Source organism: Pseudomonas sp. IT-P100 (assembly GCF_949767185.1).
Classification (GTDB): domain Bacteria; phylum Pseudomonadota; class Gammaproteobacteria; order Pseudomonadales; family Pseudomonadaceae; genus Aquipseudomonas; species Aquipseudomonas fluorescens_B.
In genome coordinates, this window is record NZ_CATKQK010000006.1 from 1 (window position 1) to 115,343 (window position 115,343).

Consider the following 115,343-nt stretch of genomic DNA (forward strand, 5'->3'; position numbering starts at 1 on the left):
GGAGGCCGTCACGATCTACAACCAGGAGCGGCCGCACCTCTCTTTAAAATACAAAACGCCCGATGCGGTGCATCGGGCGTTAGGGTGAAACAGGTGTAAACCTATTTCAGGACTAGACATATTCACCGGCATGGGACTGACGCTGGCAGTAGCAAAAATAAGGGCTTTCTGCCGAGATTGGCTAGGAGCGTTCCGAGGTGAATTAGCCGGTTTTACTACCTTGGGTTGTTCGCCTTTAGTTCGCTCGTCGCCGATGTTTCGGTGATCAGACTTTAAAAAGTCTGATCACCGGGTAGATAACTGCCATTCCTACCTCGACGGTCATTCACTCCCTTGCCATTATTTATCTTGCGTCAAAACGGTCAGCACCAGAGCTCACGAGGAATATCAGGAATTTTGCACGCTATCGTGGCTTCTGATGCCGTGAGGAAATCGTGATTCGGAAGTGTGAGTATGGTGGATCTCACCCCCTGAGACCACGGCCTGCAAGAGCGTCGTGACCAGATTGACCTCAAAGTCTATGTAGAGAGCGTGCTTGGCCTGAAGCTGCACTTAAAGCCGTGGGGAAATGGCCAACCCTGTTTATAGACGAGCGGTGCGCAATACGTCTTATTTGTGGCCCTCACCTGTTAGATCTAACAGTAGGCAGGTTCTCGGTTTAGGTGTTTCATTATCTTGGCTCCTCAAAGAGCCGCTATATTTATGAAATCCTAGGTTCAAGGAGAGCCATGATGTCAACGCCAATAGTAACTACGACATATAACGGTGTAATTAAATCAATCGTGGAGGCGGACCCGAAAACTGCACTTGTCTCTATCAAACCTGATGGAGGAAAGCCAGACGTAACCATTGGGATCAACTCTATTGTGATGGACCCTCACATCCCATTTCATACTCCATATGCAGTAGGTGATCGCGTTAGTTTTACGATTACAACTGGGCCTGCGGGTGAAGTCGCCGGCGGACTTCAAAAAGCGTAGAAAGCATCAGCTTCGATACCGGCATTAACTCCTCGTCGTAAGTCTTTAAACTCGATTAGAAGTCCTGGGCTGCCTGTTAGCCCAGGCTGTGTGCATCACCTCCACGCAGCGCACAGTCATGAAGCCATCCATGCAACGCTTTAAATCAAAACTCGGTAACCCCCTGATTTCACTGGTCATCAAGGTAGTGGTCGCTACGATCTTCAATAGCGTTACGGTAATGCAGCAGTATGCCGTCGATCTGGCTGGCTTTTGCTCAAAGCCAGCTACAGGGGATCTGAAAATCAAGTCCTCCTGCATTGGTGAAAACCAACAGTAGGACAGTCAAGGTACACCGATGCCCCGCCGTCACTGTGCGCTGGGCCAGGTGCGTGAAAGGATGCGGTATGGCGTCCAAAAAATCGGTGTAAATCTTTTTAGGACTAGACATACGGGACGCTACTGATCATTTTCGTGGCATCACGAAAATGATCACGCTACTTAGTAACTGCTCTCCGGCAAACTCGCGATGATCGAGCGATAGCTGTTCATCCGTTGCTGCTGCACGCGGCCTTCTTCCAATGCCTTGAGCAATGCGCAACCCGGCTCGCGGTCGTGCTTGCAGTCGCGGAAGCGGCAGGTGCCGATCAGGTCGTTGAACTCGATGAAGCCGGCTTCGACGTCGGCGCGGCTGACGTGGCCGAGGCCGAACTCACGAATACCCGGGGAGTCGATCAGCTCTCCGCCACCGGGGAAGTGGAACAACCGCGCGGTGGTGGTGGTGTGAGTGCCCTGGCCGGACAGCTCGGACAACGGGCCGACGCGGGTGTCGACTTCCGGCAGCAGGCTGTTGACCAGCGACGACTTGCCGACGCCGGACTGGCCGACGAACACGCTGATGCGCCCGTCCAGCTGTTCCTGAAGTTGTTCCATGCCATTGCCATGGTGCGCCGACACTTCGAGGACCGGATAACCCAGCGTGCGGTAAACCGCGAGCAAGGCATTCAGCGCCGGGGCGTTCTGCTCGTCGATCAGGTCGAATTTGTTGAGCAGCAGCAGCGGCCGAATCCCGGCATGCTCCGCCGCGACCAGATAGCGGTCGATCAGGTTGGCGTGAGGCTCGGGCAGTGGCGCGAAGACGATGACGATCATGTCGACGTTGGCGGCTACGGGCTTGAGCTGGCCACGGCTGTCCGGACGGCAGAGTTCGGTCTTGCGCGGCAGTTGCGCCACGATCACACCGATGCCCTGGTTGCCGGCACGCCAGACCACCTGGTCGCCGGTCACCAGCGCCGGCAGGTTGGCACGCAAGTGGCAGCGGAACACCTGTCCGGCCAAATCGCCATCGAGGGCTTCGACTTCGACCTGCACACCGAAGTGCGCGATCACCAGGCCGGTCTGTTCCGGACCCAGGTCGCCACCTTCGAGTGCCTCGACAGCCGAGGACTCGCGTTTGGCGGCGCGTGCAGCGCGTTCGCCCTGAATCTTTTCGATGCGCCAGTTTTGACGACGATTGAGTTGGCGTTTGGCCATGGGTGTTCCGTATCAAGAATGCAGCGATTAGGTAAAACGGCCGCGAGTTTAGCACGCCCGGCCACCGGCCTAGGCTAAACTGCGCAGCATTGCCTAGGAGCCGACACATGCAAAACCCGCAGAATCTGATCTGGATCGACCTGGAAATGACCGGTCTGAACCCTGATACCGACGTCATCATCGAGATGGCCACCATCGTCACCGACAGCGATCTGAACACCTTGGCCGAAGGGCCGGTGATCGCGATCCATCACAGTGATGAAATCCTCGCCGGCATGGACGAGTGGAACACCCGTCAGCACGGCGGTTCGGGCCTGACCCAGCGCGTGCGCGACAGCCGCATCAGCATGGCCGAAGCGGAAGCCGAGACCATTGCCTTCCTGGAGAAGTGGGTGCCGAAGGGCAAGTCGCCGATCTGTGGCAACAGCATTTGCCAGGACCGTCGCTTCCTTTATACCCACATGAAATCCCTGGAAAGCTATTTCCACTACCGCAACCTCGACGTCTCGACCCTGAAAGAACTGGCCGCTCGCTGGGCGCCGGACGTGCGCGACAGCTTCAAGAAAGGCAGCACCCACCTGGCGTTGGACGACATCCGCGAATCCATCGCCGAGTTGCAGCATTACCGCAAGCATTTCATCAAGTTCTGATTGGCGGCGGGGGGCTTTTTGTGGCGAGGGAGCTTGCTCCCGCTCGGCTGCGAAGCAGTCGCAACCCAGTCGATGCGGTACATCTGAAAGAGCAAGGTGTCTGGTTTTGGGGCCGCGTCGCGGCCCAGCGGGAGCAAGTGTCCTCGCCACAGGTACTCAGTGTCTGTTCTTGCCCTCTTTTGGTGCCGGGACTAAATGGCTAGACTGCGCGCCTTCCTGCAAGGACCGCCACCATGTTGCTGATGCTTTACCTGATCGCCATTACCGCCGAAGCCATGACCGGTGCCCTGTCTGCCGGTCGTCGGGGCATGGACTGGTTCGGCGTGGTGCTGATCGCCTGCATCACGGCGTTGGGCGGTGGTTCGGTGCGTGACGTGCTGCTCGGCCATTACCCGCTGACGTGGGTGAAACACCCGGAATACCTGGTGCTGACATCGATTGCAGCCATGTTCACGGTCTTCGCTGCGCGCTGGATGCGTCACTTGCGCTCACTGTTTCTGGTGCTCGACGCCGTGGGCCTGGTGGCGTTCACCCTGATCGGCTGCATGACTGCCCTGGAAATGGGCCACGGCATGCTGGTGGCCTCGGTCAGCGGCGTGATCACCGGGGTATTCGGCGGTATCCTGCGCGACATCTTCTGTAACGACATCCCGCTGATCTTCCGTCGCGAACTCTACGCCAGCGTGTCGTTCGCGGCGGCGTGGTGCTACATGCTGTGCCTGTATTTGAACGTGCCGGGAGAACAGGCAATTCTGATCACCCTGTTCGGCGGCTTCCTGCTGAGGTTGTTAGCGATTCGTTTCCACTGGGAAATGCCGAAGTTCGTTTATAACGACGAAGCCTGACGTTCGGCGTGTTGCTTCAACGCCCATTCCACATGCTCGCGAACCAGTTCCGACGGATACTCGCGCCGCGCCTTCAACGCTTCCAGCACCGGAATGCTCGACGGCGCATTCCCCAGGCCCACCGCCAGATTCCGCAACCAGCGCTCATAACCGGCACGCCGTAACGGCGAGCCTTCAGTGCTGCTGAGGAACTTGTCTTCGTCCCACATAAACAGCTCCGCCAGTTCGGCGTTGTCCAGATTGTGCCGTGGCTTGAAGTCGCTTTCGCCGGACGGGCGAGCGAAGCGGTTCCACGGGCAGACGATCTGGCAGTCGTCGCAGCCGAAGACCCGATTGCCGATCAATGGCCGCAAGTCTTCGGGGATCGCGCTTTTCAGTTCGATGGTCAGGTAGGAAATGCAGCGACGGGCATCCAGCACATAAGGGCCGACAAAGGCGTTGGTCGGGCAGATGTCGAGGCACGCGGTGCAGCGGCCGCAATGTTCGGTGCTGTGGGGCGGGTCGATGGGCAGCGGCAAGTCGACAAACAGCTCACTGAGGAAGAAATAACTGCCGGCCTTGCGATTCAAGACCAGGGTATTTTTGCCGATCCATCCAAGGCCCGCCTGTTCCGCAATGGCTTTTTCCAGCACCGGCGCACTGTCGACAAACGCGCGGTAGCCGAACGGGCCGATGACCGCCTGAATCTTTTCTGCCAGTTGTTGCACACGTTTACGGATCAATTTGTGGTAATCGCGGCCCAAGGCATAACGCGACACGTAGGCTTTTGCAGGTTGGGCCAGGCGTTTGGCCATTTCGGTGTCGCCCGGCAGGTAATCCATGCGCAGGGACACCACTCGAAGCGTACCGGGCACGAGCTCTTCCGGGTGTGAGCGTTTAGTGCCGTGGGCACCCATGTAGTCCATTTCGCCGTGGTAGCCGGCCGCAAGCCAGCGCTCCAGGTGCTGCTCATGCTCGGCCAGGTCCAGGCCGCTGATGCCGACTTGCTGAAAGCCCAGCTCGCGGCCCCAGTCCTTGATGGATTGGGCGAGGGCGGGCAGGTCTGTGGTAATAGCAGGCATGAGGCGAGAGAAACCGGAGCTGAGGTGCGTATAATTCTGCCAGACATCGGAGCCCGAAGACGCATGCCGCACACTAAAGATGATTTACCCGACGCGCTGTACAGCGCCGCACAAGTGCGAGCCCTCGATGCGAGCCTGATTGCGGCGGGTACGCCGGGCTTCGAATTGATGCACCGTGCAGCACGGGCGACCTGGCGTGCGCTGGTCCGACAGTGGCCGACGGCCAACGAGCTGACGGTAGTCGCCGGTCAAGGCAATAACGCCGGTGATGGCTATCTGGTGGCGGTGTTGGCCCGGCGTGCCGGCTGGCATGTGCGCGTATTGGCGGCGGGTGATCCTCAGCGTTTGCAGGGCGATGCCGGGTTGGCCCACGCCGAGGCCCTGTCCGAAGGCGTTGCCGTTCAAGCCTGGAGCGCGCAATCCGATTTGCGCGGTGTCGTGTTGGACGCCTTGCTGGGCACCGGTCTGACAGGCGAGGTGCGAGAGCCTTACGCCAGTGTCATCGCCGCGATCAATGCCAGCGATCTGCCGGTTGCTGCCGTGGACATTCCTTCGGGACTGTGTGCCGATACAGGGCGTGTGCTCGGCGTGGCCGTTCGGGCGAATCTGACCGTGACCTTCATCGGTTTGAAGTTGGGACTGTTCACGGGCGAAGCGGCGGACGTGGTGGGTGAGTTGGTTTTCAATAATCTGCAGGCTTCTCCCGAGTCGTACAACGGGATTGGCGTCAGTGCGCGTCGCCTGACGGCCGGCAATTTGCCGCGTTTGGCGGATCGCGCGCCGACTGCCCATAAAGGCAAATTCGGCCATGTTTTGTTGATCGGCGGGGATCGCGGCTTTGGCGGTGCCATTTTGTTGAGCGCGCAAAGTGCCCTGCGCAGTGGGGCCGGCATGGTTTCGGTGGCCACCCGCAGCGAGCATGTGCCCGCAGCACTCGCCCGAATCCCCGAAGCCATGGTAATGGGCACTTCGTCAGCCAATCAGTTGATGGGATTGCTGCAAAAGGTTTCCGTGCTGGTAGTGGGGCCGGGCCTGGGGCAGGCTTCGTGGGGGCGCAGTCTGTTGTCGGCGGCGGCCAATGCGCCGTTGCCGCAGGTATGGGACGCCGACGCGCTGAACCTGCTGGCCGAACAACATGTGAGCTTGCCCATGGACTGCGTGATCACCCCGCATCCAGGGGAGGCGGCGCGGTTGCTCGGGATAAGTACCGCTGAAGTTCAGGCTGACCGTCCGTCCGCCGCTCACGCATTGAGCAAAAAATACACAGCTGTCGTGATTCTGAAAGGCGCCGGCAGCCTGATCGCCAGTCCCGACGGGCGCCTGGCGTTGTGTCATCAAGGCCACCCGGCCATGGCCACCGCTGGTCTGGGCGATGTGCTGGCTGGATTGGTTGGCGCATTGCTGGCGCAAGGCATGAATGCGTACGACGCCGCTTGCCTGGCGGTCTGGCTGCACGCCAATGCCGGTGCGCAACAAGGTAAATCGGGCCGTGGGCTGGCGGCCAGTGATCTGATTCCAGCCATTCGTCAGTTGTTGGAGGAGCAAGCACCGTGTCTGAAGTAACCCTGTACCTGGCTGATGAAGAGGCGATGACCGCATTTGGCGAGCGCATCGCAAAAACCACTCAAGGGCACGGTCTGATTTTTCTGGAAGGGGATCTGGGGGCGGGCAAGACCACGCTGTCGCGGGGCATCATCCGGGGCCTAGGGCATGTAGGCGCGGTTAAAAGTCCGACCTTCACGCTGGTCGAGCCCTACGAGATCGGTGACATCCGCGCCTTCCATTTCGATCTCTATCGCTTGGTCGACCCTGAAGAACTGGAGTACCTCGGCATCCGCGACTACTTCGAAGACGACGCGTTATGCCTGATCGAATGGCCCCGCAAAGGTGCAGGCTTTTTGCCAAAGCCCGACCTGACCATTACCATTAGCCCGCAAGGCAGCGGGCGTTCGCTGAAAATTTTGTCCCAGGGCTCGCGTGGCGAGTCGTGGTGTGCCGCTTTGGCATTGGAATCCAATTAAATGATGGGGTCAGGTATGCGCTTTCGCGCGATGGTAGCTGCCGTAGGGATGTTGTTTTTGGCGGTGACCGTCGACGCTGTGGCTGAAACAAAGGTCAACAGCGTTCGCCTGTGGCGGGCGCCGGACAACACACGGTTGGTGTTCGACCTGACCGGGCCGGTGCAGCACAGCGTTTTCACCCTGACATCCCCGGATCGACTGGTTATCGACATCAATGGCGCGTCCCTCGGCGCACCACTGAACGTCAATGCTTCGAATACGCCCATCACCGCCATGCGTTCGGCCCAACGCACGCCGACCGACTTGCGTGTGGTCATCGACCTGAAAAAAGCCGTCACGCCCAAAAGCTTCACCCTGGCGCCGAACGCCCAGTACGGCAATCGCCTGGTGGTCGATCTGTTCGATAACGCCGCCGACGCTGCGCCGATCCCGCCGCCGACCAACGTGGCGACTGTGGCACCGGTCCCGGTCACGCCGGTAGATCCACCGGTCAAATTGCCGCCCGCTCCGGCTGGCAAGCGCGACATCATCGTGGTCATCGATGCCGGCCATGGCGGTGAAGACCCGGGCGCCTCCGGCTCTCGCGGCCAGCGTGAAAAAGACGTGGTGCTGGCCATCGCCCGCGAATTGCAGCGTCAGGTCAACGGCATGAAGGGCTTCCGCGCCGAACTGACCCGCACCGGTGACTACTTCATCCCGTTGCGTGGCCGTACCGAAATCGCCCGTAAGAAGGGCGCCGACCTCTTTGTCTCCATCCACGCCGACGCCGCGCCTTCGGCGGCTGCGTTCGGTGCGTCGGTGTTCGCCTTGTCTGATCGCGGCGCCACGTCTGAAACAGCCCGCTGGCTGGCCGACAGCGAAAACCGTTCCGACTTGATCGGCGGTGCCGGCAACGTCAGCCTCGACGACAAGGACCGAATGCTTGCAGGCGTTCTGCTCGACCTGTCGATGACCGCGTCCCTGACCTCCAGCCTGAACGTTGGCCAAAAAGTGCTGAGCAACATCGGTCGCGTGACGCCACTGCACAAACAGCGCGTGGAACAAGCCGGTTTCATGGTGCTGAAATCGCCGGACATCCCGTCGATCCTGGTGGAAACCGGATTTATCTCCAACGCCAACGAAGCATCGAAACTCGCGGCGGCCAGCCACCAGCAAGCGCTGGCGCGCTCGATCAGCAGCGGCGTGCGTCAGTTCTTCCAGCAGAATCCACCGCCGGGCACTTACATTGCCTGGTTGCGTGATTCCGGCAAGATCGCCCAGGGCCCACGGGATCACCGGGTCAACCCGGGCGAAACCCTGGCGATGATTGCCGTGCGTTATCAGGTGTCCCCGGCCACCTTGCGCAGTGCCAACAATCTCAAAAGTGACGAGCTGAAAATCGGTCAGACCCTGACCATTCCCGGCACTGAACTGGCGTCCAAAGAATGAATCAGGCCGTGATCAACAGCGCTCGCATCGAGCTCCTCAGCCCGCGACTGGCGAACCAGATTGCCGCCGGTGAGGTGGTTGAGCGTCCCGCTTCGGTGATCAAGGAGTTGCTGGAAAACAGCCTCGACTCCGGCGCCAGGCGCATCGATGTCGATGTCGAGCAGGGCGGCGTCAAGCTGCTGCGGGTGCGCGACGATGGCAGCGGCATTTCTGCCGATGACCTGCCACTGGCCCTGGCGCGACACGCCACCAGCAAGATCCGCAACCTGGAAGATCTCGAACAGGTCATGAGCCTCGGGTTTCGCGGTGAAGCACTCGCCTCGATCAGTTCCGTGGCGCGCCTGACCCTGACGTCCCGCACCCGCGATGCCGATCAGGCCTGGCAGGTTGAAACCGAAGGCCGGGACATGGCGCCCCGCGTGCAACCGGCCGCTCACCCGGTGGGTACTTCGGTGGAAGTGCGTGACCTGTTTTTCAACACTCCGGCGCGGCGCAAATTCCTCAAGACCGAAAAAACCGAATTCGATCACCTGCAGGAAGTGATCAAGCGTCTGGCCCTGGCGCGCTTCGACGTGGCGTTCCATTTGCGCCACAACGGCAAAACCATCCTCAGCCTGCACGAAGCCCATGATGACGCGGCCCGTGCGCGGCGAGTGGCGGCGATTTGCGGTTCGGGTTTTCTCGAACAGGCGCTGCCGATCGAGATTGAGCGCAATGGTCTGCATTTATGGGGTTGGGTTGGCTTGCCGACGTTCAACCGCAGCCAGGCGGACTTGCAGTATTTCTTCGTCAACGGCCGTGCCGTACGCGACAAACTGGTGGCTCACGCGGTGCGCCAGGCGTATCGCGACGTGCTGTTCAATGGTCGGCACCCGACGTTCGTGCTGTTTTTCGAAGTCGATCCGGCCGGTGTCGACGTCAACGTGCACCCGACCAAACACGAAGTACGCTTCCGTGACGGACGCATGGTTCACGATTTTCTTTATGGCACCTTGCACCGCGCTTTGGGCGATGTACGGCCGGATGATCATTTGGCGGCGCCGGTGGCGACGGCCATTGTTCGCCCGACCGGCATCGATGCGGGGGAATTCGGTCCCCAAGGCGAAATGCGCCTGGCGGCCAATGCGCTGCTGGAACAGCCTCAGGCACAACCGTCATTCAACACCGCTGCGGGTTCCGGCGCTGGCGCCGGTTATCAGTATCAGTACACGGCGCGTCCCCAGTCGGGCGTGCCTGCGGCTGAAGCCCAGGCGGCGTATCGTGAATTTTTTGCGCCGTTGCCTGAAGCCAACGCCGTCGCACTTCCGGCCGGTCAGGACGATATTCCTCCGCTGGGTTATGCGCTGGCGCAGCTCAAAGGCATCTACATTCTTTCGGAAAACGCCCAGGGCCTGGTGCTGGTGGACATGCACGCCGCGCACGAGCGGATCATGTATGAACGCCTGAAAGTCGCCATGGCCAGCGAAGGCCTGAGCGGTCAACCGTTGTTGGTGCCGGAGTCTTTGGCTGTGAGCGAGCGCGAAGGTGACTGCGCCGAAGAAAACGTCGTGTGGTTCCAGCGTCTGGGCTTTGAATTGCAGCGTCTGGGCCCGGAAACGCTGGCCATCCGGCAGATTCCAGCCTTGCTCAAGCAGGCGGAAGCCAATCGATTGGTGAGCGACGTGTTGTCGGATTTGATGGAATACGGCACCAGCGACCGGATTCAGGCGCACCTGAACGAATTGCTCGGCACCATGGCCTGCCACGGCGCGATTCGGGCGAATCGGCGTCTGGCCCTGCCGGAAATGAACGGTCTGCTGCGTGATATGGAAAACACCGAGCGCAGCGGTCAATGTAACCATGGCCGGCCGACCTGGACCCAATTGGGCCTGGACGATCTGGACAAACTGTTCCTGCGCGGTCGTTGATGAGCCAGCTCCCTCCTGCGATTTTCCTGATGGGCCCGACAGCAGCGGGCAAGACCGACCTGGCCATCGAGCTCACCAAAGTCTTGCCTTGCGAGTTGATCAGTGTCGATTCGGCGCTGGTCTATCGCGGCATGGACATCGGCACCGCCAAGCCCTCGAAAGAGATTCTGGCCGAATTCCCCCACCGTCTGATCGATATTCTCGATCCGGCAGAGAGCTATTCCGCTGCGGATTTCCGCCGTGACGCCCTCGAAGCCATGGCCGACATCACCGCACGCGGCAAAATTCCGCTGCTGGTGGGTGGCACAATGCTCTATTACAAGGCTTTGGTTGAAGGTCTGGCGGACATGCCAGCCGCGGATCCTGAAGTCCGCGCGCAGATTGAAGAAGAAGCCGCACGCCTTGGCTGGCAAGCCCTGCATGACCAATTGGCACTCATCGACCCGCAATCCGCCGCACGTATTCACCCGAACGATCCCCAGCGCCTGAGTCGAGCACTGGAAGTTTATCGCGTCAGTGGTCAGAGCATGACCGAGCTGCGGCAGCGACAAAGTGCGCAAAGTACTGAAGCAGCCGCTTCGGGACTGCAACAATTGCCCTATACTGTCGCGAACTTGGCCATTGCTCCGGCAAATCGCCAGGTACTGCACGAGCGAATTAAACAAAGATTCACTTTAATGTTGGAACAGGGATTCATTGACGAGGTCGTAGCCCTGCGTGAGCGAAGTGACCTGCATTCAGGGTTGCCGTCTATACGTGCGGTAGGCTACCGACAAGTCTGGGACTACCTGGATGGCAAGCTGACGCAAGCCGAGATGCAGGAGCGTGGAATCATTGCCACGCGCCAATTGGCAAAGCGTCAGTTCACCTGGCTGCGCAGTTGGGCTGATTTACACTGGCTGGACAGCCTGGATTGCGACAATCTGCCGCGCGCCTTGAAATACCTGGGGACCATCTCCATATTGAGCTGAGTCCTTGCAATTGCCGTCTATCCTTGGGGGTGTGACGGCCACAAGCCATCTGTTTACCTATTTTTTTATATTGAATCCTTAAAGGAGTGCGGCACATGTCAAAAGGGCATTCGCTACAAGACCCTTACTTGAATACTTTACGTAAAGAGAAAGTTGGGGTGTCGATCTACCTGGTCAACGGGATCAAACTGCAAGGCACGATCGAGTCTTTCGACCAGTTCGTTATCCTGCTGAAAAACACCGTCAGCCAGATGGTTTACAAACACGCTATCTCTACAGTGGTGCCGGTTCGTCCAATTCGTCTGCCTAGCGCAACCGAATCCGAGGCAGGCGACGCTGAGCCAGGTAACGCCTGATAGGAGTCTCCTTTGTTCTTTGAGCGCCACGGTGGTGGTGAGCGAGTGATCCTCGTTCACTTGGATGGACAGGACCCTGAGGCGCGCGAAGACCCGCAGGAGTTTCAGGAATTGGCTAATTCGGCCGGCGCCGAGACCGTTGCGTTTTTTAACGTGCCGCGTCATCGGCCAACCGCCAAATACCTGATCGGTAGCGGCAAGGTCGAGGAACTACGCGACCTGGTCCATGCCGAAAAGGCAGATCTGGTGATCTTCAATCACATCCTCACGCCCAGTCAGGAACGTAACCTCGAACGTGTTTTCGAGTGTCGCGTGATCGACCGCACCGGCCTGATTCTCGATATTTTCGCCCAGCGCGCCCGTACCCATGAAGGCAAGCTCCAGGTAGAACTGGCCCAGCTTGACCACATGAGTACCCGTCTGGTTCGTGGCTGGACTCACCTTGAACGTCAAGGTGGCGGTATCGGCATGCGTGGCCCGGGTGAAACCCAGCTGGAAACTGACCGCCGCTTGCTGCGGGTTCGCCTGCGACAGATCAAGGGCCGGTTGGAAAAAGTGCGCAGCCAGCGCGAACAGTCGCGACGTGGTCGTACGCGTGCGGATATCCCTACCGTGTCTTTGGTGGGGTATACCAACGCCGGTAAATCCACACTCTTCAATAACTTGACGAAATCCGACGTGTACGCGGCTGACCAGTTGTTTGCCACGCTGGACCCGACCTTGCGCCGTCTGGAACTGGACGACCTGGGGCCGATTGTCCTGGCTGACACTGTGGGTTTCATTCGCCACTTGCCCCACAAGCTGGTCGAGGCATTTCGGTCTACCCTCGAAGAGTCGAGCAACTCCGACCTGCTGTTGCACGTGATCGACGCGGCCGAACCGGATCGCATGTTGCAGATCGAGCAGGTGATGGTGGTGCTGGGCGAGATTGGTGCCCAGGACTTGCCGATCCTCGAGGTCTATAACAAACTCGATTTGCTTGAAGGCGTTGAACCACAAATCCAGCGCGACGAAAACGGCAAGCCTCAACGGGTCTGGCTGTCGGCGCGTGATGGCAGTGGTCTGGAACTGCTTGAACAAGCCATTGCCGAGTTGCTGGGCAGTGAGTTGTTTATCGGTACCTTGCGCTTGCCGCAACGATTCGCTCGACTGCGTGCGCAGTTCTTCGAACTCGGAGCGGTGCAGAAAGAAGAACACGACGAAGAAGGTGTCAGCTTGCTGGCCGTTCGATTGCCGCGCTCGGAGCTCAATCGGCTGGTCAGCCGTGAAGGCGTTGTGCCGACAGAGTTCATCGAGCAACACACTTTGCAATAAAAGCCTGAGAAAGCGGTTGTGCCGTGGTGACAGGCATTCTGTAGCATTGGTCGGCGCGCCGTGGGTGCGTCTTTGCTTTATCAGATGGAGAGCGCTATGGCTTGGAATGAGCCGGGTGGCAACTCGAACAATCAGGATCCTTGGGGTGGCAAGCGCCGCAATAACGGCGACCGCAAGGGACCACCGGATCTCGACGAGGCCTTCCGAAAGCTGCAGGAAAGCCTGAATGGGTTGTTCGGTGGTGGTAAGAAACGTGGTGACGACGGCGGTGGTTCGGGCAAGAGTGGCGGCTTCGGCGGCCTGCTCGGCATCGGCCTGGTCGTATTGGCGGCCGTGTGGCTGTACAGCGCGGTCTACGTGGTCGACGAGCAGGAGCAAGCCGTGGTGCTTCGCTTCGGCAAGTACTATGAAACCGTCGGCCCGGGCCTGAACATCTATTTCCCGCCGCTCGATCGAAAGTACCTGGAAAACGTCACGCGTGAGCGTGCCTATACCAAGCAGGGTCAAATGCTGACTGAAGACGAAAACATCGTCGAAGTGCCGCTGACCGTGCAGTACAAGATCAGCAACCTGCAGGACTTCGTGCTGAGCGTAGACCAGCCGGAAATCAGTCTGCAGCACGCGACTGAAAGTGCCTTGCGCCATGTGGTGGGTTCCACCGCGATGGACCAGGTGCTGACCGAAGGTCGTGAGTTGATGGCCAGTGAAATCAAGGAGCGTCTGCAACGCTTCATGGATACATACCGCACCGGCATCACCATTACCCAGGTCAACGTACAGAACGCAGCGGCACCGCGTGAAGTGCAGGAAGCTTTCGATGACGTGATTCGCGCCCGTGAAGACGAGCAGCGTTCGCGCAACCAGGCTGAAACCTACGCCAACGGCGTCGTGCCGGAAGCCCGTGGTCAGGCCCAGCGCATCCTTGAAGATGCCAATGGTTACCGCGATGAAACCGTCTCGCGCGCCAAGGGTGAGGCCGATCGCTTCACCAAACTGGTCGCCGAGTATCGCAAGGCACCTGAAGTCACCCGCGAGCGTCTGTATCTGGACACCATGCAGGAAGTCTTCAGCAATACCAGCAAGGTTCTCGTGACCGGCAACAAGAATGGCCAGAGCAATCTGCTGTACTTGCCGCTGGACAAGATGGTCGAAAGTGGTCGCAACACCAGCACGTCCGTGCCTGGCGCGGCTGCCACCAGCAATGAAGCGAATGCACGTGCGGCAGCTGATCTGCAGCAACAGCCAGCACGTACCAGGGAGAGTCGCTGATGAGCAATAAATCGCTGATCACCCTTATTGTCGTCGTCGTTGTAGCGATCGCAGCCTGGAACTGCTTCTACATCGTGGCTCAGACCGAGCGTGCGGTGCTGCTGCAATTTGGTCGTGTGGTTCAGGCCGATGTTCAGCCTGGCCTGCATGTGAAAGTGCCTTACGTTAACCAGGTGCGTAAATTCGACGCGCGTCTGATGACGCTGGATGCACCGACACAACGCTTCCTGACGCTGGAAAAGAAAGCGGTCATGGTCGATGCCTACGCCAAGTGGCGGGTGAAGGACGCCGAGCGCTTCTACACCGCAACTTCCGGTCTCAAGCAGATCGCTGACGAGCGTCTTTCCCGTCGTCTGGAGTCGGGCCTGCGTGACCAGTTTGGTAAGCGCACGCTGCATGAAGTGGTTTCTGGTGAGCGCGACGCGTTGATGTCCGATATCACTGCCTCGTTGAACACGATGGCGGAAAAAGAGCTGGGCATCGAAGTGGTCGATGTTCGGGTCAAGGCCATCGATCTGCCGAAAGAAGTGAATCGCAGTGTGTTCGAGCGCATGAGCTCCGAGCGTGAGCGTGAAGCTCGCGAGCACCGCGCCAAGGGTAACGAGCTGGCGGAAGGCATTCGTGCCGACGCCGATCGTCAACGCCGCGTGCTGCTGGCTGAAGCCTATCGTGAATCCGAAGAGGTTCGCGGTGATGGCGATGCCCAGGCCGCTGCGATCTACTCCAAGGCCTACGGCCAGGATCAGGAGTTCTACGGTTTCTACCGTAGCCTGCGCGCCTACCGTGAAAGCTTCGCGAACAAATCCGACGTCATGGTCCTGGACCCAAGCAGCGACTTCTTCCGTTACCTGGAAAAAGCCAAGCCTTGATACGACGTTGACCTGAATCATCCCCCGCCTGGCGGCTAAAGCCTCGGGCGGGGTGATCCTTTGGGAAAACGTGTGTATGATGCGGCAGCCGGGAAATTCCCGGCTTTTTTGCGTCTGCACGTTTGATTGCTGTTGTTTATGCAGGCGCCCGAGTCGAATGACTCGACAGGTTTTTCGAGGAAAGTGATTGGCGAAGCTTATTTTCAGGCTTTTCGCCGCGTTGTTCATGCGTGGCTTGTCAACAAGGCCGATCATTTTCTGCTTCACTCAAGGCTCGCCCAAAGGCTGGCCGCCCGGACCATAGGGGAATGGCGTAATGGCAACGGTAGACCGCTGGCTGCTGCCAGATGGCATCGAAGAAGTACTGCCACCGGAAGCGGCGCGCATTGAAGTCGCGCGTCGTCAGGTGTTGGATCTGTTCCAGAGCTGGGGTTACGAGTTTGTCGTGACTCCCCATATCGAGTACCTGGAATCCCTGCTGACCGGTGCCGGCCAGGACCTCGATCTGCGTACCTTCAAGGTCATCGACCCGCAATCGGGTCGGCAGATGGGTTTCCGTGCCGACATCACGCCGCAAGTGGCGCGCATCGACGCGCACACCCTGCGTCGCGAAGGTCCGAGCCGCCTGTGCTATGCCGGCAGCGTGCTGCACGCTCAGCCACGCGCCTTGTCGTCCTCGCGCAGCCCGATTCAGCTGGGCGCCGAGTTGTACGGCGATGCCAGCCCGAGCAGCGACGTGGAAGTCATCAGTCTGATGCTGGCCATGCTGCAACTGGCCGATGTGCCGGATGTGCACATGGACCTCGGTCATGTGGGTATCTACCGCGGCCTGGCCCGCGCGGCCGGTTTGTCCGGTGAAGTTGAACAGCAGTTGTTCGATGCGTTGCAACGCAAGGCCATCGACGAGGTCATTACCTTGACCGAAAGCTTGCCTGCCGATCTGTCGGGCATGCTGCGGGCGTTGGTTGACCTGTGTGGCGGCCGTGAAGTGCTGGAAGCTGCGCGCGTACGTCTGGCAGATGCACCGGCGCCAGTGTTGGCGGCTCTGGATGACTTGCTGGCGATTGCCGAGCGTCTGTCCACGCGTTTCCCTGAATTGCCGCTTTACTTCGACCTTGGCGAGTTGCGCGGCTACCACTACCACACCGGTGTGGTGTTCGCGGTGTTCGTGCCGGGCGTTGGCCAGTCCATTGCCCAGGGCGGTCGTTACGACGACATCGGCGCCGACTTCGGTCGTGCCCGTCCGGCAACCGGCTTCTCTACCGATTTGAAAACCCTGGTGACCCTGGGGCGTGCTGACATCGAGCTACCGTCTGGCGGTATCTGGATGCCTGACAGTACGGATGCGGCACTCTGGCAGCAGGTTTGCCAGTTGCGCAGTGAGGGTCAGCGTGTCGTTCAGGCCTTGCCTGGACAGCCTTTGGCCGCCGCCCGTGAAGCGGACTGCGACCGGCAATTGATTCAGCAGAACGGGCTTTGGCAAGTATCGCCACTGGCTTCTTGAGTTTTCCTGTCGGCCCGTGGCCGGCACCAAGTTTGCGCGAATGAGGACAAGTGTTATGGGTAAGAATGTCGTAGTCCTGGGCACCCAATGGGGTGATGAGGGCAAAGGCAAGATCGTTGATCTGCTGACCGAACATGCTGCCGCCGTAGTGCGCTACCAGGGTGGCCACAACGCTGGCCACACCCTGGTGATCGATGGCGAAAAAACCGTCTTGCACCTGATCCCGTCGGGCGTACTGCGCGAAGGCGTGCAGTGCCTGATCGGCAACGGCGTGGTGGTTGCACCGGACGCCTTGCTGCGCGAGATCGTCAAGCTGGAAGAGAAAGGCGTGCCGGTGCGTGAGCGCCTGCGTATCAGCCCGTCCTGCCCGCTGATCCTGTCCTTCCACGTTGCGCTGGACCAGGCCCGTGAAAAGGCCCGTGGCGAGCTGAAGATCGGTACCACCGGTCGCGGCATCGGCCCGGCCTACGAAGACAAGGTTGCTCGTCGTGGCCTGCGTGTTGGCGACCTGCTCAACATGCCGCGCTTTGAAGACAAACTGCGTGAACTGGTGGATTACCACAACTTCATGCTGGTGGGTTACTACAAAGAGCCAGCCATCGAATTCGACAAAACCCTGGCCGAATGCAAAGCATACGCTGAGCTGCTCAAGCCGCTGATGCTGGACGTGACGGCCGAGCTGCACGATCTGCGTCGCGCAGGCAAAGACATCATGTTTGAAGGCGCCCAGGGTTCGTTGCTGGACATCGACCACGGTACCTATCCGTACGTGACCAGTTCTAACACCACCGCTGGCGGCGTTGCTACCGGTTCGGGTGTTGGCCCGATGTTCCTGGACTACATCCTGGGCATCACCAAGGCTTACACCACGCGTGTAGGCTCGGGTCCATTCCCGACTGAACTGTTCGACGAAGTCGGTGCGCACCTGGCCAAACAAGGTCACGAGTTCGGCGCGACGACCGGCCGTGCCCGTCGTTGTGGCTGGTTCGACGCCGTTATCCTGCGTCGCGCTATCGATGTGAACAGCATCTCGGGCATCTGCCTGACCAAGCTGGACGTGCTCGACGGTCTGGAAACCATCAACATCTGCGTCGGCTACAAAGATGCAGAAGGTAAAGTTGTTGCCCCGACTGATGCTGACAGCTACGTGGGTCTGCAGCCTGTGTACGAAGAAGTGCCGGGCTGGACCGAGTCGACCGTGGGTGCCAAAACCCTGGAAGAGTTGCCAGCGAACGCACGTGCCTACATCAAGCGTGTTGAAGAGCTGATCGGTGCGCCGATTGACATTATTTCGACGGGCCCGGATCGCAACGAAACCATCGTTCTGCGTCACCCGTTCGCTTAATAAGCCGTTGATGTAAAACACAAAGGGCCCTTAATCGGGCCCTTTGTCGTTTTTGCCTGTTGGACGGCATGACCTTTGCTGTGATCTTCATTAAGAGCACGTCTTCTGGCGTGCCATCAATTTAATGGCGTCCAGGCAGAGGGATATCAAGTGTCGGCGGTTCTCTCATTGTTACAAAGCCGTCTATTGCGGCCGGTGTTCGTTACCCTTGGTATCGCCCTTTTGGTGCAGGTGCTGGTGGCTGTTGCTCTGACTCGAAGCACAGTGACTGCACTGGAAGCCGATCTGGGTGTGCGCCTTGGGGCGGACAGTCAAAAGCTCTCTGGTGAGCTGGAGCAGGCAGGGCGTGAAGTCACGTCGAGCCTCGACAACCTCTCCACCAGTACACGCCAGCGCCTCACGGCCGGTTTGTCCTCGAAGCTGGAGGAAGAACAGGCTCAGCTGCGTGCCACGCTGGAAAAGGATCTGAAGGATTCCGCCAATGATATGGCGCAGCTCCTGGCCTCGGTCGCACCCCGCGCCATGTGGGACAGCGACGTGCCAACCCTGTCCGAATTCGCCCGTCGCGCCCAGCGCAATCCGAACGTGCTGTTCGTGGTTTATGACGACGCAACGGGGCAGCATCTGACGCGCTACCTCAATCGCGAAAACCCGATCAACAAGGCCCTTCTGGAGAAAGGCCAGGGCGAGCGCGCACTGGACAAAGTGCTGGATGCGGCGAAGAACGATCCTTCGGTCTACTACCTCGAAGCCTCGATCAACCCAAATGGCGTGGAAATCGGCAAGGTTTTGATGGGCGTTTCCACCGCCTCGGTGGAAACCGATCTGGCAGCGTTGGACAAGCGCTTCTCGGCGCTGATCGCCAGCAGTGATCAACTGGTCGGCGATAGCCTCAAAGGTGCGGCAGCTGACAGCGCCACCGCGATGCGGGCTCGCCTGACCTCCGCTCAGTCGACCGCCTCGGAAATGAAAGCCAATACCACCAGTACCGTGCAGGAAGCTGCAGCGACCTTGCGCTGGCGTATCGGCATGGGTCTGGCGCTTGTGGGTTTCGGCGTACTGCTGTTGCTGGCCGTGGTCCTGGGTCGTCGTGTGGTCAATCGCTTGAAGATGCTGATTGCCGCGATGGACGACCTGGCGGCAGGCGAGGGTGATCTGACCAAGCGCGTGCAGATCAACAGCAAGGACGAGATTGGCGACATGGCGTCGGCGGTCAATCGCTTTGTGGACAAGTTGCAACCCATCGTGCGTGAGGCGGGCGATGTGGCCCAGCGCACGGGCGTTGAAATTGGCGCCATGACCTTGCGTAACGCTGGTGCCGACGCGGCCGCGGGCATGCAGCGTGACGAGGTTGCCGAAAGTCTGCGCGCGTTGTCGCAGATGGCTGATGAAGCGCAGTCTGAAAGTCATGCCATGCAGGCAGCCTTGCAGCAGGTGGTGGACATCCGTTCTGCGACCGATGAAAACACCCGGACCTCGGCGAAAGTCGGCAGCTTGATCGAGGCGTTGGCCGGACAGGTCGATACCGGGGCGAAAGTCATCGAGCGACTGGCGCAGCAAAGTGAACAGATTGAAGTGGTGCTCACCGTGATTCACGGGATCGCCGAGCAGACCAACCTGCTGGCGCTGAACGCTGCCATTGAAGCGGCGCGTGCCGGCGAGACCGGCCGCGGCTTTGCCGTAGTGGCGGACGAAGTACGGGCATTGGCGAGCAAGACCCAGAGTTCCACGGGCGACATTCAGGCGCACATCGTGGCCTTGCAGCAAGGTGCACGTGAGGCGGTTGCCGCGATCGGTCAGGCTGGGCGTCAGGCCAGCGAAGGTCTGCTGGTATTGCGTGACAGTGCGCGGTTGCAGCAGTCGGTGCAGGTGTCGGTCGAGCAGGTGCATGCGGCCATTGGCCTGGCAACGCAGGCAGCAGCGCATCAGGCGCAAGGCGCGCAGGCGGTGCGGGGTCGGGTTGAAACCATTCACGCGCAGGCTGAGAAAGCGGCTCAGGCGGTGGTGGAGACTACGGCGAGCGGCAAGGTGCTGGACGGGTTGGCAGCGCAGTTGAAGGCGAGCCTGGGGCAGTTCAGGGCCTGATAAGGTCTGAAGATCAAGAGATCGCAGCCTTCGGTAGCTCCTGCACAGGAATATGCGTTTCCCTGTAGGAGCTGCCGAAGGCTGCGATCTTTTTTGCTTTGTTAGCGGCTTAGGTACATTCGCGTTGTAAGCAGATAAACCGGTAGCCCCGACACCAATATCAACAACGCCGCATAAGGCGCCGCCGCCGCAAACTCTACGTTCGCGGTATGCGCCCAAACTTCCGTCGCCAACGTATTAAGTCCGGTCGGACTCAGCAGCAACGTCGCCGTCAGCTCCTTCATCGCGTCCAGAAACACCAGCGCAAACGCCGCGCCGAGTGCCGGGAAAATAATCGGCAGGGTCACCCGGCAAAACGCACTGAAGGATGAGGCCCCCAGCGTGCGAGCCGCCTCTTCCAGCTGCGGCGCAGCCTTGTTCAATGCCGTACGAATCGGCGCCTGAGCCAGCGGCAGAAACAGCAGCGCATAAGCGATCAGCAGCAACGCCGAGGTCTGGTACAGCACCGGCACGTAGTGCAGCGCGAAATACACCAGCGTCAGCGCAATCACCAGTCCTGGCAGCGCATGCAGGAGATACGGCAATCGCTCGGCCCAGATCGCCAGTTGGCCTTTGTAGCGCACCACCAACAAGCCCACCGGCACCGCCAGCACCAGGCACAACGCTGCGCCACCCAGCGATAGCGCCAGAGAAGAAAGCAGTGCCTCGCTGATCGCTGCCACCGGGAACGCCGCTGAAGAACCGACCGCCAGCCAGTACGCCAGCATCCCCAAGGGAATCCCGCTGCCGATGATCGCCAGTGCCAGGCAAAAAATTTGTCCGGCGACAGCCCAGGGCCCTAATCGAACCTGTTCCGCTTGTCGCGCGGCACCCTGGCCGGTGCGCACGTGCCGGCCTTTACCGCGGACTCGCAGTTCAAGCCATAGCAGCATCAGGCATAGCGCGAGCAACACAGCGGAAAGCATCGCCGCGTTGGCGTTGCTGAATTCCAGTTCGAACTGCTGATAGATCGCCGTGGTGAATGTCTGCAAGCCGATGATCGACAGCGCACCGAATTCCACGAGCATGTGCAGGGCAATTAGCAACGAGCCGGCAAGCAGCGACGGCCAGAGCAGTGGCAGGGTGATTTTGAAGAATACACTCCAGCGATTCTGTCCAAGCGTCCGTGCGGACTCCTCGAGAGAGGGGTCAAGATTGCGCAGGGTCGCCGCAACCGGTAAAAAAATCAGCGGATACTTGGACAGGGTCATCACCAGGATCGCCCCGCCCAAACCTTCGAAGTGGGCGCTCAACGAAACCCAGGTGAAGCTGCTGACAAAGGCCGGCACCGCGAACGGCAGGCACAGGATCACGCCCCACAAACGCCGTCCGGGCAAGTTGCTGCGCTCAAGCAGCCAGGCCAGCGAGAGGCCGATCACGCCACAGGCAACCGTCACGCCCACCATCAATGCCAGGGTATTGCGCAGCAGGCCGAACACATAAGGTCGCCACAACAGATGCAGTGCCTCGGCCCAGCCGGCCTGCCAGGTCTTGAGCCCGACGTATGCCAGCGGTAAAAGACTGAGCACCACCAGCAGCAAAACCGGTAACAACAGCCAGATCGAAGGCCACTTGCGCCGTGGCACGTAAGCCCCGCGAGACGCAGGGGCTGATAACGATGCGCCCATCAGTTCAAGCCAACGTCACGTTCCAGGTCCAGGGCTTCTTCGGCGTTGCCAAGGTCGGCCGGCGTGACTTTCGGCGCTTGCAGTTCGCTGAACGGCTTGAGGCCGCGATCCGATTGCATGCCTTTGTGCAGCGGGTATTCGGCGGTGGTCTGGGTGATCACGCGCTGACCTTCTTCGCTGGCCATGTAGGCGAGGAATTGCTGGGCTTCTTTTGGGTGTTTGCTGGATTTCAGGACGGCAGCGCTGGAAACGGTGATCAGTCCGCCGACGTCGCCGCCGGTGAAGTAGTGCAGTTTCGAGTCGAGCTGGCCTTTTTCACGCTGCAAGGCGAACCAGTAGTAATTGTTCACCAGCACGGCGGCGACTTCGCCGTTTTCCACGGCTTTCAGCGCCACCATGTTATTGCTGTAAGTCTTGCCGAACGCGCGCAGGCCGGTCAGCCATTCTTCGGCTGCGTCCATGCCGTGCACCTTGATGATCGCCACGGCTTGTTCCTGGAACGCGCCGCTGGTGGGCACGAAGCCGACCTTGCCTTGCCATTTCGGGTCGGAGAATTCCATCACCGTTTTCGGCAGGTCTTTTTCATCGATGAGCTTGGGGTTGAATGCAACGACGCGGACTCGTGCGGTAATTCCGATCCAGGTGCCATTGCCGGCGACGTAGTCTTTGGGCAGGACGGCGAGGGTGGCGGCATCGGTTTGTGCCAGCAGGCCCTGTTCGCCCAGTTTGTTCAGCGGCGGCGATTCTTCGGTGTAGATCACGTCGGCGGGGGAGCGATCGCCTTCTTCGACGACCTGGCTGGCAAGCTGGTTGCTGCTGCCTTTGCGCACATTGACGTGGATGCCGGTCTTGGCTTCAAAGGCTTTGGCGACGGCGTCGCCGACTTCCTTGTGTTGGCCGTTATAGAGTGTCAGGGAAACTGGATCAGCCGCCTGGGTGAGGGAGGTGGCGAGTGCCAGGCCGAGCAGGGTGAAGGTCAGGCCGCGGCGCAGGGTATTTCGAAACATCATTCGCAGGGTTCCTCACTGTCGCATTGCAAAATCTTGCAACAATGATAAACGATATTGTTTCTCAAGTGCGCCTTGCGGCGCTGGAAGGGTTTTGCTAGAGGGGGCTGGTTCAGATCTGTGTGGCGAGGGAGCTTGCTCCCTCGCCACAAAAGCCTTCATGTATTTTCGAAAGCCAGAAACGCAAAAACCCGCTTTCGCGGGTTTCTGTGAAACTCAAGGTCGTGACCTTGAATTTGAATTGGTGCCCAGAAGAAGACTCGAACTTCCACGACCTTGCGGTCACCAGCACCTGAAGCTGGCGTGTCTACCAATTTCACCATCTGGGCATAATCTTCAGCGTTGCCGCTGTTGATGTGGCGCACTATACGGAGAGCGTTTTGATCTGTAAACCCCTGATTTGTTTTTAATAAATCAGAAGCCTGGAATGCAAAAACCCGCTTTCGCGGGTTTTTGTGTGAGCCTTGAAATTGAACTAATCTCAAGCTCGAAATTGGTGCCCAGAAGAAGACTCGAACTTCCACGACCTTGCGGTCACCAGCACCTGAAGCTGGCGTGTCTACCAATTTCACCATCTGGGCAGTATCGACAGCGCTAGTGCGTCGTCGATGGCGCGCACTATACGGAGCGTCTTTTTAACTGTAAACCCCTGGCATCAAAAAAACCTGAAAAATATTACCAGTGGCATTCAAGTAAGCTTTTCGGTGTCGATAAAGGGCTTTAGATGGGCGCTCATAGCCTGAAATTTCCCGTTTCATTACGCCTATGCCAAACTAACCCGCATATAGACAAGGTGAAAACTCTCTAATGGCCGATTGGCAGTCCCTCGATCCCGAGGCCGCTCGTGAAGCGGAAAAATACGATAACCCTATTCCTAGCCGCGAACTGATCCTTCAGCACCTTGCTGATCGGGGTTCGCCTGCTAACCGCGAGCAACTGGTCGAAGAGTTTGGTCTGACCACAGAAGACCAGATCGAAGCCCTGCGCCGCCGCCTGCGCGCCATGGAGCGCGACGCTCAACTCATCTATACCCGTCGCGGCACCTATGCGCCGGTGGACAAGCTCGACCTGATCCTGGGCCGCATCAGCGGTCACCGTGACGGCTTCGGTTTCCTGGTCCCGGACGACGGCAGTGACGATCTGTTCATGAGCCCGGCGCAAATGCGTCTGGTGTTCGATGGTGATCGTGCCCTGGCGCGTGTTTCCGGCCTGGACCGTCGCGGTCGCCGTGAAGGCATGATCGTCGAAGTGGTCTCCCGCGCTCACGAAACCATCGTCGGCCGTTACTTCGAAGAGGGCGGTATCGGCTTCGTGGTGGCGGACAATCCGAAGATCCAGCAGGAAGTGCTGGTCACGCCGGGCCGCAATGCCAACGCCAAGATCGGTCAGTTCGTCGAAGTGAAGATCACTCACTGGCCGACCCCACGCTTCCAGCCGCAAGGCGACGTGGTCGAGGTCGTGGGCAACTACATGGCGCCGGGCATGGAAATCGACGTTGCCCTGCGCACCTACGATATTCCTCACGTCTGGCCTGAGGCGGTACTCAAAGAGGCCGCCAAGCTCAAGCCTGAAGTTGAAGAGAAAGACAAAGAGAAGCGCATCGACCTGCGTCATCTGCCGTTCGTGACCATCGACGGTGAAGATGCGCGCGACTTCGATGACGCGGTTTACTGCGAAGCCAAGCCTGGCAAGCTGCGCCTGTTCTCCGGCGGCTGGAAGTTGTACGTGGCGATTGCCGACGTTTCCAGCTACGTGAAGATCGGTTCGGCACTGGATAACGAATCCCAGGTTCGCGGCAACTCCGTTTACTTCCCGGAGCGCGTCGTGCCGATGCTGCCCGAGCAGCTGTCCAACGGCCTGTGCTCGCTGAATCCGCACGTCGATCGCCTGGCCATGGTCTGCGAAATGACCATCTCCAAAACCGGTGAGATGACCGACTACTGCTTCTACGAAGCAGTTATTCACTCCCATGCCCGCCTGACCTACAACAAGGTCAGCGCGATGCTGGAAACGCCGAAACTCACCGAGGCGCGTCAGCTTCGTGGCGAGTACAACGACGTTCTGCCGCATCTGAAGCAGCTTTACTCACTGTACAAAGTGCTGCTGGCCGCTCGTCACGTGCGTGGCGCGATCGATTTCGAAACGCAGGAAACCCGGATCATCTTCGGGACCGAGCGCAAGATTGCCGAAATCCGCCCAACCGTTCGTAACGATGCGCACAAGCTGATCGAGGAATGCATGCTGGCGGCCAACGTGGCCACCGCCGAATTCCTGAAGAAGCACGAAATTCCTGCGCTGTATCGCGTCCACGATGGTCCGCCGCCGGAGCGTCTGGAAAAACTGCGCGCCTTCCTTGGTGAGCTCGGCCTGTCCCTGCACAAAGGCAAGGATGGCCCGTCGCCGAAGGATTACCAGGCCTTGCTGGCGAGCATCAAGGACCGTCCGGATTTCCATCTGATCCAGACCGTCATGCTGCGCTCGTTGAGCCAGGCGGTGTACAGCGCTGATAACCAGGGCCACTTCGGCCTGAATTACGAAGCCTATACCCACTTCACCTCGCCGATCCGTCGCTACCCGGACTTGCTCACGCACCGGGCGATCCGCAGCGTCATCCATTCCAAGCAGAACACCCCGCACGTTCGCCGTGCCGGCGCGATGACCATTCCGAAAGCGCGCATCTATCCGTACGACGAAGCGGCGCTGGAACAGCTCGGCGAGCAATGTTCGATGAGCGAACGCCGTGCCGACGAAGCGACCCGCGACGTGGTGAACTGGCTCAAGTGCGAGTTCATGAAAGACCGTGTGGGCGAATCGTTCCCGGGTGTGATCACCGCAGTGACCGGTTTTGGTCTGTTTGTCGAGCTGACCGACATCTACGTCGAAGGTCTGGTGCACGTCACCGCGCTGCCGGGCGATTACTACCACTTCGATCCTGTGCATCACCGCCTCGCCGGTGAGCGTACCGGTCGCAGCTTCCGCCTTGGCGACACTGTTGAAGTGCGCGTGATGCGCGTCGACCTCGATGAGCGCAAGATCGACTTCGAGATGGCTGAAAAAACCATCAGCGCACCGATCGGCCGCAAGAAGCGCGGGACTGAAACCGCTGCACCTGCTGCGAAAACGGCTGCTGAGCCGGCGCCGGCGAAAACCGGTCGTCGTCCTGCCAAGGAAAAGGCGGTCGAAGCCTATCGCCCGAGCGATGCCGCGGCGAAAAACGCTGAGCTGCGTAAAAGCCGTGAACTGAAGCAGGCGTTGCTGTCTGAAGCGAAAAGCGGTGGTAAAGCGGCGTCTGGGGGAAAGACCGGACGGTCGGCGCCTGACAAGGCTCCCGGCAGCAAGCCAAGCAAACACCGTAAAGGCCCGCCGAAAGCGGGCTCGGCCCCAGCCAAAAGCGGCGGGGCGCGTAAACCTAAGGCCAAGTCATGAGTCAGTTGGAAAAAATCTACGGCGTACATGCGGTAGAAGCATTGCTGCGTCACCACCCGAAACGCGTCAAGCAGATCTGGCTGGCTGAAGGCCGTAGTGATCCGCGGGTTCAGACGCTGATCCAGCTCGCTGCGGAAAATCGCGTAGCTGTCGGCAACGCCGAGCGTCGTGAACTCGATGCCTGGGTTGAAGGTGTGCACCAGGGCGTGGTGGCGGACGTGAGCCCGAGCCAGGTCTGGGGTGAGGCGATGCTCGACGAGCTGCTCGATCGTACCGACGGGGCGCCGCTGCTGCTGGTGCTTGACGGCGTGACCGATCCGCACAACCTTGGCGCTTGCCTGCGTTCGGCCGATGCGGCCGGCGCGTTGGCGGTGATCGTTCCGAAAGACAAGTCGGCCACGCTGACCCCGACGGTACGAAAAGTGGCCTGTGGCGCAGCGGAAGTGATTCCGTTGGTCGCGGTGACCAACCTGGCGCGTACCCTGGAAAAGCTCAAGCAGCGCGGCTTGTGGGTCGTCGGTACGGCGGGCGAGGCTGAGCAGAGTCTGTATCAGCAAGACATGACCGGCCCGACCATTCTGATCATGGGCGCGGAAGGCAGCGGCATGCGTCGCCTGACTCGCGATCTTTGCGACTACCTGGTGCACCTGCCGATGGCCGGCAGCGTCAGCAGTCTCAACGTGTCCGTGGCGACTGGCGTTTGCCTGTTCGAAGCCCAGCGCCAGCGCAGCGTCAAGGCTGCAGCGGGCGGCAAAAAGTCTTAAAGCGGTTGTAATCCCTGTGGGAGCGGGCCTGCTCGCGATAGCGGTGTAACATTCAGCATAAATATTGAATGTTGCGTCCTCATCGCGAGCAGGCTCGCTCCCACAGTGGTTTGTGTCAGGGCGAAAAGGAACGGTGTGAACGAACTGTTCAAATAATCACCAATTGCCTTGCACCTCTTCTGTCCCTTCTCTACAATTGCGCCCCTTGCTGTGACGGCAGGCACGCATGTGTCTATCGCAGGCAAGTCCATAAGTGTCATTCACTCCTTGTCTGACCGCTTTTGAGCGGCAGGCTACAACCCGTAAGGAGCATTCATGCGTCATTACGAAATCATCTTTTTGGTCCACCCGGATCAAAGCGAGCAAGTCGGCGGCATGGTTGAGCGTTACACCAAGCTGATCGAAGAAGACGGCGGCAAAATCCACCGTCTGGAAGATTGGGGCCGTCGTCAACTGGCCTACGCAATCAACAATGTTCACAAGGCTCACTACGTGATGCTGAACGTTGAGTGCACTGGCAAGGCCCTGGCCGAGCTGGAAGACAACTTCCGCTACAACGATGCAGTGATCCGTAACCTGGTCATCCGTCGCGAAGAAGCCGTTACCGGCCAATCCGAGATGCTCAAGGCTGAAGAAAACCGCAGTGAGCGCCGTGAGCGTCGCGACCGTCCTGAGCACGAAGGCGCTGAAAGCGCTGATAGTGATGACAGCGACAACAGCGATAACGCTGACGAGTAATCCACGGACCTTTTAAGGAGCCTATCAAATGGCACGTTTCTTCCGTCGTCGTAAATTCTGCCGCTTCACCGCTGAAGACGTGAAAGAGATCGATTACAAAGATCTCAACACTCTGAAAGCCTACGTATCCGAGACCGGCAAAATCGTTCCAAGCCGCATCACCGGTACCAAAGCACGTTATCAGCGTCAGCTGGCCACCGCTATCAAGCGCGCCCGCTTCCTGGCCCTGCTGGCCTACACCGACAGCCACGGCCGCTGAGACCGGGCAGTCGACACGTAGCAAAGGATTGAAAGCATGCGTGCCTTAGCTGAGTTCATCATGCGCGGCCGTATGCAGGCCACTCTCGTAGTGGCTGGATGCGCAACATTGCCGTTGTTGTATTGGTTGGGTGCTGCCGCCGGATGCCTTGTGCTCCTGCGGCGCGGATTGAAGGACGCCCTTGGCGTACTTGCTCTGGGACTGCTGCCGGCGTTGATCTGGTGGCTTTACTCCGATGACCCACGGGCACTCCTGGTGCTGCTGGGGTCTTCGAGCCTTGCGTTGGTTTTGCGCGCAAGCGAGTCCTGGAACCGCGTGCTGCTGGTCAGCATAGCGATGGGAGTGGTGTTTGCAGTGGTGCTGGGGACAGCTTTTGCTCCCCAAATCGAGATGCTGGCGCAGGCCTTGATAAAGGTCATGCCGTCGCTACTCGGTGATGTCTACCAGAAGTTGTCGGTAGACGAGCAAGCGCATTTTGCGTCCCTGATTGCACCGGTCCTGACCGGCCTGATTGCGGCCTTGTTGCAAATCGTCAGTGTGCTGAGCCTGATTGTCGGGCGCTACTGGCAGGCGTTGTTGTACAACCCGGGTGGTTTTGGTCGCGAGTTTCGCGCCATCCGATTCCCGCTTTTACCAGCGATGTTGCTGCTGGCGTGCATGCTTCTGGGGCCGAACATCGGTCCACAGATGGCCATGTTGACGCCGTTGTGCAGCGTACCGCTGGTGTTCGCCGGGCTGGCCCTGATTCACGGGCTGGTGGCGCAAAAGCGACTGGCCAGGTTCTGGCTGGTGGGGTTGTACGTCACGCTGTTGCTGTTCATGCAGCTGATCTATCCGTTGCTGGTGGTTCTGGCCATCGTCGACAGCCTGATTGATTTTCGCGGTCGTCTGGTGTCGAAAGACCCCGATAACGCGAACGGTGAAGGTTAAAAGTTAAGAGGATTTTCACATGCAACTGATCCTTCTGGAAAAAGTCACCAACCTGGGCAACCTGGGTGACAAAGTGAACGTTAAGGCTGGTTACGGTCGTAACTACCTGCTGCCTTACGGCAAAGCTACCGCCGCGACCCCAGCCAACCTGGCTGCGTTCGAAGAGCGTCGCGCTGAGCTGGAAAAAGCCGCAGCAGACCGTAAAGCATCGGCTGAAAGCCGTGCCGCCCAACTGGCTGAGCTGGAAGTGACTATCACTGCCACCGCTGGTGACGAAGGCAAGCTGTTCGGTTCGATCGGTACTCACGACATCGCTGATGCACTGACCGCCTCTGGCGTTGAAGTTGCCAAAAGCGAAGTTCGTCTGCCGAACGGCACCATCCGCAACGTAGGCGAATTCGACGTAGCCGTGCACCTGCACGCCGAAGTTGAAGCCACCGTACGCGTTGTCGTGGTAGCAGCTTAAGCAGCACTTGTCGGCTGGCACCCTCGGGTGCTTGCCGGTAACATCGGGCACGATCCTGTTTACAGGTCGTGCCCTTTGTCTTTCTGAACCCCCCAGCTTTTCTTAAATAAACCTAGTGGCCATGAACGATATCTCCGCTCCCGAGCAATACGATCTGCAAACCGCTGCCCTGAAGGTGCCGCCGCATTCCATCGAGGCCGAACAGGCTGTGCTCGGTGGTCTGATGCTGGACAACAACGCCTGGGAACGTGTGCTCGATCAAGTCTCCGACGGCGATTTCTACCGGCATGACCACCGCCTGATCTTCCGCGCGATCGCCAAGCTCGCCGACCAGAACTCCCCGATCGACGTCGTGACCCTTGCCGAGCAATTGGACAAGGAAGGTCAGACTTCGCAGGTCGGCGGCCTCGGTTACCTCGGCGAGTTGGCGAAAAACACGCCGTCCGTCGCCAACATCAAGGCCTATGCGCAGATCGTCCGCGCGCGGGCAACGCTGAGGCAACTGATCGGCATCGCGACCGAGATTGCCGACAGCGCCTTCAACCCGGAAGGCCGCACCGCTGAAGAGATTCTCGACGAAGCCGAGCGTCAGATTTTCCAGATCGCCGAGGCCCGGCCTAAAACCGGCGGCCCGGTGAGCGTGAATGACCTGCTGACCAAGGCAATCGACCGCATCGACACCCTGTTCAACACCGACAACGCCATCACTGGCCTGTCGACGGGTTACACCGACCTTGATGAAAAGACCAGCGGCCTGCAGCCAGCCGACCTGATCATCGTCGCCGGCCGTCCGTCCATGGGTAAAACCACCTTTGCGATGAACCTGGTGGAAAACGCCGTGCTACGCAGCGACAAGTGCGTGCTGGTGTACTCGCTCGAGATGCCAGGTGAATCGCTGATCATGCGTATGCTCTCGTCCCTCGGCCGCATCGACCAGACCAAGGTCCGTGCCGGTCGACTGGACGACGACGATTGGCCGCGCCTGACCTCGGCGGTCAACCTGCTCAACGACCGCAAGCTGTTCATCGACGATACGGCGGGTATCAGCCCTTCGGAAATGCGCGCGCGGACCCGGCGCCTGGTGCGTGAGCACGGCGATGTTGCCCTGATCATGATCGACTACCTGCAATTGATGCAGATTCCGGGTTCCGGTGGTGACAACCGGACCAACGAGATTTCCGAAATCTCCCGCTCCTTGAAAGCCCTGGCCAAGGAATTCAATTGCCCGGTGGTGGCGCTGTCACAGCTCAACCGCTCCCTGGAGCAACGACCGAACAAACGCCCGATCAACTCCGACCTCCGGGAATCCGGAGCGATCGAGCAGGATGCCGACGTCATCATGTTCGTGTACCGGGACGAGGTGTATCACCCGGAAACCGAGCACAAAGGCATCGCCGAGATCATCATCGGCAAGCAGCGGAACGGCCCGATCGGCACGTCGCGACTGGCGTTCATCGGCAAGTACACCCGCTTCGAAAACCTGGCGCCGGGCAGCTACAACTTCGACGACGAGTAACCCGGCAAAAACCTGTGGCAAAGCAGCTTTTGTGGCGAGGGAGCTTGCTCCCGCTTGAGTGCGCAGCGCTCACAAGATTGTGGGGCCGCTTCGCAACCCAGCGGGAGCGAGCTCCCTGGCCACAAAGGCGTGACCTTAAGATCGGCGCTCAAAACAACCACCGACATTTCCGACCATAGCCGTCGGAATTGGTTATTTTTTGTGCTATATTCCGCGCCCGCGATTTTTCATCTCAACACCGGTCATCGTCATGCAAACAGCCAAGCCGTTATTTGACTATCCCAAGTACTGGGCCGAATGTTTCGGTCCAGCGCCATTCCTGCCAATGAGCAGGGAGGAGATGGATCAGCTTGGCTGGGATTCCTGCGACATCATCATCGTCACCGGTGATGCCTACGTTGACCATCCGTCGTTCGGCATGGCGATCATCGGCCGGCTGCTGGAGTCGCAAGGCTTCCGCGTCGGGATCATTGCCCAGCCGAACTGGCAGTCCAAAGACGACTTCATGAAACTCGGCGAGCCGAACCTGTTCTTCGGCGTCGCGGCCGGCAACATGGACTCGATGATCAACCGCTACACCGCCGACAAGAAAATCCGTTCCGACGACGCCTACACCCCCGGTGGCCTGGCGGGCAAACGTCCGGATCGTGCGAGCCTCGTTTACAGCCAGCGCTGCAAGGAAGCCTACAAGAACGTGCCGATCGTGCTTGGCGGCATCGAAGCGTCCCTGCGCCGCATCGCCCACTACGATTACTGGCAGGACCGGGTGCGCAACTCGATCCTGATCGACGCCTGCGCTGACATCCTGCTCTACGGCAACGCCGAGCGTGCGATCGTCGAAGTTGCCCAGCGTCTGTCCTACGGTCACAAGATCGAAGACATCACCGACGTGCGCGGCACCGCGTTCATCCGTCGCGATACGCCGAAAGACTGGTACGAAGTCGATTCCACGCGCATCGACCGTCCGGGCAAGATCGACAAGATCATCAACCCGTACGTGAACACCCAGGACACTCAGGCCTGCGCCATCGAGCAGGAAAAGGGCCCGGTTGAGGACCCGAGCGAAGCCAAGGTCGTGCAGATCCTGGCGAGCCCGAAAATGACTCGCGACAAGACCGTGATTCGTCTGCCATCGGTTGAAAAGGTCCGTGGCGACGCGGTGCTTTATGCCCACGCCAACCGTGTGCTTCACCTCGAAACCAACCCGGGCAACGCCCGTGCACTGGTGCAGAGGCATGGCGAAGTCGACGTCTGGTTCAACCCGCCGCCGATTCCGATGACCACTGAAGAAATGGACTACGTGTTCGGCATGCCTTACGCACGTATCCCGCACCCGGCGTACGGCAAGGAAAAAATCCCGGCCTACGACATGATCCGTTTCTCGGTGAACATCATGCGTGGCTGCTTCGGTGGCTGCACGTTCTGCTCGATCACCGAGCACGAAGGCCGGATCATCCAGAACCGTTCCGAAGAGTCGATCATTCGCGAAATCGAAGAGATCCGCGACAAGGTCCCAGGCTTTACCGGCGTCATTTCCGACCTCGGCGGCCCGACCGCGAACATGTACCGAATCGCCTGCAAGAGCCCGGAAATCGAATCCGCGTGCCGCAAGCCATCGTGCGTGTTCCCGGGTATTTGTCCGAACCTGAACACCGACCACTCGTCGCTGATCCAGCTGTATCGCAGCGCCCGTGCCTTGCCGGGTGTGAAGAAGATTTTGATCGCGTCCGGCCTGCGTTATGACCTCGCGGTCGAGTCGCCGGAATACGTCAAGGAGCTGGTGACCCACCACGTCGGTGGTTACCTGAAGATCGCCCCGGAACACACCGAGGAAGGTCCGCTCAACCAGATGATGAAACCGGGCATCGGCAGCTACGACAAGTTCAAGCGCATGTTCGAGAAGTACTCCAAGGAAGCCGGGAAAGAGCAGTACCTGATTCCGTACTTCATCGCCGCTCACCCGGGCACCACCGACGAAGACATGATGAACCTGGCCCTGTGGCTCAAGGGCAATGGCTTCCGCGCCGACCAGGTGCAGGCGTTCTACCCGTCGCCGATGGCCACCGCCACCGCGATGTACCATTCGGGCAAGAACCCGCTGCGCAAGGTCACTTACAAGAGCGACGCCGTGACCATCGTCAAGAGCGAAGAGCAGCGTCGTCTGCACAAGGCGTTCTTGCGTTACCACGACCCGAAAGGCTGGCCGATGCTGCGTGAAGCGTTGACCCGCATGGGCCGCGCCGACCTGATCGGGCCAGGCAAGAACCAGCTGATTCCGCTGCATCAGCCGGCGACCGACAGCTATCAGAGTGCCCGTCGCAAGAACTCGACGCCGGCGGGCAGCCATAAAGTGGCGGGTGAGAAGACCACCAAGATCCTGACCCAGCACACTGGCCTGCCACCGCGTGCCAGCGATGGCGGCAACCCGTGGGACAAGCGTGAACAGGCCAAGGCGGCGGCATTCGCCCGCAACCAGCAGGCGGCCAAGGAGCGCAAGGATGCGGCCAAAGGCAAAGGACCCAAGCCTGCGCGCAAGCCGGTGGTACCACGGTAAACACTGACCGCTGACAACAGAACGCCAACCTTCGGGTTGGCGTTCTGCGTTTCTGGATCGGTGATCACCTGTGGCGAGGGCGCTTGCTCCCGCTCGACTGCGAAGCAGTCGCAAACCAGCTGGCACGTCTTGATGGAAGGGACTCATTACCTGATTCAGGGCCGCTGCGCGCCCCAGCGGGAGCAAGCGCCCTCGCCACAATGACGGCGTACACTCACTCCTGCGCCACAAATGCGTGCAACTCCCCCAAACCAATTCTCCGCATTGCCCGATTTTGGTGCTGTACTGCCTAAGCAAATCTATGAAAGCGCCAGCGCCACTGGATGGCATAAGTCTTGCGCGCTTTCGAATACGCTCAAGGCTCGCAGGAGGCACGCCGTGTCGATTCATGTCGCATTGCACCACGTCACGCATTACCGCTACGACCGCGCCGTCGAGCTCGGGCCGCAGATCGTTCGCCTGCGCCCGGCCGCCCACAGTCGCACGCGGATACTGTCGTACGCGCTGAAAGTCTCGCCCGAGCAGCATTTCATCAACTGGCAGCAGGATCCCCAGGGCAATTACCTGGCGCGGTTGGTGTTCCCGGAGAAAACCGCGGAACTGCGGATCGAAGTCGATCTGCTGGCAGAGATGGCGGTGTTCAATCCGTTCGACTTTTTCCTCGAGCCTTACGCCGAACAGATCCCTTTCGCCTACGCTGCCGACGAGCGCAAGGAACTGGCGCCGTACCTGGAAACCTTGCCCCTGACGCCGAAGTTCAAGGCGTATCTGGACGGTATCGACCGCACGCCGTTGCCAAGCGTGGATTTCCTTGTCGCGCTGAACCAGCGGCTGAGCGAAGACATTGGCTACCTGATTCGTATGGAGCCGGGTGTGCAAACGCCTGAACACACGCTTGAGCATGCCTCCGGTTCCTGCCGCGACTCGGCGTGGTTGCTGGTGCAATTGCTGCGCAATCTCGGGCTGGCCGCTCGTTTCGTCTCCGGTTACCTGATTCAACTCACCGCCGACGTCAAAAGTCTGGATGGCCCTTCTGGTACCGAGGTGGACTTCACTGATTTGCACGCCTGGTGCGAAGTCTATTTGCCGGGGGCCGGCTGGATCGGCCTGGACGCGACGTCGGGGCTGTTTGCCGGTGAAGGACACATTCCGTTGGCGTGTAGTCCCGATCCGGGCTCTGCGGCACCGATCAGTGGCTTGGTGGAACCGTGCGAGTGCGAATTCACCCATGAAATGTCCGTGGAGCGGATTTGGGAAGCGCCGCGGGTCACCAAGCCCTACACCGAGGATCAATGGCTGGCGATCCAGGCGCTGGGCCGGCAGATCGATGCCGACCTGCTGGAAGGCGACGTTCGCCTGACCATGGGCGGGGAGCCGACCTTCGTCTCCATCGATGATCCAGACGGCGCCGAGTGGAACACCGCTGCACTCGGGCCGGACAAGCGTCGCCTGTCCGCCGAACTGTTTCAGCGCATGCGCAAGCGTTACGCGCCCAAGGGCCTGGTGCACTTCGGTCAAGGCAAGTGGTACCCCGGCGAGCAACTGCCGCGCTGGTCGCTGAACTGTTACTGGCGTCGGGACGGCGTGCCGATCTGGCACAACAGCGCGCTGATTGCCGACGAGCAGGAAGACTACGGCGCCGATGGCGAGCTGGCGGGGCGCTTTCTGGCAAGTGTCGCCGAACGTTTGAAAATTCCGACACGTTTTGTGTTCCCGGCTTACGAAGACAATTTCTATTACCTCTGGCGCGAAGGCACGTTGCCGCAGAACGTCAGCGCCGAAGACTCACGACTGGAAGAGCCGCTGGAGCGTGCGCGTCTGCGTAAAGTCTTCAGTCAGGGGCTGGATAAAGTAATCGGCCAGGTCCTGCCGCTGGCGCGCACCGCCAAGGGCGATCAATGGCAAAGCGGTCGCTGGTACCTGCGCGACGAGCACTGCCGCTTGGTGCCGGGGGATTCGCCGCTGGGCTATCGCTTGCCGCTGGGATCGCAGCCGTGGGTCAAGGCCGCCGAGTATCCGTTCATCTATCCCAACGACCCTAACCAGGAATTCCCGGCGCTTCCGGACACCCAGCAGCTGAACAGCCCCGGAGCCGCGGCTGAAGCGGTCGAGCGGGATCTGGAGGTCGACGAATCCGCCGACTGGCTGACGCGCACCGCGTTTTGCGCCGAGGCGCGGGAAGGGCGCTTGTACCTGTTCATGCCGCCGCTGGAGCGGGTCGAGGATTATCTGGAACTTGTCACCGCGATCGAGGCCACGGCGCAGGAGTTGCACTGCCCGGTGTTGCTGGAAGGCTATGAGCCGCCGAGCGATCCGCGTCTGAGCAACTTCCGCATCACCCCGGACCCGGGCGTGATCGAGGTGAACGTGCAGCCGTCCGCCACATGGGACGAACTGGTCGAGCGCACCGAGTTTCTCTACGAAGAGGCGCGCCAGACCCGGCTGACCACCGAGAAATTCATGATCGATGGCCGACACACTGGCACCGGCGGCGGTAACCATTTCGTACTGGGTGGCGCGACGCCGGCTGACTCACCGTTTCTGCGTCGTCCCGACCTGCTGCGCAGCCTGATCAGCTACTGGCACAACCATCCGTCGTTGTCCTACCTGTTCTCCGGGCTGTTCATCGGCCCGACGTCCCAGGCACCGCGCGTCGATGAGGCGCGCAACGATGCGCTGTACGAGCTGGAAATCGCCTTTGCACAAATGCCTGAACCGGGCGAAGAGTGCGCGCCATGGCTGGTGGATCGGTTGTTGCGCAACCTGTTGATCGACGTGACTGGCAACACCCACCGCGCCGAGTTCTGCATCGACAAGCTTTATTCACCGGACGGCGCGACGGGGCGCCTTGGTTTGCTGGAGTTGCGTGCCTTTGAAATGCCACCGCATGCGCGCATGAGTCTGGCGCAACAGTTGTTGCTGCGAGCGCTGGTCGCGCGATTCTGGCGCGAGCCTTATGCTCCGCCGAAACTGGCGCGCTGGGGCACTGAATTACACGACCGGTTCCTGTTGCCGCACTTTATCGAACAGGATTTCGCCGATGTCATCGTTGATCTCAACGCCTCGGGTTACCCCGTGCGGGCCGAGTGGTTTGCCGCGCATCTGGAGTTCCGCTTTCCCAAGGTCGGCGACTACGCCGTCAGCGGCATCGAACTGGAAGTGCGCCAGGCGCTCGAGCCGTGGCATGTGCTGGGCGAGGAGGGCGCCGTTGGTGGCACGGTACGGTATGTGGATTCTTCCCTTGAGCGTTTGCAGGTCAAGCTCACCGGCCTGCCGCCGCAACGTTATTTGCTGACCTGCAACGGCGTTCCGGTGCCCTTGCAGCCCACCGGGCGGGTTGGCGAGTTCGTGGCCGGCGTGCGTTTCCGCGCCTGGCAGCCGGCCAACTGCCTGCAACCGACCATTGCGGTCCATGCGCCGCTGGTGTTCGACCTGCTCGACACCTGGATGCAGCGGTCGCTGGGGGGCTGTCAGTACCACGTCGCCCATCCGGGCGGGCGCAACTATGACAGCTTGCCGGTGAACGCCAATGAAGCCGAAAGTCGGAGAATGGCGCGTTTCTTCCGCATCGGACACAGCCCAGGGAAACTTCCTATCCCGATTCTGGAAGTTAACGACGAGCTGCCGATGACTCTCGATTTGCGACGTTTCTAAACCGTACGCGACGCTCGGATTTTTCGTATATCCGGGCGTCATGAGCCTGCGTTAGTCTGACCGTTCCTTGCTGTCTGCCGAGCTTTCCATGCCTGACCTGCTAGACCGCTACCCGCTGACGGCGGGCACTTATCACGAACTGCTCGACAACAGCGGCGCGGTGCGTCCGCACTGGCGTCGGCTGTTCGACCAGTTGCAACGCAGTACGCCCGCGCAGCTGGTGCAGCGTCAGGCACTGCTGACCCGGCAGATCCAGGAAAACGGCGTGACCTACAACGTCTACGCCGATCCCAAGGGCGCGGATCGACCGTGGGAGCTGGACCTGCTGCCGCATGTGATCGCCGCGGATGAGTGGGCGCTGTTGTCAGCCGGGATCGCACAGCGGGCGCGTCTGTTGAATGCCGTCCTGGCGGATTTATACGGGCCGCAGCGGCTGATCGCTGAAGGCTTGCTGCCGGCTGAACTGGTGTTCGGTCACAACAACTTCCTCTGGCCCTGTCAGGGCATCACGCCGCCCGACGGGGCCTTTCTGCATCTGTATGCCGTGGATCTGGCGCGCACGCCCGACGGGCGCTGGTGGGTCACGGCGGATCGGACTCAGGCACCGTCCGGCGCGGGTTACGCCCTGGAAAACCGCACGATCGTGTCCCGGGCCTTCCCCGAGCTGTACCGAGATTTGAAGGTGCAGCATCTGGCCGGGTTCTTCCGCACGCTGCAGGAAACCCTGGCCCGTCAGGCACCGAGCGATGATGAAGCGCCGTTGGTAGTACTGCTGACACCGGGGCGTTTCAACGAAAGCTACTTCGAACATCTGTACCTGGCGCGGCAGCTCGGTTATCCGCTGGTGGAGGGCGGCGACCTCACGGTGCGCGATGCCACGGTGTACCTGAAAACCCTGAGCGGCCTGCGTCGTGTCCACGCGATCATGCGCCGCCTCGACGACGACTTCTGCGATCCGCTGGAATTGCGCACCGACTCCGCGCTGGGCGTGCCGGGCCTGCTCGAAGCCGTGCGGCAGGGGCGAGTGCTGGTGGCCAACGCGCTGGGCAGCGGCGTTCTCGAGTCGCCAGGACTGTTGGGCTTTCTACCGAGGATCAATCAATTCCTGTTCGGCGAAGAGCTGATTCTGCCCTCCATCGCCACATGGTGGTGCGGCGAAGCGCCGGTGCTGGCCCAGGCATTGGAAAAGTTGCCGGAGCTGCTGATCAAACCGGCGTTTCCTTCGCAGAGTTTTGCGCCGGTATTTGGCCGTGATTTGAGTGAAAAACAGCGCCAGACCCTTGCTGAGCGCATGCAGGCGCGACCTTACGCCTATGTGGCGCAAGAGCTGGCGCAATTGTCCCAGGCGCCGATCTGGCAGGCTGAGGACGGTCAGTTACAGCCTCGGGCGATCGGCATGCGCATGTATGCGGTGGCCAGTCGCGATGGCTATCGGGTGCTGCCCGGTGGTTTGACCCGTGTGGCCGCCGAGGCCGATGCCGAAGTGGTGTCGATGCAACGTGGCGGCGCGAGCAAGGACACCTGGGTGCTGGGGGATCGGCCACCGAGCGGCGAGCAGTGGAAAGCCCAGCGCAGCATCGGCGTGCACGACCTGGTGCGGCGCGATCCGTATCTGCCGTCCCGGGTCGTGGAAAACCTGTTCTGGTTCGGCCGCTACTGTGAACGCTGCGATGACAGCGCTCGGTTGCTGCGGATCATGCTGGCGCGCTACGTCGACGGCGACGACCCGCAAGCTCTGGAGGCGGCTGTCGAACTGGGCGAGCGGTTGATGTTGCTGCCCGATGAAGGCGAATTGCCTGAACGGTTACTGGCGGCGCTGCTCGGCGACGACTGGCCGTTCAGCCTGCGTTCCAACCTGCAGCGCTTGCAGTGGGCGGCTTCGCAGGTGCGCGGCAAGCTCTCGCGGGAAAACTGGCAGGCGCTGGTGGAGTTGCAGCGCGAGGCAATCGAGCTGGAAACCGAAGAGCCGGATTTCGGCGAGTTGCTGGATTTCCTCAACCGTCTGGTGATGTCGCTGGCGGCGCTGTCGGGTTTTGCCCTCGACGACATGACCCGGGACGAAGGCTGGCGCTTCCTGATGATCGGCCGGCGGATCGAGCGCCTGCAATTTCTCAGCGGCAGCCTGGCGGCGTTCCTGCGCGGTAGCGGTGCCTTCGACCAGGCCGGACTTGAATGGCTGCTGGAACTGGGCAACAGCAGCATCACCTACCGCTCGCGGTATCTGGCGGTGGCGCAATTGATCCCGGTGCTGGACCTGTTGCTGCTCGATGAGCAGAACCCTCACGCCGTGTTGTTCCAGCTGAAACTGGTCACTCGCACCCTCAAGCGGTTGAACGATGATTTTGCTGTGCCGCGCGAAGCGGGGCTGCCGCACTTGGTGGAGCGGCTGGCGCGCTTCGATCTGGGGTGCCTGGAGAATTCGTTGTTCGGCGATGCCAGCGTTCGTGCCGCCATAGAGGGTCTGGCCGATCTGCTGCAAGAGATCGCTGACGCCAGCGGACAAGTGTCGGATCGTCTGGCGTTGCGCCATTTCGCCCATGTCGATGATGTCAGCCAGCGCACGGTGTCCGTCTGATGAGCGCCCGTTACCAGATTTTCCACGACACCCATTATCACTACGACAGCCCGGTGTCCCTCGCCCAGCAATTGGCACACCTGTGGCCGCGATCGTGTGCCTGGCAGCGCTGCACCGAGCAGCAATTGCAGATCAGCCCCGATCCGACATCGCGCCGGGACGAGCTGGATGTGTTTGGCAACCCGCTGACCCGACTGGCATTCGAGCGGCCGCACGATGAACTATTGGTCAACGCCCGGCTCACCGTCGAAGTGATGTCCCGGCCAACGCTGGATTTCAATCAATCCCCGGCCTGGGAAGACACCCGCAACGCACTGACCTACAGCAGTCAGCCGCTTTCTCCTGAATTGCTGGAAGCTTGCCGTTACCGGTTCGAATCGCCCTATGTGCATCTGAAGCGCAACTTCGTCGAGTTCTCGGAAAGTTGTTTCCCGGCGGGCCGTCCGTTGTTGCTCGGCGTTCAGGCGCTGATGGAGAAAATCTTCAGCGAGTTCACCTTCGACGCCGAAGCGACGCAGGTGGCAACGCCACTGGTGGAAGTGCTGGAGCGCCGGCGCGGGGTTTGCCAGGACTTTGCTCACCTGATGCTCGCTTGCGTGCGTTCCCGCGGGTTGGCGGCTCGTTACATCAGCGGTTACCTGCTGACTCAGCCACCGCCCGGCCAGCCACGGCTGATCGGTGCCGACGCCTCGCATGCCTGGGTTTCGGTTTTTTGCCCGATGCTGGGCTGGGTGGATTTCGATCCGACCAACAATGTGCAGCCGGCGCTGGAACACATCACCCTGGCCTGGGGCCGGGATTTCTCCGATGTCTCGCCGTTGCGGGGGGTGATTCTGGGGGGCGGTAATCACGACCCGGAAGTCCGCGTCACCGTAATGCCACTGGAGTAACGCAGGGCCAGCAGCGTAACTGCTGACCCTGGACACAGATCCGGTGGGCCTGATCAGATCATCGGGCCCTGAGGGTCTCAGGCGTCGGGCGCCTGATCTTTCGGTGCTTCAACATCACTTTCTGCGGCCACTTCACCGTCTGTTTCCGGGTTCAGTGCGGCGGCTTCTTCTTCAGCTGTAGCTTTCTTGCGCTGAAGCTTTTCCTCTTTCTTCTGCTCCTTGGCCAAGTCTCTCTGACGTTTGGCGAAGGAATAATTAGGTTTAGCCATGGGCGATCCTCTGGGGTCGAAGGTGAGGTTGAGCGGCGCATATTCTGCCCTGTATCGGTGCCGAGCCGTTAGCTGGGTTTTTGCTCTGTCCACTTTGGCACCACGGTCGGCTGCCAGGCATCCAGGGCATCGAGCAGGGTTTGCGGCGATTCGCTCAGTTGCAGCATGTCACGGTGCGCTTCGCGAACGAAGCCTTCGCCGACGATATGATCAAGAAAACCAGTCAATTTGCTGTAGAAGCCGTTCACTTCCAGCAGACCCAGTGGTTTGCCGTGGTAGCCGAGCTGGCCCCACGTCCAGACTTCGAACAGTTCCTCCAGAGTGCCCAGGCCGCCGGGCAATGCGATAAATGCGTCGCTGAGCTCGGCCATCCGCGCCTTTCGCGCATGCATGCCGTCGACCACTTCGAGGCGAGTCAGGCCGCTGTGGCCGATTTCCTTGTCCTTGAGGCTTTGCGGGATGATCCCGATCACTTCACCGCCGGCTGCCAGTGCAGCATCGGCCACAATCCCCATCAACCCCACGGCGCCGCCGCCATAGACCAGGGTCAACCTGCGCTCGGCCAATGCTCGCCCCAGGGCGACAGCCGCTTCACGATAAGCCGGGTTGGTGCCGGTGCTGGCACCGCAAAATACACAAACGGATGCTAAAGACATGCCTTGCTCCAGGGTCAGGATGGCCACAGAGTAAAGGCTGAGGCGCTGCGCTCCAAGGTCTAAACTTCGCGTTGGGACGTTTCACAGGTACCACTGGCGCCACAGGCATAAGCGGCGAGCAAACTGCACAAAAAGCTGTTGATCGACATGACAGACGCTCCATATTGGTGATGACGACCTGATGATAGGGCCGCCTTGGACGTCTGGCTGGTAGATTATTTGGATAGGTGTCATAGCTCTAAAGTTGTATACAATTTTTGATTCAGGTCATAGGAACTTGCGAAGTTTTCAGGCAGTCTTCTGTCCATTCGCACTTTTGTTTACCCCCGCCTTGGAGATTCACCATGTTTGCCAAACTTGTTGCGGTATCCCTGCTGACACTGGCCAGCAGTCAATTGATGGCTGCCGAGTGCAAGACGACCATCGACTCCACCGACCAAATGTCCTTCAACACCAAGGCCATTGAAATCGACAAAAGCTGCAAGACCTTCACCGTTGAACTGACCCACTCCGGCAGCCTGCCGAAAAATGTGATGGGTCATAACTGGGTGCTGAGCAAAGAGGCTGACATGCAGCCGATCGCCACTGACGGCCTGGCTGCCGGTATCGACAAGAACTATCTGAAGGAAGGTGATGCGCGCGTTATCGCCCACACCAAAATCATCGGTGCCAAGGAAACCGACTCGGTGACCTTCGACGTGTCGAAGCTTGATGCTGCCGAGAAATACGGCTTCTTCTGCTCGTTCCCGGGCCACATTTCGATGATGAAAGGTACGGTTACGCTGAAGTAAGCGAATCGGGTTCATAAAAAAAGCGTCCTGCGAGGGACGCTTTTTTTGTGCCTGACATTTGACCGAGTCATCGTTCATCGCTAGCAGGCTAGCGATGTGGTCGGTTCAGGCGCCGCCCTTGCTTATGGTGCAAACGGCATCACGCGCTTGTGGTGGGTCTTTTTGTACGTATCGCAGATGATCTTGAACGCTTCCTCACGCACCGGCTCACCGTGCAGGAACGCATCGATCTCGGCATACGTCACGCCGTGGGACGCTTCGTCCGGCTTACCCGGCGACAGGTCTTCCAGGTCGGCAGTCGGGACTTTCTCCACCAGTGCTTCAGGCGCACCGAAACTGCGGGCAATGGCCCGGACCTGGTTTTTCACCAGGCCGCTCAACGGGGCCAGGTCGCAAGCACCGTCACCGAACTTGGTGAAGAACCCCATCACCGCTTCTGCCGCGTGGTCGGTGCCGATCACCAGGCCATGGGCCGCGCCAGCGATGGTGTACTGGGCGACCATGCGCATCCGCGCCTTGGTGTTGCCGAGGACGAAATCCACTGACACCGCGTGCTTGCCTTCGAAGGCTGCCACTTCATTGGCCAGGGATTTGACTGCCGGGCCGATGTTCACGGTGTGACGCTCGTCCGGCTTGATGAAATCCACCGAAGCCTGGGCGTCGTGTTCATCGAACTGGGTTTCATACGGCAGGCGCACGGCGATGAACTTGTAGTTGTCATCACCGGTGCGGGTGCGCAGTTCACGCATGGCGCGCTGGGCCAGCAGGCCGGCGGTCAGGGAATCGACCCCGCCGCTGATGCCGAGCACCAGGGTCTTGAGCCCGGAATTGACCAGGCAATCCTGGATGAAGGTAATGCGCCGGGCGATTTCCGCCTCGAGGGCGGCCTTGTCGGCGAATGGCGGTTGAACCTTGAGCTGCTCAGCAATCTCACGCTGTACGGCTTGCATGAATTCACTCCTTGCTTGGTGTGCTGGAAAGGGCGGCAGGAACTTTGAAAACGTGTCGCAAGTAGGCGACGAAATTCGGGTCTTTGCAGTGAGTCTTGCCAGGCTCGTCGGAGATCTTTGCCACCGGTTGGCCATTGCAGGCCGCCATTTTAAGCACGATGCTCATCGGTTCAACACCTGGAATATCGCACGTCAGGTTGGTGCCGATGCCGAAGCTGACATTGATCCGACCGCGTAATGCGCGAAATATTTCCAGCGCCTTGGGCAGCGTCAGACTGTCGGAGAACGTCAGGGTCTTGCTCATCGGGTCGATGCCCAGCTTTTGATAGTGGGCGATCGCCTTTTCTGCCCAGATCACCGGATCCCCGGAGTCATGGCGCAGGCCGTCGAAGAGTTTGGCAAAGTACAGGTCGAAGTCGTTGAGGAAGGCATCCATGGTGATGCAGTCAGTCAAGGCGATCCCCAGCAGGCCGCGGTATTCGCGGACCCAGCAATCGAGGGCGGCAATCTGGCTGTCGATCAGTCGCGGACCGAGTTGCTGGTGGGCCATGATCCATTCGTGGGCCATGGTGCCCAGCGGTTTCATGTCCAGTTCCCGGGACAAATGCACGTTGCTGGTGCCGACGAAACGTCCGGGGAAATCGTGCTTGAGCACGTTCACCACTTCTTCCTGCACACGGTACGAAAAGCGACGGCGGGTGCCGAAATCGGCTACTTGCAATTCCGACAATTCGTCGCTGCTGGCGTTGGCGGTCAGCCAGTCGAACTTGCGATAAAGTTGCTCGCGCGCTTGCTCCAGAACGATGTCCCGGTAGCGATAGCGGTTGCGCACTTCGCTGACGATGGACAGCAGCGGGACTTCAAAAAGAATCACATGCAGCCAGGGCCCGCGCAGGCGGATAAACAGCTCGCCGTTTTCGATGCCGGTGTGGACGTAGCGCAGGTTGAAGCGGAACAAGCCGAGGAAGCGCAGGAAATCCGGCTTCATGAAGCTGATGCGCTCCATGAAACTCAACTGGTCGGCGCTCAGGTTCAACTCGGCGAGGCGCTCGATCTGAAAGCGTATTTCCGCCAGGTACGGGCGCAGGTCTTCACTGTTGCGGCAACGGAACTCCCATTCGACGTCCACGTTCGGGTAGTTGTGCAGCACCGCCTGCATCATCGTCAGTTTGTAGAAGTCGGTGTCGAGCAGGTTCTGCACGATGCGATCGGCAAACACACTCTCGCTCATAACGGGGTTCTCCAGGCTGGCCGCGGCCCGTGGCAGTGGCGTTGCAGCTGTTTCAATGAATGGGGCTAGTGGCGCATATCCGCGCGGGGTATTGCCAGCGATTTTTGCATCGCAGCAGATCCCTGTGGCGAGGGAGCTTGCTCCCGCTCGGTTGCGCAGCAGCCGCAAAACGGTAAACGCAGCTTTTCAGTTTGAACGTAGCGGCTGTAGGGGGGCGCTTCGCACCCCAGCGGGAGCAAGCTCCCTCGCCACAGTGATGGTGCTTTGCCACAGGTCTTGGTGAAGCCTTAAGTTTGCGGTACTTCCGGGCTATCAATCTGCTCCAGCATCCACTTCACAAAGTCCCGCACCTTGGGCACTTCCGCCGAATGTTCCGGGTACGCCAGGTAATAGGCGTCGGAACTGGGCATCGCGTGCTGCCAGGGTATGACCAGTTTGCCGTCGGCCAACTCCTCTTCCACCAGAAACCGCGGCAACAGCGCCACGCCACAGCCGACCTGCGCGGCGCGGATGCACATGTAGAAGGTCTCGAAGCGCGGCCCGTGGTAGCTGTGTTCGGTGTGGAAACCCTGACTGTCGAACCAGTCGTGCCAGGCCTGCGGACGGGAGGCGTTTTGCAGCAGGACCAGGTCGGTGAGTTGGGTGGGATCAGTGAACGGTGTCGCCGGCAGGCTACCCGGTGCACACACGGGAACAAGCTCTTCGCCGAACAGCTTCAGGCATTCGGTACGGGGGCGTGAGCCCTGGCCGAAATAGAACGCCAGATCGCTGCGACCTTGCAGCAGGTCATCGGCTTCCTGCTCGCTGCACAGGTCCAGGTGGATCGATGGGTGACGCAGGCGCCAGCCTTTCAGGCGGGGCACCAGCCAGCGGGCGCCGAAGGTCGGAGGGGTCGAGACGCGCAGGACTTCGGTTTCCCCGCCGTAGGAACGCAGGTAGTGGGTCGACATCTCGACTTGCGTGAGGATTTTTCGTACCTCAACCAGGTACAAATCACCGGCCGGGGTCATTTGCAGGCGTCGACGCACCCGGCGAAACAACAGGTGTTGCAACAATTCTTCCAGTTGCGCGACCTGTTTGCTGACCGCGCTCTGGGTCAGGTTCAGCTCTTCGGCCGCCCGTGTGAAGCTCAAATGCCGGGTCACGGCCTCGAAACACTGCAATGCGGTGATCGACGGCAGGTAACGTTTATTCAGCATGGGGTTGTCCTTTTTCTTGTTTCTTTCTGACCAGCAATTCGCAGCATGAATAAACGGAATGATATCTCTCTTAAAGGTCGTTTGTTGGGTAACCTCCGGCAAGCTAAAACTACAGGTCTGATCAGTCGTGATTTTCCGGCTGCACGTTTTGTGTTTTTTGCTCGAGGAGTGACCCATGGTTGCCGCATTGCTTGATCGTCTTGGTGTGAATCCGGCCCTGTACCAGAACGGCAAAGTGCCGGTGCATTCGCCAATCGATGGCAGCAAGATCGCCTCTGTGAACTGGGAAGGTGCCGCTGAAGTCGAGCAGCACATCAGTCGCGCAGATCATGCGTTCGAATTGTGGCGCAAGGTCCCGGCCCCGCGCCGTGGCGAACTGGTACGCCAATTGGGCGACATCCTGCGTGAATACAAGGCCGATCTCGGCGAGCTGGTGTCCTGGGAAGCGGGCAAGATCACTCAGGAAGGCTTGGGTGAAGTTCAGGAAATGATCGACATCTGCGATTTCGCCGTCGGCCTGTCCCGTCAACTGTACGGCTTGACCATCGCTTCCGAGCGCCCGGGCCACCACATGCGTGAAACCTGGCACCCGCTGGGCATCGTGGGCGTGATCAGTGCGTTCAACTTCCCGGTGGCGGTCTGGGCCTGGAACACCACGCTGGCGCTGGTTTGCGGTAACCCGGTGATCTGGAAGCCCTCGGAGAAAACCCCGCTGACCGCACTGGCCTGCCAGGCGCTGTTCGACCGCGTACTGAAAAACTTCAGCGACGCACCTCCGCACCTGAGCCAAGTGATCATCGGCGGCCGCGATGCCGGCGAAGCGCTGGTCGATGACCCGCGTGTCGCGCTGATCAGCGCCACCGGCAGCACCCGCATGGGCCGCGAAGTGGCACCGAAAATCGCCGCACGATTCGCCCGCAGCATCCTGGAGCTGGGTGGCAACAACGCCATGATCCTCGGCCCAAGCGCTGATCTGGACATGGCTGTTCGCGCGATCCTGTTCAGCGCCGTCGGCACCGCCGGCCAGCGTTGCACCACGTTGCGTCGCCTGATCGCTCACGAATCGGTGAAAGAAGAAATCGTTACCCGCCTCAAGGCCGCTTACTCGAAAGTGCGCATCGGCAATCCGCTGGAAGGCAACCTGATCGGCCCACTGATCGACAAGCACAGCTTCGACAACATGCAGGACGCGCTGGAGCAAGCCTTGAGCGAAGGCGGTCGGGTCTTCGGCGGCAAGCGTCAGCTGGAAGACAAATACCCGAACGCTTACTACGTCTCGCCGGCCATCGTTGAAATGCCGGAACAGAGCGATGTGGTCTGTCACGAAACCTTCGCGCCGATCCTGTACGTGGTCGGTTACAAGGACTTCGCTGAAGCGCTGCGCCTGAACAACGCCGTTCCACAAGGCCTGTCCTCATGCATCTTCACCACCGACGTGCGTGAAGCCGAGCAGTTCATGTCGGCGGTGGGCAGCGACTGCGGCATCGCCAACGTCAACATCGGCCCGAGCGGTGCGGAAATCGGCGGCGCGTTTGGTGGCGAGAAAGAGACGGGCGGTGGTCGTGAGTCGGGCTCCGATGCATGGCGCGGGTACATGCGCCGCCAGACCAACACCGTGAACTACTCGCTGGAGTTGCCGTTGGCTCAAGGGATTACGTTCGACTGATCGGGCCCCATCGCTGGCAAGCCAGCTCCTGCACGGCCTGTGTCGTGGCGCATAACCTGTAGGAGCTGGCTTGCCAGCGAAGCTTTTTCTGTTTGTTAGGTTTCTGTTGGAGTCTGGCAATGCCGTTACGCGAAGAGTGTCTGTGGGAAAAACTGACGCCGCAAAGGCCTGATAAAGCGGCGCTCAAGGGTGAAGTCACGGTCGACGTCTGCGTCATCGGCGCCGGTTTCACCGGTCTGTCGGCGGCGGTGCATCTGCTGGAACAAGGCAAAACGGTGTGTGTGCTGGAAGCCCATCGCGCCGGCCATGGTGGTTCGGGCCGCAACGTCGGGCTGGTCAATGCCGGCATGTGGATTCCGCCGGACGACATCGAAGCCGGGTTTGGCGAAGCGGTGGGCAGTCAGCTCAATCGCATGCTGGGGGCGGCACCTTCGTTGGTGTTCAGCCTTGTGGACAAGTACAACATCGATTGCCAGTTACGCCGCGAAGGCACGCTGCACATGGCGCATAACGCCCGTGGTGAAGCGGACTTGCGCAGTCGTGAAGAACAATGGAAACGTCGCGGCGCACCGGTCGAACTGCTGACCGGTCAAGCCTGCGAACAGGCAACCGGCACCCAAAAAATCGCCGCCGCACTGCTGGATCGGCGTGCTGGCACGATCAACCCGATGGCTTACACCACGGGGCTGGCCAAAGCGGCCATCGGCCTCGGCGGTCAGCTGTTCGATCATTCCCCGGTGACCCGGCTCGAACGTCAGGGCCAGAAGTGGTCAGTACAGACCGCGCAGGGTTCGGTGCTTGCCGAGCAGGTTGTCATCGCGTCCAACGCTTATACCGAAGGCGACTGGACAGAGCTTCGGCGCAATTTCTTCCCCGGTTATTACTATCAGGTGGCATCGGTGCCACTCACTGAAGAAGCCGCCCGGAAAATCCTGCCCGGTGGCCAGGGTTCCTGGGACACCCGTCAGGTGCTCAGCAGCATTCGCCGCGATAAAGACGGTCGCCTGTTGCTCGGCAGCCTGGGTAATGGCAATCAGAAGCCGACCTGGTTCCTCAAGGCCTGGGCCGATCGCGTTCAGCAGCACTATTTCCCCTACCTCAAACCGGTGGAATGGGAGTGCACCTGGACCGGTTGCATCGCCTTCACCCCCGATCATTTGATGCGCCTGTTCGAGCCAGCGCCCGGTTTAGTGGCAGTCACTGGCTATAACGGTCGGGGCGTGACCACTGGCACTGTAGTCGGCAAAGCCTTTGCCGATTATTTGTGCAACGGAAATCCGCAGGCGTTGCCGATCCCCTTCGCTCCGATGCAACCACTGGCCGGGGCTGGCCTGCGTAGCTGTCTGTATGAAGCGGGATTTTCGCTGTATCACGCGGGCCAGTGCTTGCGGATCGTGATTTGATTGTTGAAATTTGTTGCGGGGAGCGGCGCTTTTCGGCGCAGCGACTAGCCTGTAAAAGGTGCGGGTTGTAGCAGTGCCGCACCAGCAGTGTGCACTTCGGTGACGCGCGTTGTTACAGGCTGGTTGCACGTCGTTTGGCGCTGCGGTTGCAATGATGGCGCGCACGGGTTGCGCCTTGATAAATAAATGGTTTCACCTTCAGCGGTTTAGACGGTTGCACGTCCAATGAAAATGGGCTCGAAACAGTCGATATAACAATAAAGCAGCGACTTTTTTCAGAATAAAAAACCGATGGCACGGCCCTTGCTCTGAGCATTCAGTGAAGTTGCAGTGCCAATTAAAAAAAAACCTTGGAGCACCACCTCATGTCCCAGACGTTTTACAAGAAAGGCTTTCTGGCCCTCGCAGTGGCAACTGCGCTGGGTGTTTCTGCGTTTGCACAGGCTGACGTAAAAATCGGTGTGGCGGGTCCAATGACGGGCGCCAACGCGGCATTTGGCGAGCAGTACATGAAGGGTGCACAGGCCGCAGCCGATGCCATCAACGCATCGGGCGGCGTTAACGGGGAAAAAATCGTACTGGTCAAGGGCGATGACGCCTGCGAACCGAAACAGGCTGTGACGGTCGCCAAGGACCTGACCAACCAGAAAGTGGCAGGCGTGGTCGGTCACTTCTGCTCCTCGTCGACCATTCCGGCCTCCGAGATCTACGACGAAGCAGGCATCATCGCAATCACTCCGGGCTCCACCAACCCACAGGTGACCGAGCGCGGCCTGAGCGCCATGTTCCGTATGTGCGGCCGTGACGACCAGCAGGGTATCGTGGCCGGCGACTACATCGTCGACGTGCTCAAGGGCAAGAAAGTCGTGGTTCTGCACGACAAGGACACCTACGGTCAAGGTCTGGCGGATGCCACCAAGGCCCAACTGGCCAAGCGCGGCGTGACCCCGGTGCTGTACGAAGGTCTGACCCGTGGCGAGAAAGACTTCAGCGCCGTGGTGACCAAGATCCGTGCAGCCGGTGCCGATGTCGTCTATTTCGGCGGCCTGCACCCGGAAGCCGGTCCACTGGTTCGTCAACTGCGTGAGCAAGGCCTCAAGGACGTCAAATTCATGTCCGATGATGGCATCGTGACTGATGAACTCGTGACCACCGCCGGTGGCCCGCAGAACGTTGATGGCGTGTACATGACCTTCGGCGCCGACCCACGCCTGCTGCCAGACAGCAAGACCGTGGTAGACACCTTCCGCAAGGCCGGTACCGAGCCTGAAGGCTACACCCTGTACGCCTACGCTTCGGTTCAAACCCTGGCGGCTGCTTTCAACGGCGCCAAGTCCAACAACGGCGAAAAAGCGGCCGAGTGGCTGAAGAAAAACCCGGTTAAAACCGTGATGGGCGAGAAGACCTGGGACGCCAAGGGCGACCTGAAAGTCTCCGACTACGTGGTTTATCAGTGGGACAAGGATGGCAAATACCACCAACTGGAAAAACAGAAGTGATATGAGCTGCTGAATTGCCCGGTGCCTTGTGCACCGGGTAGTCAACCAACATGTCCGTGCAGTACCTGTCTTTTCTCGTAGAGCTGCACACAACCGTGTTGCGCGGGTGGCTGAACCCCGGTCCGTCGCACCCGGCTTCTGTGCAGTCTCTCAAATGCGTGAGATTGCGTTATGGATGGTATTTTCCTGCAGCAACTGGTCAACGGCCTGACCCTCGGGTCGGTCTATGGCCTGATCGCCATCGGCTACACAATGGTCTATGGCATCATCGGCATGATCAACTTCGCCCATGGTGAGGTTTACATGATCTCCGCTTACCTCGCGGCGATCAGTCTGGCTCTGCTGGCATACTTCGGTATTGAATCCTTCCCTCTGCTGATGCTTGGCACACTGGTCTTCACCATCATCGTCACGGCGGTGTATGGCTGGGTCATCGAGCGTGTCGCCTACAAACCCCTGCGTAACTCAACCCGACTGGCACCGCTGATCAGCGCCATCGGTATTTCCCTGATCCTGCAAAACTATGCACAGATCGCCCAGGGCGCCCGCCAACAAGGCGTACCTACCTTGCTGACCGGTGCATGGCGAGTGGAAGTCGGAAGCGGCTTCGTCCAGCTCACCTACACCAAGATCTTCATTCTGATCGCCGCATTCGCCGGCATGGCCCTGCTGACCTACGTCATCAAGTACACCAAGCTCGGCCGCATGTGCCGCGCCACCCAGCAAGACCGCAAGATGGCCTCGATCCTGGGGATCAACACCGATCGCGTGATTTCCTACGTGTTCATCATCGGTGCAGCAATGGCGGCCCTGGCCGGTGTGCTGATCACCATGAACTACGGCACGTTCGACTTCTACGCAGGCTTCGTTATCGGTATCAAGGCGTTCACCGCTGCGGTACTTGGCGGAATCGGCTCGCTGCCTGGCGCGATGCTCGGCGGGATCATCCTCGGCATTTCCGAGTCGCTGTTCTCGGGTCTGGTCAACTCGGACTACAAAGACGTTTTCAGCTTCTCGCTGCTCGTTCTCGTTCTGGTCTTTCGGCCCCAAGGCCTGCTCGGCCGTCCTCTTGTGTCGAAGGTGTAAGCGATGTCTTCAACCACTAAAAAAACCATTGATCTCAAAAGAAGCCTGGTTGACGCGATTCTTGCCGGTCTGGTCGCCCTCATTGTGTTCGGCCCGATTGTTGGCGTAGTCCTCGACGGCTACGGCTTCAATCTGGAAACGACCCGAGTGGCGTGGATTGTCGCCATCGTCATGGCCGGCCGCTTTGCCCTGAGCCTGTTCCTGCAAACGCCCAAAGGCCTGAGAATTCTCGAAGGTTTTGAAAGCACAGGCTCCGGGGTACATGTACTGCCGCCTGACTACAAGACCCGGTTGCGCTGGATCATTCCAGTGGTGATCGTCGTCGCCGTGGTGTTCCCGTTTTTCTCCAACTCCTACCTGCTGGGCGTGGTCATCCTCGGGCTGATCTACGTGCTGCTGGGGCTTGGCTTGAACATCGTGGTCGGCCTGGCCGGCCTGCTCGACCTCGGCTACGTGGCGTTCTACGCCATCGGGGCCTATGGCCTGGCACTCGGCTATCAATACCTGGGGCTTGGCTTCTGGACGGTGCTGCCACTGGCAGCGATCACCGCCGGCCTTGCCGGTTGCATCCTCGGCTTCCCGGTATTGCGCCTGCACGGTGACTACCTGGCGATCGTGACCCTGGGCTTCGGTGAAATCATTCGCTTGGTCCTCAACAACTGGCTGAGCCTGACGGGGGGGCCAAATGGCATGGCGGCGCCGCTGCCAACCTTCTTCGGCCTGGAGTTCGGCAAAAGGGCAAAAGACGGTGGCGTTCCGTTCCATGAGTTTTTCGGTATCGCCTACAACCCGGACGTGAAGTATTACTTCATTTACGCGGTGTTGTTCCTCGTCGTACTGGGCGTGCTGTACGTCAAGCACCGTCTGACCCGTATGCCGGTCGGTCGCGCCTGGGAGGCCTTGCGTGAAGATGAAATCGCCTGCCGCTCCATGGGTCTGAACCACGTGCTGGTCAAGCTTTCGGCGTTCACCATCGGTGCGTCGACGGCGGGTCTGGCGGGTGTGTTCTTCGCCACCTACCAAGGCTTCGTCAACCCGACCTCGTTCACCTTCTTCGAGTCGGCCCTGATCCTCGCCATCGTGGTACTCGGCGGCATGGGCTCGACCATTGGCGTCGTCATCGCAGCCTTCGTGCTGACCGTGGCCCCGGAACTGCTGCGTGGCTTCGCGGAATACCGCGTGCTGCTGTTCGGCATCCTGATGGTGTTGATGATGATCTGGCGACCGCGCGGCCTGATTCGGATCAGCCGTACCGGTGTGACCCCGCGTAAAGGAGTAGCGCCATGAGCGAAGTCGTACTCTCGGTCGAGAAACTGATGATGCACTTCGGCGGCATCAAGGCGTTGAACGATGTCAGCCTGAAGGTCAAACGCAACTCGATCTTCGCCCTGATCGGCCCCAACGGCGCCGGCAAAACCACGGTGTTCAACTGCCTGACCGGTTTCTACAAGGCCTCCGGTGGCAAGATCGAACTCAGCGTGCGGGGCGAGCAGACCAACGTCATCCAGTTGCTGGGCGAATCGTTCAAACCGGCGGATTTCGTTTCGCCAAAATCCTTTCTCAGTCGGCTGTATTACAAGATGTTCGGCGGTACCCACCTGGTGAACCGTGCCGGGCTGGCGCGGACCTTCCAGAACATTCGCCTGTTCAAGGAAATGTCGGTGCTGGAAAACCTGCTGGTTGCCCAGCACATGTGGGTCAACCGCAGCATGCTCGCCGGTATCCTCAACACGAAGGGCTACCAAAAGGCTGAAAGCGATGCGCTGGACCACGCCTTCTACTGGCTGGAAGTGGTGGACCTGGTGGACTGCGCCAACCGTCTGGCCGGTGAACTGTCCTACGGTCAGCAACGCCGTCTGGAAATCGCCCGGGCCATGTGCACCCGGCCGCAGATCATCTGCCTCGACGAACCGGCCGCCGGCCTCAACCCTCAGGAAACCGAAGCGCTGAGCGCGATGATCCGGCTGCTGCGCGACGAGCATGATCTGACCGTGGTGCTGATCGAACACGACATGGGCATGGTTATGAGCATTTCCGACCACATCGTGGTGCTGGACCACGGCATCGTCATTGCCGAGGGCGGGCCTGATGCGATACGCAACGATCCGAAAGTGATTGCGGCCTACCTGGGTGCCGATGAAGAGGAAGTGGCGCTATGAGTCAACCTATCCTCGAACTGAAGGATCTGGACGTGTTTTACGGGCCAATCCAGGCCCTGAAAAAAGTCTCGCTGCACATCAACGAAGGGGAAACCGTCAGTCTGATCGGCTCCAACGGTGCCGGGAAGTCGACCCTGCTGATGTCGATCTTCGGCCAACCGCGGGCGGCTGACGGGCAGATCATCTATCAAGGGGTGGACATCACCCACAAGTCGTCGCACTACATCGCGTCCCACGGTATCGCGCAATCGCCGGAAGGACGGCGGGTGTTCCCCGACATGACTGTCGAGGAAAACCTGCTGATGGGCACCATCCCGATCGGTGACAAGTACGCCAAGGAAGACATGCAACGCATGTTCGAGCTGTTTCCGCGGCTCGAAGAGCGACGCACCCAGCGCGCCATGACCATGTCCGGTGGTGAACAGCAAATGCTCGCCATCGCCCGTGCGCTGATGAGTCGGCCCAAACTGTTGTTGCTTGACGAGCCGAGCCTGGGTCTGGCACCGATCGTGGTGAAACAGATCTTTGCCACGCTGCGGGAACTGGCCAAGACCGGGATGACCATCTTCCTGGTCGAGCAGAATGCCAACCACGCGCTCAAGCTGTCGGACCGGGCGTATGTCATGGTCAACGGCGAGATCCGCATCACGGGCACCGGCAAGGAGTTGCTGGTTAACGAGGAAGTGCGTAACGCCTATCTCGGCGGCCACTGATTTCGCTGTTGTAACACCAAGCCCCGGCGCGCAATCGCCGGGGCTTTTTTACATTTTCAATACTCCCGCAGGTGTCCGCGGTGTGCTTTCTGGAAATTGTGGAAAACAAATTCATCAAGCTCTCAAAGCGCGACATAAAGCCGCTGCAAATAGTTGTTTTGTCACGCTTTTGACTTGTCCCCGTTTGCTGTGGAGCTGGCTGTGAATAACGTGGGAGTAGCTGGCTGAGGGCCTTTGGATACGTGGCTTGCAGCGATGTGGTTGTTTTTTGATCAGGTGTTTTTACGCGACTGGGGCTCGGCTTTGTCAACCTTTTTATTGGCTGGGAAATCAGTCCGGAACGGAGGGGTGATGCCTGTGGATAAGTCTGTGGTTAAACTCTGGAAAGAGTCGGCTGAGGGCCGTAGTTACTGGCTCGGCGCCATCGCTGGTTTACCGGGTCGATCGTGCAAAATGCCACGGGCTACACAGTGAGCGCTTCAGGGTCAAGCAAAAAACTTTGTAATTTGCCCGCAAAGCCTTGTGCACAGCGGCTTTCAGCTTTTTCACTTGCCCCCGGAAACTGTGGACCGGCCTGTGGATAACGTGCGCGTACATGGCTGCAGGCCACGGGGGATAAGGCGCCGCTGACATTGATCGTTTTTCATACAGCTTTTGTGGTGGTTGCCGCTGTCGGCAAGGCCGGGCATGCTGCCAGCTGATTTTCTATTCCAATGGCTGCCCGTCGGCCGAAGCAAGGAGAACACGATGTCCAACACCCTGTTTATTACCGGCGCGACTTCCGGTTTTGGTGAAGCCTGTGCCCGTCGTTTTGCCGAGGCTGGCTGGAAACTGGTGCTGACAGGTCGTCGTGAAGAACGCCTCAATGCCCTGTGCGCCGAGTTGTCGAAGCAGACCGAGGTCCATGGCCTGGTGCTCGACGTGCGTGATCGCAAGGCCATGGAGGAGGCGATTGCCAACCTGCCGCCTTCCTTCGCCAAGCTGCGCGGGCTGATCAATAACGCCGGCCTGGCGCTCGGCGTGGACCCGGCGCCGAAGTGCAACCTTGATGATTGGGACACGATGGTCGACACCAACATCAAGGGCCTGATGTACAGCACTCGCCTGCTGCTGCCACGCCTGATCGCCCACGGCCGTGGCGCCAGCATCGTCAACCTCGGTTCCATCGCCGGCAACTACCCGTATCCAGGCAGCCACGTGTATGGCGCGAGCAAGGCGTTCGTCAAACAGTTCTCGCTGAACCTGCGCTGTGACCTGCAGGGCACGGGCGTGCGAGTCAGCAACATTGAACCGGGCCTGTGCGAGAGCGAATTCTCGCTGGTGCGTTTTGCCGGTGATCAGGAACGCTATAACGCGACCTACGCCGGTGCGGAGCCAATCCAGCCACAAGACATCGCCGAGACCATTTTCTGGGTGCTCAATGCGCCGGCACACATCAACATCAACAGCCTTGAGCTGATGCCGGTGAGCCAGACGTGGAGCGGGTTTGCGATTGAGCGTAACGGAGCCAAGGCGTAATTATGGCGAGGGAGCTTGCTCCCGTTGGACTGCACAGCAGTCCCTTTCTTTTCAGGGGTAAGCGGGGCCGCTTCGCGGCCCAGCGGGAGCAAGCTCCCTCGCCACAGAGGATTTAGCCGAGATAATCGGCCAATCCGCGATAGCAGGTCGCCAAGTGATAAGGCGTGGTCGAAGGCATGTCCTGGCGGCTCACTTCACCGTTTTCATTGCGACACTCATACCAGCCCTCCGAATGCAGGGAGCGCTGTTGCAGTGCCTGCAATTGGCGCAATACCGATGCCTTGCTGTGTGGACGCAAGGTCAGCGCACGCAGGTATTCAGCCTGGGCCCAGATGCGTTGGGTGCCATCCTTCGATTGCCCATCGAGCGTGAGCATTGCCCGCACCGCCCCACTCGATTGATCGACACCCAACTGCTCTGTGTACGCAAAGGCGCGTTCCAGGGAGGCGTGCAGTTTGGAGCCGCGCAACAACGGTGAAGACTCCAGCAGGAAATACCACTCGAACTGATGCCCCGGTTCAAACCAGTTATCCACAGCACCCAGCGGTTTTTCCATCAGCACACCGTGCTGCGAATCGATAAAGCGCTTCTGCATGGCTGTGCATAACTCGACGAGCGCGCGCTGCACTGCGAGGTCTTCACGCACCGACAGTGTGGCGAGGAAGGCTTCGGCCAGGTGCATCAGCGGGTTTTGCAGCGGCCCGGTATTCAGCGACGACCAGTCACGTTCAAGGCAAGCTTCGTACAGGCCGTCGCCCGTGGCGAAACGCTGCGCAACCACTTCCAGCACGGCGTTGAGCACTGACTCCACCAGCGGTTCGCGAACCTTGTCCCAGTAATGGGCGCAGGCGAAGAGAATGAAGGCGTGGGTGTAGAGATCCTTGCGCTGGTCCAGCGGCGCGCCTTGCGGATCGATGCTGTAGAACCAGCCACCGTGTTCGGCGTCATGGAAATGTTGCTGCAACGAGCGGAACAGCGCCGCGGCACGCTCTTCGGCGCCGGGTATCTGGCCGATCAGGCTGGAAAACAGATACAACTGCCGCGCGCAGGCCATGGCCCGGTAGCGTTGAGGTGGCAAGGGCAGATGTCCGGCGTCCAGCGCCTCGTAGGGCAGGGCCAGTTCGGCGTTCCAGCCCGGGCCTTGCCAGAGGGGCACGATCACGTCCTGGAAATGCTGATGCACTGAGGAGAACAGAGCGATCAAGTCAGGCTGGGAGGCGGAGCGGGGAGAATGAGGCATTGGCTGGCGTCGTCACGGCAGGGTCGATTGCGCGCCATGTTAACAGGCCTGAGAGTTGCGGTGTCTGTCAGGCCGCCTTCGCGGGCAAGCCCGCATTGGTTCTGCGCACACGCATCTCAAGCCCGCTCCCGACATTGGTTCTGTGTACACGTGTGTGCGGGCTTGCCCGCGAGGGGGCCATCACTGACGGTAGAAAATCAACCCGCCAACAACCACACTCCAGCCGCCGCCGAAACCGCGCCCGCCAGCCGAACCAACGGCGCCGCCGCCTGCGGCAACACACGAACCACCGCATAACCCGCCGCGTGCAAGGCTGCCGTCGCCACTACAAACCCTGCGGCATACGCCCACGGGCTCGACATTTCCGGCAATTCCAGCCCATGCGCCACGCCATGGAACAGCGCAAACAGCGCCGTCGCACCCACCGCCATGCCCAATGGCGGACGCACCGCCAGTGCCACCGCCAGGCCCAGCGCCAGCACCGATGCGGCGATCCCGCTTTCCAGCGCCGGCAGGTTGAGCCCTTCAAAACCCAGCAGTCCGCCGATCAACAGGGTGCCGACAAACGTGCACGGCAGCGCCCAGCGTGCGGCGCCTTTCTGCTGCGCCGCCCACAACCCGACCGCAACCATCGCCAGCAAGTGATCGAGGCCGCCGATCGGATGGCTGATACCGGCGATCAAACCATTGTCGCCGTGCCCGGGGTGGGCAAAGGCGATGGCCGGGGTCAGCAGCAGGGCCATGGCGCCGAGAATGCGTTTAAGAGACATGGATAAGCTTCCTTGTTGATAGGTGTGGTCGTGATCAGGCTGCGGTCAGCAGGCCCTGGCGTTCGATGAACGCGATGATTTCTTCCAGGCCCAGCCCGGTTTTCTGGTTGCTGAAGACAAACGGTTTGCCGTTGCGCATGCGCTGGGTGTCGCTGTCCATCATCTCCAGCGACGCGCCCACCAAGGGGGCGAGGTCGATCTTGTTGATCACCAGCAGGTCGGATTTACAGATCCCCGGCCCACCCTTGCGCGGCAGCTTGTCGCCGGCCGAGACGTCGATCACGTAGATCGTCAGGTCCGACAGTTCCGGGCTGAACGTGGCCGACAGATTGTCGCCACCGGACTCCACCAGAATCAGGTCCAGCCCGGGAAAGCGGCGGTTAAGTTGATCCACGGCTTCGAGGTTGATCGAGGCGTCTTCGCGGATCGCCGTGTGCGGGCAGCCGCCGGTTTCCACGCCGATGATCCGCTCCGGCGCCAGGGCTTCGTTGCGCACCAGAAAGTCAGCGTCTTCGCGGGTGTAGATGTCATTGGTCACGACGGCCAGGTTGTAGCGGTCGCGCAGCGCCAGGCACAGGGCCAGCGTCAAAGCGGTTTTGCCGGAACCGACCGGGCCGCCGATGCCGACGCGCAGAGGTTGTGTGTTCATGTGATTCTCCAAAGTAACAGGCCCTAGGAACGGAACAGGCGGCTGTACTGGCGCTCATGGGCCATGCACGCCAGGGACAGGCCGAAAGCGGCGCTGCCGTAGTGTTCGGGGTTGATTCGGGTGGCGTTCTGCTGGGCTTGCTGCAATAGCGGCAGCAATTCGCTGGTCAGGCGTTGCGCGGCTTGCTGCCCCATCGGCAGGGTCTTCATCAGCACCGCCAGCTGGTTTTCCAGCCAGCTCCACAGCCAGGCCGCCAGCGCGTCCTGCGGACTGATGCGCCAGGCGCGCGCGGCCAGTGCCCAGCCGAGGGCCAGGTGTGGTTCGGGACGCTGATCGAGAAAGGCGCGGGCCGGGGCATCGAGTTCCGGCAAGCCGTTGAGCAGTTGCTGCAAGGAATAACCCATCTGCCGGCTTTCCTGATGTAACTCGCGGGTTTCCCGGCTGGCGCGGTGTTCCTCGCAGCGTTGCAGCAATTCGCCCCAGTTTTCTTCGGCGGCGGCCACGCAATGGGCGAGTAGCAGCGGCGCTTCGAAACGCGCGAGGTTCAGCAGCAACTGATCGCTGATCCAGCGTCGGGCGCTGTCGGAATCCTTCACCCGACCGTTATCCACCGCCATTTCCAGGCCTTGGGAATAGCTGTAGCCGCCAATCGGCAATTGCGGACTGGCCAGGCGCAGCAGCGCCCAGGCCGGGTTCATAGGCGTACGCCGAACTGGTGCAGTTTCGGCGGGTAGTTGAAATCCTCGTCGCCATGCCGCGAATGGTGATGGCCACCGCCATAGGCGCCGTGCTCCGGCTGGAACGGCGCCTCGATGTTTTCGACCCTGGCATCAAGTTGCTCGAGCATCGCCTTGAGCACGTAGTCATCGAGCAGACGCAACCAGCCATCGCCGACTTGCAGGGCGACGTGGCGATTGCCGAGGTGATAAGCCGCGCGGGTCAGCTCGAAAGCGTTGGCGCAGGTGACGTGCAGCAGGTGTTCGGGGTGGGCACAGACGCGGACGATGCGACCGTCTTCAGCCTGTAGGCATTCGCCGTCATACAGCGGCGACTGACCGCGCTCCAAAAACAACCCGACGTCTTCACCTTCGGCACTGAAACAGCGCAAGCGGCTTTTGCTCCGGGCTTCGAAGGTCAGGTGCAACTCAGCGGCCCAGACGGGTTGAGGGTCGATTCTGCGGTGAATCACCAGCATCGGAAGGCTTCCAGCAATGGACATTGCTGTGGTTAGAGCAAGGGGCTTGCCAATCGGGGGATGTGTAGGAAATGCCTGTCGGAGCGACGGTTATGTTTCAGATTGTTGTAGTAATTTGGTGCGCGGCATTGTTGGGCGCACCAAATGATGGCGCGCGGTGTGCTCCCGATCAGTCGCGCGTTGCACAACTGGGTAGGGACCGGCTTGCTGGTGTTAGGTGTTGTGATGAAAGCGGGGTTATTCGGTACTGCCGAGTCCCTGCCAATGCTTCAGCCCGATAAAGATAAACCGCAACTGCTGAGTGATTTTTGCCTGCGGCGTCAGATGCTCGGGCAATGCTTCTGCCGGTGGATCAATGATGTCGGGCAAGGTTGCGAACACGCTTTTAACAATCAGGTCGGCCATGACACTCAGGCCGGCGATGTCCAGGTGTTGCAGCTTTGGCATCAATGACAAGTCGGCCGCCAGGTCCGAGCTGATGTCTTCGCGCAACCGTCCGATGGCCAGGCGCACCGGCAGCGAACCGCCGTACTGCTCGCGGGCGAGAAACAGGAATTGCGAACGATTGGCCGACACCACGTCGAGAAAGATCCGCACCGAGGCATCGATGATGCCGCCCATCACGAATTCGTTGTGGCGCACCAGGCGGATGGTTTCGCGGAAGGTCTGACCGACTTCGCTCACCAGTACCAGGCCCAGTTCATCCATATCGGAAAAATGCCGGTAGAAACCGGTGGGAACGATGCCGGCGGTTTTCGCCACTTCGCGCAGGCTCAGGCTGCCGAATCCTCGGCCGCATTCCATCAAATGGCGGGCAGCGTCCATCAGGGCGTTGCGGGTTTGTTGTTTCTGTTCGGCGCGGGGCAGCATCGCAAGGGTGTTTTTCTGGACAAGACAGCGACGCACTCTAGCAAATCGGCTTTGCTGGCGTCGAACGACGATCGGGGGACACCTAAAAGAGGGGCGGGTAGAGAAGGGGTACTTCTATAAAATCAAAAGCCCAATCCGTGGATTGGGCTTTTTTTCAGGGCCGCCATGGGCTCAGCTCAAAGCGCTGTTGCGTTGGATCACGCGGTCACCACCACCTTCAGCGAGGATTTGACCTTGTGGGGTGCGATCGGAACCGTCAGCAGCCAGGGTTTGACCTTGTGGAGTGCGATCGGAACCGTCAGCGGCCAGGGTTTGACCTTGTGGAGTGCGATCGGAACCGTCAGCGGCCAGAGTTTGACCTTGTGGGGTGCGATCGGAACCGTCAGCGGCCAGGGTTTGACCTTGTGGAGTGCGATCGGAACCGTCAGCGGCCAGGGTTTGACCTTGTGGAGTGCGATCGGAACCGTCAGCAGCCAGGGTTTGACCTTGTGGGGTGCGATCCGAACCGTCAGCGGCAAGGGACTGGCCTTGTGGGGTACGGTCCGAGCCATCTTGAGTGATCAGGCCTTTTTCTTTCAGGCGATCGTTACCACCTTCGGCAACGGTCTGGCTGAACACCGAGTGGGCGGCTTTCACTTGTGGGGTTGCCTGGTCAGCAGCTGGCAGAGCGAAAGCGGTGCTGGCCAGCAGTGAGAGGGAAAGGCTAAGCAGTAATTGGCGTTTCATGATTGGGTGCTCCGTGGGAGGGCGATAAAGTGGGTACGAGGGCAATGCTACTCTCGATAAGTCGATATAAAAGTTCATAAACGCAATGGTAATAATCAACAGAATTGATTGTTCCCTGGGAAGGCTCTAGAACGGGCCTCTCCGGCGAGGCTTTTTGCACTGGTGTGGGTATTTTCGACCCACTCGTGCCGCGCAAAAGTGCGGGGGCGGTAACGCCGGGTTTGCGAGAGCAGGGTGTCCCCGACCGATTATTTGAACGTTAAGCCCATTTCGGTTAAACCTGCGCGCCGTTTCCCAGTCCTAGATTTCATGGCAGGCCGGTTCTGGCCTAACGTTTCACACGTGCGTCGCAGTCAGGGCGCTCAGTCGTATTCAGGAGCCCTGTGCAATGACGCGCACCCCCAAGATTTTTGCCTGGACCTTTGCCAGCCTGGTTGTGTTGCTGGCGATACTGGTTCTGATCATCGTGTTCTTCGATTGGAACCGGATCAAACCGACCATCAACTCCAAAGTCTCCGAAGAACTGCATCGACCGTTTGCCATCAATGGCAACCTGGCGGTGGTCTGGCAGCGCGAGCTCGACGAGGGTGGTTGGCGGGCGTGGGTGCCGTGGCCGCATGTGGTGGCAGAGGACCTGAGCCTCGGCAACCCTGAGTGGTCGAAGCAGCCGCAGATGGTCACGCTCAAACGCGTCGAGCTGCGCCTGTCGCCGCTGGCATTGCTGGCTCAACGCGTGGCGATCCCGCGCATTGACTTGACCGAACCGAACGCAGACCTCCAGCGACTGGCCGATGGCCGCGCGAACTGGACGTTCAAGTTCGACCCGGAAGACCCGAACGCCGAGCCTTCAAATTGGGTGGTCGACATCGGCGCAATCGGCTTCGACAAAGGCCACGTCACCCTTGACGACCAGAGCCTGAAAACGCAGCTCGACCTGATCATCGACCCACTGGGCAAACCGATTCCGTTCGGCGAAATCGTCGGCGACAAAGCGGCGAAAACCGCGCTGGAGAAGGGTGCTGCACCCCAGGATTACGCGTTTGCGCTGAAGGTCAAAGGCCAATATCACGGCCAGAAACTCGCTGGAGACGGCAAGGTCGGCGGTTTGCTGGCGTTGCAGGATTCGGCCCGACCGTTCCCGCTCCAGGCCCAGGTCAAGATCGCTGACACCAGCGTCGAACTCGCGGGTACGCTGACCGATCCACTCAATCTCGGCGCATTGGACCTGCGACTGAAACTGGCCGGAAGCAGCCTGGGCAACCTCTATCCGCTGACTGGCGTGACCCTGCCGGATACGCCGCCCTACGCCACCGACGGCCACTTGATCGCCAAGTTGCACGAGGCCGGCGGCGCGGTGTTCCGTTATGAAGCGTTCAACGGCAAGATCGGCGAGAGCGACATTCATGGCAGCCTGGCCTACGTCGCCAGCGAGCCACGGCCGAAACTCAGCGGTTCACTGCTCTCCAATCAGCTGTTGTTTGCTGACCTTGCACCCTTGATTGGCGCCGACTCCAACGCCAAACAAAAGGCCCGTGGCGGTGAAAGCAAGCAACCGGCGGACAAAGTGCTACCGGTCGAAGAGTTCAAGACCGAGCGCTGGCGTGACATGGACGCCGATGTCGAATTCACCGGTAAACGCATCGTCCACAGTGAAAAACTGCCGTTCAATGACCTTTATACCCACCTGGTGCTGACCGACGGCGTGCTCAGCCTCGAGCCCCTGCGCTTCGGTGTGGCCGGCGGCAAGCTGGATGCGCAGATTCGCCTCAACGGACGTACCGAGCCGTTGGAAGGCAATGCCAAGCTGACCGCGCGCGGGTTCAAGCTCAAGCAGCTATTCCCCACCTTCGAGCCGATGAAGACCAGTTTCGGCGAGCTCAATGGCGATGCCGACATCAATGGTCGTGGCAACTCGGTGGCAAAACTGCTGGGTTCGGCCAACGGCAATCTGAAAATGCTGATCAACGACGGGGCGATCAGTCGCGAGCTGATGGAGCTGGCCGGACTCAACGTCGGCAACTATGTGGTCGGCAAGATCTTTGGTGACAAGGAAGTGAAGATCAATTGCGCGGCGGCCGACTTCGACATCAAGACGGGCCTGGCCACCACGCGGCTGTTCGTCTTCGATACCGAGAACGCAATCATCTACATCGACGGCACGGCGAACATGGCCACTGAGCAACTGGACCTGACGGTGACGCCGGAATCCAAGGGCTGGCGTTTGATTTCGCTGCGTTCGCCGCTGTATGTACGGGGCAAGTTCATCAAACCCGATGCCGGTGTGAAAGCGGTGCCGCTGATGTTGCGTGGCGCGGGGATGGTGGCGCTGGGTGTGATCGCGGCGCCGGCGGCGGGGTTGTTGGCACTGGTGGCGCCGAGTGGTGGCGAGCCGAATCAGTGTGCGCCGTTGTTGCAGCAGATGAAGGCGGGGAAGGCGCCGGTGACCGTTAAACCCACCAAGTAAAATCTTCGGTGTCTATCAAGACGCCTTCGCGGGCTTGCTCGCGAAGGCGGTCTGTCCGGCGCTACAAATCTTTCAGAATGTCCGCCATATCATCCGCATGCTCTTCTTCCTGAGCCAGGATGTCTTCGAAGATGCGCCGGGTGGTCGGGTCTTTCTCGCCGATGTACTGAATGATTTCGCGGTAGCTGTCGATGGCGATGCGCTCGGCGACCAGGTCCTCGTAGACCATCTCTTTGAGCGAGTTACCGGCCACGTACTGTGCGTGGGAGTTTTTCGACAGCAGGTCAGGGTTGAATTCAGGCTCGCCGCCCAGCTGCACGATGCGCTCGGCCAATCGGTCGGCATGCGCCGCTTCCTGATTCGCGTGCTCAAGGAACTCGTCGGCGGCGACATGGGCTTTGAGGCCGTTGGCCATGAAATAGTGGCGTTTGTAGCGCAAGACGCAGACCAGTTCGGTGGCCAGCGATTCGTTGAGCAGGCGCAGCACTTCGTCGAGGTCGGCGCTGTAGCTTTCGGTCACCGCGCCATTCTCGACGTTCTGGCGGGCCCGTGCGCGAAGGGTCGTTACATCAGACAAATGCATGTCACTCATCTCGTTCTCCTTGGAGGCTGATCCGGGTTTGCGTCACCTTCTGGGGAAGTGATCACTACCTAGTTGTGAGTGATGAGCGTGGCGAAAAGTTTGATGTAATTTCCATCGAGAAAGATCGCAGGCTGAGCCAGCGCCTACAGGGGCATGCGTTTTCCTGTAGGCGCCGGCGCAGCCTGCGATCCTGGCAGCAGGCCAGACAATCGAGCTTCTTCCTGCAGCCAGGCAAAGAATGCACGCACGGGCGGATGGCGCTCGCGACCCGGAACGCAAAGCGCGCTGTAACCGGCGCCCTGCACTTGAATGTCACTGCGGTAAGCCACCAGCAAACCACTGGCCACACTCTCCGACACCAGAATATTGCTCGCCAGCACCAGGCCTTGCCCGGCGATGGCGGCTTGCAGGGCGTAATGTTCTTCATCGTATTCCCGGACAACCGGTTGCCCCGTCAGCCAGGTTTCGCCGGACTGCGCGCACCACGCCGCCCAGCCATGGGCGTAGAGCTTCGAGTTGTGCCAGCGCACGCTGATCAACGTGGGGGCCTGGCCACTTAGGGCCAGCGCGACCTGTCCAGGCGAGCCATAAACGCCAAACGCCTCATCGAACAGGCACAGACCATAAAGGTTCGGATAGTCATCCAGGCTGTAGCGCACCACCAGATCGACACTGGCGTCCTGATGCAAATCGATCACTTCGCAATGGGTGTCCAGGCGCAGGCTGATGGTCGGATGCCGGGCGTAAAACCGCCCAAGCCGAGGCACCAGCCACAGCGCGGCAAACGCGGCCGTGGTGGAAATCGTCAGGCTCGCGCCGCTGCGTTGCGGGCGCAGGGTGTCGACGCTCTGGGCCACTTCCAGAAAAGCGCCGTGCAGGCTGTGGAACAGACGCTCACCGCACTCGGTCAGGCGAACCTGCCGTGGCAGGCGCTCGAACAGCGGCACGCCGAGCCAGCCCTCCAACGAACGAATCTGATGGGAAACCGCCGTTGGCGTCACGGACAGTTCTTCGGCGGCGGCCTTGAAGCTCAATAGGCGAGAGGCCGATTCAAAGGCGCGCAGGGCGGTCAACGGCAGCGAGGCGAACATGGGTTACTCCATGGGTGAAATGAATTCATCCAGACTGATTTTTATTCATTTGAGACGAGTCAGCGGCGAGCTCAATCTGCACGCCACAAGCCGTTTGAGTTTAGTCCCCAGGAGATTCAGATGAACAGAGTTCTTGCCATTCACGCCAGCCCACGGGGCGAACGTTCCCACTCCCGGCGCTTGGCCGAAGTGTTTCTCAGCGCCTGGCAGGCGCGTCACCCGCAATCACAATTGACCCGCCGCGAAGTCGGTCGGGCCTTGATTCCACCGGTCAACGAAGCCTTTGTGGCCGCCGCGTTCTACCCCGAACCCGAGGCACGGCCGCTGTCGATGCAGGCCGATCTCGCGTTCAGCGATCAACTGGTGGGTGAATTGCTGGGCCACGATGTGCTGGTGATCTCCACGCCCATGCACAACTTCAGCGTGCCCAGCGGCCTCAAGGCGTGGATCGATCAAGTGGTGCGGCTCGGGCTGACGTTCAACCACACGCTGGACAACGGCGTCGCTCAATACGAGCCGCTGGTAAAGGGCAAGAAAGCGCTGATCGTCACCAGCCGTGGCGGGTTCGGCTTCGGCCCCGGGGGCGAACTCGAAGCGATGAATCATGCCGATACCCTGCTGCGCACGGCGTTGGGTTTCATCGGCATTACCGATGTCACCGTGGTCGCCGCCGAGGGCGAAGAATCCGCCGAGCGCACCTTTGAAATCTCCGTCGCCGAGGCCGAGCAACGTTTGCTGACGCTGGCCAGGGAGTTCTAGATGGCCTGGGTGTTTTTGCTGATCGCCGCCGGGTTTGAAGTCACCTTCGCCATGGGCATGAAGTACGCCGAAGGCTTCACCCGGCCCTGGCCGTCGCTGATCACGGTCGTGGCGGCGGTAGGCGGGATCTACTTCCTGACCCTGGCAATGCGTGAGTTGCCAGTGAGCATCGCTTACCCGATCTGGACCGCCATCGGTTCGCTGGGCACCGTGTTTCTCGGGTTTGCGTTGCTCGGCGAAAGCCTGACGGTGGTCAAACTGGTGTCGGTGGGGCTGATCGTGGCGGGGGTGGCAGGGCTGAAGTAGGACGGATGTCATAGACTGGTCGTCGTGTTGTCATTTTTGATGACGATGCTTGGCTGATGTCTTGCATTCAGCCTTGCTTCACCTCACCGATCACAAGGACGTCCACCCATGTCGCAAGGTTCTGCCCCGCGTTATCCGTTGGTGCTGGTCCCGGGAATGCTCGGGTTTATCCGTCTGGTGCTTTATCCGTACTGGTACGGGATTGTCGGAGCGTTGCGCCAAGAAGGGGCGACGGTGATTGCGGTGCAGGTTTCACCGCTCCACTCGACCGAGGTGCGCGGTGAGCAATTGTTGGCGCGCATCGACGAGATCCTGCAGGAAACCGGCGCCGAGAAGGTTAACCTGATCGGCCACAGCCAGGGCTCGCTGACCGCCCGTTACGCCGCCGCGAAACGCCCGGATCTTGTGGCGTCCGTCACGTCGGTGGCAGGGCCCAATCACGGCTCGGAACTGGCGGATTACCTGCACAAGCATTACCCGGCAGACAGCGTGAAGGGACGGCTGCTCGCCTTTTTTCTCTGGATCATCGGTGCGTTGATGAGCCTGCTGGAAACCGGCTATCGCGGGCCGAGGCTGCCGGTGGATATTCACGCTTCCCATGAGTCCCTGACGACGGCCGGGGTGACGCTGTTCAATCAGCGTTATCCACAGGGCTTGCCTGACACGTGGGGCGGGCACGGGCCGGAAGAGGTCAACGGCGTGCGCTATTACTCGTGGTCCGGCACCTTGCAGCCGGGCAAGACCGATCGCGGGCGCAATCTGTTCGACGGGACCAACCGCAGTTGTCGGCTGTTTGCCAAAACCTTCGTGCGTGAAACCGGGCATTGTGACGGGATGGTCGGGCGCTACAGCTCGCATCTGGGGACGGTGATTGGCGATGAGTATCCGCTGGATCACTTTGACATCGTCAACCAGTCGCTAGGGCTGGTGGGAAAGGGGGCCGAGCCGATCCGGTTGTTTGTCGAGCATGCGGCGCGGTTGAAAGCGGCGGGGGTTTAACCCGCGTTGTGGCGAGGGGATTTATCCCCGTTGGACTGCGTAGCAGTCCCTTTTTTTGGGGCCGCTTCGCAGCCCAACGGGGATAAATCCCCTCGCCACAGATCAGGCGACGCTAATCTTGCGGCCCAACACCGTGGTCCAGCGCTCCGAAAGAATCACCCCGCCCAACGTCAACACCCCGCCCACCAGGTGATACATCGCCAACTGCTCATGCAGCACCAGTGCGGCAATCAGCGCCGTCAACAACGGCAGCAGATTGAAAAACTGCGTAGTCCGGCTCGGCCCCAGGCGCACCACGGCCTGCATCCACGCCAGTGGCGCAACCATCGACGCCAGCAGGCAGGCATACAGCACCAGCGGAATGTTCTGCAGCGTCGGGCCGATTTTCGGCGACACCGCGAACAGCGGAAACAGCACCACCACCGCCACCCACACCTGCAGATACAACAACACCAGCGGTGGCAAACGCAGCTGCCACTTTTTCAACAGGGTGCTGTAGATCGCGTAGGCCAGCGTGGCGATCAGCATCATCGCATCGCCCAGATTCACCCCGTGCTCCAGCAAAGCACCGAGGCTGCCGGACGAGACCACCACCAACACCCCGGCAAACGACAGCACGGCACCGGCCAGCGCGCCCGCCGTCAGACGCTGACCGAGACTGATGATCGCCATGGCCAGCGACATCAACGGCATCAGCGACAGGATGATGCCCATGTTGGTGGCCGACGTCAGCGACGCCGCGAAATACGCCAGGCTCTGATAAACCGCCATGCCGAGCACGCCGAGGACGAAAATCTTCCCCAGGTTCGGGCGAATGGCCGACCAATGGGCAAAGACGGGTTTGAGCATGAATGGCGTGAACAACAAGCCGGCCAGCAGCCAGCGGTAAAAACCGATTTCGGCGGGGAAAATCGCGCCGGCCGACATTTTGGTGATCACGGTGTTGCCGGCCCAAATGAAAATGGCCAGCAGGGGATAAGCGTATTGCATCGGAAAAACCAGAAACGTTAATGAGGAGTGATTATCGCCTGTCTGGATGAAAGCCTATACTTCGATCCAGACAACCCGCCCCGGATGACGGACAGGATGACCAGTAAACACATCGACCTGTTGGACTTCAGCGAATTGCCTTCGCCGGTCTACTTCCGTTATGCCGACTTCGACACCCACGAGTATGCCTCGGCCCACCGTCACCCCTGGGGCACGCTGGAATATTCGGCCAACGGTGTCCTGCACATGGAAATCGGCAGCAGCCGGTTCATGTCGCCACCGCAATATGCCGTGTGGGTGCCACCGCAGATCGAGCACAGTTTTTACAGCAATCAACCGATCAACTACCGCGCGGTCTGCCTCGCACCGGCGCTCTGCCAGGAGCTGCCACAGCAGGCTTGCACCCTGGCGATCAGCGACATTCTCAAAGCGATTCTCAAGGACTTCGCCGCCCGAGATGTGAAAATTCCCGAACAGGCTGCGGACCAGCGCTTGGCGCAGGTGTTGGTGGACCAGTTGCAGCAGGCGCCCGTTCACGAGTGCTACTTGCCCTACGCCAGCAACCCCGGGCTGCTCGGGATACTGGAAGCCTTGCAGGCGGAACCCGGGGATAACCGACCGTTGTCGGCGTGGGCTGCACAGATTCACGTCAGTGAGCGCACGCTGGCGCGGCAGTTTGTGCGCGAACTGGGCATGAGTTTCGGCGAGTGGCGACAGCGTGTGCGCTTTCTGGCAGCGATCGAGGCGCTGGACAGTCACCGCAGCGTTCAGGAAATCGCTTTCGACATGGGTTACAGCACCGGTTCGGCGTTTATCGCGATGTTTCAACGTCAGGCCGGGTGCACGCCGGAGCAGTATCGCCGTAGCCATCTTGAGAACAGGAAGGTGTAACAGGCTTTGTCTACACTCCAGAATGAGGCCGCACCCCTCGGTGCGGCAACAAGGAGAAAACTCCATGAAGATGTTGCGTGTCCCTTTGTTGATGATCGGTTTGCTGCTCTGTTCCCAAGGCTTCGCCGCCACAGCCCAACAGAACAAGATGACCACCTGCAATGCCGACGCTACCGCGAAAAGCCTCAAGGGCGACGAGCGCAAAGCCTTCATGAGCACTTGCCTTAAAGCGGCGCCAGCCGCCAATGACGCGAAAGCCCTGACCCCTCAGCAAGAGAAGATGAAAACCTGTAATGCCGATGCGGCGACCAAAGCCCTCAAGGGGGATGAGCGCAAGGCGTTCATGAGTGATTGCCTGAAGAAAAAGTAAACACTGGACTGGGGGGCTGTGAGGATCTCATCGCCAGCAGGCTGGCTCCCACACTTGGAATGCATTCCCCTGTGGGAGCTAACCTGCTAGCGATGGGGCCGGCAAGGTCACTACAAAAAAACACCCGAGCCCCCGACCAAGGTCGCCCTACACAATCCCTAGTGCTGACACCCGAACGCTGGCAGACTGCCAATCCTTTTAGGCCGTTCGTTTTGAGGCTGTATGCCAACGTTTTCTCAACGCCAAGTCTTGCTGCTGATCAGTTGGGTCATCATCTTTGGTGGTTTGCTGCTGGTGATTCCGCTGCGCTTGCTGCCAAGCCTGCTCGCCGGTTTGCTGGTGTTCGAACTGGTCAACATGCTCACCCCGCAATTGCAGCGGCTGATCGAAGGACGGCGTGCACGCTGGCTGGCCGTGGCATTGCTGGGGACGCTGGTGGTCAGTGTGCTGGCGCTGATCTTTGCCGGGGCCATCAGTTTTCTGCTGCACGAGGCGGAAAACCCCGGGGCTTCCCTCGATAAATTCATGGGCGTGGTCGACCGTGCGCGCGGGCAATTGCCGCCGTTCATCGACGCCTACCTGCCCGCCAGCGCCGCCGAGTTCCGCGTGGCCATCGGCGAGTGGATGAGCAAACACCTTAGCGACTTGCAGCTGGTCGGCAAAGACGCGGCGCACATGTTCGTGACGCTGCTGATCGGTATGGTGCTGGGGGCGATCATTGCCTTGCAGCGTGTGCCGGACGTGACCAAGCGCAAGCCGCTGGCCGCCGCCCTGTTCGATCGTTTGCACCTGCTGGTGCAGGCCTTTCGCAACATCGTGTTCGCCCAGATCAAGATTTCCCTGCTCAACACCTTCTTCACCGGGATTTTCCTGGCGGTGGTCCTGCCGATGTTCGGCATCAAGCTGCCGCTGACCAAGACCCTGATCGTGCTGACTTTCCTGCTCGGCCTGCTGCCGGTGATCGGCAACCTGATGTCGAACACGCTGATCACCATCGTCGGTTTGTCGCTGTCGATCTGGGTGGCGGTGGCGGCGTTGGGTTATCTGATTGTTATCCACAAGCTCGAATACTTCCTCAACGCGCGCATTGTCGGCGGGCAGATCAGTGCCAAGTCGTGGGAGTTGCTGCTGGCAATGCTGGTGTTCGAGGCCGCGTTCGGCCTGCCGGGGGTGGTGGCGGGGCCGATTTATTACGCGTACCTGAAGAGTGAGTTGAAGCAGGTGGGGATGGTTTGATCCCGCGTCGATCTCTGTGGCGAGGGGATTTATCCCCGTAGGGCTGCGAAGCAGCCCCATAGCTAAATGCGGGGACTGCTGCGCAGTCCAGCGGGGATAAATCCCCTCACCACAGGGTTTTTCGGATCAGTCCATCGGGCCGTAACGCTTGGCCGCTTCAATCGCCAACCCGCTGCCGATGCTGCCAAAGATGTTCCCTTCCACATGCCGCGCATTCGGCAACATTGCCGACACACTGTTGCGCAACGCCGGAATCCCGCTCGAGCCGCCGGTGAAGAACACCGTATCCACCTGATCGACCCGCACATTGGCGTCGTTCAGCAGTTGGGTCACGCTGTTGCGCACACGCTCCAGCAGGTTGTCGATGGCCGATTCGAACAGCGCCCGGCTCAGCTCCACGCTCAGTCCCGGTTCGATGCGGTCCAGCGGCACATGGCGGCTGTCGGCGTGGGTCAGCTGGATCTTGGTTTCTTCCACTTCCATCGCCAGCCAGTGCCCGGCGCGTTGCTCGATCAGCTTGAACAGACGGTCGATGCCGCCGGTGTCTTCGATGTCGTAACGCATGCTGCCCAGGGCCAGGGTCGACTTCTGCGAGTACACCGAGTTGATCGTGTGCCAGGTCGCCAGGTTCATGTGGTGGCTGGTGGGCATGTAGGCGCCGCTCTTCATGCGGCTGCCATAGCCGAACAGCGGCATCAGGCCTTGCAGGCTCAGCTGCTTGTCGAAATCGGTCCCGCCGATGTGCACGCCGCCGGTGGCGAGGATGTCATCGTGACGGTTGTCGTGGTTGCGGCGCTCGGGCGACAGGCGCACCAGCGAGAAGTCGGACGTACCACCGCCGATGTCGACGATCAGGACCAGCTCTTCCTTTTCGATGGTCGACTCATAATCGAACGCCGCCGCAATCGGCTCGTACTGAAAGGACACGTCCTTGAAGCCGGTGGCGCGGGCGACGTCCACCAGGGTGTTCTCCGCTTCCTGGTCGGCCATTTCATCGTCATCGACGAAAAACACCGGACGGCCCAGCACCACTTCTTCGAACTCCCGACCAGCGGCGGTTTCGGCGCGCTTCTTCAGCTGGCCGATGAACAGCCCGAGCAGGTCCTTGAACGGCATCGCCGTACCGAGGACGCTGGTGTCGTGCTTGATCAGCTTGGAGCCCAGCAGGCTCTTGAGCGAGCGCATCAACCGGCCTTCGTAGCCTTCCAGGTACTCGTGCAGCGCCAACCGGCCGTACACCGGGCGGCGTTCTTCCATGTTGAAGAACACCACCGACGGCAGAGTGATCTTGTCGTCCTCCAGCGCGATCAGCGTTTCCATGCCGGGGCGCAGCCAGCCGACGGTGGAGTTGGACGTGCCGAAGTCGATACCACAGGCACGGGCTGGAGATGCGTTTTTCATGTCTTTCAGGTTCCGGTTAAAAAACGGCCGCGCAGTGTATGCCAGTGCGGCTCAGATTCGAAGGCCGACTATCCGCTAAATCTCAGCCAATAGCGCCTTGATAAGCTGGCGGAATGCCCCAAACTTGTCTGCATTGAGCCTGGCAGCCATCGGACGGTCGCAAGAACCGCCCACTGCTGCCGATAAACTTCTGATGCGCCCTCCGGTCACAACCTTGAGATCGGTCAACCCGGCAGCTGCCAATGAGCGCATGCTGCGAGTGACGGCGCGATTTTGATAAGGGATGGTGATTCCACGATGGACTTCAAAGACTATTACAAGATTCTCGGTGTGGAACCGACCGCGGACGATAAGACGATCAAAGCGGCTTATCGCAAGCTGGCGCGCAAATACCACCCCGACGTCAGCAAGGAAAAGGACGCCGAGGCCAAGTTCAAGGACGCCTCGGAAGCCTATGAAGCGCTGAAAAGCGCCGACAAGCGCGCCGAATACGACGACTTGCGCAAGTACGGCCAGCACGGCCAACCGTTCCAGGGCCCGCCGGGCTGGCAGGGGCGTGGTGGCGGTGGTTTCGGTGGCGGCCAGGATACGGGCGATTTTTCGGACTTCTTCAGTTCGATCTTCGGCAACCGTGGTCCGGGTTTTGGTGGTGGACAGTCGGGCCGCAGCGCCGGACGTCGAGGGCAAGACGTGGAAATGGAACTTGGGATCTTTCTGGAAGAAACCCTCTCGAACGAATCGAAGAAGGTCACCTTCCAGGTGCCGCAGTACAACGCGGCCGGTCAGCACGTCAGCAACACCAGCAAAAGCCTGAACGTGAAAATCCCGGCCGGCGTGACCGACGGCGAGCGCATCCGCCTCAAAGGGCAGGGTGCACCGGGCATCGGCGGTGGCGCCAACGGCGATTTGTTCCTGATCATTCGCTTCGCGCCGCATCCGAAGTTCGACGTCGAAGGCGAGAACCTGATCATTACGCTGCCGCTGGCTCCGTGGGAGTTGGCACTGGGCACCGAAGTGGCTGTGCCGACACTGACAGGCAAGATCAACCTCAAGGTGCCGGCGGGCAGCCAGAACGGCCAGCGCATGCGCGCCAAGGGACATGGCTTGCTGAACAAGGCCGGTCAACGAGGTTACCTGTTCGTGCAATTGAAAGCGGTCATGCCTAAAACCTCGAACGATGAGGTCAAGGCGTTGTGGCAGGAACTGGCGAAAAAAGCTGCATTCGACCCGCGAGAAAATTTCTGATCCAAGAGACGGAGTAGCCCATCATGAGCAGCCCCCTGATCGTTCAACTGGACATGGCAGAATTCTGTGAGGCGTCCGATTTGTCGGACGTCTACGTGATCGAAATCGTCGAGCACGGCATCCTCGAACCTCAGGGCAAGCAGCCCAAGGATTGGCGTTTCAACGATTATGAGCTGGCCCTGGCCAAGCGTGCCGCCAAGCTGCGGCACGACCTGGAGCTGGAGTGGGAAGGCGTCGCCCTGGCGCTCGACCTGCTTGAAGAGGTGCAGCAACTGCGGGCCGAGAACCGCATGCTCAAGCAGCGGTTGGGGCGGTTGGTGGCTGAATAGCGCTGAGCACTGAACCTGTGGCAAGGGCTTGTCGGGACGCCGCACCGTACTGCTCGGCAGCCCAGCCGGAGCAAGCGTCCTCGCCACAAAGCCTTTTCCCGCAACACCCCTAGATGTTTCTCGGCAACACCACGGTGAACAGCGTTCCGTCCACTTCGTTCGAGCTGACTTCAATCGTCCCGGAATGCGCATCGACCACTTCCTTGACGATGAACAAGCCAAGGCCAAGGCTAGTGGACGGCTGGCCGAGTTCTTCATCGGCGCTGCGTACCAGCGGATCGAAGATCGTACCGATGGCCTCTTCGGGAATCGGCGCTCCGAAGTTATGCACCGTCAGGCGAACGGTATCCGGTTCGCCGGTGAGGGTCACCGTCACATCCCGCTTGTTCGACCCATGCTGCAACGCATTGCCGATCAGGTTTTGCAGCAGTTGAGCCAGGCGCCCGGCATCCCAGACGCCGGTGGTGTCCCCCTCTGCATGAACCATAGGGTCGCACTCCGGATTACCGGCACAGGCTTCGGCCACTGCTGCGTGGACGGCATCGGCCAGGTCCATCGGCTTCGGTTCAATCGGCAGGCTCTTGCCCAGGCGACTGCGCACCAGCTCCAGCAAATCGCTGACCATCACCGCCATGTGCCGCGCACCGCGCTTGATGTTGATCGCGCAAGCCAAGGCATCGCCCTCAAGCGTGGCTTTGCGCATCAGCATTTCAGTGGACATGCTCACGGCTTGCAAGGGGGCGCGCAGATCATGCCCGAGTATCGCCAGAAACAGGTCCCGCGAATGGTTGACCTGTTCGGCATAGGCCGCCGTGGATTCGGCAAGGGCTTCATCGATGGCTTCGTTGAAACGGATCATGTCCTGGAAGTGGGCAAGTTCCGGCGATTCCAGGCTGTCGACCCACAGACGAATCACACAGGCGCGCAAATGGCGGAACTCACTGGTCATCTGCACCAGGTCGAACCCCACGGTATGCCGCAGTTCACCATGACTGGCGCCAGCTTCGTCCAGACTCGGGGTTTTCTCCGGACCTTCGCCCTTCGCTTTGGCGAGTTGCTCGCGGGCGGTTTGCGCGGTGGTCATGTCCCGCGCTGCCGCCAACAGAATTGCCTTGGCATGATCGCGCAAGGCCAATCGATCCATGTGATCGGCTGCCGGGGTAATCGTTCTGGCGAACTGCTCCCATTCATCGACGATACGGTCTACGTGCTGCCTGATGAATTCGGATAAGCGCATGGTCGGTTTCCTGATGGCAATCCGGGGCATATTAGCCCCTTTGACGTCCCCTAAAAACTACCATTACGCCGGCGACCATTCTTTGACGGCTTCAGGGTACTAATTATTTATTTTTTAGATCTTGAAATTAATTGCATTGTTCGACTTTTGCGGTTTTCCAAGTGGTTTTTTAATCTTTTGTTTTTAACCGCATTCAATAGTCTGGTGGTTCTTTTCATCGCATAAGGATTTGCGAAATGACCCAACTATCGGACGTTCCGGCGTTGCAAGTTAATTCCGGACAGAGACAAGGCCAGGATAATGTCCATCATGATTATCTTCTGAGCAAACTGCCTTCGCCGCTAAAAGACGCACCGGTTTCGCGTCTGCTATCGATGGCCGATTCGGCAGCGGGTTGTCCGGAGTGGTATTTGAATGCACGCGCCATCGATCGTCAGTACCTCAAGCAACTGACAGATGAGCGCTGGCGCACTCAGGCCCCGCTGGACGAAGCGCTGGAGCATTTGCAGCAGGACATCCTCGCCTTTGCCGAACCCTTGCTCGTCAAAGCATTAAAGGAACAACTGAATCTCGATCTGGACGTCAATGCGACGCTCATTCGCCTGTATATCCCGGCAAAGCTGGGTTTTGGCATCGATACCAATGCCAGTCGACTCAGGCAATCGACTTTGCTGGAAGCGGCGCTTCACAATTTCGAGGAGCCTGAAACGCAGGCCGACGCATTTCGCGATGGCTCTGGCATCTTCACCCTGGACGACGAAAACCAGTTACAGCGGCATGCGCTGACCGTCGAACGGTTTGCTGCCCTGTGCCGGACGCTTGATATCGGTACGCACTATCAGCAGCACATAAAGGGCCTGCTGAGTCCGCAAGAAGACACGGCCAAAGCGTTGGTTGAACGGCGATGCCTGGCCAGCGAAAAAGCCGCTTTCGACGAAGCCGCGCTGATCGCTTACTTGAAAAGCGACATCAGTTCCTATGGCTACGGGAAACTCAAGCAAGTTCGTGGCAATGAAAAGGGCATCCTATGGAACAATCGCCCTTGGCAATGTCATCGACTTTCGCTAATGGGGTTCAGGTTATCCGGCATCCTGTTATTCAGCGCGGTGGCAGACCCCATTGAAGTGAAAAGAATCTACGACAGTCTGGTTCCCGCGCACCAGCGCACACTGCTGGAATGGTCCAGGCGTTTGACGCTGCTGCCAGGCCAGGAATTTGCCCAGTTCAAACTGCTCGAGGCGTTTTTCGCCAATGGCCCCGGCGGTCTCGTCGACGCCATGCTGCAAAGGGAAGATGATTTTCAACAAAGCCGTCTCGACGGGACGTTGATCGCCTATGTTCCGGATGATCCTGAGCACCCGCTCAAAGAGTATGCGTCCTTCACTGACTTCATGAAGGAACTGACGAGCCAGTTGCGCTCGCCGGACTATCAACAGTTTTTCAGCCGATTCGTCGCACAAAAAGACCATGGCAAATTCTTTGCCCGGGTTCGCGAGCGTTTCACCACGTTCACCTGGACGCAGCGTGAACCGCTGGACATGGGGCCGTGGTGGCGAGAGACCGCGGTTGAAAACGCCAACGCAGAGCCCATCACCCTCATCATCTCAGGCGATCTCTGGACGCAAATCGGTCGCTGGCGCAGGGACAAAGCCATTGCCGATGCGCGGCACATCGCTGTGCCGACCGGGGACGAAGACGCGACCACCCGCTGGAATCGGTTGACCAGCTATCTGACCATCGGCTGGAACGTGTTCAACTTTGGCGCCATGCTGGTGCCGGGGCTCGGCGAAGCGATGCTGGCGGTCATGGTCGGGCAGATGCTGTTCGAAACCATGGAGGGCATTGAAGAGTGGAGCAAGGGCGACAGGGAGGAAGCGGCGGCCCATCTCACCGGCGTCATGATCAATTTCGCCCAACTGGCGATCATGGCGGCGGGAAACGTCTTGCCCGCCGGTGCGGCGGCGTCGGTCAAACCGTCGGCCTTTATCGATCAGTTGAAAAAGGTTGAGTTGCCTGACGGCCAGACGCGCCTGTGGAAGCCGGACCTGTCGCCCTACGCCCATGACCTGACGCTGCCCGAAGGGGGGACGCCAAGTGAGCAGGGGCTGTACCGCCACAGCGAAAAAGACTTTCTGAAGCATGAAGGCAAGCACTTCGAAGTCAGAAACGATCCGCGCACCGGTCAGCCATACCTGCAACATCCGGATCGGGCGCAGGCGTATCAGCCAACACTCGAACATGACGGTGCGGGAGTATGGAGGACCGAGCTCGACCGACCTCTCGAGTGGGACAAAACCACACTCATGCGGCGCATGGGGCCGTCGGTCGAGGGGTTCTCCGACACGACGCTGGAGCAGATTCGGGTCGTCAGTGGTCTCGAAGAAAACCAGTTGCGCAGGTTGCACGTGGTCAACGAACCCGCGCCAGCATTGCTGACCGACACGATCGAGCGGTTCAAGACCTGGGCCGAGGTGCAGAAACTGCCCGAACAGATACTGCGCGATGAGGTGCCTGAAGCGTTCATCGAACAGGTGCCCCGTTTGCTGGTTGACCTGCCGAGATGGCCCGAGCAAAAAAACATCGAGCTTTTTGACGGCGCAGGTATTGCCGGGCGTTCGACAAAGTACGGCAATGTCGACGCGTCGCCGGCCAACACGCTGAAGATAAGCCGTGCCGAGGTCAGCGCAGGAAAACTTCCAGAGCTTGCCGTGAAGTTCATGAGCGAGGCCGACGTCCACGCAATGCTCGGACAGGGCATTTCGACAGACGAGCACATCCGGATCGATGCGTTGAAAAACAAGCTGGCCGAACGGGCGGGCAATCAGCGTGATTCGCTGTTCAACGCGCGGGATCGTCGTCTGCAACAGACCGACAATCGGCAAGTGCTGGCGCTTCAGGACGCGTTCAGCGGCCTGCCCACGGTGATCGCCCGGGAGTTGCTGGCCGACCTCGAACCGCAAGAACGGCTCAAAATCATCGACTCTTCGCGCATCCCCTTACAGCTGCAAGAGCGTACGCGGGGGACTTTGCAGGCGTTACGAGCGGCACGCGCCTACGAAGGGCTGTTTCTCGATGCCGCGTACAGTGTCGATACCGAACGGCTGGCGTTGCACTCGTTGCAAGCGTTGCCCGACTGGCCCGACAACGTGCAGATCGAAATCCGCGAGGATTCATTTGATGGACCGTTGCACGACAGTGTCGGCCCGGCCAATGCCTCCGTTCGCCGTGTGTTGGTCAGCGAGGACGGTCAGTACCAGGCCCGCGATGACGATGATCTGCACCTGCATGGGCCCGATGATCTCTACGCGTCCGTACTGCACGCCCTGCCTGATGCCGAACGAAACGCGCTGGGGTATCACATCAATCAAGGCGCAACGCTCAAGCAGGCCGTTCAAAAAACGCCCTTGCCACGGGACAGGTTCAACGCGCTTCTGGCGCAGAACCCTGTCCGTAAACCCGCTTACGACCCGGCCTCGATGCGGCTGCGTGGCGGTATGCGCGGAGTTTCCCAAGGGCTGCGGCGGGTCACCGGGAACATTACGCCACAGGAACGTGTGCGGGTTGTCCGCCCAGGCTGGACGGAGGCCGAGGCGCAGGCTTATCTGCAGGCGGGTGGCAGCGAGGTCAGTTTTGAGCAGAGGGCGAGTGCCCTGGAAGCGGAATTCGATCGGTTGAACACCAATTTCCAACGCTGGCTGAAATCGCCGACTGAGTCATACCGCTTCACGTCCGCCGGCATCGCTGAATGGCGATCCAGAAACGCGCTGTACAAAGCGATCAGAGAGTGTTGGCAGCACTCCGGATTGCGCCATGTGGATTCGTTTGGCGAGTTGCAAGGCGTTGTGCTCGACCTCGAGAACATGCCGCTGGGCCGTCATCTGCGCACCATGCCCATGCTGGAGGGCACCTTCGATCACGTCACCCGCCTCAATCTGACCCTGACCGAATTGACCGACGCGCATATTTCCCTGCTCTATCATTTCCCCCGATTGCGTTCGCTCAACGTCAACGGTAATTCGCTCACCCGGATTCCTCGTGCCGTCGGTCGCATGCGCGCACTGACGGAATTGAACATGCGAGGAAACCGCATTGTCCTGGATGCGCAAGGCGTCGCGGACCTGCGCAACCTGACACGGCTTCAGGTCCTGGACCTGTACGGCAACCCTCTGGGCCGGGAACCGGATATTGGCAGCATGCGCATGTTGCATACGCTGATCCTGGCCGACACTGGCATTCGGACCTGGCCGGACGGTTTGTTCGCGCAGCCACGCTTCCGGCATTTTTACCTGGACATGCAGTACAACGAAATCACCTACGTGCCCATGGTCGCGCGTGGCTCCGTTGAGGCGGAATTGCTGGCGCGCACGGTGTTGAGCCGGGACACGGATTATCTGCCGGCCTTCAATCTGCAGACGCTCAGGGAGTACATCGCGTCCGTCGGCATGGACCCCGATCGACCGTATCCGCCTCGTGGCGTGCGTGACAGCCTCGATTGGGAGGCCGGCATGACCCGACGGGAATGGGTGGCCAAACAGGCAGTGTGGAACAGCGTCGAGGATGAGATCGGCTCGCTCGGGTTTTTCAACGAGATTCGCAAACTCACGGAATCGGGGCACTTCAAGCACGATCCCGGGTTTCGGATCGACATGACTGCCAAGGTCTGGCGAATGCTCGAAGCGATGTCGAAAAATACCGAGCTGCGGCAAAAACTCTTCACTATGACCACCGTGCCCACGGCGTGTGTCGATGCCGGCGCGCAGCTGTTCAACGCCATGGGAATGGAAGTGCTGATTCATGAGGCGTATGAACTGGCCAATCCTGCGCTGGTGGAGGCTGAACTGGTGTCGCTGGCGCGGGGCAAGTCACGTCTGGATGAACTGAGCAGGATTGCCCGCAAAACGGTGTCCGAACGCGAGGCGGTTGGGGAGCAATTCAGGCGCATCAATGCAGCGGGCGAGGTCACTGGCACGATTGATGAGGTTGAAGTTCACCTGGCATTCATGACGGATCTTGCCGAGCGGCTGGACCTGCCCTGGCAGACGCGAAAAATGCAGTTCAGAAAAATCGCCGCGGTTACGCCAGCGATGATCGAGGATGCTTTGCGACGTGTACTGGACCTTGAGGAAGGAGAGCTTCTGGCTGATTTACTCGTCGATCAACCGTTCTGGGCATCCTATGTCGAGGGCGTCAATCGGGGGGGGGTCAAAGGTTTCAGTCGCCGGATCGAAGCCACGATCGAGTTCTACTCAGCATTGGAAAAACGTGCAACCGAGACAACACTGTCTCTGGAGCAAAAGGCTCAGTTGAAGGAAGAACTCAGGGTACTCGGTGCTGAATTGAACAAGCCGGAAAGCGCGTTTGCACCGGGACACGTCATGACCGAAGCGGAATATGCCGCCGAGCTGGAAGTCATCGACGAAGACAGGAAAGCCTTTATCAAAACCTTCACACGCCAGGCGATCGAACGGGCAAGACTGCAACGGGTGGAAATTCCTTTCACCGTACAGCCGAACAGCTGATCGTTATTGCTTTACGCCGGGGCCCGGCAAGGCCCCGGTGATGCAGTCAACCGATCAAAACAGGAAGTAACGCTGAGCCATCGGCAGCACATCCGCTGGCTCGCACCACAGCAGGACACCGTCGGCCTTGACCTGATACGTCTGCGGATCGACATCGATACTCGGCAGGTAGTCATTGTGGATCAGGTCGGTTTTCTGCACCTCACGGCAGCCTTTGACCACAGCGATTTTCTTCTTCAAGCCCAATGCCTCGGGAAGACCGGCCTCGTGCGCCGCCTGGCTGATAAACGTCAGGCTGGTGGCATGCAGCGAGCCGCCGTAACTGGCGAACATCGGACGGTAATGCACCGGTTGCGGTGTCGGAATCGAGGCGTTGGCATCGCCCATCAGACTGGCGGCAATGGCGCCACCCTTGAGGATCAGCGTCGGTTTGACCCCGAAGAACGCCGGGCGCCACAGGACCAGATCTGCCCATTTACCCACTTCTACCGAGCCCACTTCATGACTGATACCGTGGGTGATTGCCGGGTTGATGGTGTATTTGGCGATGTAGCGTTTTGCGCGGAAGTTGTCGTTGCCTTCACCATCATCGGGCAACGGGCCGCGCTGTTTTTTCATCTTGTCGGCGGTCTGCCAGGTGCGCGTAATGACTTCACCGACACGGCCCATGGCCTGGCTGTCGGAGCTGATCATCGAGAACGCGCCGAGGTCGTGGAGGATGTCCTCGGCGGCAATCGTCTCGCGACGGATACGGCTTTCGGCGAAGGCCACGTCTTCGGCAATGCTTGGGTCCAGGTGGTGGCAGACCATCAGCATGTCGAGGTGTTCGTCGATGGTGTTGCGGGTGAACGGCCGGGTCGGGTTGGTCGAACTCGGCAGCACGTTGGCAAAGCCGCAGGCCTTGATGATGTCCGGTGCATGCCCGCCGCCCGCGCCTTCGGTGTGATAGGTGTGGATGGTGCGGCCCTTGAAGGCGGCGAGGGTGGTTTCGACGAAACCCGACTCGTTGAGCGTGTCGGTGTGGATCGCCACCTGCACGTCGTACTGATCGGCGACGCTGAGACAGTTGTCGATACTCGCGGGTGTGGTGCCCCAGTCTTCGTGCAATTTGAGACCGATGGCGCCGGCCTTGACCTGTTCGATCAACGGCTCCGGCAGGCTGGCGTTGCCCTTGCCGGTGAGGCCGATGTTCATCGGGAAGGCATCCGCCGCTTGAAGCATCCGCGCCAGGTGCCATGGGCCGGACGTACAAGTGGTCGCGTTGGTGCCGGTGGCCGGCCCGGTGCCGCCGCCGATCATGGTAGTGACGCCGCTCATCAAGGCTTCTTCGATCTGCTGCGGGCAGATGAAGTGGATGTGGGTGTCGATGCCGCCGGCGGTGAGGATCATGCCTTCACCGGCGATCACTTCGGTGCTGGCGCCGATGGCGATGGTGACGTTGGGCTGCACGTCCGGGTTGCCGGCCTTGCCGATGCCGGCGATGCGCCCGTCCTTGAGACCGACGTCGGCCTTGACGATGCCCCAGTGGTCGATGATCAGCGCGTTGGTGATCACGGTATCGACGACTTCGGCGGCCAGTAGCTGGCTTTGGCCCTGGCCGTCGCGGATGACTTTGCCGCCGCCGAATTTCACTTCTTCGCCGTAGGTGGTGAAGTCCTTTTCCACTTCGATCCACAGCTCGGTGTCGGCCAGGCGGACCTTGTCACCGACGGTGGGGCCGAACATGTCGGCGTAGGCTTGTCTCGAAATTTTCATATGTTTGCCTTGGAAAGTGCGGCAGTCCGCTGCCCATTGTGGCGAGGGAGCTTGCTCCCGCTCGGCTGCGCAGCAGTCGTAAAAATCTGCCGTCTGGGTGTATTCAGATAAATCGCATTAGCTGTATTGCGAGCGCTTCGCGCTCGAGCGGGAGCAAGCTCCCTCGCCACAAAGACGGTGTTAATCGAGGTCACCCATGATCCTGCCGGCAAACCCGAACACCCGGCGATGCCCGGCCAGGTCGACCAGCTCGACTTCGCGGCTCTGCCCCGGCTCGAAGCGCACGGCGGTGCCGGCGGGGATGTTCAGGCGCATGCCGCGGCTGGCGGCGCGGTCGAAGGTCAGGGCGTCGTTGGTTTCGAAAAAGTGGTAGTGCGAGCCGACCTGGATCGGCCGGTCACCGCTGTTGGCCACTTTCAGGCTGACGGTGCGGCGGCCGGCGTTGAGTTCGATGTCGCCGGGCTGGATCTGGAATTCACCGGGAATCATCAATGGGCTCCCTGGAGAATTTTGTAGTAAAGGGCGGTCGGCTTGTAGCGGCCGCTCGGGTCGCAGGCGTAGTCGGGGATTTCGCCGGCCCGGCTGTAACCCAGAGCCTTGTAGAAGTCCTCGGCAGGGGAGCCGGCTTCGGTGTCGAGGTAGAGCATGCCGCGCTTGTGCTGGAGCGCGGCCTGTTCCAAAGCGCTCATCAACTGTTGGCCCAGGCCACGGCGGCGCGCGTGTTCACGCACCAGCAGTTTCTGCACTTCGGCGCGGTTCAGACCATTGGCTTTCTGACACAGGGTCAGTTGCACACTGGCCTGCACCTGTTCGTCCTTGACTACCACCCACAGCAGCACGTTGCCCTTGTTGAGGTTGTCCTGAACTTCATCGAAATAGGCGCGTGCCTGAGTGGCATCCAGATCGGCCATGAAGCCGACACTGGCGCCATAACCCACGGCGTCGAGCAGCAGATCAATCAAACCCTGGCGATAGTGCGCGAAGCTTTCAACATTGACGCGGCGCAGTTGGGCGGCGTTCATCGGGCGTTACTCCTTGCTGGCGGGCGACGGTTCGGCGCCAGGGTTGAGGGTCAGTTGCATGAAGGTCAGGTCCAGCCAGCGACCGAACTTGGTGCCCACCTGAGGCATTTGCCCGGTGGTCACGAAACCGACGCGTTCATGCAGGCGGATGGAGGCGGCATTGCCGCTTTCGATGGCAGCGACCATCACATGCTTGTCGCAGCCTTTGGCGCGTTCGATCAGCACGTCCATCAATTGCGGACCGAGACCATTGCCGCGCTGGTCGCTGCGCACATAGACCGAATGCTCGACGGTGTGGCGGAAACCATCGAACGGTCGCCAGTCACCAAATGAAGCGTAGCCGAGTACGCTGTTATCGCCGTCGACGATCACCAGGATCGGATAGCCCTGGGCTTGCCGGGCGCTGAACCAGGCCTGGCGGTTGCCCAGGTCGACAGCCTGGTCGTTCCAGATCGCCGTGGTGTTGAGTACGGCGTCGTTGTAGATGTCGCGGATCGCCGGCAGGTCAGCGTGCAGCGCATCGCGGATGTGGTAAGTCATGGCACGGCCTCAGGCGATGGGTTGGTGGACGGTGACCAGTTTGGTGCCGTCGGGGAAGGTGGCCTCGACCTGGATCTCCGGGATCATCTCCGGGATGCCTTCCATCACTTGTTCGCGGCTGAGCAGGGTGGTGCCGAAGTGCATCAGCTCGGCCACGGTCTGGCCGTCACGGGCGCCTTCGAGCAGCGCTGCGGAAATATAGGCCATGGCTTCCGGGTAGTTGAGTTTCACGCCGCGCGCCAAACGCCGCTCGGCCACGAGGCCGGCGGTGAAGATCAGCAGCTTGTCTTTTTCGCGTGGGGTCAGGTCCATCGTTTGGAATCCATCCGGGCAGATAAAAAAGAGTTGGATCTGCTGGCGCAGATCCCTGTGGGAGCGGGCAAGCCCGCTCCCCGGGATTGCATTTCAGGTGCTCCATATTCGGGGTGGGACGGCTTCTCGGTCGAGGAGTGCCGGCCTGAGCATCCGCCACAAATCAATCAGCCAGCCCCGCGCCAGCAATGCCTCACGGGCCAGGCATCGTGCAACCAACAGCCCCGGCAACTGCGTCAAATCCCCGCGTACTTCATGGTTCAGCGAACGGCATTTCTCCAGCAGCTCGCTATCAATCTCCCCCGTTACCAACAACGTCGCAAACACCGGTTGCCCATCCATTCCGATCGGCGAATCGAGCAAACCATCATCGCCGACAATGCGCTGGCGTTCATGCCAGAGCAACTGGCCGTCGCGACGGATGTCCAGCTGCGCCTGGAAATGCCCGCGGTCAAAACGCTCGCCACTGGCCGGGCGGCCCAGCGCCACGACGTCCCAGTAGAACAACCGCCCGTCGCCTTCCAGATCGATGGACGTGCTGAGTTCAGCCTGGGCGGCGCTGAAGATAATCGTCTCTTGCGGCAGCCACTCCAGTGTCGCGCCGCTGGCTACTTTCAGATCAAGTGTCTGATAAGCCGGCCCGGCCGCGCGATACCACTTGGCAGCGCCGGGGCTGGTAATTTGCGCCCACGCCCCGTGGCCGACACTGGCGCTGATGTCGAGCCGGTCGCCGCCGGCAATCCCTCCGGGCGGATGCACGATGATGTGCTGGCACACTTCGGGCCCTTCGGCATACAGATGTTTCTGCACCCGCAACGGACCTTTGTGCCGGCGCTGAACCGGGCGCGTGCTGTCGCCGAATCGGGCATAGCCCAGTTCCAGCTCGGCGTGCCAGCTAGGCGTGAACAGCGTGGTGTGGGCAGGTAAATTCATGGTTTTCAGTTATCGTCAGGATGCTGCAGATTAAATCGTAACCAGACCGCGTACACCCTCGGCTTCCATATTTTCTCCGCGACCCTGCTGCACGATCTCGCCGCGTGACATCACCAGGTATTGATCGGCCAGTTCGGCGGCGAAGTCGTAGAACTGCTCCACCAGCAGAATCGCCATGTCGCCCCGTGCCGCGAGCTTCTTGATCACTGCGCCGATCTCCTTGATCACCGAAGGCTGGATGCCTTCGGTCGGCTCGTCGAGAATCAGCAACCGCGGTCGGCTGGCCAATGCCCTCCCGATGGCAAGCTGCTGTTGCTGACCACCGGACAAGTCACCGCCGCGCCGTTGCTTCATTTGCAGCAGCACCGGGAACAGCTCGTAGATGAACGCCGGGACTTCCTTCGCTTCACTGCCAGGAAACCGCGACAGGCCCATCAGCAGGTTTTCTTCCACGGTCAACCGGCCAAAAATCTCCCGGCCCTGAGGCACGTAAGCGATTCCGGCGTGAACCCGTTGGTGCGGCTTGAACGTGGTGATCGGCTTGCCTTCCCAGTTCACCGCGCCTTCTTTGGCCGGCAGCAATCCCATGAGGCATTTGAGCAGGGTGGTCTTGCCCACGCCATTGCGCCCGAGCAGGCAGGTGACTTCACCGACCTTCACGTCAAACGTCAGGCCCCGCAGGATGTGGCTACCGCCGTAGTACTGGTGCAGCTTGTCGACTTGCAGCATGTCCAGATTCCTTGAATTTCAAACAGAACCCCTGTGGGAGCTGGCCTGCCAGCGATGGGGGCGGCACATTCAGCACTGATGTTGTCTGACCCACTGCTATCGCTGGCAGGCCAGCTCCCACAGTGACCGTGTTGGCAGGTTCAGCGACCGAGGTACACCTCGATCACCCGCTCGTTTTCCTGCACCTGTTCCAGCGACCCTTCGGCCAGCACGCTGCCCTGGTGCAATACGGTGACGTGGTCGGCAATCGAGCCGACAAACCCCATGTCGTGTTCCACCACCATCAGCGAATGCTTGCCCGCCAGGCTTTTGAACAGCTCGGCGGTGAACTCGGTTTCGGCGTCGGTCATGCCCGCCACCGGTTCGTCGAGCAGCAGCAATTGCGGGTCTTGAACCAGCAACATGCCGATCTCCAGAAACTGCTTCTGACCATGGGACAACAAGCCTGCCGGACGATTGACCGAGGTGGTCAGGCGAATGGTCTCCAGCACTTCGCTGATGCGATCCTTCTGTTCTCCACTCAAGCGAGCCCGCAGGCTGGCCCACACGGACTTATCGGTTTTCTGCGCCAGCTCCAGGTTTTCGAATACGCTCAGGGCTTCGAACACTGTCGGCTTCTGGAACTTGCGGCCGATGCCGGCCTGAGCAATCTGTACTTCGCTCATCTGCGTCAGGTCGAGGGTTTCACCGAACCAGGCTTTGCCATGACTGGGGCGAGTCTTGCCGGTGATCACGTCCATCAGCGTGGTCTTTCCCGCGCCGTTGGGGCCGATGATGCAGCGCAATTCGCCGACGCCGATGTACAGGTTCAAATCGTTCAGAGCCTTGAAACCATCGAAGCTGACGCTGATGTCTTCCAGGGTCAGGATGGTGCCGTGGCGGGTATCCAGGCCGGGGCCGACGCGTTGGCCGAGGCCGATGGCGTCGCGGCTGCTGCCGGCGTCCTTGTTCGGGTTCGGTGGATAAAACGCCGGTTCGAGCATGAATTCAGCCGTCGCAGTCACTCTCATTGGTCACCCCTTTTCTTCAGCAGGCCGATCACGCCTTTGGGCAGGTACAAGGTCACGACGATGAACAACGCGCCGAGGAAGAACAGCCAGTATTCCGGGAATGCCACGGTGAACCAGCTCTTCATGCCGTTGACCACGCCAGCGCCAAGCAGCGGCCCGATCAGTGTGCCGCGACCGCCCAGCGCCACCCACACCGCGGCTTCGATGGAGTTGGTCGGCGACATTTCGCTCGGGTTGATGATGCCGACCTGCGGCACATACAGCGCACCGGCCAGACCGCATAACACCGCGCTCAATACCCAGACAAACAGCTTGAATCCGCGAGGGTCGTAACCGCAGAACATTAGGCGGTTTTCTGCATCGCGCAACGCGGTCAGCACCCGGCCGAACTTGCTTTGCGCGAGGCGCCAACCGATGAACAGGCTCGCCACCAGCAACAGCACCGTTGCGAAAAACAGCACGGCGCGCGTCCCCGGTTCGGTGATGCCAAAACCGAGAATGGTGCGGAAATTGGTGAAGCCGTTGTTGCCGCCAAATCCGGTTTCGTTGCGGAAAAACAGCAGCATCCCGGCGAAGGTCAGGGCCTGGGTCATGATCGAGAAATACACGCCTTTGATCCGCGAACGGAAGGCGAAGAACCCGAACACCAGCGCCAGCAACCCCGGCGCCAGTACCACCAGGCACATCGACCAGAGGAAACTGCTGGTGCCGGTCCAGTACCACGGCAGTTCGGTCCACGACAGAAACGTCATGAATGCGGGCAAACCATCGCCCGAAGCCTGGCGCATCAGGTACATGCCCATCGCATAACCGCCGAGGGCGAAGAACAGACCATGGCCGAGGGACAGCAGGCCGGCGTAGCCCCAGACCAGATCCAGCGCCAGGGCGACAATGGCGTAGCAAAGAATCTTGCCCACCAGGGTCAGCGTATAAGCCGAGACATGAAACGCGCTGTCCGGCGACAACAGCGACAGCAGCGGCAGCGCGAGCAACAGAACGAGGATCACCGCGCCGACGGCAATCGTGACTTTGGGGCCGGCCTTTTGGCTGGCCGTGAGCATCAGGGGCTGGTTCATCAGTCGATCACCCGTCCTTTCAGTGCGAAGAGGCCTTGCGGACGTTTCTGGATAAACAGAATGATCAGCGCGAGGATCAGGATCTTGCCGAGCACGGCGCCGATCTGCGGTTCGAGAATCTTGTTGGCGATGCCCAGGCCAAACGCGGCGAGCACGCTACCGGCCAACTGACCGACACCGCCGAGCACCACCACCAGGAACGAGTCGATGATGTAGCTCTGGCCGAGGTCCGGGCCGACGTTGCCGATCTGGCTCAGCGCGACGCCGCCAAGGCCGGCAATGCCCGAGCCTAGGCCAAAGGCGAGCATGTCGACGCGCCCGGTGGGCACGCCGCAGCAGGCCGCCATGTTGCGATTCTGCGTGACGGCGCGCACGTTCAAACCCAGGCGTGTCTTGTTCAGCAGCAGCCAGGTCAGCACCACCACAAACAAGGCGAAGGCGATGATCACGATGCGGTTGTACGGCAGCACCAGATTGGGCAGCACCTGAATCCCGCCGGACAACCAGGCAGGGTTGGCCACTTCCACGTTCTGCGCGCCGAACAGCAATCGGACCAGTTGAATCAGCATCAGGCTGATGCCCCACGTCGCAAGCAGGGTTTCCAGCGGGCGACCGTAGAGGTGACGAATTACCGTGCGTTCCAGTGCCATGCCAATCGCGGCGGTGACGAAAAACGCCACCGGCAACGCGATCAATGGATAAAACTCGATGGCTTGCGGAGCGAAACGCTGGAACATCAGTTGCACCACGTACGTCGAGTAGGCGCCGAGCATCAGCATCTCGCCGTGGGCCATGTTGATCACGCCGAGCAGGCCGAAGGTGATCGCCAGGCCAAGCGCCGCGAGCAACAGGATCGAGCCGAGGGACATACCGCTGAAGGCTTGCCCGAGCATTTCGCCGATCAGCAGTTTGCGTTTGACTTGGGCCAAGCTGGTTTCGGCAGCCGTGCGCACGCTGGCGTCGGCTTCGACACCCGGTGCCAGCAGACTCTCGAGACGAGTGCGGGCCAATGGATCGCCGGTTTCGCCGAGCAGACGCACAGCGGCGAGGCGCACGGCCGGGTCGGTGTCGACCAGTTGCAGATTGGCCAGGGCCAGGCTGAGGGCGGCGTGGACGTTTTCATCTTTTTCGCCAGCCAGTTGCTGGTCGAGAAATTTCAGCTGCGCGGGTTTGGCGCTTTTCTGCAATTGCTGGGCGGCGCCCAGACGGATTTTGGCGTCGGCGGCGAGCAATTGGTGGCTGGCCAGCGCGGTGTCGATCAGACCCCGCAGGCGATTGTTCAGGCGCAGGGTTTTCGGTTGACCGTCGACCATCAACTCGCCTTGCTGCAGGGCCTTGATCAGTTCGACACGGGCCGGATCGGGCTGCGCGGCCCAGGTTTCCAGGAGTTTGGCTTGCTGCACGGGATTGGCGGCGACGAAATCTTCGGCGTCGCTGGCGTGTACAGCCATCGGCAGTAACAACGCGATGGCGAGGATGAAGCGGTAAAGGGCGGTGGGCATATGCATGGCCTTGCGCGGACTAAATGTGGAGACAGACTTACTGTGGCGAGGGAGCTTGCTCCCGCTGGACTGCGCAGCAGTCCCCTTCTTTCCAGGTCAGTAAGGGGGCAGCTTCGCGGCCCAGCGGGAGCCAGCTCCCTCGCCACAAAAGCCCGCTCTCACAGGAGTTTTGTCGGGCCCGGGGCTGTGTGCCAAGCCCGACATCCAATGGCTTAGTTGCTCTTCACCGCATAATCCGGCTTCTTGTCGTTGCCGGGAATGAACGGGCTCCACGGCTGGGCGCGGATCGGCCCTTCGGTCTGCCACACCACGTTGAACTGACCGTCCGCCTGGATCTCGCCGATCATCACCGGCTTGTGCAGGTGGTGGTTGGTCTTGTCCATGGTCAGGGTGTAACCCGACGGCGCGGCAAAGGTCTGGCCGGCGAGGGCTTCGCGGACTTTGTCGACGTCGGTGGACTTGGCTTTCTCCGCCGCTTGCGCCCACATGTGAATGCCAACGTAGGTGGCTTCCATCGGGTCGTTGGTCACCGCTTTGTCGGCGCCCGGCAGGTTGTGTTTCTTCGCGTAGGCTTTCCAGTCGGCGACGAATTTCTTGTTCGTCGGGTTCTCTACCGACTCGAAGTAATTCCACGCCGCGAGGTTGCCCACCAGCGGTTTGGTGTCGATGCCACGCAGTTCTTCTTCACCGACCGAGAACGCCACGACCGGAACGTCGGTGGCTTTCAGGCCCTGGTTGGCCAGCTCTTTATAGAACGGCACGTTGGAGTCGCCGTTGACGGTGGAGATGACAGCGGTTTTGCCGCCTGCCGAGAATTTTTTGATATTGGCCACGATGGTTTGATAGTCGCTGTGGCCAAACGGGGTGTAGACCTCTTCGATGTCCTTGTCGGCCACGCCTTTGGAGTGCAGGAACGAACGCAGGATCTTGTTGGTGGTGCGCGGGTAGACGTAGTCGGTGCCGAGCAGGAAGTAACGCTTGGCGCTGCCGCCTTCTTCGCTCATCAGGTATTCCACTGCCGGGATCGCCTGCTGGTTCGGCGCGGCGCCGGTGTAGAACACGTTCGGCGACATTTCTTCGCCTTCGTATTGCACCGGGTAGAACAGCAGGCCGTTGAGCTCTTCGAACACCGGCAACACCGATTTACGCGACACCGACGTCCAGCAACCGAACACCACAGCGACCTTGTCCTGGGTCAGCAGTTGACGACCCTTTTCCGCGAACAGTGGCCAGTTCGACGCCGGGTCGACGACCACCGGTTCCAGCATCTTGCCGTTCACGCCGCCCTTGGCGTTGATCTCGTCGATGGTCATCAACGCCATGTCTTTCAGGGACGTTTCGGAGATCGCCATGGTGCCGGACAACGAATGCAGAATACCGACCTTGATGGTCTCGGCGGCCTGGACGGTCCAGGTCATGCCCATCGCGGCAATGCTTGCCGTGAGTGTGAAAGCCTTGATCAAGCTGCGACGCTTCATTGTGCGATCTCCATGAATTTATGAATTTTCTTGGTTGGCAGATGCGGACTACTGAAGGGTCTTTAGCAAGGGCTGTGCCTGTTCGGCAAAGGCCGGGAAAACTCGGGATAGAGCCTTTGGTGGACTGGGGCGCGCACCAGACTGGGGCCTGAGTGCAAGGCAGGTGCGCCTGCGTGCGCAGCATTGGTGCTGACGGTGTTTAACAGCAAATCCCGGCAAGCGATAAATATGTACCGCCCGTTGCGCTGCGCAATCTTGATGATGAGGGACTCTCAATCAGGCGAGCAGAGCATGGACAGCACTTCGATCAATACACCTTCAACCGCCCGGGCGACGGCACGATTTCCCGCCCTGGGACCAACATTCATGAGCGCCGATGATGCGGCCTATTGGGCGCATCGGCAGATTGGCGCGCGCTATGACCAGCACTACGGCGGCGTAATCCTGCAACGGGCCGACGGTAAATATCAGCCCACGTTTCCTGTGCCAGGCAAGAAAGGGCGTTTCGATTTTGACACCCTGCTGTCTGCCGACAACCCTCGGGAGCTGTTCGTCTCCCCTGGCTACAGTGGCGCTGCGTATTACTTGTCCCATTCGGCCAATCACGCCGAAGTCCTGCGTGTTCACCCAGGCTGGACGAACGAGCAGATCAAGTTGAGCCTCGGTTTTTTTTCGAGACACTACATCCTCAGCGACATGCAGGATTCGGGTGCCTATGGACAGCGCCACTATTTATCGGGGCCGGATGGCTCGCTGATCAAATACGAGTCCACTCAACCGGCAGAGGAGAAAAAGCTCTTTGAGGTGGCGTTCAAGGCTTTCGGGCCGTTCTCCGACGTTGAGCGATTGATTCAAAAATTGGCCACGACCGGCACGCTGAGCGTACTGGTACCCAACGCTCAGTGGGGCGGAGTGCGAGGAAACGTGTCGGCGAACTGGAGCCTCGGTACTGCCGCGCAGCGAAGTCCGACGCCGGTACAGCCGTTTTTTTGTGCGGTGTCCGATCAAGTGGACAAGGCGATAGAAGCCGCAGCAACGACGCTCCCCCCGACGTCCGACAGCCTTTATCTAGGGTTTGTGGTGACCTCTGCCGGCAGCTCGGAATGCATGGCGACCTATCCGGTTCTTTCCAGCAATCCGGCAGCCGAACTGTTCAAAACATTTCCGATGCGAGCGGATCGCAAGTTGGAGCCTTTGCTCGATTTCGACCTCAACGGCGTCTATTTCATATCGCACAGTGATGGGGCGCAGAGTGCCAGCGAGCCTTGGCTGTATGAGCGGTTTTTTTCACCGGACGAGCTGGCGGCTGGCATCAGGTTTTCGCTGTGGGATGTTTACCGGCAGGAGTACCCGGACTATCTGAAGGTGTACGCCCGGACCCGCGACGGTGCCGTTTTGCAGTACCAGCCTTCGGCGCACCAGCGTGAAGCTGCGCTGAAGGACAGCACAGACTTCAACGCGCGACTGAAGGAAGGTACGCTCAAGCCTGCGGTTTACGTCAAGCAGGTGGCAGCAGCCGGCGAGTTGACGGTGCTGAAGGACAGCGCGTTATGGGATGTTGTCGGGAACGTTGGCACCGACTGGCAACCCTATGCGAGGTCAAGGCGTTTGAGTCCCGCTTTCCTCCTCGCCGACGATGCTGCACGGTTTGCGCATGGGTACATCGGCAGCCGCCGTGAACAAGGCTTTGTCGGGATGATTTTGCAGGATCAAGACAAACGTTTTGTCGCCACTGAGCCGGTTATCGGCGCGCAGCCGCGGTTTGCCCTGGACCGGCTCTGTCCTCTCGACGCCTCAGGAGCACCGATCGTACTGCTCGAGGGACACTCGTTTTATGGGTTGTACGCTTCACGCTGGCAAACGGACTCAAGTGCTGTTGTCCGTGCCGACGCAGAAGAGCAATTGACGCAGGCGCAAATGTTCACCACCGAGGACATTCGCTCAGTGCTCGCCAAGAGCGCGCATGTTGCCGATTTTTACCTCTCAGGTTCGCCAGACAGCCTGCTGGCTTACAGCCCCGATTTATCGAAAGTGGCCGCTCGCAACAAGGTGAAAGAGCGAGTTACCTTGCTTGCCGATGATTCCACCTTGATAGACCGGGAGCTGGCAGTCGGCACACTGGCACCCGATGCCGTGGTCGAAGAATTGGCCGGGACTGGCCGATTGCGTGTGGTCGCGGGCAATGATGTGTGGGGGCCGCGGGGAACGGTGCTGGGTGATGAATCAGCGCCCGCAGGCGTTTCCGTTCCGGTGCTCGGCGCGATTTTTTCCAATGCCGAAGACGCGGTGCTGAACGCCCGTCATCGCGCCCGGCTCGACTACCGTGCGGCGGCTGCGGGTTGGGGTTTTATCCTTAAGCACAAGGACCGCGAAGAGTATGTGGCGACCGAAACGGTGCCTGCCAGCCACCTGGGAGCGCTGAACCAGGCTAGCGACTTTGGCGCGCCCGTATTGATCGACGAGTTTCGCACCCTCGCGCTTTATTACTCGGCAAGCTGGATTCCCGATGGGTTATCGACAACGGACGCCTGGTTTGCCCGTCATTTTGCTTCCATGACCGAACTGGCTGCGGCGATCCATGACGACGATGGCACCCAACGCCTTACGCACTTTCAGGACCTGAGCGTTTTTATCGCGACCCTGGATGGGGCCTTGTTGCGCTATCAATATTCGGCCACCTCAACACAATTCGACGCGAACGGTTTGCAGCAGCTCAAGTCGCTGTTGCTCAACGCCACGCCGCCCTTTGCCAACGTCATTCAATGGATCGCCAAGGCCGGAGAGCTGAAGGTGCTGCGTACCAGTGAGCTGTGGGACGAGACGGGCATTGTCGGCGCCGATTGGAAATCCTATGTACAGCTCCAGCGACGAGCGCTCAGCCCGGTCTTTGTGTCGCAGGATGATGCAGTGCGCCATGCGCTGGAGCAGTTGGGCTCGCGGCGAGAGCGGATCTACGGTGGCCTGGTGCTGCGTCGGCTCGATGGTTTGTTTGTCGCAACATTGCCGGTGGCCGTCGAGGTCGAGAATTTCCCTGCCAGCTGGATTCGCCTGGACGAGTTGATCGAGCAGGGACTGTTTCTGGCCGGGAGCACGGTTGTCGCCCGCTACCATTCGCGAATGCAGGTCGAACCGATTTTCGCGCTGTCGAACCGCGAGCGGGACGTGTACCTCACCATGTTCTCCACTGATTTTCTGGCGGCAATCCTGAGCGGCTCGTCGCTTTCGCCCGGCAAGGAATATCTGCTGGGGCTCGACGGCAGCCTCATCAGCTACACCCTCAGCGCCAGTGCTGCGGAAAAACAACTCGCGCGGTCATTGGCGTCCCCCAGTCAATTGCAGCGCCGGCACACCCCGATAGAGCTGCAAATGCGCAATGGCACGCTGACCCCGAGTGAATACGTCAATCAGGTTGCAAGAGCCGGTCGGTTGCAAGTGATCAAAGGCAGCCGACTCTGGGGCAAGGCCAGGCAGTTGTCGGTATGGAGCGCTTATTCCGAGGGAGGCCCTTCGCAAGTGCATCGGTCGGCTATTGCTGATCCGGCGTTCAGTCCGGTCTTCACGCAAATGGACGACGCCGTACGGCATGTCCACCGAGCGGTTGGCGTTCGAACCGGATTGATGTTCGGGTTCATACTCAAGGCGCTGAACGCCGAGCGGTATGTGACGACGATGCCGATCGACGGGCGGCGAGGAAGTCTCGCTGTCGAGAAGGTATTTCCCGACGGGCTATTGCCTCTGGGGTACCGCGTGGAGGGGATTTTTCTGTGTTCCTCGGCCGGAGCGGGGCGACTGCCGCACGACTTGAATCAGAGTTTCATCTCGCCTCGGGATCTGATGTACGGGTTGGACGCTGTCCGTGTGCGCACGGAGGCAGTCACTGCTTTCCTCTCCGTCTTTGTGTCCTGTGCCGATGGCGCCTTGTTGCGATACAAGCCCAAGTCCATCGCACCAGAGTGGACCCAGTTGCAGGTCGCGCTCGCCTACGAAAAGGTCCTGCAATCTGGAAGCGAAACGCTGTTCGAATATCTGCGTAAAGTGATCGCAAACGGTGAGTTGCAGGCAGTGGTGCGCAGCGCTTTCTGGTCGCCGTTCAGGGTGGACTCCCGAGGTGTCAAAACCGGCATCGGGTTGGTGAGATGGGCGCCGGATAACAGCTTTGCCCTCGGGCCTGTATTCGCACATGCCGATGATGCGGCTCGTTCGGCCCAAAGACAGATTGGCGATTACGTTGCTCAGGAGTTTCTGGGGGGGATCCTGATGCATGAGGCGAGCGCTTCATTCGTTGCTGTCGAGCCGCTTGAAGACGGCCCCGACAGTGGCGCTGCCAGTTCGCTGTTTTACTCGGGGGTGGGCGGGCCCATTGCCCCTGTTTCCATACCGGGGGCGCAACCATTGCCATTACCGATATTTCCTCCGGACTACAAATGGGTCGCCGTCCATCAGTTCTACAAACGCTTCAACCTGTTGGTCAAGGACCCCTCTGCGATGGATCGATTGCTGCTGGATAACCTGGCCCTGGCGGACCTGTGGTTCAGCCGGGACGTGGTGAAAAAGAGCGGGGTCTCCGGCGGTAGTTGCTACTTCTCCGGTCGCGGGGGCGCGCTGTTCAAATTCACCCCCAGTTTCTCGGCACAGGAAACCGCATTTTTCAATGAGGAAGCAAAGGACGGGGTCGCTGCTTACCTCGCTCGACTCGCAGGCGTCGGCCGGCTTGAAGTCGTGGACACCGATGGTTACTGGCGCCGCCTCGGACGTCTGGACTCGACCTGGACGCCGACAGTACAACCGGAGGTGAAGCCAGACCGTGACGAGCTGTAGAACGCCTGATGAGCCGTGCCCACACGTACGCAAGCAGTTCGGGGGGGGGAGGAATAACTATGTACCGCCATGGGCGTATTTCACAGTGCGACAGTGAGTGTTCAATGAAGACTCACTGGAGTACTCCCATCATGGATGAACAACCTCAACAGCCTGACTCGACAAATGCTGTATCAACACTAAGTGTATTGGGCCGGACCTTTCTTTCGGCGGACGACGCCGCCTGTTATGCCCACGAACGGGTAGGGCGGCGCCGTAATCGCGGTTACTACGGCTATATCCTCCAGCGAGATGATCAGCGGTACGTGATTACTGAGCCCGCCGAACAATTGGCCAGCTCGAGTACGCATCACGAGCGTGTCCCCGACAATCATGTCTTGCACAGTCGGTTTTACGCTCACCCCGCGCTTTCGACACTCGACGCACACGCAGCAGCGGATCTGGAATGGTCCGTCGAAGATGCGGCAACGAGCTTGCTGATGTTCAGTGTCAAAGCGTTGCGCAATAGCCTCGCCACCGACCTGTCGGCCTATCTGTCGGGGGCCGAAGACAGCTTGATCCGGTTCACCCCGGATAGCTCTCGCTCGCAGGCACTGCTCAAACAGTTGGGAACCAGCCAATCGCCCGGCAAGCTTGCCCTCGACCTGGAAAAGGGCGTGGTCAAACCGGAACAACTGGTGACAGAGGCGTCGGCCGCCGGCGATTTGCAGGTCATTATCAGCAACGGTCGCTGGCGACCTCGGGGGAAAGTCACGGAGCACTTCGTTCCCGGCCCCTGGGAACGGAATGTCCCGGAGAGGGTGTCGTTGGGTGCGGTGTTCCAGTCGGCCGACGCAGCGGCGCTCGATCGTTATGCCCGAAACACCGGACAACGTGATGAAGGACAGACCTGGTTCGGCTTCATTCTCAAGCACAGGGACAAAGAAGAATATGTCGCTTCAGAACTGGTTCCCGTCGGCTATCCAAGAGACAAGCTTTTCCTGGAGCGCAGTGTGTTCCGACGTTCCCCAACGTCCGGGGACTATGTTTATCCCGAGTCCTTCGCTCCTCACTCCTATTTCTATTCGCGCCAGCGGGTCAACCATGAGCGGGATGCGCCCCGACGCTGGCTGGCCGAGCATTTCATTGTTCCGAAAGATTTGTGGGTCGCTGTCTACAACGCCAAAAAACGCCCTGTCTTCGGGGAAAGAGTTCCGGCGCTGCTCTACGTGTCGACGCCGGATGGCGCACTGCTGAAGTACGTGCCCCGACCGGACACCCCGCTGTTCGACAACGATGTTCCGAACATGGGCCTGGAGGCCATTCAAAACAATCTGGCCAAGGGCGTGTCGAGCGCAACCGATTTTGTCGCGACGGTCGCCCGCAACGATGCATTGCACGTGTTGCGCACCAGTGTGTGCTGGGACAGGAAAGGGCTGGTGGGCGCCCATTGGGCGCCGAGCCAGAACGTGCAGCGTCGTTCGCTCGGTCCGGTGTTCCTGACGGCCGATGACGCCGCCGTGCATGCTCGTTCACAAGTGCCTGCCGGCACGCCAAGGGCATTCGGTGGTCTGATTCTCCAGCGCTCTGATGGGCGTTTTGTGGCCACTGATCCTGCCGATATCCCCCAGGAAGACTTCGATATCAAGTGGATCTTTGCGGATGCAGCGATCGAGCTCGGTCAGTTTCCGACAGACTGCACGATCGTGGCGCGTTATCGCTCACGGGTGCTGCGCGCGTTACCCGTCCTGTTATCGGATGTCGACAAAGAGCTCTATCGCAACATGCTCTCTGTCGATACCGTTTACACCGCCTTCATGCGCAGAACACAGGCGCTCGATGAATACCTGTTTGCACCCGACGGATCGATCATCCGTTACCGGATCGGCACATGGGAGCGCATCCGCGCGGACCTGGGCATAGCGATCAGCCTGTCGGGTAAGCCGGCTCGTGATCTGGACGCCACCTGGATCAAGGATCAGATCCATGCCGGTACGTTGACGCCGACAGCGTGGGTTAAAAAACTGGTCAATTGCGGGTATCTGAAAGTGGTTGCAGGAAGCCGCCTATGGGGCCCGGCTCGAGAAGTCACGGAGTTTGAACCGTATCAGACGATACCCCAAACGACGGGTTACCCAAGGGCCTTGGTGGAGCCGGCTTACACTGCGGTCTGCATCCAGGAACAGGATGCCGCCCGCCTGGCACATGAAGAGGCGGGCAGTCGTTCATTACCCGGCTTTGGATTTATCCTGCGCAACGCTCGCGATGGTTCATTCCTCGCGACGCTGCCCGTGAGTGTGCGCAACTCACGGTTGGCGTATGACCGTGTGTTTCCTGGCGTATTGCCTTACCGCTACGTGGACAGTGGGCTCATCCTGTGTGCGGTCGCTACGCCGCCGGGGCTGCCGGACGATGACTACCGGCACTTCTTTTCGCCCATGGAGGTGAGTCTGGCGCGTGACAGCGTCCGTACGTCTCACGGGTACAGGCCGATTTATTTTTCCTGTGGCGACGGCGCCTTGCTACGTCTTGAACTCGCGCCGTTCGATCCGGTGGTGTCGCGGGACAAATTTGGCCAGGTGCAGGTCAGGGACAACCCGTTTGCGACAACGGCGCAGGCTCAACGTGATCAGGACGATATCAACCGTGGCTCATTCAAACTGACCGATTACATTCGGCGTATGGCAGCGGCGGGGAAACTGGAGGTGCTGTTGACCAGCGCTTACTGGTCCCGTGCCGGTGAGGTGGGTCAGGACTGGTTTGCCGGTATGCCGTTTGTGTCCGTCGAAGCAAGGTGGGCAAACACCTCCAGTCTGCCGTTTGGGCCGATGTTTCATCATCCCGACGATGCTGCTCGTTATGCTCAGTTTCGAGCGGAACACTTTAATCGGGGATTGGCGTGTACAAGCGCAATCCTGGCCAAACCCGATACCTTTTCATACGTCGGCATGCAGCCCCTCGCTGGCACGAGTCATCCCGATGCAGCCATCAGGCTGATCTTCCGCACTGCCAACGACCTTTCAACTACACCAGACACTCGATTGCCACGCTTGCCTGACGGCTACACATGGATGGCCAGTCATCAGATTGATCAGTCAGGCAAGGTGCAAGCGGGATCGGATGCCGACGTTGAGAACTATGCTTCTCCCGAGTCGATTCATTCGCACACCCAGGTCGTGAAAAACAAAGGCTTCGATATCACGGCTTTCTACTATTCCTCACGCGACGGCGCATTGCTGAAGTACGTACCGACCTATTCGATAGCGGAGCAAGCACTGCTTAACGTCATGCTGGTGCAGCCTCCCAATGATCGATGGACCACCGTGATGTCGTTCGAGGCGTTCATTTCCAGGCTGGCTGACACCAGCCATTTAGAAGTATTGAGGGCCGCCGGTTACTGGCGCCAGCCCGGGCGACTGGGCGCCGACTGGAAAGACGTGCGCCAGCAGTTTCCCGACGTATCCGTCCAATACCCCCGGGATGAGTTGTAACCGTGTCCGCAGCCTGACCACCTCGCACCCGGTCAACGCTTGCGCATGAGGCCGATGAAAAACAATCCGCCAATCGCCGCCGTGGCCACGCCTATGGGCAAGTCCTCGGGGGCGATCAGGGTGCGCGCGGCGACATCGACCCACACCAGAAACACACTGCCCAACAGCACGCACACCGGCAGCAATCGCCGATGTTCAGCCCCCACCAATCGGCGTGCGATGTGCGGCACCATCAACCCGACAAATCCGATGGACCCACTGATCGACACCAGCACCCCCGTCATCAGCGACGCAATCAAAAACACGCGCAGGCGTACGCTACGGGCGTTGAGCCCCAGCGTCACGGCCGTCTGTTCACCCGCCATCAACGCGTTCAACGGACGGGCCATGCCCAGCAACAAAACCAGCCCGAGCAACACGCTCGCCGCCGGCACCGCGAGCAATTCCCAGCGCGCCAGTCCGAGCCCGCCCAGCATCCAGAACATCACCGCCGAACTGGCACGGTGATCGCCGAGAAACAGCAACAGATTAGCGATCGCCATCATCACGAACGACACCGCCACGCCGCACAACAGCAGCCGGTCACTGTCCAGCCGACCGTTGCGGTTGGCGATCACCAGGACGATCAGCATGCTCAGCAGTGCACCGATAAAGGCGGCGATGGGCAAGGTCAGCAGGCCGACGATTTCACCGACATGCAGCACCACGATCACTGCGCCAAGTGTCGCGCCGGACGTCACCCCGAGCAAATGCGGATCGGCCAGCGGGTTGCGCGTCACCGCTTGCAGCACCGCGCCGATCAACGCCAGGCCGGCGCCCACCAGCGCGCCGAGCAACATGCGCGGCACGCGGATCAACCACACGATGTGTTCCTGCCCGGCTGTCCAGCTCACCTCGCCAAAGCCAGACACCTTGTGCAGCAAAATGTGCCAGACCACGTCCACCGGCACCCGCGCCGGGCCGAAGCCCAGTGACACCACGCACGACACCATCAACAGTGCTCCGAGGGCGATCAGCAACAAGGCGTAGCGACGACTGGTCATTCGCCGTGGAAACCCTTGGCCAGGGTTTCAACCGCCAGCACGTTGTCGATGCCAGGCGTGGCCTGCACATATGGAATGACGATGAAGCGCTGGTTCTTGATCGCGTCCACCGATTGCAGCGCCTTGTTGTTCAGCAGGAATTGCACCTTCTGCTCGGCGGTGACCTCGCCGTAGTCGACGATCACGATCACCTGCGGATTGCGCTCGACCACGTTTTCCCAATTCACGCGGGTCCAGCTCGCGTCGGTGTCATCCAGAATGTTGCGCCCGCCCGCCGCGTCGATCAGCGCTTGCGGCATGCCCAGGCGACCCGAGGTCATGGCGCGGTCTTCGCCACTGTCATAGAGGAACACGCGGGGTTTTTTGGCCGGCAGATCCTTGCGCACATCCGCGACTTGCGCCTGCATTTGGGCAATCAAGGCGTTGGCACGATCCTGCACATCGAAGATTCTGCCGAGGTTGCGCAGGTCGTTGTAGGTATCTTCCAGCGTGGCGGCCGGGCGCTTCATCACGAACGCGCAGGATTCGGTCAGCTCGTAGACGTTGATGCCCAGCGGCTGCAACGTTTGCGGCGTGAGATCACCGCCGACGCGCATGCCGTAATCCCAACCGGCAAAGAAGAAGTCCACGTTGGCGTTGAGCAGGGTTTCCACCGATGGGTACTTGGCCGCGAGTTCCGGCAGGCCGTCGAGGATGGTCTGCATCTGTGGCGTGACCGATTTCCAGCCGGTGACGCCGCTGTAGCCGGCCATGCTCGGCTTGAGGCCGAGGGCGAGCATCATTTGCGTCATGTTGATGTCATGGCTGACCGCGTGTTTCGGCGCTTGCGCGAAGGTCACTTCGCGGTTGCAGCTCTGGACCGTCAGCGGATATTTCGTTGCTTCGGCAAGCGCTTGGGCACTGCCCAGCAACAGCGCGACGCACAGCAGGGAACGCAAAGTCATGGTTGGGTTATCCAGGTGATTCGTGGGTAGCCGTGCAGAGGGTGTTCATCGATCAGCGCTTCGACGCCGAACACATCACGCAGCAGCGGGGCGGTCAGGACTTCTTTGGGTGTGCCGCTGGCGACGATGCGGCCGTGATCGAGCACGTACAGCCGATCACAGAACGCGGCGGCGAGATTGAGGTCGTGGATGCTCGCCAGGGTGCCGATCTGCAGGCGCTTGACCAGTTGCAACAGCTCCAGCTGATAGCGCGGGTCGAGGTGATTGGTCGGCTCGTCGAGGATCAGCAGCTGTGGTTGCTGGGCGAGTGCGCGGGCGAGGATCACGCGTTGCTTTTCGCCGCCGGAGAGCGTGGCGAAAGCGTGGTCTTCAAAACCGTTGAGGCCGACGGATTCCAGTGCTTGCGTCGCGAGGTTTCGGTCTTCGAGGGTGTCGCCGTCGAACAGGCCTTTGTGCGGTGTCCGGCCCATGGCGACCACTTCGTCGACGGTCAGGCCGAAGGCGTCGGGGAATTCCTGCAACACCACGGCGATGCGTTGCGCGCACCAGCGCGAGGATTGTTTCCAGACGTTGTGATGATCGAGCCGGACCTCGCCGTTTTCCGGTTTGCTGAAGCGGTAGGCGCAGCGCAGCAGACTGGTCTTGCCGCTGCCGTTGGGGCCGATCAACCCGACAAACTCACCGGCGGCCACGTGCAACGAGGCATCACGCAGCTGGAACTGGTGATGACAGTGGCCGTGGCCCATGGGTGTCCAGGCGAGGTTTGTGAGGTTCAGCGAGGTCATTGCATTCCTGATTGATCGTTTTAACTGTACACATCACCTGTGGCGAGGGAACAAACGCCCTCGCCAAAACAGCTTCGGCTGCACTTGGGCACTGTTCAGGGCAGCAGGCAGAGGCCGGTCAAGAGGTACTGTTCATCGGGATGGTGAATCACTTCTTCAAAAGAAAACCCGCAGCCATGGCTGCGGGTTGAATGATGCACTCGAGTTATACAGTAACACTTAATATGACCGGGCGATAAGTGCCGAAGTCTACACGTGCCTCTAAAACAAGCATCTCGCCTGTTTCATGATGAAGATGAGGCCGATTCAGTTTGTCGGTTGAAGCGCGAAAGCAGCACGCGATCCAGCAACCAGACCACCACCAACGAAGCCCCCACCAATGGAAACGCCACGGCCAGCACGAGCATGATCACCACCCCGGTTTTCCATTTCGGCAGATCGTGGCGTAGCGGCGGAACACCGAACTTGCCTTGCGGGCGGCGCTTCCACCAGATCACCACGCCGCTGACGGCGCTGAGCAGAATCATCAGGCAGATCAGCAACACGATGATCTGGTTGAGCACGCCGAACATCTTGCCTTCGTGGAGCATCACGCCGATTTCCGTGGCGCGGGCGACGGTGCCGTATTGCTCGAAGCGCACATCGGCGAGGACGTTGCCGGTGTATTGATCGACGTGCAGAGTGGCATCGTTGCGCGGGTCGTCGGCAAATACCGCGATGGTGAACACGCCGGTGGCGGTGGTCGGGAACGTGATGCTGTAGCCAGGCTCGACCTTGCGCTGTTCGGCGATGTTCTGCACGTCTTGCAGGCTGATGGTCGGCGCCGCAGGACCGGCTTGACCGCTGCCGTGGGCCATGTGTTCGGCATGGTCACCGGACATCGGCATCGGCGTGTTTTCCATCGCCCAGGGCACGGTCTGGCGGGTGGCGGTGTTAAGGCTGCGGGCCTCGACGTCGGACTTGGGCATGTCATTCCACATGGCGTCCGGGAACACGTTCCAGACCCCGGCGTATTGCTTGCCCCAGAACCCGGTCCAGGTCATGCCGCTCAGCAGCATCACCAACAGAAACGCGGCACCCCAGAACCCGGTGACGGCATGCAGGTCGCGCCACAGCACGCGACCGCGACTGCTCAGGCGCGGCCACAAGATGCCGGCGGCCTGACCTCGCGGCCACCACAGAAATACCCCCGAGACCACCAGCACGATGCCCCAGCCAGCGGCGAGTTCGATCAGTCGATCACCGACTGTGCCGATCATCAATTCACCGTGGATCGCTCGGGCAACGGCTTGCAGATTCTTCTTCGCGTCTTGCTCGCCGAGAATGTCGCCGTGATAGGGGTCGACGAAAACATTCAACTCATTGCCGGCGTTGAGCACGACAAACTGCGCGCTGCGTTCGGCGTTGATCGGCGGCAGGTACTGCTTGATCGTTGCTTGTGGATAAGCCTCTTTTACCCGCTTGAGCAGGGCATCGGCCGGGACACTGTGATGACCGGCCGGGACGTTCATCAGGCTGCCGTACATCAACGGATCGAGTTGCGGCTTGAACAGGTAAATGACGCCGGTCAGGGCCAGCATCACCATGAATGGCGCGACGAACAGACCGGCATAGAAATGCCAGCGCCAGGCCAGGTTGTAGAAATTCGGTTTGGGCTGTTTCATCGGTTGTGCTCCGCTTGGCTTGGTACTTTTGTTGTTGTCTGGTGACTGCTGTGCAGTCATTCGCGAGCAGGCTCGCTCCCACAGGTTCAACACTTTCCATGTGGAAGCGGGCTTGCCCGCGATGTTCTTAGAAACTCATGTCCACCTTGGTCCAGAGCGTGCGCCCCGGTTCTTTGATGGCCTGCGGGTCATTGGCCGGGTAGCCAAAACCGGCGTTGCCGGCCAGGTTCAAATGCTCGGCGTAAGCCTTGCCGAACAGGTTGTCGACGCCGCTGCTGACCTTCCAGTTCTTGTTGATCCGGTACGCACCGTTGAGCGAAAACACGCCGAACCCCGAGGTCTTGTCGAAGTCCTTGCCGACCACGTTGCCTTTGTTCTGGTCGATACGATTTTGCGCGGCGACCACTCTCCACAGTGCGCCGGCGCTCCAGTTGTCTTCGCTGTAGGTCAGGCCGAAACGTGCATCCAGTGGCGGCATTTGCGGCAACGCGTTGCCGTCGCTGCTGTTCTTGCCCCAGGCGTAGGCGAGGGTCGCATCGGCCTTCCAGTTCGAGGTCAGCTTGTAAGCCGCACCGAGTTCACCGCCCATGATCCGCGCGTCGATGTTCTCGGCTTGCGAGGTCATGCCCATCATTCCCGGCGTGTAGTTGAACAGGATGTAATCGCGCACCTGTCCGACATAACCCGAGGCCCAGGCTTCGAGGTCTTCGGTCTTGTATTGCAGGCCGAAGTCGAGCTGGGTGGTTTTTTCAGGCTTGATCGAATCGAAGGCATTCACCGAGCCGGCAGGGCCGGAGTTGGGCGAAAACAGCTCCCAATAATCCGGGAAACGCTGGGTGTGACCGAGACCGGCGTACAACGTGGTCGGGCTGTCGGCGAGGTCGTGTTCGTAGCGGACGAAGCCGCTGGGCAAGGTGTCGGCGCGGGTGTCGTCGGCGGTCGGGTTGCGCCGGGTCATCATCCCCGAGCCAATGGTCTGCCGAAAATCCCTGGCCGAAGCGCGGTCCAGTCGCGCGCCGGAGATCAAGCGATCGCGGTCGGCGGCGTACCAGGTCAATTCGCTGAACACGCCGTAGTTGTGGAAGTCGGCGTCCTTGTCGCGCGGCAGATCCTTGTAGGTGTCGATGCCCATGGCGCTGCGCTTGCGGTGTTCGTTAGTCTGCGCGTCGATGCCGCTGATCAATTGCACATCGGCCCAGCGCCAGGTGCCCTTGATCCGCGCACCGAGGGTTCGCCGATCGACACTGGAGGCCATCGGCCCAGCCATCATCCCGGTGCCGGACGGCGTGCGCAGGGTGTAGTTGTCCATCACGTGGTCGGCGTAGTTGTAGTAGATCTGTGCTTCGACCTTGTCCAGTACGTCGCCGATGTTGGACTTCTCGAAGCGCAGGCCGAGGCTTTCGCGTTTGAACTGCGCACCGTCCATGCCGCGTCCGGCATAACGGGCTTCGCCATCGCCCTTGCCGGCGGTGAGTTCCAGCAGCGTGTCGGCGTCCGGGGTCCAGCCAACGGCGACGTCGCCGTTCCACTTGTCGTAGCGCGACGCCACGGTGTCGTTGTTGCCGTCGCGGTAGTCGTCGGAATGCGCGGTGTTGCCGATCACTCGCACGTAACCCGACTGGCCGCCGGCGGCAGCATCCACCACTTTGTCGAAGCGACCGTTGGAACCGGCCAATACGCTGGCATTCACGCGTGTACCGAGTTCGCCGAAGCTTTCCGGCTCACGGTCGAACAGGATGGTGCCGGCTGACGCGCCTGGCCCCCACAGCACGGTTTGCGGGCCTTTGATGACGGTAAGTTTGTCGTAGGTTTCCGGGGAGATGTAGGAGGTCGGCGCGTCCATCCGGCCGGGGCAGGCCCCGAGCATCTGGCCGCCGTTGGTGAGGATATTCAACCGTGAGCCGAACATGCCGCGCAGCACAGGGTCACCGTTGGTGCCGCCGTTGCGTACCAGGGCGAAACCGGGAATGGTCTTCAGATAGTCGCCGCCGTCGCTGGCCGGCACCGGTTGGCGCGGGTCCTTGGGGTTGGTGACGACGGTCAGCGGCGAACTCGGCGCGACGGCGGTGATCACCGTCGGGCTCAGTTCTTCATGCTGGCCGGCGTGCTCGTCGGCCAGCACCATAGGGGTCAGCAAAGCGCCGCAAAGAACGGCAGTGGCGTGCCTGAAACGAACGCGCGTTTCGTTCAGGGCAAAAGTGGCTTGGGCAGCGCTCAAGCGCGTGTCAGCAGAAAGCGTGGACATGACAATTTCCATCGAACAGTCGTAAACGACACGGCCGGCCGCCGACGCCATCCCCTGTGGGAGCGTGCCGTGTGGCGAGGGAGCTTGCTCCCGCTGGGCTGCGTAGCGGCCCTTTTGTGAGTGCTGCGCACTCAAGCGGGAGCAAGCTCCCTCGCCACACAGACTCGCGCCCACAGGGATGGCGCAGGCAATCTTCAGGACCGTGTGAGATTGGGGGGTGTTTACGTGACGATGGGCGGCGCGCGGGTGCGGGCGCCGGGGAAGAAGGTCTGCCGGGCGTGGCCCAGGCGAGTGGCGGGTTTGGTGAAGGTCGTGGCTGTTGGTGTATCGAATGCGATGAAGGACTGGCCACCCGTCAGTGCCGGGCAATTGAACAGCAGGCTGCAATAGCCGCACTTTTCCCAGATGGCGTGATGAGGTGTCTTGGGTGGGCAGTGCTCGGCGGCGGCTTGCGCGCCGTGGTCGCCGTGCTCCATTGCCGGCATCTCCATGGGCATGTCCATCGACATGTTCATGGAGACTTCCATCAGGGCGGAGGCGCGCGGATCCATCGGCATCGACTGAGAAATCAGCGGGCCGATAAAGATCATCAACATGGCGAACAGGCTGATCCAGCTACCGCGGGTCAGGCTCAATGGCTGACGACGGGGGGCAGATGACCTGGCGCTAAGCGGGCGCATGGGCGTATTCAGCGTTGGCGATTACGGGGTGTGCGCGTGCACTTGCACGCCGTTCGGCGCGGTTTTCTGCACTGCGACTTCGACCGTCACATCACCGGATTTCTCGAAATGCATCGTCAGCGGGAACCGTTTTCCGTCGCTCAGCAGGCTGCGGTCTTTGAGTTCCAGCAGCATCACGTGATACGCCATCGGCGCAAACGTAACGCTCCCGCCCGCCGGGATTTCGACGACCGGCACTTGCTGCATTTTCATCAGATCGTTTTGCATCACGTGCTCGTGCAGTTGAGCGATACCTGCAATCGGCGAGTCGACGCTGAGCAGTTTGTCTGCGGTTTTACCGTGGTTTTGAATCACGAAATAAGCCGCAACGGTCGGCGCGTTAGGCGGTAACTCTTGCGACCATGGATGAGCGATCTCCAGTTCGCCCGCCTTGTATTCATGGGCATTGGCAAAGCAGGCAGGCAGCAGCAACGCAGCCAGAACGATGAGTTTGTTCAACATGACAGTTCTCCAGAACGATTCAAGACGCAGGTCAATTGCGAGAAGGAATCACACCAGAGGGGATGCGCGGGGGTTGAGATTCGGCCATTGCTGGCGCGGAGTGGGCGTGTCGAGAGAAGCAGCGGGCAGGCTTCGATTGGCCTCGAAACGCGCGAAGTACAACTGCGGTACATGCCCGGGCAGTGCCACCAACGGCGCTGAGCCGGAGCAACACCAGCAATGCTGCATGCTGGAATGATCGTCGTTCTGCGGCGCTTTCTGTTCAAGCGTCCCCAGGGAAATCGCCACCATCTTCGTGCCGGTGGACGAGCAAAAACTGCCCCACAACAGCTGTTCGGCCGGCGATTTCGCCGTCTGCGCCATCGCTCCGGTCATCGGCATGGCGAGCATGTTGAACAGCACTGCGAAGCAGGCTATCCAGGCAATTGCGAGCCGTTGTCGGGACATGGGACAGATCCGGTTGAGTGGGAGATCAGGCGCGGCTATTTAGCCTGATCAATGCCGATAAGTAAAAAAGCGGCCTGCGGTTTGGTGTCGCAGCGTATTCAGATGAGTGTAGCGGCTCCGATTTGAAATGCCGGGAGGAGTGGTGACTCGCCACAAATACTTAGGCGTCCGTCAGTGCGGCCAGGACTTCACTCACCGACCCGAACTCCCGATCCACCCCCGCCAACACCGGCCGCTTCAACACCAGCACCGGCACCCCCCGTTCCCGCGCCACGTCCAGTTTCGGCTCGGTGGCAGTGCTGCCGCTGTTCTTGCTGATCAGCACATCAATCTGCCGGCGCTCGAACAGCTCACGTTCATCGTCAATCAGAAATGGCCCGCGGGCGCCAATCACTTCGCAGCGTTCGTTGCCGGGATAAACATCCAGTGCGCGCAACGTCCAGAATTGTTCCGGCGGGATTTCGTGCAGGTGTTGCAAGGGTTCACGGCCAAGGGTGAACAGCGGTCGGCGGAACGGTTTCAGCGAGTCGATCAACCCGGCCCAGTCGCTGACTTCGCACCAGTCATCCCCGGCTTGCGGCTGCCAGGCCGGACGCCTGAGTGCCCAGCAGGGAATGCCGGCCCGTTGCGCGGCAGTCGCAGCGTTCTGGCTGATTTGTGCCGCGTACGGATGCGTCGCGTCCAGCAGCAGGTCAATCCCTTCATCGCGGATGAACTGCGCCAGACCCTCGGCACCGCCATAGCCGCCGACGCGCACCTGGCAATTCAGATCGGTCGGCACTCGACCGACGCCGGCCAGGCTGTAGATGTGCTCCGGGCCTAGCGTACGGGCGATTGCCAATGCTTCCGTGACACCGCCGAGCAGCAAAGTGCGTTTCATTGAAAAACTCCTGCATGGCCGACGATGCCGCCCTGGCGATCGATGGCAAACACTTCGACCTGAACCTGCGCCGGCACCACACTGCGCGCAAACGCCAGCGCGTGTCCGCACACCGCATCGCCAAGCGCAATGCCGGCCGCGCTGGCCATCGCCAGTGCTTGCTGACTGGTATTGGCTTCGCGGATCGCTTGCTGCAACGCTTCATTCGCGCCGACCGCCGCGGCCCATTCGGCCAGTTGCGGCAGGTCGATACTCGAATGCCGGCTGTGCAGATCCATGTGCCCGGCCGCCAGTTTGCTGATCTTGCCGAAACCGCCACAAATGCTGAGTTTATCCACAGGCACTTTGCGCAGGTGCTTGAGCACGGCGCCGACGAAGTCGCCCATTTCGATCAGGGCAATTTCAGGCAAGTCGTAGACGCGGCGCATGGTGTCTTCGCTGGCGTTGCCGGTGCATGCGGCGATGTGCAGGTAACCGTTGGTTTTCGCCACGTCGATGCCTTGATGGATCGAGGCAATGTACGCCGCGCAGGAAAACGGCCGGACGATGCCGCTGGTGCCCAGGATCGACAAGCCACCGAGAATGCCCAGTCGTGGGTTCATGGTTTTCAATGCCAGCGCCTCGCCGCCCTCGACGTTCACCGTGACCTCGAAACCGCCGTGATAGCCCAGTTCCTCGGCAAGCAAGGTCAAGTGGTCGGTGATCATTTTGCGCGGGACCGGGTTGATCGCCGGTTCGCCGACAGCCAACACCAATCCTGGCCGGGTGACCGTGCCCACCCCTTGGCCAGCACTGAATCGAATGCCTGGTTCGGCGTTCAATCGCACTTGGGAAAACAGCAGTGCGCCGTGGGTCACGTCCGGATCGTCGCCGGCATCCTTGATCGTGCCGGCCTCGGCGCCGTCATCCAGGAGCCGACAGAACTCCAGACGCATCTGCACCTGCTTGCCTTTGGGCAGGACGATGTCCACTGCATCCGCGGGCTCGCCGCCGAGTAGCAGGCGAGCGGCCGCGAGGCTGGTCGCGGTGGCGCAACTGCCCGTCGTGAGGCCGCTGCGCAGCGGTGCGGGTTGTTCGGCAGTTTCGTCACGCATCGAAAGGTTTGACCACGTCCAGCAAGGTAATCGGCAGCGCCTGGCGCCAGGTGTCGAAGTCGCCCAGGGGTTGCGCCTGGGCGATGTGGATGCGCGTCAGTTCGCCGCCATGCCGCTCGCGCCAAGCCATCAGGGTCATTTCACTTTGCAGTGTGACGGCGTTGGCGATCAGGCGACCACCGGGTTTCAACTGAGTCCAGCAGGTGTCCAGCACACCCTCGCGAGTGACGCCGCCACCAATGAAAATCGCATCCGGGCGTTCCAGTCCGGCCAGCGCTTGCGGTGCACTGCCGCGAACCAGTTGCAGGCCGGGCACGCCAAGCGCATCGCGGTTTTGCTCGATCAACAGTTGCCGTCCTTCATCGGCCTCGATGGCCAGGGCCCGGCAACTCGGGTGGGCACGCATCCATTCGATGCCGATCGAGCCGCTGCCGGCGCCGACGTCCCACAGCAGTTCACCGGGCACCGGGGCCAGGCGAGCGAGGGTGATTGCGCGCACGTCGCGTTTGGTCAGTTGGCCGTCGTGCTTAAAGGCTGAATCCGGCAAGCCGGCCAGTCGCGACAGGCGCGGCGCATCGGGGTCAGCGATGCATTCGATGGCGATCAGATTCAGATCGGCGATCACCGGGTCGGCCCAATCGCGGGCGACGCCGTCGATGCGTCGCTCGACTTCGCTGCCCAAATGTTCCAGTACGGTCAGGCGACTTGGCCCGAATCCGCGCTCGTGCAGCAGTGCAGCAATCGCCGCAGGGCTTTGACCGTCGTTACTGAGTACCAGCAGGCGAACACCGCTGAACAACTGCGCGTTGAGCGCCGCGATCGGGCGGGCGACGACGGACAGCGTGACCACCTCCTGCAACGGCCAGCCCATTCGCGCCGCGGCCAGCGAGCAGGAGGAGGGCGCCGGCAGGATCAGCATTTCATCGCCGGGCAGTTGTCGAGCGAGGGTGGCGCCGACACCGAAGAACATTGGATCTCCGCTGGCGAGCACGCAGACCGGATCGCCCCGCAGGGCCAGCAACCCATCGAGGGAGAATGGACTCGGCCACACTCGGCGTTCGCCGCGGATACACGCCGGGAGCAGATCCAATTGTCGTTGGCTGCCAAAGATCTTCGACGCGGCCAACAGCGCATGCCGGGCATTTTTGCCCAGACCTTTGAAGCCCTCCTCACCAATGCCTGTCACGGTCAGCCAGCGTGCCATGTGTGTGCTCTGTTCAACTGTATAAAGCAGCACATGATACGCGTCGGCAGTGAAGGCGAGTAATGGAATGTTTTAAGTGGCCTGCCCCAGTTGCTGGATGACAGTTTTCAAGTTGTAAAGCCTGAACTTTCTTGCATCGCTGATTAATGGTTTAAAAAGAATTAACGATGGATTTGAAGAGCGCGGAATACCTGGGCTTTACGGTATGTTCGGAAGCGTTCGAAACTGACAAGAGCGCGATCGTCAAACAGATTCCCCGGGTTTGTTCTCCCGGTTTGCCATCACGCTTTGGTCTATGGACTGGGAGTCCGAAGACGAAAGCGTCGTCGAGCCATATTACAGGCATGTCTCCGGTCAACTAAGTCAGGCTTGTTTGAATGAAGTTTCTGGTGTTGAAAATCAAATGGGAAAAGTTACAAGAGATATGTTGTCTGCACTATTGGCAAATACATCTGCCCTTTGCTCCTTGTCCCCGAGTCCAGCGGGAAGAATTTTGTTTCGGGACTGGAACGAGAGCAGCGTCACGCTCATGCATCGCGCCGTGCCATTCACTCTGAACAGCGCAAGGTTTGATGAGGTCCGTCCAGTGTTGAAGGATCGGCTCGGCATTATCGCTGACGCGATATTCGAGTTTTATTCGCAACGTCTATGTGGGGCGCCGGATGATTGATTGAGGGAGCAAGCGTTTGCGACACGCGGTCTTAGGATGCCGTACGGCAAAGCAGGCATAATACTGCTCGCTTCCATCCGGAGGCGCTTCCACTTTTGATCCGGTCGTCCCTTTGAACAAACACTCTGCGCCCATCGCTTTACGCCCCTCGGCTTGTCCGGGGCTGCTGCGTATCGTTCAGGCCAGGGATGGGGGTATCTGCCGAATAAAGCTCGCCGGTGGTGTGGTGAGTACTGCGCAGGCCTGCGCCATTGCCGATGGCGCACAGCGTTACGGCAGCTCAGTGATCGAGGCGACTAATCGGGCCAACGTGCAGATTCGTGGCATCGCACATGAGCAGGCCGCGCTGATTGAAGGTCTGCTCGCCGCGGGCCTCGGCCCTTCGAATGCGGCCGGCGACGATGTACGCAATCTGATGCTGAGCCCGAGCGCAGGCATCGACCGGCAGATGCTGTTCGACACCCGCGACCTGGCCCGGCAGATCCTCGCTACCCTGCAAGAGCACGAACCTTTCCACGACCTCAGCGCCAAATTCGCCGTGCAGCTGGATGGGGGCGAGGGCCTGGCGATGCTCGAACACCCTCATGATGTGTGGTTGTCCGCTGTCGAGCGGGAGGGCGAGCGGCGCTTGGCTTTCGGTTTGGCCGGGTGTCTCTCCGACGGGCCGGTTGGTTCGGTGCCGCTGGAAGAGGGTCATGCGCTGGTGGTCGCCGTACTTGAGTTGTTCCTGGAGCTGGCGCAGCCCGATCAAACGCGAATGCGCCATTTGCTGAGCGAAATGACGACCTGCGGGTTTCTCGCCCGGCTGGCCGAGCGTGTGCCATTCAAGCCCGTTACAGCCTGGCAGCGTTCATTGACTTCAAACGTTCTGCACATTGGCGCCCATCCGCAGGCGCAAGCCGGTCATGTCTATGTCGGCGCCGTACCGCCGCTGGGGCGGCTCGATTGCGCGATGCTTCGGGGGGCTGCTCAGCTGGCGCAGGAATACGGCGACGCAACGCTGCGGTTCACCCCGTGGCAAAGCCTGCTGTTGCCGAACATCCGCGACGAAAACGCCGATGAAGTCATCCGGCGTCTGCATCGGTTGGGCCTGCTGTGCGACGCCGATCAGTCCTTGTCGCGGTTGATCGCCTGTACCGGTTCCAGTGGCTGCGGCAAAGGCCTGGCCGACACCAAGGGCGACGCTCTGCAACTGGCCGCGCTGTTGCAGCGTCATGGCCAGGTATTGAACGTGCATCTGTCCGGCTGCTCACGTTCCTGCGCCGCCGCGCATGTTGCACCCATCACTTTACTGGCGATCAGCCCCGGTCATTACGACCTCTATTTTCGCGAAGCGGGGCAGCCGGGTTTCGGCGCCCTGCACGCACGCAACCTTACTATTGAAGCGGTCGCAGCCCTGCTCGACGCCCGCTCACGGAGCCCCTTTGATGCTTGATTACATCCGCGACGGTCAGGAGATCTATCGCAACTCCTTCGCGATCATTCGCGCCGAGGCCAACCTCGAACGAATCCCGGCCGATCTGGAAAAACTCGCGGTACGGGTGATTCACGCCTGCGGCATGGTCGATGCGATTGACGGTCTGCAATTCTCCGACGGCGCGGGCAAGGCCGGGCGCGATGCGCTGGCCGCCGGCGCGCCGATTCTGTGTGATGCGCGGATGGTGTCCGAAGGCGTGACCCGCACACGCTTGCCGGCGAACAACGAAGTGATCTGCACCCTGCGCGATGAAAGCGTTCCGGAGCTGGCGCGCGAGCTGGGAAACACCCGTTCCGCCGCCGCGCTGGAACTGTGGCGCCCGCACCTGGAGGGCAGTGTGGTAGTGATCGGCAATGCGCCAACCGCCTTGTTTTATCTGCTGGAAATGCTCGATGCCGGCGCGCCGAAACCGGCGCTGATTCTCGGCTTCCCGGTGGGCTTCGTCGGCGCCGCCGAATCCAAGGCAGCGCTCGCGGCGGACAGCCGTGGCGTGCCGTTTGTCATCATGCAAGGCCGGCTGGGCGGTAGCGCCATGGCCGCCGCCGCCGTCAATGCCCTCGCCACGGAGATCGAATAATGCAGCAACCTGGACGTTTGATCGGCCTTGGCGTCGGCCCCGGTGATCCAGAACTGATTACCGTCAAGGCCCTGCGCCTGCTGCGCGAATCGCCGGTGGTGGCGTACTTCGTTGCCAAGGGGAAGAAGGGCAATGCCTTCGGCATCATCGAAGCGCATTTGCAGGACGCACAAACCTTGCTGCCGCTGGTGTATCCCGTGACGACCGAAGCATTACCGGCACCGCTGTCCTATGAACAGGTGATCAGTGATTTCTACGATGCGGCCGGCGAAGAACTCGCCGCTCATCTCGATGCCGGACGTGACGTTGCAGTGATCTGCGAAGGTGATCCGTTCTTCTACGGTTCCTACATGTACCTGCACGATCGTCTGGCGGAACGTTATGAGGCTGAAGTCGTGCCAGGTGTCTGTTCGATGCTCGGCGGCGCTTCAGTCCTTGGTGCGCCACTGGTGTACCGCAATCAGAGCTTGTCGGTCCTGTCCGGCGTATTGCCTCATGACGATCTCAAGCGCCGGCTGGCTGATGCCGACGCGGCGGTGATCATGAAGCTGGGGCGTAACTTCCCCAAGGTCCGTCAGGTGCTCGAAGAGCTTGGTCTGGCAGAGCGCGCGCTTTACGTCGAACGCGCGACCATGGCCAATCAGAAGATTGTGCCGCTGGATCAGGTCGAGCCCATGTCCTCGCCGTACTTCTCGCTGATCATCGTTCCGGGTGAAAGGTGGCAAGGCTGATGACTCGTCCAGCTCCGGCGATTGTCATCCTCGGCAATGGCAGCCTTGCGACCGCGCGCAATATTCAAAAACTGTACCCCGACGCCGTGATCCATGGCCTGGCCGATCGGGTTGAAGGCGCGGACCGTGCCTATCACGAATTCGGCGCAACCCTGCGCGAACTTTATCAGCAGGACACGCCGATCATTGCCCTGTGCGCGGCCGGTATCGTGATTCGCACACTGGCGCCGTTGCTGCTGGAAAAAGGCGCCGAGCCGCCGGTGCTGGCCGTTGCCGAAGATGGCAGCGCGGTGGTGCCGCTGCTGGGCGGTCTGGGCGGCGTGAACGTGCTGGCGCGGGAAATTGCGGCCGCGCTGAACGTGGCGGCGGCGATCACCACCAGTGGCGAGTTGCGATTCGGCACGTGCCTGCTCAATCCACCTAACGGATATGCCCTCGGCGACCTGGAACTGGGCAAGCGCTTTGTGTCCGATTTGCTGGCCGGTGAAACCGTGCGCATCGAGGGTGAAGCGCCGTGGTTGGCGCAGGCGCAGTTACCTGAAAACCCGCAAGCGCGACTGGCAGTTCACGTGGGGCATGCCGAGCGTACGCCGGCGGCGAACGAACTTTTGATTTATCCGCGCAACGTGTTGGTGGCCATCAGTGCCGGCGTGGCCAATGTGCCCAATGCCGTTCGCGATGCTTTGCACCAGGCAAAAATCGCCGTGCAGTCGGTGGCGTGTCTGTTGGCTGCAGACAGTGAAATGTCGAGCGCTGCATTGCGTGAAGCGGCGCTTGAACTGGGCGTGCCATTGCGCTTTGCCTCGGCGACGGGTGCGGTCAGTGAGCTGGCACGCAACGCCATCACCCCGCCTGTTTTGATCTTCGGCAATGACGCCATTGCCATCGCGGTGGCCGAGCAGCCTCTGGACCCGTTATCGATCGGCCGTCCCCGGGGGCGTCTGGCGGTGATCGGTCTTGGCCCCGGCGCTGCCGAGTTGATGGTGCCCGCGGTCAAGGCTGAACTGGCGCGCGCCAACGATGTGCTGGGCTACGAAACCTATGTGCGCATGGCTGGCCCGTTCCGCGCCGATCAAGTGCTGCATTGCACTGACAACCGCGAAGAGATGCAGCGTGCGCGTCACGCGTTCGAGCTGGCGGCGCAAGGGCGTTCCGTGGTCGTGGTTTCGTCGGGTGATCCGGG

94 protein-coding genes and 2 tRNA genes (1 of these 96 running past the window's edge) are annotated in these 115,343 nt (G+C 60.3%); 51 read left to right on the plus strand and 45 right to left on the minus strand.

Annotation, left to right across the window (positions count from 1 at the left end; all coding sequences use genetic code 11):
• Positions 1-1,110 precede the first annotated feature (1,110 nt).
• On the plus strand, positions 1,111-1,299 hold the full coding sequence (locus ACM6IQ_RS04855; RefSeq protein WP_414878169.1) for a hypothetical protein: 189 nt from the start codon (positions 1,111-1,113) through the stop codon (positions 1,297-1,299).
• 161 nt (positions 1,300-1,460) lie between these two features.
• Here the strand turns inward: ACM6IQ_RS04855 and rsgA are convergent, their stop codons facing one another.
• Positions 1,461-2,492, minus strand: a complete 1,032-nt coding sequence (rsgA, locus tag ACM6IQ_RS04860; RefSeq protein ID WP_017336245.1) for a small ribosomal subunit biogenesis GTPase RsgA — start codon at positions 2,490-2,492, stop codon at positions 1,461-1,463.
• Positions 2,493-2,599: 107 nt separating this feature from the next.
• Here rsgA and orn point away from each other — a divergent pair, with 107 nt between their 5' ends.
• Together orn and ACM6IQ_RS04870 are read left to right on the plus strand one after the other, a co-directional pair.
• Positions 2,600-3,142, plus strand: a complete 543-nt coding sequence (orn, locus tag ACM6IQ_RS04865; protein ID WP_007995036.1) for an oligoribonuclease — start codon at positions 2,600-2,602, stop codon at positions 3,140-3,142.
• A gap of 233 nt (positions 3,143-3,375) precedes the next feature.
• A complete protein-coding gene (locus ACM6IQ_RS04870) occupies positions 3,376-3,987 on the plus strand; it encodes a trimeric intracellular cation channel family protein (protein WP_017336246.1) in 612 nt (203 codons plus the stop codon).
• Here ACM6IQ_RS04870 and queG read toward each other — a convergent pair.
• Entirely contained in the window at positions 3,969-5,048 is a 1,080-nt protein-coding gene (gene queG / locus ACM6IQ_RS04875; protein ID WP_414878170.1) for a tRNA epoxyqueuosine(34) reductase QueG, read from the minus strand. The two genes, ACM6IQ_RS04870 and queG, sit on opposite strands and share 19 nt — an antisense overlap.
• Positions 5,049-5,111: 63 nt before the next feature.
• Between queG and ACM6IQ_RS04880 the strand changes: the two genes are divergently transcribed.
• The 12 genes from ACM6IQ_RS04880 to ACM6IQ_RS04935 all read left to right on the plus strand — a co-directional run bounded on the left by ACM6IQ_RS04880 (position 5,112) and on the right by ACM6IQ_RS04935 (position 20,117).
• On the plus strand, positions 5,112-6,611 hold the full coding sequence (locus ACM6IQ_RS04880) for an NAD(P)H-hydrate dehydratase (protein WP_414878171.1): 1,500 nt from the start codon (positions 5,112-5,114) through the stop codon (positions 6,609-6,611).
• Positions 6,599-7,069, plus strand: a complete 471-nt coding sequence (gene tsaE, locus ACM6IQ_RS04885; protein ID WP_017336249.1) for a tRNA (adenosine(37)-N6)-threonylcarbamoyltransferase complex ATPase subunit type 1 TsaE — start codon at positions 6,599-6,601, stop codon at positions 7,067-7,069. The genes ACM6IQ_RS04880 and tsaE overlap by 13 nt, the downstream gene beginning before the upstream one ends.
• A gap of 48 nt (positions 7,070-7,117) precedes the next feature.
• Positions 7,118-8,497 carry an N-acetylmuramoyl-L-alanine amidase gene (locus ACM6IQ_RS04890; protein ID WP_414878231.1) on the plus strand — a complete coding sequence of 460 codons (1,380 nt, stop codon included), beginning with the start codon at positions 7,118-7,120 and terminating at the stop codon, positions 8,495-8,497.
• Entirely contained in the window at positions 8,494-10,404 is a 1,911-nt protein-coding gene (gene mutL / locus ACM6IQ_RS04895) for a DNA mismatch repair endonuclease MutL (protein WP_414878172.1), read from the plus strand. Before ACM6IQ_RS04890 ends, mutL begins: the two co-directional genes overlap by 4 nt.
• Positions 10,404-11,375, plus strand: a complete 972-nt coding sequence (gene miaA / locus ACM6IQ_RS04900; RefSeq protein WP_017336252.1) for a tRNA (adenosine(37)-N6)-dimethylallyltransferase MiaA — start codon at positions 10,404-10,406, stop codon at positions 11,373-11,375. The genes mutL and miaA overlap by 1 nt, the downstream gene beginning before the upstream one ends.
• Before the next feature lie 95 nt (positions 11,376-11,470).
• Positions 11,471-11,731: an RNA chaperone Hfq gene (gene hfq, locus ACM6IQ_RS04905; protein WP_007902656.1), complete on the plus strand. Its 261-nt coding sequence runs from the start codon at positions 11,471-11,473 to the stop codon at positions 11,729-11,731.
• Positions 11,732-11,743: 12 nt separating this feature from the next.
• Positions 11,744-13,045: a ribosome rescue GTPase HflX gene (gene hflX / locus ACM6IQ_RS04910; RefSeq protein WP_017336253.1), complete on the plus strand. Its 1,302-nt coding sequence runs from the start codon at positions 11,744-11,746 to the stop codon at positions 13,043-13,045.
• A 96-nt stretch (positions 13,046-13,141) separates the two neighbouring features.
• On the plus strand, positions 13,142-14,314 hold the full coding sequence (gene hflK / locus ACM6IQ_RS04915; RefSeq protein ID WP_017336254.1) for an FtsH protease activity modulator HflK: 1,173 nt from the start codon (positions 13,142-13,144) through the stop codon (positions 14,312-14,314).
• Positions 14,314-15,183 (plus strand): protease modulator HflC, encoded by an 870-nt coding sequence (gene hflC, locus ACM6IQ_RS04920; protein ID WP_017336255.1) that lies wholly within the window; start codon positions 14,314-14,316, stop codon positions 15,181-15,183. Before hflK ends, hflC begins: the two co-directional genes overlap by 1 nt.
• A gap of 316 nt (positions 15,184-15,499) precedes the next feature.
• Positions 15,500-16,687: an ATP phosphoribosyltransferase regulatory subunit gene (locus ACM6IQ_RS04925; RefSeq protein WP_414878173.1), complete on the plus strand. Its 1,188-nt coding sequence runs from the start codon at positions 15,500-15,502 to the stop codon at positions 16,685-16,687.
• Positions 16,688-16,742: 55 nt separating this feature from the next.
• Positions 16,743-18,032: an adenylosuccinate synthase gene (locus tag ACM6IQ_RS04930; RefSeq protein WP_017336257.1), complete on the plus strand. Its 1,290-nt coding sequence runs from the start codon at positions 16,743-16,745 to the stop codon at positions 18,030-18,032.
• 150 nt (positions 18,033-18,182) lie between these two features.
• Positions 18,183-20,117, plus strand: a complete 1,935-nt coding sequence (locus ACM6IQ_RS04935) for a methyl-accepting chemotaxis protein (RefSeq protein ID WP_017336258.1) — start codon at positions 18,183-18,185, stop codon at positions 20,115-20,117.
• A gap of 101 nt (positions 20,118-20,218) precedes the next feature.
• Here the strand turns inward: ACM6IQ_RS04935 and ACM6IQ_RS04940 are convergent, their stop codons facing one another.
• The 4 genes from ACM6IQ_RS04940 to ACM6IQ_RS04955 form a co-directional block, all read right to left on the minus strand.
• Positions 20,219-21,784 carry an ABC transporter permease gene (locus ACM6IQ_RS04940; protein ID WP_414878174.1) on the minus strand — a complete coding sequence of 522 codons (1,566 nt, stop codon included), beginning with the start codon at positions 21,782-21,784 and terminating at the stop codon, positions 20,219-20,221.
• Complete coding sequence (locus tag ACM6IQ_RS04945) at positions 21,784-22,794, minus strand: extracellular solute-binding protein (RefSeq protein WP_414878175.1); 1,011 nt, start codon at positions 22,792-22,794, stop codon at positions 21,784-21,786. Before ACM6IQ_RS04945 ends, ACM6IQ_RS04940 begins: the two co-directional genes overlap by 1 nt.
• Before the next feature lie 239 nt (positions 22,795-23,033).
• Positions 23,034-23,120: transfer RNA gene (locus ACM6IQ_RS04950), tRNA-Leu, on the minus strand.
• A gap of 165 nt (positions 23,121-23,285) precedes the next feature.
• Positions 23,286-23,372 (minus strand) — tRNA-Leu (locus ACM6IQ_RS04955).
• A 226-nt stretch (positions 23,373-23,598) separates the two neighbouring features.
• Here ACM6IQ_RS04955 and rnr point away from each other — a divergent pair.
• From rnr to ACM6IQ_RS05010, 11 genes are all read left to right on the plus strand, one after another.
• The gene (gene rnr / locus ACM6IQ_RS04960) at positions 23,599-26,217 is read left to right on the plus strand and encodes a ribonuclease R (RefSeq protein WP_017336261.1); all 2,619 of its coding nucleotides are present in this window, start codon (positions 23,599-23,601) and stop codon (positions 26,215-26,217) included.
• The gene (gene rlmB / locus ACM6IQ_RS04965) at positions 26,214-26,981 is read left to right on the plus strand and encodes a 23S rRNA (guanosine(2251)-2'-O)-methyltransferase RlmB (RefSeq protein ID WP_017336262.1); all 768 of its coding nucleotides are present in this window, start codon (positions 26,214-26,216) and stop codon (positions 26,979-26,981) included. Before rnr ends, rlmB begins: the two co-directional genes overlap by 4 nt.
• Positions 26,982-27,296: 315 nt before the next feature.
• Positions 27,297-27,719 (plus strand): 30S ribosomal protein S6, encoded by a 423-nt coding sequence (rpsF, locus tag ACM6IQ_RS04970; RefSeq protein WP_003217491.1) that lies wholly within the window; start codon positions 27,297-27,299, stop codon positions 27,717-27,719.
• Between the two features lie 28 nt (positions 27,720-27,747).
• The gene (rpsR, locus tag ACM6IQ_RS04975; RefSeq protein WP_002551829.1) at positions 27,748-27,978 is read left to right on the plus strand and encodes a 30S ribosomal protein S18; all 231 of its coding nucleotides are present in this window, start codon (positions 27,748-27,750) and stop codon (positions 27,976-27,978) included.
• A 36-nt stretch (positions 27,979-28,014) separates the two neighbouring features.
• Positions 28,015-28,908, plus strand: coding sequence for a hypothetical protein (locus tag ACM6IQ_RS04980; RefSeq protein ID WP_017336264.1), 894 nt, complete (start codon positions 28,015-28,017; stop codon positions 28,906-28,908).
• 19 nt (positions 28,909-28,927) lie between these two features.
• Positions 28,928-29,374: a 50S ribosomal protein L9 gene (gene rplI / locus ACM6IQ_RS04985; protein WP_007939577.1), complete on the plus strand. Its 447-nt coding sequence runs from the start codon at positions 28,928-28,930 to the stop codon at positions 29,372-29,374.
• A gap of 121 nt (positions 29,375-29,495) precedes the next feature.
• Positions 29,496-30,890, plus strand: a complete 1,395-nt coding sequence (dnaB, locus tag ACM6IQ_RS04990; protein ID WP_017336265.1) for a replicative DNA helicase — start codon at positions 29,496-29,498, stop codon at positions 30,888-30,890.
• A 250-nt stretch (positions 30,891-31,140) separates the two neighbouring features.
• Complete coding sequence (locus ACM6IQ_RS04995; RefSeq protein WP_017336266.1) at positions 31,141-33,444, plus strand: YgiQ family radical SAM protein; 2,304 nt, start codon at positions 31,141-31,143, stop codon at positions 33,442-33,444.
• A gap of 378 nt (positions 33,445-33,822) precedes the next feature.
• Complete coding sequence (locus tag ACM6IQ_RS05000; RefSeq protein ID WP_414878176.1) at positions 33,823-37,098, plus strand: DUF2126 domain-containing protein; 3,276 nt, start codon at positions 33,823-33,825, stop codon at positions 37,096-37,098.
• An 88-nt stretch (positions 37,099-37,186) separates the two neighbouring features.
• Positions 37,187-39,673: a circularly permuted type 2 ATP-grasp protein gene (locus ACM6IQ_RS05005; RefSeq protein ID WP_414878177.1), complete on the plus strand. Its 2,487-nt coding sequence runs from the start codon at positions 37,187-37,189 to the stop codon at positions 39,671-39,673.
• Positions 39,673-40,563, plus strand: coding sequence for a transglutaminase family protein (locus ACM6IQ_RS05010; protein WP_017336269.1), 891 nt, complete (start codon positions 39,673-39,675; stop codon positions 40,561-40,563). The genes ACM6IQ_RS05005 and ACM6IQ_RS05010 overlap by 1 nt, the downstream gene beginning before the upstream one ends.
• A 77-nt stretch (positions 40,564-40,640) precedes the next feature.
• Here ACM6IQ_RS05010 and ACM6IQ_RS05015 read toward each other — a convergent pair whose 3' ends face one another.
• Both ACM6IQ_RS05015 and ACM6IQ_RS05020 read right to left on the minus strand, forming a co-directional pair.
• Positions 40,641-40,832 carry a hypothetical protein gene (locus ACM6IQ_RS05015; RefSeq protein WP_017336270.1) on the minus strand — a complete coding sequence of 64 codons (192 nt, stop codon included), beginning with the start codon at positions 40,830-40,832 and terminating at the stop codon, positions 40,641-40,643.
• Positions 40,833-40,900: 68 nt separating this feature from the next.
• Complete coding sequence (locus ACM6IQ_RS05020) at positions 40,901-41,488, minus strand: TIGR00730 family Rossman fold protein (RefSeq protein WP_017336271.1); 588 nt, start codon at positions 41,486-41,488, stop codon at positions 40,901-40,903.
• 344 nt (positions 41,489-41,832) lie between these two features.
• On the opposite strand from ACM6IQ_RS05020, the gene azu reads away from it, so the two are divergent.
• Positions 41,833-42,279, plus strand: coding sequence for an azurin (gene azu, locus ACM6IQ_RS05025; RefSeq protein WP_017336273.1), 447 nt, complete (start codon positions 41,833-41,835; stop codon positions 42,277-42,279).
• 122 nt (positions 42,280-42,401) lie between these two features.
• Here the strand turns inward: azu and nadE are convergent, their stop codons facing one another.
• The 3 genes from nadE to ACM6IQ_RS05040 all read right to left on the minus strand — a co-directional run bounded on the left by nadE (position 42,402) and on the right by ACM6IQ_RS05040 (position 45,659).
• Positions 42,402-43,229 (minus strand): ammonia-dependent NAD(+) synthetase, encoded by an 828-nt coding sequence (gene nadE / locus ACM6IQ_RS05030; protein WP_017336274.1) that lies wholly within the window; start codon positions 43,227-43,229, stop codon positions 42,402-42,404.
• A 4-nt stretch (positions 43,230-43,233) separates the two neighbouring features.
• A complete protein-coding gene (gene pncB / locus ACM6IQ_RS05035) occupies positions 43,234-44,460 on the minus strand; it encodes a nicotinate phosphoribosyltransferase (protein WP_017336275.1) in 1,227 nt (408 codons plus the stop codon).
• A 287-nt stretch (positions 44,461-44,747) separates the two neighbouring features.
• A complete protein-coding gene (locus tag ACM6IQ_RS05040) occupies positions 44,748-45,659 on the minus strand; it encodes a LysR family transcriptional regulator (protein WP_414878178.1) in 912 nt (303 codons plus the stop codon).
• 175 nt (positions 45,660-45,834) lie between these two features.
• Here ACM6IQ_RS05040 and ACM6IQ_RS05045 point away from each other — a divergent pair, with 175 nt between their 5' ends.
• From ACM6IQ_RS05045 to ACM6IQ_RS05080, 8 genes are all read left to right on the plus strand, one after another.
• Entirely contained in the window at positions 45,835-47,325 is a 1,491-nt protein-coding gene (locus ACM6IQ_RS05045; protein ID WP_017336277.1) for an aldehyde dehydrogenase family protein, read from the plus strand.
• A 119-nt stretch (positions 47,326-47,444) separates the two neighbouring features.
• Positions 47,445-48,728, plus strand: coding sequence for an NAD(P)/FAD-dependent oxidoreductase (locus tag ACM6IQ_RS05050; RefSeq protein ID WP_414878179.1), 1,284 nt, complete (start codon positions 47,445-47,447; stop codon positions 48,726-48,728).
• Between the two features lie 365 nt (positions 48,729-49,093).
• Positions 49,094-50,227, plus strand: coding sequence for a branched-chain amino acid ABC transporter substrate-binding protein (locus ACM6IQ_RS05055; protein WP_017336279.1), 1,134 nt, complete (start codon positions 49,094-49,096; stop codon positions 50,225-50,227).
• 171 nt (positions 50,228-50,398) lie between these two features.
• The gene (locus tag ACM6IQ_RS05060; RefSeq protein ID WP_017336280.1) at positions 50,399-51,313 is read left to right on the plus strand and encodes an ABC transporter permease subunit; all 915 of its coding nucleotides are present in this window, start codon (positions 50,399-50,401) and stop codon (positions 51,311-51,313) included.
• 3 nt (positions 51,314-51,316) lie between these two features.
• A complete protein-coding gene (gene livM, locus ACM6IQ_RS05065; protein ID WP_414878180.1) occupies positions 51,317-52,600 on the plus strand; it encodes a high-affinity branched-chain amino acid ABC transporter permease LivM in 1,284 nt (427 codons plus the stop codon).
• Positions 52,597-53,472: an ABC transporter ATP-binding protein gene (locus ACM6IQ_RS05070; RefSeq protein WP_414878181.1), complete on the plus strand. Its 876-nt coding sequence runs from the start codon at positions 52,597-52,599 to the stop codon at positions 53,470-53,472. Before livM ends, ACM6IQ_RS05070 begins: the two co-directional genes overlap by 4 nt.
• A complete protein-coding gene (locus ACM6IQ_RS05075; protein WP_017336283.1) occupies positions 53,469-54,185 on the plus strand; it encodes an ABC transporter ATP-binding protein in 717 nt (238 codons plus the stop codon). The genes ACM6IQ_RS05070 and ACM6IQ_RS05075 overlap by 4 nt, the downstream gene beginning before the upstream one ends.
• 747 nt (positions 54,186-54,932) lie before the next feature.
• Positions 54,933-55,703 (plus strand): SDR family oxidoreductase, encoded by a 771-nt coding sequence (locus ACM6IQ_RS05080; protein WP_017336284.1) that lies wholly within the window; start codon positions 54,933-54,935, stop codon positions 55,701-55,703.
• A 112-nt stretch (positions 55,704-55,815) separates the two neighbouring features.
• Here the strand turns inward: ACM6IQ_RS05080 and ACM6IQ_RS05085 are convergent, their stop codons facing one another.
• The 7 genes from ACM6IQ_RS05085 to ACM6IQ_RS05115 all read right to left on the minus strand — a co-directional run bounded on the left by ACM6IQ_RS05085 (position 55,816) and on the right by ACM6IQ_RS05115 (position 61,153).
• Positions 55,816-56,943, minus strand: a complete 1,128-nt coding sequence (locus tag ACM6IQ_RS05085) for an AGE family epimerase/isomerase (protein WP_031318325.1) — start codon at positions 56,941-56,943, stop codon at positions 55,816-55,818.
• Positions 56,944-57,140: 197 nt separating this feature from the next.
• Positions 57,141-57,713 (minus strand): HupE/UreJ family protein, encoded by a 573-nt coding sequence (locus ACM6IQ_RS05090; RefSeq protein ID WP_017336286.1) that lies wholly within the window; start codon positions 57,711-57,713, stop codon positions 57,141-57,143.
• 34 nt (positions 57,714-57,747) lie between these two features.
• Positions 57,748-58,362 (minus strand): urease accessory protein UreG, encoded by a 615-nt coding sequence (gene ureG, locus ACM6IQ_RS05095; protein ID WP_017336287.1) that lies wholly within the window; start codon positions 58,360-58,362, stop codon positions 57,748-57,750.
• Positions 58,363-58,385: 23 nt separating this feature from the next.
• Complete coding sequence (locus tag ACM6IQ_RS05100; RefSeq protein ID WP_414878182.1) at positions 58,386-59,060, minus strand: urease accessory protein UreF; 675 nt, start codon at positions 59,058-59,060, stop codon at positions 58,386-58,388.
• Positions 59,057-59,557 carry an urease accessory protein UreE gene (ureE, locus tag ACM6IQ_RS05105; RefSeq protein ID WP_017336289.1) on the minus strand — a complete coding sequence of 167 codons (501 nt, stop codon included), beginning with the start codon at positions 59,555-59,557 and terminating at the stop codon, positions 59,057-59,059. The genes ACM6IQ_RS05100 and ureE overlap by 4 nt, the downstream gene beginning before the upstream one ends.
• 237 nt (positions 59,558-59,794) lie before the next feature.
• Positions 59,795-60,427, minus strand: a complete 633-nt coding sequence (locus ACM6IQ_RS05110) for a TetR family transcriptional regulator (RefSeq protein ID WP_017336290.1) — start codon at positions 60,425-60,427, stop codon at positions 59,795-59,797.
• 171 nt (positions 60,428-60,598) lie between these two features.
• Positions 60,599-61,153, minus strand: coding sequence for a hypothetical protein (locus ACM6IQ_RS05115; protein ID WP_414878183.1), 555 nt, complete (start codon positions 61,151-61,153; stop codon positions 60,599-60,601).
• A gap of 388 nt (positions 61,154-61,541) precedes the next feature.
• Between ACM6IQ_RS05115 and ACM6IQ_RS05120 the strand changes: the two genes are divergently transcribed.
• Positions 61,542-63,617 (plus strand): AsmA family protein, encoded by a 2,076-nt coding sequence (locus tag ACM6IQ_RS05120; RefSeq protein ID WP_414878184.1) that lies wholly within the window; start codon positions 61,542-61,544, stop codon positions 63,615-63,617.
• Positions 63,618-63,678: 61 nt separating this feature from the next.
• Here ACM6IQ_RS05120 and ACM6IQ_RS05125 read toward each other — a convergent pair whose 3' ends face one another.
• Together ACM6IQ_RS05125 and ACM6IQ_RS05130 are read right to left on the minus strand one after the other, a co-directional pair.
• On the minus strand, positions 63,679-64,209 hold the full coding sequence (locus tag ACM6IQ_RS05125) for a ferritin-like domain-containing protein (RefSeq protein WP_017336293.1): 531 nt from the start codon (positions 64,207-64,209) through the stop codon (positions 63,679-63,681).
• A 134-nt stretch (positions 64,210-64,343) separates the two neighbouring features.
• Entirely contained in the window at positions 64,344-65,291 is a 948-nt protein-coding gene (locus ACM6IQ_RS05130; protein ID WP_017336294.1) for a LysR substrate-binding domain-containing protein, read from the minus strand.
• Between the two features lie 120 nt (positions 65,292-65,411).
• Between ACM6IQ_RS05130 and ACM6IQ_RS05135 the strand changes: the two genes are divergently transcribed.
• From ACM6IQ_RS05135 to ACM6IQ_RS05145, 3 genes are all read left to right on the plus strand, one after another.
• Positions 65,412-66,050, plus strand: coding sequence for an FMN-dependent NADH-azoreductase (locus tag ACM6IQ_RS05135; RefSeq protein WP_414878185.1), 639 nt, complete (start codon positions 65,412-65,414; stop codon positions 66,048-66,050).
• Positions 66,051-66,356 (plus strand): DMT family transporter, encoded by a 306-nt coding sequence (locus ACM6IQ_RS05140; RefSeq protein WP_017336296.1) that lies wholly within the window; start codon positions 66,051-66,053, stop codon positions 66,354-66,356. It abuts the gene before it with no gap.
• A 108-nt stretch (positions 66,357-66,464) separates the two neighbouring features.
• On the plus strand, positions 66,465-67,355 hold the full coding sequence (locus ACM6IQ_RS05145) for an esterase/lipase family protein (RefSeq protein WP_414878186.1): 891 nt from the start codon (positions 66,465-66,467) through the stop codon (positions 67,353-67,355).
• Positions 67,356-67,457: 102 nt separating this feature from the next.
• On the opposite strand, the gene ACM6IQ_RS05150 is transcribed toward ACM6IQ_RS05145, so the two are convergent.
• Positions 67,458-68,345, minus strand: coding sequence for a DMT family transporter (locus ACM6IQ_RS05150; RefSeq protein ID WP_017336298.1), 888 nt, complete (start codon positions 68,343-68,345; stop codon positions 67,458-67,460).
• Between the two features lie 96 nt (positions 68,346-68,441).
• Between ACM6IQ_RS05150 and ACM6IQ_RS05155 the strand changes: the two genes are divergently transcribed.
• The 3 genes from ACM6IQ_RS05155 to ACM6IQ_RS05165 all read left to right on the plus strand — a co-directional run bounded on the left by ACM6IQ_RS05155 (position 68,442) and on the right by ACM6IQ_RS05165 (position 70,842).
• Entirely contained in the window at positions 68,442-69,236 is a 795-nt protein-coding gene (locus tag ACM6IQ_RS05155; protein ID WP_414878187.1) for an AraC family transcriptional regulator, read from the plus strand.
• 64 nt (positions 69,237-69,300) lie between these two features.
• Positions 69,301-69,606: a PsiF family protein gene (locus tag ACM6IQ_RS05160; protein WP_084319263.1), complete on the plus strand. Its 306-nt coding sequence runs from the start codon at positions 69,301-69,303 to the stop codon at positions 69,604-69,606.
• A 222-nt stretch (positions 69,607-69,828) separates the two neighbouring features.
• The gene (locus ACM6IQ_RS05165; RefSeq protein ID WP_017336301.1) at positions 69,829-70,842 is read left to right on the plus strand and encodes an AI-2E family transporter; all 1,014 of its coding nucleotides are present in this window, start codon (positions 69,829-69,831) and stop codon (positions 70,840-70,842) included.
• 126 nt (positions 70,843-70,968) lie between these two features.
• Here the strand turns inward: ACM6IQ_RS05165 and ACM6IQ_RS05170 are convergent, their stop codons facing one another.
• Positions 70,969-72,243 (minus strand): Hsp70 family protein, encoded by a 1,275-nt coding sequence (locus ACM6IQ_RS05170; protein ID WP_414878188.1) that lies wholly within the window; start codon positions 72,241-72,243, stop codon positions 70,969-70,971.
• A 297-nt stretch (positions 72,244-72,540) separates the two neighbouring features.
• Here ACM6IQ_RS05170 and ACM6IQ_RS05175 point away from each other — a divergent pair, with 297 nt between their 5' ends.
• A complete protein-coding gene (locus ACM6IQ_RS05175; RefSeq protein ID WP_017336303.1) occupies positions 72,541-73,488 on the plus strand; it encodes a DnaJ C-terminal domain-containing protein in 948 nt (315 codons plus the stop codon).
• Positions 73,489-73,511: 23 nt separating this feature from the next.
• Positions 73,512-73,817: a chaperone modulator CbpM gene (locus ACM6IQ_RS05180; RefSeq protein WP_414878189.1), complete on the plus strand. Its 306-nt coding sequence runs from the start codon at positions 73,512-73,514 to the stop codon at positions 73,815-73,817.
• A gap of 109 nt (positions 73,818-73,926) precedes the next feature.
• On the opposite strand, the gene ACM6IQ_RS05185 is transcribed toward ACM6IQ_RS05180, so the two are convergent.
• Complete coding sequence (locus ACM6IQ_RS05185) at positions 73,927-75,054, minus strand: sensor histidine kinase (protein ID WP_414878190.1); 1,128 nt, start codon at positions 75,052-75,054, stop codon at positions 73,927-73,929.
• A gap of 236 nt (positions 75,055-75,290) precedes the next feature.
• On the opposite strand from ACM6IQ_RS05185, the gene ACM6IQ_RS05190 reads away from it, so the two are divergent.
• The gene (locus ACM6IQ_RS05190; protein ID WP_414878191.1) at positions 75,291-80,573 is read left to right on the plus strand and encodes a dermonecrotic toxin domain-containing protein; all 5,283 of its coding nucleotides are present in this window, start codon (positions 75,291-75,293) and stop codon (positions 80,571-80,573) included.
• 54 nt (positions 80,574-80,627) lie between these two features.
• On the opposite strand, the gene ureC is transcribed toward ACM6IQ_RS05190, so the two are convergent.
• The 11 genes from ureC to urtA form a co-directional block, all read right to left on the minus strand.
• Positions 80,628-82,328 carry an urease subunit alpha gene (ureC, locus tag ACM6IQ_RS05195; RefSeq protein ID WP_414878192.1) on the minus strand — a complete coding sequence of 567 codons (1,701 nt, stop codon included), beginning with the start codon at positions 82,326-82,328 and terminating at the stop codon, positions 80,628-80,630.
• A gap of 180 nt (positions 82,329-82,508) precedes the next feature.
• Entirely contained in the window at positions 82,509-82,817 is a 309-nt protein-coding gene (locus tag ACM6IQ_RS05200; protein ID WP_017336308.1) for an urease subunit beta, read from the minus strand.
• Positions 82,817-83,350 (minus strand): GNAT family N-acetyltransferase, encoded by a 534-nt coding sequence (locus ACM6IQ_RS05205; RefSeq protein ID WP_017336309.1) that lies wholly within the window; start codon positions 83,348-83,350, stop codon positions 82,817-82,819. Before ACM6IQ_RS05205 ends, ACM6IQ_RS05200 begins: the two co-directional genes overlap by 1 nt.
• A gap of 6 nt (positions 83,351-83,356) precedes the next feature.
• A complete protein-coding gene (locus ACM6IQ_RS05210; protein WP_414878193.1) occupies positions 83,357-83,890 on the minus strand; it encodes a GNAT family N-acetyltransferase in 534 nt (177 codons plus the stop codon).
• A gap of 9 nt (positions 83,891-83,899) precedes the next feature.
• Positions 83,900-84,202 carry an urease subunit gamma gene (ureA, locus tag ACM6IQ_RS05215; RefSeq protein ID WP_007907366.1) on the minus strand — a complete coding sequence of 101 codons (303 nt, stop codon included), beginning with the start codon at positions 84,200-84,202 and terminating at the stop codon, positions 83,900-83,902.
• Between the two features lie 93 nt (positions 84,203-84,295).
• Complete coding sequence (locus tag ACM6IQ_RS05220; protein WP_414878194.1) at positions 84,296-85,135, minus strand: urease accessory protein UreD; 840 nt, start codon at positions 85,133-85,135, stop codon at positions 84,296-84,298.
• A gap of 30 nt (positions 85,136-85,165) precedes the next feature.
• Positions 85,166-85,864: an urea ABC transporter ATP-binding subunit UrtE gene (urtE, locus tag ACM6IQ_RS05225; RefSeq protein ID WP_008031204.1), complete on the minus strand. Its 699-nt coding sequence runs from the start codon at positions 85,862-85,864 to the stop codon at positions 85,166-85,168.
• A gap of 140 nt (positions 85,865-86,004) precedes the next feature.
• A complete protein-coding gene (gene urtD / locus ACM6IQ_RS05230) occupies positions 86,005-86,874 on the minus strand; it encodes an urea ABC transporter ATP-binding protein UrtD (RefSeq protein ID WP_414878195.1) in 870 nt (289 codons plus the stop codon).
• Entirely contained in the window at positions 86,871-87,950 is a 1,080-nt protein-coding gene (urtC, locus tag ACM6IQ_RS05235; protein ID WP_017336313.1) for an urea ABC transporter permease subunit UrtC, read from the minus strand. The genes urtD and urtC overlap by 4 nt, the downstream gene beginning before the upstream one ends.
• Positions 87,950-89,452, minus strand: a complete 1,503-nt coding sequence (gene urtB / locus ACM6IQ_RS05240) for an urea ABC transporter permease subunit UrtB (RefSeq protein WP_414878196.1) — start codon at positions 89,450-89,452, stop codon at positions 87,950-87,952. Before urtB ends, urtC begins: the two co-directional genes overlap by 1 nt.
• Positions 89,453-89,664: 212 nt before the next feature.
• Positions 89,665-90,930: an urea ABC transporter substrate-binding protein gene (gene urtA / locus ACM6IQ_RS05245; protein ID WP_017336315.1), complete on the minus strand. Its 1,266-nt coding sequence runs from the start codon at positions 90,928-90,930 to the stop codon at positions 89,665-89,667.
• A gap of 291 nt (positions 90,931-91,221) precedes the next feature.
• Here urtA and ACM6IQ_RS05250 point away from each other — a divergent pair, with 291 nt between their 5' ends.
• The gene (locus tag ACM6IQ_RS05250) at positions 91,222-95,748 is read left to right on the plus strand and encodes a hypothetical protein (protein ID WP_414878197.1); all 4,527 of its coding nucleotides are present in this window, start codon (positions 91,222-91,224) and stop codon (positions 95,746-95,748) included.
• A gap of 131 nt (positions 95,749-95,879) precedes the next feature.
• Positions 95,880-99,218, plus strand: coding sequence for a hypothetical protein (locus tag ACM6IQ_RS05255; RefSeq protein WP_414878198.1), 3,339 nt, complete (start codon positions 95,880-95,882; stop codon positions 99,216-99,218).
• 32 nt (positions 99,219-99,250) lie between these two features.
• On the opposite strand, the gene ACM6IQ_RS05260 is transcribed toward ACM6IQ_RS05255, so the two are convergent.
• From ACM6IQ_RS05260 to cbiE, 11 genes are all read right to left on the minus strand, one after another.
• Positions 99,251-100,261 carry a FecCD family ABC transporter permease gene (locus ACM6IQ_RS05260; RefSeq protein WP_414878199.1) on the minus strand — a complete coding sequence of 337 codons (1,011 nt, stop codon included), beginning with the start codon at positions 100,259-100,261 and terminating at the stop codon, positions 99,251-99,253.
• A complete protein-coding gene (locus ACM6IQ_RS05265; protein ID WP_017336320.1) occupies positions 100,258-101,205 on the minus strand; it encodes an ABC transporter substrate-binding protein in 948 nt (315 codons plus the stop codon). Before ACM6IQ_RS05265 ends, ACM6IQ_RS05260 begins: the two co-directional genes overlap by 4 nt.
• Entirely contained in the window at positions 101,202-101,990 is a 789-nt protein-coding gene (locus ACM6IQ_RS05270; protein ID WP_017336321.1) for an ABC transporter ATP-binding protein, read from the minus strand. Before ACM6IQ_RS05270 ends, ACM6IQ_RS05265 begins: the two co-directional genes overlap by 4 nt.
• Before the next feature lie 284 nt (positions 101,991-102,274).
• Positions 102,275-103,654, minus strand: a complete 1,380-nt coding sequence (locus ACM6IQ_RS05275) for a PepSY-associated TM helix domain-containing protein (protein ID WP_414878200.1) — start codon at positions 103,652-103,654, stop codon at positions 102,275-102,277.
• Positions 103,655-103,781: 127 nt separating this feature from the next.
• Positions 103,782-105,899, minus strand: coding sequence for a TonB-dependent copper receptor (locus ACM6IQ_RS05280; RefSeq protein ID WP_017336323.1), 2,118 nt, complete (start codon positions 105,897-105,899; stop codon positions 103,782-103,784).
• Between the two features lie 221 nt (positions 105,900-106,120).
• Positions 106,121-106,579 carry a DUF2946 domain-containing protein gene (locus ACM6IQ_RS05285; RefSeq protein ID WP_031318334.1) on the minus strand — a complete coding sequence of 153 codons (459 nt, stop codon included), beginning with the start codon at positions 106,577-106,579 and terminating at the stop codon, positions 106,121-106,123.
• A gap of 21 nt (positions 106,580-106,600) precedes the next feature.
• On the minus strand, positions 106,601-107,080 hold the full coding sequence (locus ACM6IQ_RS05290) for a copper chaperone PCu(A)C (RefSeq protein WP_414878201.1): 480 nt from the start codon (positions 107,078-107,080) through the stop codon (positions 106,601-106,603).
• Between the two features lie 48 nt (positions 107,081-107,128).
• Positions 107,129-107,527 (minus strand): DUF2946 domain-containing protein, encoded by a 399-nt coding sequence (locus ACM6IQ_RS05295; protein WP_017336326.1) that lies wholly within the window; start codon positions 107,525-107,527, stop codon positions 107,129-107,131.
• Positions 107,528-107,687: 160 nt separating this feature from the next.
• A complete protein-coding gene (locus ACM6IQ_RS05300; protein WP_414878202.1) occupies positions 107,688-108,407 on the minus strand; it encodes a cobalt-precorrin-6A reductase in 720 nt (239 codons plus the stop codon).
• Positions 108,404-109,501: a cobalt-precorrin-5B (C(1))-methyltransferase gene (locus ACM6IQ_RS05305; RefSeq protein ID WP_414878203.1), complete on the minus strand. Its 1,098-nt coding sequence runs from the start codon at positions 109,499-109,501 to the stop codon at positions 108,404-108,406. Before ACM6IQ_RS05305 ends, ACM6IQ_RS05300 begins: the two co-directional genes overlap by 4 nt.
• Positions 109,494-110,705, minus strand: a complete 1,212-nt coding sequence (gene cbiE, locus ACM6IQ_RS05310) for a precorrin-6y C5,15-methyltransferase (decarboxylating) subunit CbiE (protein WP_414878204.1) — start codon at positions 110,703-110,705, stop codon at positions 109,494-109,496. The genes ACM6IQ_RS05305 and cbiE overlap by 8 nt, the downstream gene beginning before the upstream one ends.
• A 782-nt stretch (positions 110,706-111,487) precedes the next feature.
• Between cbiE and cobG the strand changes: the two genes are divergently transcribed.
• The 4 genes in view from cobG to cobJ are tightly spaced (each overlapping or abutting the next) and all read left to right on the plus strand, a layout consistent with a single transcriptional unit that may run on beyond the window.
• Positions 111,488-112,810, plus strand: a complete 1,323-nt coding sequence (cobG, locus tag ACM6IQ_RS05315) for a precorrin-3B synthase (protein WP_414878205.1) — start codon at positions 111,488-111,490, stop codon at positions 112,808-112,810.
• Positions 112,803-113,429, plus strand: a complete 627-nt coding sequence (locus ACM6IQ_RS05320; protein ID WP_017336331.1) for a precorrin-8X methylmutase — start codon at positions 112,803-112,805, stop codon at positions 113,427-113,429. The genes cobG and ACM6IQ_RS05320 overlap by 8 nt, the downstream gene beginning before the upstream one ends.
• The gene (locus tag ACM6IQ_RS05325) at positions 113,429-114,160 is read left to right on the plus strand and encodes a precorrin-2 C(20)-methyltransferase (protein ID WP_017336332.1); all 732 of its coding nucleotides are present in this window, start codon (positions 113,429-113,431) and stop codon (positions 114,158-114,160) included. Before ACM6IQ_RS05320 ends, ACM6IQ_RS05325 begins: the two co-directional genes overlap by 1 nt.
• On the plus strand, positions 114,160-115,343 hold the 5' portion of the coding sequence (cobJ, locus tag ACM6IQ_RS05330) for a precorrin-3B C(17)-methyltransferase (RefSeq protein WP_414878206.1). 520 nt of this gene lie beyond the right edge of the window; 1,184 of the gene's 1,704 nt are visible here — the first part of the coding sequence; it begins with the start codon at positions 114,160-114,162; the stop codon falls past the right edge of the window. Before ACM6IQ_RS05325 ends, cobJ begins: the two co-directional genes overlap by 1 nt.

Excerpts from the sequence above, each read along its gene's own strand:
- ACM6IQ_RS04855 (WP_414878169.1), top strand. The coding sequence starts at position 1,111 with ATGCAACGCTTTAAATCAAAACTCGGTAACCCCCTGATTTCACTGGTC.
- rsgA (WP_017336245.1), bottom strand. The coding sequence starts at position 2,492 with ATGGCCAAACGCCAACTCAATCGTCGTCAAAACTGGCGCATCGAAAAG.
- orn (WP_007995036.1), top strand. The coding sequence starts at position 2,600 with ATGCAAAACCCGCAGAATCTGATCTGGATCGACCTGGAAATGACCGGT.
- ACM6IQ_RS04870 (WP_017336246.1), top strand. The coding sequence starts at position 3,376 with ATGTTGCTGATGCTTTACCTGATCGCCATTACCGCCGAAGCCATGACC.
- queG (WP_414878170.1), bottom strand. The coding sequence starts at position 5,048 with ATGCCTGCTATTACCACAGACCTGCCCGCCCTCGCCCAATCCATCAAG.
- ACM6IQ_RS04880 (WP_414878171.1), top strand. The coding sequence starts at position 5,112 with ATGCCGCACACTAAAGATGATTTACCCGACGCGCTGTACAGCGCCGCA.
- ACM6IQ_RS04890 (WP_414878231.1), top strand. The coding sequence starts at position 7,118 with ATGTTGTTTTTGGCGGTGACCGTCGACGCTGTGGCTGAAACAAAGGTC.
- mutL (WP_414878172.1), top strand. The coding sequence starts at position 8,494 with ATGAATCAGGCCGTGATCAACAGCGCTCGCATCGAGCTCCTCAGCCCG.
- miaA (WP_017336252.1), top strand. The coding sequence starts at position 10,404 with ATGAGCCAGCTCCCTCCTGCGATTTTCCTGATGGGCCCGACAGCAGCG.
- hfq (WP_007902656.1), top strand. The coding sequence starts at position 11,471 with ATGTCAAAAGGGCATTCGCTACAAGACCCTTACTTGAATACTTTACGT.
- hflK (WP_017336254.1), top strand. The coding sequence starts at position 13,142 with ATGGCTTGGAATGAGCCGGGTGGCAACTCGAACAATCAGGATCCTTGG.
- hflC (WP_017336255.1), top strand. The coding sequence starts at position 14,314 with ATGAGCAATAAATCGCTGATCACCCTTATTGTCGTCGTCGTTGTAGCG.
- ACM6IQ_RS04925 (WP_414878173.1), top strand. The coding sequence starts at position 15,500 with ATGGCAACGGTAGACCGCTGGCTGCTGCCAGATGGCATCGAAGAAGTA.
- ACM6IQ_RS04930 (WP_017336257.1), top strand. The coding sequence starts at position 16,743 with ATGGGTAAGAATGTCGTAGTCCTGGGCACCCAATGGGGTGATGAGGGC.
- ACM6IQ_RS04940 (WP_414878174.1), bottom strand. The coding sequence starts at position 21,784 with ATGGGCGCATCGTTATCAGCCCCTGCGTCTCGCGGGGCTTACGTGCCA.
- ACM6IQ_RS04945 (WP_414878175.1), bottom strand. The coding sequence starts at position 22,794 with ATGATGTTTCGAAATACCCTGCGCCGCGGCCTGACCTTCACCCTGCTC.
- rnr (WP_017336261.1), top strand. The coding sequence starts at position 23,599 with ATGGCCGATTGGCAGTCCCTCGATCCCGAGGCCGCTCGTGAAGCGGAA.
- rlmB (WP_017336262.1), top strand. The coding sequence starts at position 26,214 with ATGAGTCAGTTGGAAAAAATCTACGGCGTACATGCGGTAGAAGCATTG.
- rpsF (WP_003217491.1), top strand. The coding sequence starts at position 27,297 with ATGCGTCATTACGAAATCATCTTTTTGGTCCACCCGGATCAAAGCGAG.
- rpsR (WP_002551829.1), top strand. The coding sequence starts at position 27,748 with ATGGCACGTTTCTTCCGTCGTCGTAAATTCTGCCGCTTCACCGCTGAA.
- ACM6IQ_RS04980 (WP_017336264.1), top strand. The coding sequence starts at position 28,015 with ATGCGTGCCTTAGCTGAGTTCATCATGCGCGGCCGTATGCAGGCCACT.
- rplI (WP_007939577.1), top strand. The coding sequence starts at position 28,928 with ATGCAACTGATCCTTCTGGAAAAAGTCACCAACCTGGGCAACCTGGGT.
- dnaB (WP_017336265.1), top strand. The coding sequence starts at position 29,496 with ATGAACGATATCTCCGCTCCCGAGCAATACGATCTGCAAACCGCTGCC.
- ACM6IQ_RS04995 (WP_017336266.1), top strand. The coding sequence starts at position 31,141 with ATGCAAACAGCCAAGCCGTTATTTGACTATCCCAAGTACTGGGCCGAA.
- ACM6IQ_RS05005 (WP_414878177.1), top strand. The coding sequence starts at position 37,187 with ATGCCTGACCTGCTAGACCGCTACCCGCTGACGGCGGGCACTTATCAC.
- ACM6IQ_RS05010 (WP_017336269.1), top strand. The coding sequence starts at position 39,673 with ATGAGCGCCCGTTACCAGATTTTCCACGACACCCATTATCACTACGAC.
- ACM6IQ_RS05015 (WP_017336270.1), bottom strand. The coding sequence starts at position 40,832 with ATGGCTAAACCTAATTATTCCTTCGCCAAACGTCAGAGAGACTTGGCC.
- ACM6IQ_RS05020 (WP_017336271.1), bottom strand. The coding sequence starts at position 41,488 with ATGTCTTTAGCATCCGTTTGTGTATTTTGCGGTGCCAGCACCGGCACC.
- azu (WP_017336273.1), top strand. The coding sequence starts at position 41,833 with ATGTTTGCCAAACTTGTTGCGGTATCCCTGCTGACACTGGCCAGCAGT.
- nadE (WP_017336274.1), bottom strand. The coding sequence starts at position 43,229 with ATGCAAGCCGTACAGCGTGAGATTGCTGAGCAGCTCAAGGTTCAACCG.
- pncB (WP_017336275.1), bottom strand. The coding sequence starts at position 44,460 with ATGAGCGAGAGTGTGTTTGCCGATCGCATCGTGCAGAACCTGCTCGAC.
- ACM6IQ_RS05040 (WP_414878178.1), bottom strand. The coding sequence starts at position 45,659 with ATGCTGAATAAACGTTACCTGCCGTCGATCACCGCATTGCAGTGTTTC.
- ACM6IQ_RS05045 (WP_017336277.1), top strand. The coding sequence starts at position 45,835 with ATGGTTGCCGCATTGCTTGATCGTCTTGGTGTGAATCCGGCCCTGTAC.
- ACM6IQ_RS05050 (WP_414878179.1), top strand. The coding sequence starts at position 47,445 with ATGCCGTTACGCGAAGAGTGTCTGTGGGAAAAACTGACGCCGCAAAGG.
- ACM6IQ_RS05055 (WP_017336279.1), top strand. The coding sequence starts at position 49,094 with ATGTCCCAGACGTTTTACAAGAAAGGCTTTCTGGCCCTCGCAGTGGCA.
- ACM6IQ_RS05060 (WP_017336280.1), top strand. The coding sequence starts at position 50,399 with ATGGATGGTATTTTCCTGCAGCAACTGGTCAACGGCCTGACCCTCGGG.
- livM (WP_414878180.1), top strand. The coding sequence starts at position 51,317 with ATGTCTTCAACCACTAAAAAAACCATTGATCTCAAAAGAAGCCTGGTT.
- ACM6IQ_RS05070 (WP_414878181.1), top strand. The coding sequence starts at position 52,597 with ATGAGCGAAGTCGTACTCTCGGTCGAGAAACTGATGATGCACTTCGGC.
- ACM6IQ_RS05075 (WP_017336283.1), top strand. The coding sequence starts at position 53,469 with ATGAGTCAACCTATCCTCGAACTGAAGGATCTGGACGTGTTTTACGGG.
- ACM6IQ_RS05080 (WP_017336284.1), top strand. The coding sequence starts at position 54,933 with ATGTCCAACACCCTGTTTATTACCGGCGCGACTTCCGGTTTTGGTGAA.
- ACM6IQ_RS05085 (WP_031318325.1), bottom strand. The coding sequence starts at position 56,943 with ATGCCTCATTCTCCCCGCTCCGCCTCCCAGCCTGACTTGATCGCTCTG.
- ACM6IQ_RS05090 (WP_017336286.1), bottom strand. The coding sequence starts at position 57,713 with ATGTCTCTTAAACGCATTCTCGGCGCCATGGCCCTGCTGCTGACCCCG.
- ureG (WP_017336287.1), bottom strand. The coding sequence starts at position 58,362 with ATGAACACACAACCTCTGCGCGTCGGCATCGGCGGCCCGGTCGGTTCC.
- ACM6IQ_RS05100 (WP_414878182.1), bottom strand. The coding sequence starts at position 59,060 with ATGAACCCGGCCTGGGCGCTGCTGCGCCTGGCCAGTCCGCAATTGCCG.
- ureE (WP_017336289.1), bottom strand. The coding sequence starts at position 59,557 with ATGCTGGTGATTCACCGCAGAATCGACCCTCAACCCGTCTGGGCCGCT.
- ACM6IQ_RS05110 (WP_017336290.1), bottom strand. The coding sequence starts at position 60,427 with ATGCTGCCCCGCGCCGAACAGAAACAACAAACCCGCAACGCCCTGATG.
- ACM6IQ_RS05115 (WP_414878183.1), bottom strand. The coding sequence starts at position 61,153 with ATGAAACGCCAATTACTGCTTAGCCTTTCCCTCTCACTGCTGGCCAGC.
- ACM6IQ_RS05120 (WP_414878184.1), top strand. The coding sequence starts at position 61,542 with ATGACGCGCACCCCCAAGATTTTTGCCTGGACCTTTGCCAGCCTGGTT.
- ACM6IQ_RS05125 (WP_017336293.1), bottom strand. The coding sequence starts at position 64,209 with ATGAGTGACATGCATTTGTCTGATGTAACGACCCTTCGCGCACGGGCC.
- ACM6IQ_RS05130 (WP_017336294.1), bottom strand. The coding sequence starts at position 65,291 with ATGTTCGCCTCGCTGCCGTTGACCGCCCTGCGCGCCTTTGAATCGGCC.
- ACM6IQ_RS05135 (WP_414878185.1), top strand. The coding sequence starts at position 65,412 with ATGAACAGAGTTCTTGCCATTCACGCCAGCCCACGGGGCGAACGTTCC.
- ACM6IQ_RS05140 (WP_017336296.1), top strand. The coding sequence starts at position 66,051 with ATGGCCTGGGTGTTTTTGCTGATCGCCGCCGGGTTTGAAGTCACCTTC.
- ACM6IQ_RS05145 (WP_414878186.1), top strand. The coding sequence starts at position 66,465 with ATGTCGCAAGGTTCTGCCCCGCGTTATCCGTTGGTGCTGGTCCCGGGA.
- ACM6IQ_RS05150 (WP_017336298.1), bottom strand. The coding sequence starts at position 68,345 with ATGCAATACGCTTATCCCCTGCTGGCCATTTTCATTTGGGCCGGCAAC.
- ACM6IQ_RS05155 (WP_414878187.1), top strand. The coding sequence starts at position 68,442 with ATGACCAGTAAACACATCGACCTGTTGGACTTCAGCGAATTGCCTTCG.
- ACM6IQ_RS05160 (WP_084319263.1), top strand. The coding sequence starts at position 69,301 with ATGAAGATGTTGCGTGTCCCTTTGTTGATGATCGGTTTGCTGCTCTGT.
- ACM6IQ_RS05165 (WP_017336301.1), top strand. The coding sequence starts at position 69,829 with ATGCCAACGTTTTCTCAACGCCAAGTCTTGCTGCTGATCAGTTGGGTC.
- ACM6IQ_RS05170 (WP_414878188.1), bottom strand. The coding sequence starts at position 72,243 with ATGAAAAACGCATCTCCAGCCCGTGCCTGTGGTATCGACTTCGGCACG.
- ACM6IQ_RS05175 (WP_017336303.1), top strand. The coding sequence starts at position 72,541 with ATGGACTTCAAAGACTATTACAAGATTCTCGGTGTGGAACCGACCGCG.
- ACM6IQ_RS05180 (WP_414878189.1), top strand. The coding sequence starts at position 73,512 with ATGAGCAGCCCCCTGATCGTTCAACTGGACATGGCAGAATTCTGTGAG.
- ACM6IQ_RS05185 (WP_414878190.1), bottom strand. The coding sequence starts at position 75,054 with ATGCGCTTATCCGAATTCATCAGGCAGCACGTAGACCGTATCGTCGAT.
- ACM6IQ_RS05190 (WP_414878191.1), top strand. The coding sequence starts at position 75,291 with ATGACCCAACTATCGGACGTTCCGGCGTTGCAAGTTAATTCCGGACAG.
- ureC (WP_414878192.1), bottom strand. The coding sequence starts at position 82,328 with ATGAAAATTTCGAGACAAGCCTACGCCGACATGTTCGGCCCCACCGTC.
- ACM6IQ_RS05200 (WP_017336308.1), bottom strand. The coding sequence starts at position 82,817 with ATGATTCCCGGTGAATTCCAGATCCAGCCCGGCGACATCGAACTCAAC.
- ACM6IQ_RS05205 (WP_017336309.1), bottom strand. The coding sequence starts at position 83,350 with ATGAACGCCGCCCAACTGCGCCGCGTCAATGTTGAAAGCTTCGCGCAC.
- ACM6IQ_RS05210 (WP_414878193.1), bottom strand. The coding sequence starts at position 83,890 with ATGACTTACCACATCCGCGATGCGCTGCACGCTGACCTGCCGGCGATC.
- ureA (WP_007907366.1), bottom strand. The coding sequence starts at position 84,202 with ATGGACCTGACCCCACGCGAAAAAGACAAGCTGCTGATCTTCACCGCC.
- ACM6IQ_RS05220 (WP_414878194.1), bottom strand. The coding sequence starts at position 85,135 with ATGAATTTACCTGCCCACACCACGCTGTTCACGCCTAGCTGGCACGCC.
- urtE (WP_008031204.1), bottom strand. The coding sequence starts at position 85,864 with ATGCTGCAAGTCGACAAGCTGCACCAGTACTACGGCGGTAGCCACATC.
- urtD (WP_414878195.1), bottom strand. The coding sequence starts at position 86,874 with ATGAGAGTGACTGCGACGGCTGAATTCATGCTCGAACCGGCGTTTTAT.
- urtC (WP_017336313.1), bottom strand. The coding sequence starts at position 87,950 with ATGAACCAGCCCCTGATGCTCACGGCCAGCCAAAAGGCCGGCCCCAAA.
- urtB (WP_414878196.1), bottom strand. The coding sequence starts at position 89,452 with ATGCCCACCGCCCTTTACCGCTTCATCCTCGCCATCGCGTTGTTACTG.
- urtA (WP_017336315.1), bottom strand. The coding sequence starts at position 90,930 with ATGAAGCGTCGCAGCTTGATCAAGGCTTTCACACTCACGGCAAGCATT.
- ACM6IQ_RS05250 (WP_414878197.1), top strand. The coding sequence starts at position 91,222 with ATGGACAGCACTTCGATCAATACACCTTCAACCGCCCGGGCGACGGCA.
- ACM6IQ_RS05255 (WP_414878198.1), top strand. The coding sequence starts at position 95,880 with ATGGATGAACAACCTCAACAGCCTGACTCGACAAATGCTGTATCAACA.
- ACM6IQ_RS05260 (WP_414878199.1), bottom strand. The coding sequence starts at position 100,261 with ATGACCAGTCGTCGCTACGCCTTGTTGCTGATCGCCCTCGGAGCACTG.
- ACM6IQ_RS05265 (WP_017336320.1), bottom strand. The coding sequence starts at position 101,205 with ATGACTTTGCGTTCCCTGCTGTGCGTCGCGCTGTTGCTGGGCAGTGCC.
- ACM6IQ_RS05270 (WP_017336321.1), bottom strand. The coding sequence starts at position 101,990 with ATGACCTCGCTGAACCTCACAAACCTCGCCTGGACACCCATGGGCCAC.
- ACM6IQ_RS05275 (WP_414878200.1), bottom strand. The coding sequence starts at position 103,654 with ATGAAACAGCCCAAACCGAATTTCTACAACCTGGCCTGGCGCTGGCAT.
- ACM6IQ_RS05280 (WP_017336323.1), bottom strand. The coding sequence starts at position 105,899 with ATGTCCACGCTTTCTGCTGACACGCGCTTGAGCGCTGCCCAAGCCACT.
- ACM6IQ_RS05285 (WP_031318334.1), bottom strand. The coding sequence starts at position 106,579 with ATGCGCCCGCTTAGCGCCAGGTCATCTGCCCCCCGTCGTCAGCCATTG.
- ACM6IQ_RS05290 (WP_414878201.1), bottom strand. The coding sequence starts at position 107,080 with ATGTTGAACAAACTCATCGTTCTGGCTGCGTTGCTGCTGCCTGCCTGC.
- ACM6IQ_RS05295 (WP_017336326.1), bottom strand. The coding sequence starts at position 107,527 with ATGTCCCGACAACGGCTCGCAATTGCCTGGATAGCCTGCTTCGCAGTG.
- ACM6IQ_RS05300 (WP_414878202.1), bottom strand. The coding sequence starts at position 108,407 with ATGAAACGCACTTTGCTGCTCGGCGGTGTCACGGAAGCATTGGCAATC.
- ACM6IQ_RS05305 (WP_414878203.1), bottom strand. The coding sequence starts at position 109,501 with ATGCGTGACGAAACTGCCGAACAACCCGCACCGCTGCGCAGCGGCCTC.
- cbiE (WP_414878204.1), bottom strand. The coding sequence starts at position 110,705 with ATGGCACGCTGGCTGACCGTGACAGGCATTGGTGAGGAGGGCTTCAAA.
- ACM6IQ_RS05320 (WP_017336331.1), top strand. The coding sequence starts at position 112,803 with ATGCTTGATTACATCCGCGACGGTCAGGAGATCTATCGCAACTCCTTC.
- ACM6IQ_RS05325 (WP_017336332.1), top strand. The coding sequence starts at position 113,429 with ATGCAGCAACCTGGACGTTTGATCGGCCTTGGCGTCGGCCCCGGTGAT.